75 protein-coding genes, 4 tRNA genes, 1 other RNA gene and 2 pseudogenes are annotated in these 86625 nt (G+C 57.4%); 68 read left to right on the top strand and 14 right to left on the bottom strand.

What is annotated here, in order from left to right; genetic code table 11:
- The first annotated feature begins 122 nt into the window (after positions 1 to 122).
- An RNA gene (rnpB, locus tag DW171_RS05635) (RNase P RNA component class A) lies at positions 123 to 484 on the top strand.
- A 213-nt stretch (positions 485 to 697) separates the two neighbouring features.
- Positions 698 to 1336: a YigZ family protein gene (locus tag DW171_RS05630; RefSeq protein WP_118270679.1), complete on the top strand. Its 639-nt coding sequence runs from the start codon at positions 698 to 700 to the stop codon at positions 1334 to 1336.
- 67 nt (positions 1337 to 1403) lie between these two features.
- Here the strand turns inward: DW171_RS05630 and DW171_RS05625 are convergent, their stop codons facing one another.
- Complete coding sequence (locus DW171_RS05625) at positions 1404 to 1850, bottom strand: C-GCAxxG-C-C family protein (protein ID WP_117786461.1); 447 nt, start codon at positions 1848 to 1850, stop codon at positions 1404 to 1406.
- Between the two features lie 229 nt (positions 1851 to 2079).
- On the opposite strand from DW171_RS05625, the gene DW171_RS05620 reads away from it, so the two are divergent.
- The 4 genes from DW171_RS05620 to DW171_RS05605 all read left to right on the top strand — a co-directional run bounded on the left by DW171_RS05620 (position 2080) and on the right by DW171_RS05605 (position 6009).
- Positions 2080 to 3363, top strand: a complete 1284-nt coding sequence (locus DW171_RS05620) for an O-acetylhomoserine aminocarboxypropyltransferase/cysteine synthase family protein (RefSeq protein ID WP_117786462.1) — start codon at positions 2080 to 2082, stop codon at positions 3361 to 3363.
- Between the two features lie 141 nt (positions 3364 to 3504).
- Positions 3505 to 4809, top strand: coding sequence for an MFS transporter (locus tag DW171_RS05615; RefSeq protein WP_117786463.1), 1305 nt, complete (start codon positions 3505 to 3507; stop codon positions 4807 to 4809).
- A 157-nt stretch (positions 4810 to 4966) separates the two neighbouring features.
- The gene (locus DW171_RS05610) at positions 4967 to 5545 is read left to right on the top strand and encodes a xanthine phosphoribosyltransferase (protein WP_117629416.1); all 579 of its coding nucleotides are present in this window, start codon (positions 4967 to 4969) and stop codon (positions 5543 to 5545) included.
- Positions 5546 to 5628: 83 nt separating this feature from the next.
- On the top strand, positions 5629 to 6009 hold the full coding sequence (locus DW171_RS05605; RefSeq protein WP_369832466.1) for a peptide chain release factor-like protein: 381 nt from the start codon (positions 5629 to 5631) through the stop codon (positions 6007 to 6009).
- A 21-nt stretch (positions 6010 to 6030) separates the two neighbouring features.
- On the opposite strand, the gene DW171_RS05600 is transcribed toward DW171_RS05605, so the two are convergent.
- Positions 6031 to 6993, bottom strand: a complete 963-nt coding sequence (locus DW171_RS05600; protein ID WP_118270678.1) for a diacylglycerol kinase family protein — start codon at positions 6991 to 6993, stop codon at positions 6031 to 6033.
- 86 nt (positions 6994 to 7079) lie between these two features.
- Complete coding sequence (locus DW171_RS05595; protein ID WP_199575590.1) at positions 7080 to 8501, bottom strand: chloride channel protein; 1422 nt, start codon at positions 8499 to 8501, stop codon at positions 7080 to 7082.
- A 211-nt stretch (positions 8502 to 8712) separates the two neighbouring features.
- Between DW171_RS05595 and glp the strand changes: the two genes are divergently transcribed.
- From glp to DW171_RS05460, 29 genes and pseudogenes are all read left to right on the top strand, one after another.
- Positions 8713 to 9975 carry a gephyrin-like molybdotransferase Glp gene (gene glp, locus DW171_RS05590; RefSeq protein WP_117786466.1) on the top strand — a complete coding sequence of 421 codons (1263 nt, stop codon included), beginning with the start codon at positions 8713 to 8715 and terminating at the stop codon, positions 9973 to 9975.
- 10 nt (positions 9976 to 9985) lie between these two features.
- Positions 9986 to 10465 (top strand): molybdenum cofactor biosynthesis protein B, encoded by a 480-nt coding sequence (locus tag DW171_RS05585; RefSeq protein WP_117786467.1) that lies wholly within the window; start codon positions 9986 to 9988, stop codon positions 10463 to 10465.
- 204 nt (positions 10466 to 10669) lie between these two features.
- Positions 10670 to 11542: a molybdate ABC transporter substrate-binding protein gene (modA, locus tag DW171_RS05580; RefSeq protein WP_117786468.1), complete on the top strand. Its 873-nt coding sequence runs from the start codon at positions 10670 to 10672 to the stop codon at positions 11540 to 11542.
- A 68-nt stretch (positions 11543 to 11610) separates the two neighbouring features.
- Complete coding sequence (gene modB, locus DW171_RS05575) at positions 11611 to 13053, top strand: molybdate ABC transporter permease subunit (protein WP_233539111.1); 1443 nt, start codon at positions 11611 to 11613, stop codon at positions 13051 to 13053.
- Positions 13054 to 13056: 3 nt separating this feature from the next.
- Positions 13057 to 14127 carry a sulfate/molybdate ABC transporter ATP-binding protein gene (locus DW171_RS05570; protein ID WP_117786470.1) on the top strand — a complete coding sequence of 357 codons (1071 nt, stop codon included), beginning with the start codon at positions 13057 to 13059 and terminating at the stop codon, positions 14125 to 14127.
- A gap of 431 nt (positions 14128 to 14558) precedes the next feature.
- Positions 14559 to 15842, top strand: a complete 1284-nt coding sequence (locus DW171_RS05565) for a double-cubane-cluster-containing anaerobic reductase (protein ID WP_117786471.1) — start codon at positions 14559 to 14561, stop codon at positions 15840 to 15842.
- A gap of 150 nt (positions 15843 to 15992) precedes the next feature.
- Entirely contained in the window at positions 15993 to 17156 is a 1164-nt protein-coding gene (locus DW171_RS05560) for a double-cubane-cluster-containing anaerobic reductase (RefSeq protein ID WP_117637557.1), read from the top strand.
- Positions 17157 to 17310: 154 nt separating this feature from the next.
- Positions 17311 to 18075 carry an acyl-CoA dehydratase activase gene (locus tag DW171_RS05555; protein WP_117639211.1) on the top strand — a complete coding sequence of 255 codons (765 nt, stop codon included), beginning with the start codon at positions 17311 to 17313 and terminating at the stop codon, positions 18073 to 18075.
- A 70-nt stretch (positions 18076 to 18145) separates the two neighbouring features.
- On the top strand, positions 18146 to 19195 hold the full coding sequence (gene selD / locus DW171_RS05550; protein ID WP_117854998.1) for a selenide, water dikinase SelD: 1050 nt from the start codon (positions 18146 to 18148) through the stop codon (positions 19193 to 19195).
- A 59-nt stretch (positions 19196 to 19254) separates the two neighbouring features.
- On the top strand, positions 19255 to 19881 hold the full coding sequence (gene yedF, locus DW171_RS05545) for a sulfurtransferase-like selenium metabolism protein YedF (RefSeq protein ID WP_117855000.1): 627 nt from the start codon (positions 19255 to 19257) through the stop codon (positions 19879 to 19881).
- An 18-nt stretch (positions 19882 to 19899) separates the two neighbouring features.
- Entirely contained in the window at positions 19900 to 20151 is a 252-nt protein-coding gene (locus DW171_RS05540) for a DUF3343 domain-containing protein (RefSeq protein WP_117629429.1), read from the top strand.
- The gene (locus DW171_RS05535) at positions 20148 to 21287 is read left to right on the top strand and encodes an aminotransferase class V-fold PLP-dependent enzyme (RefSeq protein ID WP_117855001.1); all 1140 of its coding nucleotides are present in this window, start codon (positions 20148 to 20150) and stop codon (positions 21285 to 21287) included. Before DW171_RS05540 ends, DW171_RS05535 begins: the two co-directional genes overlap by 4 nt.
- Before the next feature lie 66 nt (positions 21288 to 21353).
- Positions 21354 to 22712 (top strand): branched-chain amino acid transport system II carrier protein, encoded by a 1359-nt coding sequence (gene brnQ / locus DW171_RS05530; protein WP_117629431.1) that lies wholly within the window; start codon positions 21354 to 21356, stop codon positions 22710 to 22712.
- Between the two features lie 91 nt (positions 22713 to 22803).
- Positions 22804 to 22880: transfer RNA gene (locus DW171_RS05525), tRNA-Pro, on the top strand.
- A gap of 6 nt (positions 22881 to 22886) precedes the next feature.
- Positions 22887 to 22960: transfer RNA gene (locus DW171_RS05520), tRNA-Gly, on the top strand.
- A 323-nt stretch (positions 22961 to 23283) separates the two neighbouring features.
- On the top strand, positions 23284 to 24120 hold the full coding sequence (locus DW171_RS05515) for a formate/nitrite transporter family protein (RefSeq protein ID WP_118270682.1): 837 nt from the start codon (positions 23284 to 23286) through the stop codon (positions 24118 to 24120).
- 185 nt (positions 24121 to 24305) lie between these two features.
- Complete coding sequence (selA, locus tag DW171_RS05510; RefSeq protein ID WP_117876828.1) at positions 24306 to 25763, top strand: L-seryl-tRNA(Sec) selenium transferase; 1458 nt, start codon at positions 24306 to 24308, stop codon at positions 25761 to 25763.
- On the top strand, positions 25760 to 27730 hold the full coding sequence (gene selB / locus DW171_RS05505) for a selenocysteine-specific translation elongation factor (RefSeq protein ID WP_118270677.1): 1971 nt from the start codon (positions 25760 to 25762) through the stop codon (positions 27728 to 27730). Before selA ends, selB begins: the two co-directional genes overlap by 4 nt.
- A 72-nt stretch (positions 27731 to 27802) precedes the next feature.
- Positions 27803 to 27899: transfer RNA gene (locus DW171_RS10160), tRNA-Sec, on the top strand.
- Between the two features lie 262 nt (positions 27900 to 28161).
- Positions 28162 to 29517: an NADP-specific glutamate dehydrogenase gene (gene gdhA / locus DW171_RS05500; protein ID WP_117646557.1), complete on the top strand. Its 1356-nt coding sequence runs from the start codon at positions 28162 to 28164 to the stop codon at positions 29515 to 29517.
- 132 nt (positions 29518 to 29649) lie between these two features.
- Positions 29650 to 30552, top strand: a complete 903-nt coding sequence (locus tag DW171_RS05495) for a xanthine dehydrogenase family protein subunit M (RefSeq protein WP_118270681.1) — start codon at positions 29650 to 29652, stop codon at positions 30550 to 30552.
- Positions 30552 to 30995 (top strand): annotated as a pseudogene (locus DW171_RS10425) ((2Fe-2S)-binding protein); the annotation flags it as partial. The gene DW171_RS05495 and the pseudogene DW171_RS10425, both read left to right, overlap by 1 nt.
- A gap of 177 nt (positions 30996 to 31172) precedes the next feature.
- Entirely contained in the window at positions 31173 to 33383 is a 2211-nt protein-coding gene (locus DW171_RS05490) for a xanthine dehydrogenase family protein molybdopterin-binding subunit (RefSeq protein WP_369832467.1), read from the top strand.
- 140 nt (positions 33384 to 33523) lie between these two features.
- Positions 33524 to 33607, top strand: a tRNA-Leu gene (locus DW171_RS05485).
- Positions 33608 to 33695: 88 nt separating this feature from the next.
- Positions 33696 to 34988: a trigger factor gene (tig, locus tag DW171_RS05480; RefSeq protein WP_233539109.1), complete on the top strand. Its 1293-nt coding sequence runs from the start codon at positions 33696 to 33698 to the stop codon at positions 34986 to 34988.
- A gap of 163 nt (positions 34989 to 35151) precedes the next feature.
- Complete coding sequence (locus DW171_RS05475) at positions 35152 to 35772, top strand: ATP-dependent Clp protease proteolytic subunit (RefSeq protein WP_022095182.1); 621 nt, start codon at positions 35152 to 35154, stop codon at positions 35770 to 35772.
- Between the two features lies 1 nt (position 35773).
- A complete protein-coding gene (gene clpX, locus DW171_RS05470) occupies positions 35774 to 37186 on the top strand; it encodes an ATP-dependent Clp protease ATP-binding subunit ClpX (RefSeq protein WP_118270674.1) in 1413 nt (470 codons plus the stop codon).
- Between the two features lie 287 nt (positions 37187 to 37473).
- Positions 37474 to 40170, top strand: a complete 2697-nt coding sequence (locus DW171_RS05465) for a valine--tRNA ligase (RefSeq protein ID WP_118270673.1) — start codon at positions 37474 to 37476, stop codon at positions 40168 to 40170.
- Positions 40171 to 40450: 280 nt separating this feature from the next.
- Positions 40451 to 41794, top strand: coding sequence for a folylpolyglutamate synthase/dihydrofolate synthase family protein (locus DW171_RS05460; protein ID WP_117773596.1), 1344 nt, complete (start codon positions 40451 to 40453; stop codon positions 41792 to 41794).
- A gap of 105 nt (positions 41795 to 41899) precedes the next feature.
- Here the strand turns inward: DW171_RS05460 and DW171_RS05455 are convergent, their stop codons facing one another.
- The 4 genes from DW171_RS05455 to DW171_RS05440 all read right to left on the bottom strand — a co-directional run bounded on the left by DW171_RS05455 (position 41900) and on the right by DW171_RS05440 (position 46383).
- Complete coding sequence (locus DW171_RS05455; RefSeq protein ID WP_118270672.1) at positions 41900 to 42988, bottom strand: Xaa-Pro peptidase family protein; 1089 nt, start codon at positions 42986 to 42988, stop codon at positions 41900 to 41902.
- Positions 42989 to 43144: 156 nt separating this feature from the next.
- On the bottom strand, positions 43145 to 43543 hold the full coding sequence (locus DW171_RS05450) for a DUF1667 domain-containing protein (RefSeq protein WP_118270671.1): 399 nt from the start codon (positions 43541 to 43543) through the stop codon (positions 43145 to 43147).
- Between the two features lie 4 nt (positions 43544 to 43547).
- Positions 43548 to 44927: an NAD(P)/FAD-dependent oxidoreductase gene (locus DW171_RS05445; protein ID WP_118270670.1), complete on the bottom strand. Its 1380-nt coding sequence runs from the start codon at positions 44925 to 44927 to the stop codon at positions 43548 to 43550.
- A gap of 1 nt (position 44928) precedes the next feature.
- Positions 44929 to 46383 (bottom strand): NAD(P)/FAD-dependent oxidoreductase, encoded by a 1455-nt coding sequence (locus DW171_RS05440; RefSeq protein WP_118270669.1) that lies wholly within the window; start codon positions 46381 to 46383, stop codon positions 44929 to 44931.
- Positions 46384 to 46868: 485 nt separating this feature from the next.
- Here DW171_RS05440 and DW171_RS05435 point away from each other — a divergent pair, with 485 nt between their 5' ends.
- The 18 genes and pseudogenes from DW171_RS05435 (at position 46869) to DW171_RS05350 (ending at position 65991) form a co-directional block, all read left to right on the top strand.
- Positions 46869 to 47300: a zinc ribbon domain-containing protein gene (locus tag DW171_RS05435; protein ID WP_055251579.1), complete on the top strand. Its 432-nt coding sequence runs from the start codon at positions 46869 to 46871 to the stop codon at positions 47298 to 47300.
- A 225-nt stretch (positions 47301 to 47525) separates the two neighbouring features.
- Positions 47526 to 49289: a threonine--tRNA ligase gene (gene thrS, locus DW171_RS05430; RefSeq protein WP_118270668.1), complete on the top strand. Its 1764-nt coding sequence runs from the start codon at positions 47526 to 47528 to the stop codon at positions 49287 to 49289.
- 324 nt (positions 49290 to 49613) lie between these two features.
- Entirely contained in the window at positions 49614 to 50204 is a 591-nt protein-coding gene (locus DW171_RS05425; RefSeq protein ID WP_118270667.1) for a hypothetical protein, read from the top strand.
- 85 nt (positions 50205 to 50289) lie between these two features.
- Positions 50290 to 51042, top strand: a complete 753-nt coding sequence (locus DW171_RS05420; RefSeq protein ID WP_233539108.1) for a sugar transferase — start codon at positions 50290 to 50292, stop codon at positions 51040 to 51042.
- Positions 51042 to 52406 carry a sugar phosphate nucleotidyltransferase gene (locus DW171_RS05415; RefSeq protein ID WP_199410998.1) on the top strand — a complete coding sequence of 455 codons (1365 nt, stop codon included), beginning with the start codon at positions 51042 to 51044 and terminating at the stop codon, positions 52404 to 52406. The genes DW171_RS05420 and DW171_RS05415 overlap by 1 nt, the downstream gene beginning before the upstream one ends.
- The gene (locus DW171_RS05410; RefSeq protein ID WP_117736434.1) at positions 52403 to 53155 is read left to right on the top strand and encodes a WecB/TagA/CpsF family glycosyltransferase; all 753 of its coding nucleotides are present in this window, start codon (positions 52403 to 52405) and stop codon (positions 53153 to 53155) included. The genes DW171_RS05415 and DW171_RS05410 overlap by 4 nt, the downstream gene beginning before the upstream one ends.
- Complete coding sequence (locus tag DW171_RS05405; RefSeq protein WP_118270666.1) at positions 53156 to 54223, top strand: glycosyltransferase family 4 protein; 1068 nt, start codon at positions 53156 to 53158, stop codon at positions 54221 to 54223.
- Positions 54217 to 54750, top strand: coding sequence for an acyltransferase (locus DW171_RS05400; RefSeq protein WP_117736436.1), 534 nt, complete (start codon positions 54217 to 54219; stop codon positions 54748 to 54750). The genes DW171_RS05405 and DW171_RS05400 overlap by 7 nt, the downstream gene beginning before the upstream one ends.
- A 105-nt stretch (positions 54751 to 54855) precedes the next feature.
- Positions 54856 to 55977 carry a polysaccharide pyruvyl transferase family protein gene (locus tag DW171_RS05395; RefSeq protein ID WP_158555288.1) on the top strand — a complete coding sequence of 374 codons (1122 nt, stop codon included), beginning with the start codon at positions 54856 to 54858 and terminating at the stop codon, positions 55975 to 55977.
- A gap of 160 nt (positions 55978 to 56137) precedes the next feature.
- On the top strand, positions 56138 to 57232 hold the full coding sequence (locus DW171_RS05390) for an O-antigen ligase family protein (RefSeq protein ID WP_147357343.1): 1095 nt from the start codon (positions 56138 to 56140) through the stop codon (positions 57230 to 57232).
- Between the two features lie 16 nt (positions 57233 to 57248).
- The gene (locus DW171_RS05385) at positions 57249 to 58295 is read left to right on the top strand and encodes a polysaccharide pyruvyl transferase family protein (protein WP_118270664.1); all 1047 of its coding nucleotides are present in this window, start codon (positions 57249 to 57251) and stop codon (positions 58293 to 58295) included.
- Between the two features lie 4 nt (positions 58296 to 58299).
- On the top strand, positions 58300 to 59751 hold the full coding sequence (locus tag DW171_RS05380; RefSeq protein ID WP_117736440.1) for a flippase: 1452 nt from the start codon (positions 58300 to 58302) through the stop codon (positions 59749 to 59751).
- Positions 59741 to 60727 (top strand): nitroreductase family protein, encoded by a 987-nt coding sequence (locus DW171_RS05375; protein ID WP_118270663.1) that lies wholly within the window; start codon positions 59741 to 59743, stop codon positions 60725 to 60727. Before DW171_RS05380 ends, DW171_RS05375 begins: the two co-directional genes overlap by 11 nt.
- Before the next feature lie 56 nt (positions 60728 to 60783).
- Complete coding sequence (locus DW171_RS05370) at positions 60784 to 62499, top strand: phospho-sugar mutase (RefSeq protein WP_158571024.1); 1716 nt, start codon at positions 60784 to 60786, stop codon at positions 62497 to 62499.
- 490 nt (positions 62500 to 62989) lie between these two features.
- Positions 62990 to 63589: pseudogene (locus tag DW171_RS05365) on the top strand (NAD(P)-dependent oxidoreductase); the annotation flags it as partial.
- On the top strand, positions 63582 to 64490 hold the full coding sequence (locus tag DW171_RS05360; RefSeq protein WP_118270661.1) for a hypothetical protein: 909 nt from the start codon (positions 63582 to 63584) through the stop codon (positions 64488 to 64490). The pseudogene DW171_RS05365 and the gene DW171_RS05360, both read left to right, overlap by 8 nt.
- A gap of 361 nt (positions 64491 to 64851) precedes the next feature.
- Complete coding sequence (locus DW171_RS10065; protein ID WP_147357342.1) at positions 64852 to 65391, top strand: hypothetical protein; 540 nt, start codon at positions 64852 to 64854, stop codon at positions 65389 to 65391.
- 81 nt (positions 65392 to 65472) lie between these two features.
- Positions 65473 to 65991 (top strand): hypothetical protein, encoded by a 519-nt coding sequence (locus DW171_RS05350; protein WP_118270659.1) that lies wholly within the window; start codon positions 65473 to 65475, stop codon positions 65989 to 65991.
- 168 nt (positions 65992 to 66159) lie between these two features.
- Here DW171_RS05350 and DW171_RS05345 read toward each other — a convergent pair whose 3' ends face one another.
- The 5 genes from DW171_RS05345 to DW171_RS05325 form a co-directional block, all read right to left on the bottom strand.
- Positions 66160 to 66564 carry an RICIN domain-containing protein gene (locus tag DW171_RS05345; protein WP_158571022.1) on the bottom strand — a complete coding sequence of 135 codons (405 nt, stop codon included), beginning with the start codon at positions 66562 to 66564 and terminating at the stop codon, positions 66160 to 66162.
- Positions 66555 to 67409, bottom strand: coding sequence for a transglutaminase domain-containing protein (locus DW171_RS05340; RefSeq protein ID WP_118270657.1), 855 nt, complete (start codon positions 67407 to 67409; stop codon positions 66555 to 66557). Before DW171_RS05340 ends, DW171_RS05345 begins: the two co-directional genes overlap by 10 nt.
- 21 nt (positions 67410 to 67430) lie before the next feature.
- A complete protein-coding gene (locus DW171_RS05335) occupies positions 67431 to 67727 on the bottom strand; it encodes a hypothetical protein (protein WP_118256124.1) in 297 nt (98 codons plus the stop codon).
- A gap of 75 nt (positions 67728 to 67802) precedes the next feature.
- Positions 67803 to 68240: a hypothetical protein gene (locus DW171_RS05330; RefSeq protein WP_117655070.1), complete on the bottom strand. Its 438-nt coding sequence runs from the start codon at positions 68238 to 68240 to the stop codon at positions 67803 to 67805.
- A gap of 79 nt (positions 68241 to 68319) precedes the next feature.
- Positions 68320 to 68685 carry a hypothetical protein gene (locus DW171_RS05325; RefSeq protein WP_118256122.1) on the bottom strand — a complete coding sequence of 122 codons (366 nt, stop codon included), beginning with the start codon at positions 68683 to 68685 and terminating at the stop codon, positions 68320 to 68322.
- Positions 68686 to 69055: 370 nt separating this feature from the next.
- Between DW171_RS05325 and DW171_RS05320 the strand changes: the two genes are divergently transcribed.
- The 5 genes from DW171_RS05320 (at position 69056) to DW171_RS05300 (ending at position 73994) form a co-directional block, all read left to right on the top strand.
- Positions 69056 to 70162, top strand: coding sequence for a DUF262 domain-containing protein (locus tag DW171_RS05320; protein ID WP_118256121.1), 1107 nt, complete (start codon positions 69056 to 69058; stop codon positions 70160 to 70162).
- Positions 70143 to 70838, top strand: coding sequence for a HEPN domain-containing protein (locus tag DW171_RS05315; RefSeq protein ID WP_118256120.1), 696 nt, complete (start codon positions 70143 to 70145; stop codon positions 70836 to 70838). The genes DW171_RS05320 and DW171_RS05315 overlap by 20 nt, the downstream gene beginning before the upstream one ends.
- A gap of 85 nt (positions 70839 to 70923) precedes the next feature.
- Positions 70924 to 72069, top strand: coding sequence for a hypothetical protein (locus DW171_RS05310; RefSeq protein ID WP_118256119.1), 1146 nt, complete (start codon positions 70924 to 70926; stop codon positions 72067 to 72069).
- A 177-nt stretch (positions 72070 to 72246) separates the two neighbouring features.
- A complete protein-coding gene (locus tag DW171_RS05305; RefSeq protein WP_118256118.1) occupies positions 72247 to 72918 on the top strand; it encodes a hypothetical protein in 672 nt (223 codons plus the stop codon).
- A gap of 134 nt (positions 72919 to 73052) precedes the next feature.
- Positions 73053 to 73994 carry an Abi family protein gene (locus DW171_RS05300; protein ID WP_118256117.1) on the top strand — a complete coding sequence of 314 codons (942 nt, stop codon included), beginning with the start codon at positions 73053 to 73055 and terminating at the stop codon, positions 73992 to 73994.
- On the opposite strand, the gene DW171_RS05295 is transcribed toward DW171_RS05300, so the two are convergent.
- The gene (locus tag DW171_RS05295; protein ID WP_118270655.1) at positions 73983 to 74915 is read right to left on the bottom strand and encodes a hypothetical protein; all 933 of its coding nucleotides are present in this window, start codon (positions 74913 to 74915) and stop codon (positions 73983 to 73985) included. The genes DW171_RS05300 and DW171_RS05295 overlap by 12 nt on opposite strands.
- A gap of 919 nt (positions 74916 to 75834) precedes the next feature.
- On the opposite strand from DW171_RS05295, the gene DW171_RS05290 reads away from it, so the two are divergent.
- From DW171_RS05290 to DW171_RS05250, 8 genes are all read left to right on the top strand, one after another.
- Positions 75835 to 76647: a nucleotidyltransferase domain-containing protein gene (locus tag DW171_RS05290; protein WP_118270654.1), complete on the top strand. Its 813-nt coding sequence runs from the start codon at positions 75835 to 75837 to the stop codon at positions 76645 to 76647.
- A 9-nt stretch (positions 76648 to 76656) separates the two neighbouring features.
- A complete protein-coding gene (locus DW171_RS05285; protein WP_118270653.1) occupies positions 76657 to 77226 on the top strand; it encodes an SLATT domain-containing protein in 570 nt (189 codons plus the stop codon).
- A gap of 124 nt (positions 77227 to 77350) precedes the next feature.
- Entirely contained in the window at positions 77351 to 78154 is an 804-nt protein-coding gene (locus DW171_RS05280; protein ID WP_118270652.1) for a DUF4393 domain-containing protein, read from the top strand.
- Between the two features lie 16 nt (positions 78155 to 78170).
- Positions 78171 to 78974, top strand: a complete 804-nt coding sequence (locus DW171_RS05275; protein ID WP_147357341.1) for a hypothetical protein — start codon at positions 78171 to 78173, stop codon at positions 78972 to 78974.
- Between the two features lie 121 nt (positions 78975 to 79095).
- The gene (locus DW171_RS05270) at positions 79096 to 79302 is read left to right on the top strand and encodes a hypothetical protein (protein ID WP_118270650.1); all 207 of its coding nucleotides are present in this window, start codon (positions 79096 to 79098) and stop codon (positions 79300 to 79302) included.
- Positions 79303 to 79500: 198 nt separating this feature from the next.
- The gene (locus DW171_RS05265; RefSeq protein ID WP_118270649.1) at positions 79501 to 80145 is read left to right on the top strand and encodes a hypothetical protein; all 645 of its coding nucleotides are present in this window, start codon (positions 79501 to 79503) and stop codon (positions 80143 to 80145) included.
- 232 nt (positions 80146 to 80377) lie between these two features.
- The gene (locus DW171_RS05260) at positions 80378 to 82138 is read left to right on the top strand and encodes an AAA family ATPase (protein ID WP_158571021.1); all 1761 of its coding nucleotides are present in this window, start codon (positions 80378 to 80380) and stop codon (positions 82136 to 82138) included.
- A gap of 620 nt (positions 82139 to 82758) precedes the next feature.
- The gene (locus tag DW171_RS05250) at positions 82759 to 83724 is read left to right on the top strand and encodes an Abi family protein (protein ID WP_118270646.1); all 966 of its coding nucleotides are present in this window, start codon (positions 82759 to 82761) and stop codon (positions 83722 to 83724) included.
- Between the two features lie 236 nt (positions 83725 to 83960).
- Here DW171_RS05250 and DW171_RS05245 read toward each other — a convergent pair whose 3' ends face one another.
- On the bottom strand, positions 83961 to 84263 hold the full coding sequence (locus DW171_RS05245) for a hypothetical protein (protein WP_118270645.1): 303 nt from the start codon (positions 84261 to 84263) through the stop codon (positions 83961 to 83963).
- Between the two features lie 186 nt (positions 84264 to 84449).
- On the opposite strand from DW171_RS05245, the gene DW171_RS10420 reads away from it, so the two are divergent.
- A complete protein-coding gene (locus DW171_RS10420) occupies positions 84450 to 84677 on the top strand; it encodes a DUF2188 domain-containing protein (protein ID WP_118270644.1) in 228 nt (75 codons plus the stop codon).
- Between the two features lie 442 nt (positions 84678 to 85119).
- Complete coding sequence (locus tag DW171_RS05235) at positions 85120 to 86337, top strand: ATP/GTP-binding protein (RefSeq protein ID WP_158571020.1); 1218 nt, start codon at positions 85120 to 85122, stop codon at positions 86335 to 86337.
- Positions 86338 to 86625 lie beyond the last annotated feature (288 nt).

Here is an 86625-nt window from a genome sequence, read left to right as displayed (position 1 = left end):
TGTGCGGATGAATGTGGGAGGTGTTCGGATAAAGTCGATAATCAAGGGTTCTTGGTTTATCGTGTCGAGCGTTTGCGTTGTGCCATTGCCTGCGGTAACGGTGTGTTACACTCTTGCACTGCTGAGTGGGCCAGACGGTCGCGCGATGTGCTGCTTGCAGTACGCGTGAGGAAAGTCCGGGCTCCAGAGGGCGGGATGCCGGCTAACGGCCGGGCGGAGTGATCCGACGGAAAGCGCCGCAGAAAAGAAGACTCCCACCTGCGCCGCAAGGCGTAAAGGGAAAAGCTGAAACGGTGGTGTAAGAGACCACCAGCGTCGTGGCAACATGGCGGCTTGGCAAGCCCCATCCGGAGCAAGCGCGAATAGGAACGCTATGGGCCGGCCCGGTCCGCGTTCGGGTAGCGTGCGTGGAGCTGCACGGTAACGTGCAGACAAGATAAATGACCGTTCACGACAGAACCCGGCTTATCGGCCCACTCGGCACTTTGTTGACGCTGCGAACCCGTCAGCGCGGCAATCTGCCTTTCAAGCCTTCGGGCATGACCATAAGGTCAATGCCCTCGGCTTTCAAGGCACCTTGCTCGCGCTGACGGGTTCTCGCTTTCGTTGACGGAATCATCGGCGTTGTCATTCTTTTTACTAGGGTTATCGTATTATTGAGGCTGTTTGTTGCTGCGCTTTATTTTGTTGAGGGTCTTTGTTGGTCAGCTATTTTACTCTGCAATCGAATATTGAGGTTTCGGGCGAGTTTGTGGACCGCAAAAGCCGGTTTATTGCCCAGCTGGTCCATATTGAGTCCGAAGATGAGGCAAATGCCTTTATCGAGATGGTTCGCAAGCGTCATTACGATGCTCGGCACAATGTTCCCGCGTGGATTTTGGTCGATGGGCGCGAGCGTCAGAGCGATGACGGTGAGCCGAGCCGTACGAGCGGCATGCCGACGCTCGAGGTGCTGCGCGGCGTAGGACTCAAAAATGTTTGTTGCGTGGTGACGCGCTATTTTGGCGGCACGCTGCTGGGGCCCGGAGGCTTGGTACGCGCCTATACCGCGGCGACGCAGGCGGCGGTGGCCGCGGCTCAGGATGCCGGGCAGATCGTCGAGATGACGAGCGTCGTGCCCGTTGACGCGCATGTGGCCTATCCGCAGTATGAGCAGGTGCTTCGTTTGGCGCAGGATTGCGGTGCCAAGGTTTCGGACACCGATTACGCGGACGCTGTGACGATTCATTTGGTGTTTAAGGCGGGGGAGCAGGAACCGTTTTGCGCTAAGATGCGCGAGCTTATGGCGGGGCGCGAGCAGATTGAGGTCGGCGCCCCCGAATTTGCCGAGTTCTAACGACGAGGGCCGGCGTGCTTTTGGATGGATCCCAAGCGCGCCGGCCGTCGTTTTATGTCGCTGCCGTTTACTCGGCGAGCTGCTTTAGCACATCGCAGGCGATCTCGACCGCATCGTCGATGCAGCCGGGGCAGCTGCGCAGCGGTCCCTTATCCGATCCGATGCCCTTGAGCGTGCCGCAGATGGTCGTCGTGTTCTTCTCGCCAAAACGCTTGGCGACCTCGCGCGACAGCTTGTAGGTCTGGCCCTTGGTCTTGGGGTTTTCCATGCCGTCGCTCATCACGAAGCCCATGATGGCCACGGCGCCCGAGATGGCGCCGCAGGTTTCGGTCATGCCGCCCATGCCGGCGCCAAAGCCCTCGGTGAGAGTAAAGGCAATCTGGGGATCGAGGCCGACGGCTGGCGCGAGCGTACAGGCGACGGCCTGGGCACAGTTAAAGCCACGGGCGTGGTATTCGGCAGCCTGAGCCTGACAATCGGTGGTGTCGAGCTGGGTCGTATCGATGTGCTTCATCGTTGTCTCCTTGGTTGCGGTGTACCCGCCTATGGTACCCTTGCCGACGCATTCGTTCATCGAGAGCTTTGTGCATATCTCGCCGTTATTGTCGTACCAATACCTAAGTGTGGGGCAAATGAGCCCGATGTATCTGTCCAATAACCTACCTTGAGGATGGGTTGAGAGGGGTGCGGGGTAGCGGTATCGTGAACCGAATAAAAATGTAACCCAGGCAAGGGAGCTAAATATGAGTGAGCAGACCATCGGTACCACGTGTGTTCAGGGCGGTTATCGCCCGGGCGATGCGGAGCCGCGCCAGGTGCCCATCTATCAGTCCACCACGTGGAAGTACGACACGTCCGAGCATATGGGCAAGCTGTTTGACTTGGAGGAGTCGGGCTACTTCTACAGCCGCCTGCAGAATCCCACGTGCGACCTGGTTGCCGCCAAGATCTGCGAGATGGAGGGCGGTGCCGCGGCGATGCTCACGAGCTCGGGCATGGCTGCGAACTTCCTGGCGATCTTTAATGTGGCCGGTGCCGGCGATCACGTGGTCGCAAGCTCCGCTATCTACGGCGGTACCTACAACCTGCTCGCCCACACCATGGGCCGCATGGGCGTTACCTGCACGTTCGTTGCCCCCGACTGCACCGATGAGGAGCTCGAGGCAGCCTTTGAGCCCAACACCAAGCTCGTCTTTGGTGAGACCATCGCCAACCCCGCCCTTGCCGTGCTCGATATCGAGCGCTTTGCCAAGGCCGCGCATGACCACGGTGTGCCGCTGATGGTCGACAACACCTTCCCGACGCCCGTGATGTGCCGTCCCTTTGAGTGGGGCGCCGACATCGTTACGCACTCCACCACCAAGTATATGGATGGCCATGCGGCCTACCTGGGCGGCGTGATCGTCGACCACGGCCAGTTTGACTGGATGGCCCATGCGGACAAGTTCCCGGGTCTCACCACACCCGACGAGAGCTATCACGGCGTGACCTATGCCGAGAAGTTCGGCCGCGAGGGCGCCTTCATTACCAAGGCCACCGCACAGCTCATGCGCGATCTTGGCCCCATGCAGAACCCGCAGGCGGCATTTTTCCTGAACAGCTCGCTCGAGAGCCTGCATGTGCGCATGCCGCGTCATTGCGAGAACGGCCTGGCGGTCGCCAAGTTCCTGCAGAGCCATCCCAAGGTGCGCTTTGTGAGCTATCCGGGCCTGGAGGGCGACAAGTACTATGACATGGCTCAAAAGTACATGCCCAACGGTACGTGCGGCGTCGTGAGCTTTGGCTTTAACGGTGGTCGCGCGGCGGCCGAGACCTTTATGAAGAGTCTTAAGCTCGCCCAGATCGCCACGCATGTCGCGGATGCCCGCACCTGCTGCCTGCATCCTGCTAACGCCACGCACCGCCAGATGAACGACGAGGAGCTCATCGCCTGCGGCATCTCGGCCGACATGGTGCGCCTATCGTGCGGCCTCGAGGACACGGCCGATCTGATTGCCGACCTTGAGCAGGCGCTCGAGCAGTGCTAGGCTAGCTTTCGTACAAGGCGCTGATTCCGATAGATTGTCTCGGCGACCTTTAGTTCCGATTCCGTAGGCGGGACCCCAATCGCGATTGTCTATAGGCGATTGGGGCCCCGTTTTTGCGTTATGCCACTCGAAAGGATGGATATGGAGAAAACCGCAGAGCAGCTGCGCCGCGAGCGCATTGCCCTTGAGGGCGACACCCATGGCAAGAACAAATGGGCAATCTTGTTTACGGTGCTCATTATGACGTTTATGGCGTGTCTGGATTCGACCGTCGTGACCGTGGCGTTGCCCGTGATGCAAAAGGAGCTGGGTGTGGGCCTCGATCGCATTCAGCTGGTGAGCTCGGTGTATCTGCTTTCGACGTGCGTGGCCATGCTGCCGTTTGGTCGTTTGGGCGATGTGCGCGGCAAGGTGGGCGTGTTCCAGCTGGGTGTTATCGTCTTTACGGTTGGCTCGCTGCTGTGTGGCCTGTCGGCCTCGCTCGAGGTTCTTATTCTGGCGCGCATTGTTCAGGGTGTTGGTTGCGCGGCGGCCATGGCAAACAATATGGGCATCATCACCGAGTCGTTTCCGGCGCGCGAGCGCGGTCGTGCCATGGGCATTCTCGCGACCTTCGTGGCCCTCGGTATGATGTGCGGCCCCGTGCTCGGAGGCATGCTGGTGGCAAGTTTTCCTTGGGAGAGCATCTTCCTCATCAACCTGCCTATTGGCGTTATCTCGTTCATCGTGGGGCTCTACACGTTGCCGCATGTTAAGCCCGAGGCGGGCGAGCGTCCCATGCCCCTTTCGGAGGCTGCGCGTCGCTGCTTTGCAAATTCGGCCTTCACCATCAACCTTGCCTGCATGCTCATCGTGTTCGTTGGTATCGGTGCATCCGAGTTTATCCTGCCGTTCTATTTTCAGGACGCCCACGGCTTTGGTTCCGACATTTCCGGATTGCTCTTTTTGGCGCTGCCGATGGTGAATGCCTTTATCGGCCCGCTTTCGGGTACGGTTTCGGACCGCGTTGGCTGCGAGGGCCCCACGGCGGTGGGCCTGGGTGTGTACGTGTGCGGTCTTTTTGCGGTAAGCACGCTCGACGAGCACTCTTCCATCCCTGTGATCGTGTGCTGTGTCGCGTTTATGTCGTGCGGAACGTCGATTTTTCAGAGCCCCAATAACTCGCTGTACATGGGCTCGGCTCCGCGCGAAGCGCTCGGCTTTGCTGGCAGCCTGGGTAGCCTGGCGCGCTATGCGGGTATGGCAGTGGGCATTACGGTGGCGTCGAATATCCTGTATGGGCAGATGAGCGTGGCGATGGGCGAGGCCGTGACCAGTTTTGTTGCAGGCCGTCCGGATGTGTTCCTGTTTGGTTTTCGTTCGGTGTTCTATGTGTTGATGGCCGTGGCAGCCGTGGGCTTTGTCCTCTCGATGGTTCGTTTGGTGAGGATGCGCGCCCGCCATTAGCGTGTTGGGAGGCTGCCTGCCACGTATTCGCGCCGTCTCAAAAAACTGGTTTGTGGTGCGATGCGGCTTGTGGGACGGGCGGGGGTCGGTCCGTGGTAGACTATCGAACAACGTTTATTAATCGCGCGGTATCGTTGCCGCGAGAAGGGGTTGCGCCATGCAGGAGCTTGAGGATCGTATTCGCCATGACGGCATCGTAAAGGCCGGTAACGTCCTTAAGGTTGATGCCTTCCTCAACCACCAGTGCGACGTTGAGCTGTTCGATCACATGGGCGCTGAGTGGGCCCGTCTGTTCAAGGATGTCGAGATCAACAAGATCCTGACGATTGAGGCTTCGGGCATTGGTATGGCTTGCATCGCGGCTCAGCATTTTGGCGGCGTGCCGGTGGTCTTTGCCAAGAAGGCACAGTCCATCAACCTCGACGGCGAGCAGTACGCCACGACCATCTACTCCTTTACCAAGCAGAAGGAGTACCCGGTCATCGTTGGCAAGCGCTTCCTGTCCGAGGGCGACAAGGTCCTGATCATCGACGACTTCTTGGCCAACGGCTGCGCGCTCGAGGGTCTTATCAAGATCTGCGAGGCTGCAGGTGCCGAGGTATCCGGCATTGGCATTGCGGTGGAGAAGGGCTTCCAAGGCGGTGGCGATAAGCTCCGCGAGCGCGGCTTCCGCGTTGAGAGCCTGGCCCGTATCGCCGATATGGACTGCGAGACCGGCGAGATTACCTTCGCCTAAGTGCGTAACACAAGCGATTGGTATGCGATGTGACAAAGGGACTTTCCCTTTGTCACATTTTTTGTATAAGGGGAGGTGTTGATATGGATGAGAACAAGATGGGATGGCGCGAGTATGCGCGCTATGCCGAGATGTCAGTCGAGGAGTTGGCACGCGACTGCGAGGTTCAGGTGTTTCGTGCGACGGGCCCGGGTGGCCAGGGTGTGAACACGACGGACTCGGCGGTGCGCATGAAACATATCCCTTCGGGGATTACCGTGACGGCGCGCGAGAGCCGTAGTCAGTTTCAGAATCGTGCGAGTTGTCTGCGTAAGCTGAGGGCAGAGCTTGAGCGTCGTGGCCGTCCGCCGCGCCGTCGCGTCAAGACCAAAGTGCCACAGCGATCGCGCCAGCGCAGGCTCAATGATAAGCACTTCAACGCCATTAAAAAGGCTAACCGTCGCAAACCGGGCAGCGACGAGTAGCCGATTGTTTCGCTGGTCTTGCTAGCGGGTGGGGTGCCAGACTTGGAGGGCGCCGGGTAGGATGTCGACTTCGATGCGCGAGGCGACGATGGGCTCGCCGTCGGCCTGAATGGGGTAGTCGGGCTCCTCAAAGGTGAACTCGGCATGGCGGCAGCGGCGCATGCGAATCGGCGGCAGTTTGGTATGGTGGCCGTCTTTGGCCGAAAGGAACATGGGCAGGGCAACCGCGCGTGGGACGGGACCGCAGGCGTAGCAGACGTCGAGTATGCCATCGCAGGGATCGGCATCGGGGCAGATACGATAACCCGAGCCATACGTGGGCCCCAGCTGAATCGCCATGATGATTGCCCTCGCGCGCTCGGTGGGCGCGCCGTCAAAGCTGACTGTCATAGGATAGTTGCGATAGCGTAGGCCAAACTGCTCAAGTCCCGAGAGGGTGTAGAGCGGCGCGCCTGTCAAGCCGGTCTTTTTGCGCAGCTCGGTGGTGCCAAGGCCGATGGCGGCATCGATGCCGACCGAAAGCGTCTGGTCGTAGTACTCAACGGTAGCATCGCCGCTGCCGCTCGCAGGGTTCCACGAGCGAATGCGCCCGATGTCCTGATGCTGCAGCTCGCAGGTGAGCAGCGCGCCAAAATCCTTGCCGGAGAAATCGTCGATACCGAGCGTCTGGGCAAAATCGTTGCCGGAGCCCACGGGCAGGACGGCAAGAGCGGGGCGGGCGTCCTGCTTTTGCGTCATAAGCCCGTTGACGACCTCGTGAATCACGCCGTCGCCGCCAAGAGCGATAACGGTGCGATAGCCCTGAGCCTGCGCGGCCAGCTCCTTGGCGTGTCCCATACGCTCGGTCAGCACCAGGTCAAACTGGGATGCGCGTGCAGTCATGTCCAAAAAGCGTTGCAGGCGCTCGGCAACTTCGCGTGCCGCGCCCGACTGGGCGGCTGGGTTGGCGATGATGAGCGTGCGACCAAAATCAGTTGCGTGCATGGGGCGACTCCCGGCGTGTGACATGATAGTGCGGTCGCGCTCAGGTCGAATTACCCCCGATTGTGGCTGCACGGCGATTATTACATCTACTCTATCAGGTCGTTGTGGCGCTCGATAGCATCCGCTACCGTACCTCCCTCATCCACAATAAGCGAGCGGCGCTTGGGTGAGATGATGCGCTGGGCGGGGTACACGCCGCGGTGTCCGCCGGTTAGGTAGCTGATAAAGGCCACGATGACAAAGAACCCGGCGGCCGTGCCGTGGAACAGGTCGATGGCCATCATGCAGGTGGTGATGGGCACGTTGAGGCCGGCGCAGAACACGCCGAGCATGCCGAGAGCCGCCAGAAAACTGGGGTCAAGCCCGGTAAGGCAACCGATCCAGCCACCGAGTGCCGCACCGATGCCAAACAGGGGCGTGACCTCGCCGCCTTGGAAGCCCGCGCCCAGGGTAAGCGCTGTGACGACCAACTTGATGGCTGCGTCCGCCAGGGTGGTGTTGCCTGCAAATCCGGCGCCGGAAAGCCATGTGGAAAGGCCGGCGTAGTCCCAGGCGTCAAGGAGGGCATAGGCGGCCAAAACCACGAGTGCGCCCACGAGTGCGCGAGTAAGGTAATTGGTGATAAAGCGACCGTAAAGGCTTTTGACGGTTCGAACCGACCAGGCAAAGAGGCGTGCCGTCAGACCGAAGATAATTGCGCTGATAACAACGATGACAACCGTCCGTGGTGTCATGTTGGGAACGCTGGCGATGACATTCGCCTCGTACTCGGTTCCCAAGGCAAGTGACGTAAAGTAGCCGGTAAACGAGGCGACCAGGCAGTAGATGCCCGCGGTGTAGTCGATCTTGCCGATAAAGCACATCTCCATGCCAAAGAAAGCTCCAGCAAGGGGCGAGCCGAATACGGCGCCAAAGGCCGACGAGATGCCGGCGAGCATGAGGTCGTGGTGGTCATGTTTTTTGAGGTGGGCGAGGCTCGAGATGTTGCTGGCGATGGTCCCGCCAATCTGCACCGCGGCCCCCTCGCGACCGGCCGATCCGCCCGTTAGGTGCGTGAGCGTGGAGCAGACGAAGGTGAGGACGGCCATGCGCATATGGATGAGGCGTGTGCCCAGAGCGGAGTCGATGACCAGGTTGTTACCGCGTTTGGCGGCAAGACCGTGATTTTTGTACACCCATGCGGTGGCAACGCCCACAACGGGAAGCAGCGCGTAAATCCACGCATGGTGCTCGCGATAGTCGGTCGCGATATTCAACGAGGCCAAAAACGCCCAAGCGGCAACGCCCATGGCGAGCGAGACGATGACGACGAGTACGAGCAACTTAGCGCTCGCTAGTAGGTTGCGGGCGTTGCGGCGCGTGTCGGCAGCCAAGAGATGCTCGGAGCGGGTAAGTTGATGCCTGCCTGCCGTGATGACGTCATTAAGGGAGAAAAATCCGCCGTCGTCGAGCGGCTGGGAATGATTCTGCGCTTCGTTTGCGCTTTCGGGTTTGTCGTTATGAGCCATACGTTCCTCTTTTGGGTTGCAACACGAGCATTATAAAACGCGGTAAACGCGACGAGCCGGTGGGTTGGTTTCCATTCTGTTTCGCGGCCTGCAACCGACAGGTGTATTTGCGGGTACAGGCCGAGTCACGGTCGTGCGTCGGGGGGATTATACTGAGACAAGCATAATGAATCGGCGCCCTTGTTGTGCGCCGTGGCATTAAGAGGTGCATATGGCAGAGAAACTCATACCGCTGGAGGATGCGCAATCGATTGTTTTGTCGCACGTTGCTCCGACGGATCTCATCGAGATTCCCGTGTGGCAGGCCGCCGGTCTTCCCTTGGCCGAGGACGCGGTGGCCGATATCGACATCTCGCCGTTTGCCAACAGCGCTATGGACGGATATGCCGTGCGCTCGGCGGACTTGGCGCAGGCGTCTGACGAGGCGCCGGTGACGCTCGACGTTATCGGACACGAGGCCGCGGGCCATGTGTTTGAGGACACAATCGGCGCGGGCGAGACGGTCCGCATCATGACGGGCGCGCCGGTACCCGAAGGTGCCGATGCCGTGGTGAAGTACGAGATCGTCGACGTACTCGATGGCGACGGCAACGAGGGCTCGCGCGTTCGCTTCTCGGCGCCTGCCAAGGTAGGGGAGAACGTTCGCTCTGCCGCCGAGGAGGCCCATGCCGGCGATGTCGTGATGCGCGCTGGCGAGGTCGTGGCTCCGGCGGGCGCCGGCTTGTTGGCGAGCGCCGGTTATGCGAGCGTGAAGGTGCATGCCGCGCCGCGTGTGGGCATTATCTCGCTGGGCACGGAGCTGGTCGCGCCGGGTGAGCTGCCGGCGCGCGGGCAGATTCGCGACTCCAATTCGTCGGCGTTGATGGCCGAAGCGCTCGATGCAGGAGCCGAGCCCGTGTTCTACGGCATTGCGCCCGATGATGAGCAGGCGATTGCCGAGCTGGTGCATCGTGCCGTGCAGGAGTGCGATTTTGTCATTACGAGCGGTGGCGCCTCGGCAGGCGACTACGACTACGTGACGGCGCTCGTCCGGCGCGAGGGTGAGGTGCTGTTCGATCGCATCTCGATGCGTCCGGGCAAGGCCATCACGTTTGGCTTGCTTGGGGGTAAGCCCTACCTGGGACTTTCAGGCAATCCGGCCGCGGCGTATGTAGGCTTTGAGATGCTTGCGCGTCCGGCGATTCGCAAGATGCGCGGCTTTGCCGAGGGCGTGCGTCCCGTGCAGCAGGCGACGCTCACGCACGGCGTGAAAAAGCGACAGCATCGCCGCTTCTTCGATCGCGCCACGGTTTTGCGCGACCCCGAGACCGGTGAGCTGTTGGTGACCGAGGCCAAGACACAGAATTCGGCGCTGCTCGGCACAATGCAGCGGGCTAACTGCCTGCTGCGTATTGACGAAGGACCGTGCGACCTCAAGGCGGGCGATGTCGTGGATGTCGTGCGAGTCGACCTGCCTGAGGGCACGGTGCTATAGGAGGAATGTTATGGAGCTAAAGATTTCGATCGTGACGTGCTCGGATACGCGCGACCTTGCCCAGGACGAGGCGGGTGCCGCACTCGAGGAGCTTATCGAGGCGCAGGGATGGACGGTCGCCTCGCATGTGGTCGTGCGCGACGACGTCAGCGAGATCGGTGATGCCATTGTGGAAGCCGCCGATGAGTGCCACGCCAATGTCGTGCTCACCTGCGGCGGCACGGGGCTTTCGATGCGCGATGTGACGCCCGAGGCGACGCGTACCGTCTGCGATCGCGATGTGCCGGGTATTGCCGAGGCGATCCGTGCGTACTCCATGACCAAGACGCGCCGCGCCATGCTCTCGCGCGCCGTGTGCATGCAGCGTGGGTATACGCTTGTCATCAACTTTCCGGGATCCACGAAAGCGGCCCGCGAAAGCTGGGAGGCCGTGAGCGACCAGCTGGAGCATGCGGCCCAGATGACGGCGGGCGGCGGGCACACCAAATAAGCGCACTACCTGCGGCGGAGCGACCTTGCGAGTCGCTCCGCCTTTTTATGCATCGACAGCGCGGGCCGTCTCGTGGTTATTGGTAAAAGAAAATTATCAGGCGAGAAATCTTTATCACTGATATTATTCGCACGAAAGTATAATCTAATTACAGAATAAAGCCTGCGGTGGGGTACCCGGGCACAAGGTCCGAAAGGGTTGAACATGTTCGATATGGTTTCTCGCCGCGGATTCGTCTCACTCTCCGCTGTCGCCGCTGCCGGCCTTGGCCTTGCCGGCTGCTCCGGCAACAAGGAGCCTGAGTCGACCGGTTCCGATGCCGGCTCCGCCAAGATTTCGTCCAAGAAGGCTGTCGAGCTGCAGGTCTTTGCCGCCAACTCGCTCGAGAAGGCTCTGCCCGAGGTTCAGGAGCTCTACACCGACCAGACCGGTACCACCTTTGCCGACACGCAGTTTAAGGCGTCCGGCGACCTTGTCGAGCAGATGCGCGCCGGCGCCACGGTCGACGTGCTCATCACAGCCTCCAAGGGCACCATGGACGACGCCGAGGCCGCCGAGCTCGTCGACGCCGACACGCGTGAGGATATGTTCGTCAACGATCTTGTGGTCATTCGCGCCGAGGGCTCCGACACCAAGGTCGAGGCCATCGCCGACATCGCGAGCCTGGACGGCAAGATCGCCATCGGCGACGCCAAGACCGTTCCTGCCGGCAAGTACGCCAATCAGGCACTGGCCTCCGCGGGCCTCTACACCGGTGCCGAGGGTGACGATGGCGAGTACGCACCCGAGATCGCCGACAAGGTCGCACTGGCCGACAAAGTTGGTACCGCCGCCGCCTATGTGTCTACGGGCGACTGCGTGGCCGGTTTTGTCTACAGCTCCGATATCTTCCGCTATGACGGCATCGAGGAGGCCTTCGTGTGCCCCGAGGATTCGCACAAGCCCATCGTGTACCCGGGCGCCGTTGCCGAGAGCTCCGAGCACGCCGACGAGGCCAAGGCATTTATCGACTTCTGTCTGACCAACAAGAAGGCTCAGAAGATTTGGGCTAAGTACGGCTTTGAGCTTTCCGAGTAGTGCGGCTTGGCGCGATAATTCCATCGTTTTGTGTCTCACTCCGTCCTTGTGTTCGCTTGGAGCTTTTCGTGCTTAATAGATTCCGCATGCTTGTCGTCTGTGCTTTGACCCTCGCGCTTTGCTGGGTGCCGGGACTTGCGTTTGCTGGGGACGCTGAGGACGGGGCCCAGGTTGCTGCGACCGCTCATGGGCTTTCCTATGGGATCGAGGGTTTTGAGCGGTTGGCCAAGGGGACCGCTCGTGCCATGGAGGGCCAGCCTGAGGGCTATCGGTTTCCCGTTGACGAGGACGTGGACCTTGTAGTGGCGCCCGCTGCCGATCGCGTTGTGGTGTGGATATCGCCCAAGGCAGTCGAGAAGTATGGTTTGGATCCGCAGGACAACGAGTGCGTATCGGGTCTCAAGGCTCTCGTCTGTGAGCTCGACAGCGCAAACTGCATGGGAGGTGCGCAGCTGGGGGACGTGGATCTTCCTTGGTATGTCACGGCGGAAACAACGTTTGATGCCGGCGGGTATACCTATGGCTTTGATGTGCGTGGTGCGGATGGGGACCGCTATGTGGTGATTGCGTCAGCCTCGGGTGATGCCAAGGGCGGCGCGCGTTGGCTTGATAGCGCTCAAATGGTAGAAGCATCGTCTGTCGTGTTGCGGGATGAGCAGGGGCCCTTGGCCTCTCTGGCCTCCTTTTTGGGCAACATCGACTATCGCCCGTTTTGGGTGTCTATCAAAACGAGCGGCCTTGCCCTGCTGATCTCCTTTGCGCTGGGCCTGTTTGCCGCATGGAAGACCATGGGTACGACGAGCCGCGTGAAGGGCCTACTCGACTCGGTCTTTACCATCCCGATGGTGCTGCCTCCCACGGTGTGTGGCTTTCTGCTCCTCATGCTGTTTGGCCGCTCAACCGGGGTTGGCCAGTGGCTTATTGCACACAGTATCTCGATCGTCTTTACGTGGCCCGCGGCGGTGATATCTGCCGTGGTGGTGTCGTTTCCCCTGGTCTACCGTACGGCACTCGGAGCCTTCGAGAGCCTTGACACGCAGATGCTCGATGCGGCGCGAACCCTGGGATGGTCCGAGCGTCGCATCTTTACCAAGCTTATGATGCCGCTTGGCTGGCCCTCGATTGCCGCCGGCACGGTGCTCGCCTTTGCCCGCGCGATGGGCGAGTTTGGTTGCACCCTGTTCCTTGCGGGCAACTACGCCGGCATTACCCAGACCATCCCTATCGCCATCTACTTTGAGTGGATGGGCGGCAACACCTCGGTGGCCCTCTTTTGGGTCGTCGTCGTGATCGTGTTTAGTTTCCTGGTCATCCTGTTCATCAACATGTACACGGCGCATTCGCAAAAGTATCGCGAGCGTGGTCTCTCCCGTGCAGAGCGCAAACAGGCCAAGCAGCTGGGTAGCCAGATCGATTCGCTCGACCCAGTGGGCGGCGATGCGCTGCGTATCGATCGCGAGGCGCTGGCCGAGCTCATGCGCGATGACGCCGTCTCGAAGGGAGGTCGATAGACCATGTCGCTTGTCCTGGATATCAAAAAGCGCTATCCCGGGTTTATGCTCGACATGCAGCTCGATGCCGGCGAGGAGCGTGTGGCGCTGCTCGGCGCCTCCGGATGCGGCAAGAGCTGCACCTTGCGCTGTATTGCCGGCGTGGAGACGCCCGACGAGGGCAAGATCGTCGTCAACGGCGTGACCTTCTTTGACTCTGCGACGGGCATCAACCTTTCGCCCCAGGAGCGAAAATGCGCCCTGATGTTTCAAAACTATCAGCTGTTCCCTAATATGACGGTGGCCGATAACGTGTGCGCCGGCGTTGAGGGTGCAGGCGACGCCGCAGCGCGCAGACGACTTGCCGAGCGCTACCTGGGTATCTTTGGACTGGTCGACTTTGCCGACCGTTATCCCGCGCGCCTCTCGGGCGGCCAGCAGCAGCGTGTGGCGCTTGCTCGCATGGTGGCGGCACACCCGGGCATTTTTATGTTCGATGAGCCCATGAGCGCGCTCGACGCGTATCTCAAGAGCGCGCTTGAGCAGAACATGCTCGACCTGTTCGACGTCTGTAACCGTACCGTGCTCTACGTGAGCCACGATATTGACGAGGCATGCCGCCTGTGCGAGCGCATTTGCGTGATGCATAACGGACATGTGGAGGAGATCGGCTCCGTCGAGGACGTGGTCCGCCGGCCGCAATCCTTGGCTGCGCTGCGCCTGACGGGCTGCAAGAATACGAGCCGCGCGCGCAAGATCGGGCTTCAGGAAGTTGAGGCCCTGGACTGGGGCATGACCTTCAACGTGGGCCGTGAGGTTCCCGATAACGTGGCGTACCTGGGTATTCGTGCGAGCTACTTCCATGTGGACAACCGTGCCGAGCGGGGTCGCAACAGCTATGACCTGCACGTGGCCCGAGTGAGCGATTCGCGTTTTGAGCGCCTGGTGCTGCTGGACGCGCCGCGTGCCGATGCGCCGACGCGCCTGCAGTGGAAGGTCAACAAAGTGGGCATGCCTGTCGACGAGCTGCCGCAAGCAGGCGAGACGCTGCGCATGCATTTTGATGCCAGCAGGATCCATTTGGTTTGTCGATAGCGCCGGGTAGTGCCGTCGGGGGATATAAGCCTCGGCGGCTTTGTTTTTGCCGTTCGCCGAATGAGGAATGACAAATTCTTATCAATCAAGATAATTATTTATTAAACGACGGCACACGATGCTGTCGTACGAATGTCAACGGTGTTCGCATGGTCGATGACCGTTGATATAGTTGACTTCAACTTGTTAAGGAGGGTGCGCACATGCCGCAGACGACATATATTCGCCGCATTGCCGCGCGCGCCCTCTATATGGCTCGGAGTCGCATATGAGCAGGTATGTTCACGGCTCCGGGAGAGACGACGCACAACTAAATAATCGACCGCAAAGCAGGTTCCCCAAAATTCCGGGTTTGAGCACGGTCGGGCAATCGCCGTCCGTCGTGCATCGATACCGCTGTTATCCGTTTTTGGTTCGAGAGGGGAACCGTTATGGCTGAAGAATTCGATTTCCATCCGATGTGGGAGAGCCTCGGCATGAATCTTGCCGACCACGATATGCTGCTGGGTGCCGTGGGCCAGATGTACGGCGACATATTCCTGACGCAGAACAATCGCCCCAAGTCCACGTCCTACCTGGACTTTGTGGCCACCAACATCCATAGCGGCCGCATTAAGGAGATGCTCGACAAGAAGGAGGCTGGCGAGGCCACCAAAATCGTGGGCTCGTTCTGCGTGTACGTGCCCGAGGAGATCGTGCTTGCCTGTGACGGCATTCCCGTTGGTCTGTGCACGGGTGCCGATTGGGCAACGGACAAGGTCGAGGAGCATCTGCCGCGCAACACCTGTCCGCTTATCAAGAGCTTTGCCGGCTTTAAGCTGGGCGAGGTCTGCCCCTACATTGAGTCGAGTGACCTAGTGGTAGGCGAGAACACCTGCGATGGCAAGAAGAAGGCCTACGAGTTCTTTGCAACGCAAAAGAACATGTACGTCATGGATATTCCCAACGTGCACGACGAGTCGACGCTCGTGACCTGGAAGGCCGAGGTCAAGAAACTCGCCGCCAAGATCGAGGAAGAGTGCGGCGTCAAGATTACGCCCGAGCGTCTGAAGGCTGCCATCCACGCCGTCAATGAGAAGCGCCGCGCCCTGCAGCGCCTCGCTGCCACGCGCGCTGCCGACCCTGCACCTATTAGCGGTCTCGACAGCCTACTGACCGTTCAGGCCGCCTTTATGGACGACACGCCGCGTCTGACCGGAGCCATCAACGATATGGCGGCTGAGTGCGAGCAGCGTGTCGAGGCTGGCGAGGGCGTGGCGCCCAAGGGGACCAAGCGCATCCTGTACACCGGCACGCCCATGGCCGTGCCCAACTGGAAGCTGTTCAACCTCATCGAGAAAGCCGGCGGCGTTGTGGTAGGCGAGGAGTCCTGCACGGGCTCGCGCTACTACAAGGACCTGGTCGACGAGTCCGGTGAGACGGTGGACGAGATGCTCGATGCCATCGCCGAGCGCTACTTTAAGATCAACTGCGCCGTCTTTACGCCCAACGACCAGCGTATGAAGGACATTGTCCAGATGGCCAAGGACCTGCATGCCGACGGCATCGTCGACGTGGCCCTGCAGTTCTGCACGCTCTATGAGATGGAGTCGTTTGCCGTGGAGAAGGCCGCCGAGGAAGCCGGCATTCCGTTTATGCACATCACGACCGACTACGCCGGTGAGGATGCAGGCCAACTGCAAACCAGGATCGAGGCCTTCTTGGAAACCATTTAGGGCTATCCGTCCCGGCGGCTTTCCCAGGCACCCGATCTTGCCGTTCAAACCGTCGCTTGCGTGCGAAAGTACGCGGCGCGTCTCTTTCACGGCAACCTCGGGCACCTGGGAAAGCCGCTTCCTTGGTTGGTTAAAAGGTTTAGGAGTTATATGTCGGAAAATATTGAGCAGCCGTTGCCCAGCACGTTTGAGGAGTTTAACGAACAACGCAAGGCGGCGTTTATTCGCGTTAAGGATTACAAGCAGGCGGGTAATCGCCTGGTCGGCTTTTTGTGCAGCTATACGCCGCTCGAGATTATCGATGCCGCGGGCGCCTCGAGCGTGGCTCTGTGCGGTACGTCCGACGAGGTGATTCCCGAGGCCGAGAAGGTGCTGCCGGCAAACCTCTGCCCGCTCATCAAGTCGACGTATGGTTTTGCCTATTCGCAAAAGTGCCCGTTTACGTACTTTAGCGACATGATCATCGGCGAGACCACCTGCGACGGCAAGAAGAAGATGTACGAGCTGCTCAACGAGCTCAAGCGCACGCACATTCTGCACCTACCGCAGGGCCGCGACCGCGCCTACGAGCGCGAGGGCTGGTACGAGGAGTGCCGTCTGCTCAAGGAGGAGCTCGAGAACTTCTACGACATTACGATTACCGACGGCGACCTACGCGCTGCTGCCCGTCGTCGCAATCGCCTGCGTGCGGCCCAGCTCGAGATGTTTGCGCTGCAGGCCAACCAGCCGGCGGCCATGAGCGGCGTCGATCTGATGAGCACCATGTTTGCCGGTACGTTCAGCTTTGATATCGAGGCCTATACGCAGCAGCTGGAGCAAAAGGTCGCTAACCTGCGCGAGGCCTACGAGGCCGGCGAGCACCCGGTTGCGGCGGATGCCAAGCGCATCCTGATCACCGGTTGCCCGGTGGGCGGCGTAATCAACAAGATCGGTCGCACCATCGAGTCCAACGGCGGCGTGGTCGTGTGTATGGATGACTGCTCGGGTGAGCGCACGGCGGCCATGATGGTCGACCCGGATGCGCCCGACATCCTGCGTGCGATCGCCGACCGCTACCTGGATATCAACTGCTCGGTTATGACGCCCAACGACGGTCGTATGGAGAACACGCTGGCCATGTGCGAGAAGTATCACGTCGATGGCGTAGTGGAGAGCGTGCTCCAGGCGTGCCACACCTTTAACGTGGAGAGTGCACGCATGCAGGAGGCCGTCGAGGGTGCGGGTATTCCGTATATGAAGATCGAGACCGACTACAGCAACGGCGACATGGGCCAGATCGAGACCCGCATCGCCGCCTTCATCGAAACCCTCTAGCTTCCTCAGGCACCGGATCTTGCCCCTCAAACCGTCGCTTGCGTACCAAAGTACGCCGCGCTCCTCTTTCGGGGCAACCTCCGGCACCTGAGAAACCTAGAGCTAAGGCGCCTGAACGCGCCGCTGTCTTTGATGTTTGGATTAGGAGAGAGCCATGATAGGGATCGGGGTCGATATCGGGTCTACGGCGGCTAAGGCTGCTGTGGTCGATGGTGAGGGTTCGGTGGCGTGGACGTGCGTGCAGCCAACCGGGTTTTCCTCGGTCGATGCCGCCGATAGGTTGCGCGAGGCGCTCGCGGCGGCGGGCTTTGACGTTGCATCCGATTCTGCGCGTGTGGTGGCCACGGGTTACGGGCGCGTGGCTGTGCCATACGCCCACAAGGTTGTGACCGAGATTACCTGCCACGGCGCCGGTGCCGTGCGTCTGTTTGGCGATCGCGGCACGGTGATTGACGTGGGCGGCCAGGACACCAAGGTCATTCAGCTTAAAAATGGCCGCGTGGCCAAGTTTGCCATGAACGACAAGTGCGCTGCCGGCACGGGGCGCTTTTTGGAGATCATGGCCGACCGCCTAGGTATTTCTCAACAGCAGATGGCCGACCTGGCGCGTTCCGGCGAGCCTACCAAGATTTCCAGCATGTGCACGGTGTTTGCCGAAAGTGAGGTCATTAGCCTGATCGGTCGCGGTGAGCCGCGCGAGAACATCGCACGTGGCGTGATCGACAGCGTGGTCTCGCGCGTGGCGACCATGGCCGGGCAGGCCGCGGGCGCCCCGTACTACCTGACCGGTGGCCTGTGCGAGAACGCCTTCGTGGTGGAGCGGTTGGGCGAGCTGCTGGGGTCGCCGGTGACCACCTCGCCCCAGGCTCGCTTTGCCGGTGCCATCGGCGCGGCGATTCGCGCACAGGCGCTCGATTAATGCATCGGCCGTGGGCCTGCATTCATGCGTATACTGGGAGGAAATGATTGACCGATGAGAGGAGGTATCGATGGCTGACGATCAGATTAAGCTCACGTCTATGACTGCCGCGAGCGGTTGAGCCGCTAAGTTGGCTCCTGGAGCCCTCGCCCAGGTCCTGGGCGACTTACCCAATGTGCATAACGACAACCTGCTCGTGGGGTTCGATACCTCCGACGATGCTAGTGTTTTTCGTGTTGGCGAAAACCTGGGCCTCGTGCAGTCCGTCGACTTCTTCCCGCCGATGGTCGACGACCCGTTCCTGTTTGGTCAGATCGCGGCGGCCAACTCGCTGTCGGACATTTATGCCATGGGTGGACGACCGAGCCATGCCATGAACCTGCTGTGCATTCCCAGTTGCCTGGGCGTCGAGGTCGCAGGTGAGATTCTGGCGGGTGGCGCCGATAAGTGCGTCGAGGCGGGTTGCTCCATCGCGGGCGGCCATACCATCAACGACGACGAGCCCAAGTACGGCCTGTCCGTGAGCGGCTTTGTCTCGCTCGACCGCATGCTCGCCAACAGCGGCGCGCGCGCTGGCGATGTCCTGCTGCTGACCAAGGCGATCGGCTCTGGCATCATCACCACGGCCATTAAGGGCGAGCTCATCGAGCAGGACGAGGCCGCAGCCATGTTCGACTCGATGCGCACCCTCAACGAGGCCCCGATTCGTCTGGCCGAGGGCCTCGAGCTTCACGGCTGCACCGATGTCACGGGCTTTGGCCTGATCGGGCACGCGTGCGAGATGGCCGAGGGCTCAGGTGTGCAGATTGAGCTTGTGTCGGGGGCGGTGCCGCTCTTTGACCAGGTGCTCAATATGGCGCGTCTGGGCATTATCCCTGCCGGCGCCTACCGCAACCAGGATTTCTTTGGCCCGCGCGTGGCGGCCGACGATGACCTGGAGCCGGGAATGCTGGATGCGCTGTACGATCCGCAGACCTCGGGCGGCCTGCTCATCGCAGCGCCTGCTGCCGATGTGGATGAGCTCGCCCGCCGCCTGCATGCCGAAGGTCGCGTTGCCGCCACAATCGGCCGCGTGTGCGAGGCGGTGCCGGGTGGTCCTGCCGTTCACGTTGTGCATTAAGGAAAACCGTTTATGCGACCGTCTACTGTTCTGGGCGGTCCCTTTTGAAAGGATTTGCTATGTCTACCAAAATTGAAGTCAATGCCATGGGCGATGCCTGCCCGCTGCCCGTCGTCAAGACGCTCAAAGCTCTGAAGCAGCTTGATGGCGAGGGTGCTGTGGTGACCTCGGTCGACAACGAGACGGCCGTCAAGAACATCTCCAAGATGGCACAGGAAAAGGGCTGCACGGCCTCGGTCGAGAAGGTCGCCGATGCCGAGTGGCACGTGATCGTGGCGGCCGCCGGCGCCGTTGCCGTGGCCGATCCTGAGCAGGACGGCGCCGCTTTCTGCGACGCCAGCGCCGGCAAGGGCAAGCTGGTCGTGGCCGTCTACACCGATTGCATGGGTCGCGGCGACGATGAGCTGGGCCACAAGCTCATGAAGGCCTTTATCTTTGCCGTGACGCAGCAGGAGGAGCTGCCCGCCACGATGCTCTTCTACAACGGCGGCGCCAAACTCACCGTCGAGGGGTCGCCGGTGCTTGACGACCTCAAGGGCCTGGCCGAGCAGGGTGTCGAGATCCTTACCTGCGGCACCTGCCTCGACCACTTTGGCATTAAGGACCAGCTTGCCGTGGGCGATGTCACGAACATGTACGTGATCGTCGAAAAGATGGAGCAGGCCGGCCGCGTCGTGCGTCCGTAGCGCCTGGGTGGGATTGCCATGAGAGAAAAGCGCCCGGCGCTTGTCATCACGTTTCCCACCACGGCGGCCGCCATGGGCTGCGAGTCTCTGTGCCGTGAGCGTGGCCTTCCCGGGCGAACGATTCCCGTACCCGGAGAGGTTGCTGCCGGCTGCGGCCTGGCATGGAAAGCCCTGCCTGAAAATGAACCACTGCTGCGAAGCGAGCTTGCCGCGGCGGACGTTCCCACCGAGGGCTTTACTGTGATCGATATGTGGGAGGTCGTGCGATGATCTACCTGGATAACGCGGCGACGACCATGCACAAACCTCAGGCGGTCATCGATGCCGTGGTGCAGGCGATGTGCTCGCTCGGCAATGCTGGGCGAGGCGCCACGTCGGGTGCGCTCGACGCGGCGCGCACCATCCACAGCTGCCGCACCAAGCTTGCGCGCTTGCTGGGCTGCCCGCGGGTGGACCATATTTGTTTTACGCCCAACTCCACGGCGGCGCTCAACACCGCCATCAACGGCGTGGTGCGCCCCGGCGATCGTGTGGTCACGACGGTGCTCGAACACAACTCCGTGCTGCGTCCGCTCAACCGCCTGGCGGCAGAGCAGGGCGTGACTGTTGAGCATGCGGGCTGCGACGCGAACGGCGTGCTCGACTACGACGAGCTCGAGCAGCTGGTCACGCCGGGCACGCGTGCCGTGGTGGTGACACACGCCTCCAATGTGACCGGCAACGCGGTCGACATTGCACGCGTGGCTGCCATGGCCCATGCGGCCGGCGCGCTTGTGATCGTCGATGCCTCGCAGTCTGCCGGCACGGCGCATATCGATATGCAGGTCATGGGGCTCGACGTGGTGTGCTTTACCGGCCACAAGGGGCTCATGGGCCCGCAGGGGACCGGTGGCCTAGCCGTGGCGGAAGGCATTGACGTGGCTCCTTGGGCCATGGGTGGCACGGGCGTGCGCAGCTTCGATGCGCTGCAGCCGCAAGAGTGGCCCACGCGTCTTGAGGCGGGCACGCTCAACGGTCACGGTATCGCCGGCCTTTCCGCCGGCCTCGACGTTATCGAGGCCCAGGGCGGGGTAGAGGCGATTGCGGCACGCGAACGTGCGCTTGCCGAGCGCTTCCTCGCCGGCGTTCGCGACATTCCCGGCATTGCGCTCTACGGTGCGTTTGACCAGCCCGTGCGCTCGGCGATCGTTTCGCTTAACGTGGGCGATATCGATTCGGCCGAGGTCTCGGACGCGCTCATGCAAGGGTGGGGGATTGCGACGCGCCCCGGCGCCCACTGCGCTCCGCTCATGCACCGCGCACTGGGGACCGAGCGCCAGGGTGTCGTTCGCTTCTCGTTTGGGTATTTCAACACGGACGAGGAAGTCGACACCGCGATTGACGCTCTGCACGATTTAGCCTGCTAAAGCGTATATACTTGCGGGACGGGTCTTTTGCCCGTCCCGTTTTGTTTCGACCCGAAAGGTGGTCCTATGGCATCATCCGCCCCGCGCGGTCTGCGCTCCGACCATGTCCTCACCGTCGGCATCGCCCTGTTCTCGATGCTCTTTGGCGCCGGCAACCTCATTATTCCGCCGCTGCTGGCGCTGCAGGCGGGCTCTGCCACGCCGCTCGCCATGCTCGGCTTTCTGATTGCCGCCATCGGCCTTCCCGTCATGGGCTTTATCGCCGTGGCACTTGCCGGAACGGCGCGCGAGCTTGCCGGTCGTGTGCACCCCAAGTTTGGCGAGTTTTTTGTCGCGGCGGTGTATCTGGCTATCGGTCCGTGTCTGGCCATTCCGCGCACGAGCTCCACGGCCTTCGAGATGCTGGTGCCGCTGCTGCCCGAGGGTGTCTCGCTCGGCACGGCCCGCCTGGTGTTTGCCGTCGCCTTCTTTGCCGTCGCCTTTGTGCTCACGCTGCGCCCGGGTGTCATTACGCGCGTGCTCGGCCGCATTACGGGCCCCGCGCTCATCGCCCTTATCGTATTGGTCGTGGGCGCCGCCGTGGTCTCGCCGCTGGGTTCCGCTGCCGCGCCGCAGGCTCCTTACGATGCCGGTGCCGCCGTGCAGGGCTTTTTGACCGGCTATCAGACCATGGACCTGCTCGCGTCGCTCGCCTTTGGCATCATCATCGCCGAGACCATCCACGAGCTGGGCGTTACCGACGACAAGCGCGTGGCCTTCGAGATTTCGCGCTCCGGCGTGATCGCTGGTGTGCTCATGGCCATCATCTACTGCGGTCTGGCGCTTGCCGGCACGCAGCTGAGCACCGTGATGCCCGATGCCACCAACGGAGCCGCCATCCTCGCCCGCTCGGCCTCCATGCACTTTGGCCTTGCCGGCACGGTCGTGGTCTTTGCGATCTTCTTCCTCGCCTGCATGAACGTATGCATCGGCCTCATCAGCTGCTGCTCGCGTTACTTCTGCGAGACGTATGTGGTCGAAGGGGGAGCAGAGGCTTCCGAGGAGGCCATGCGCCGTCCCTTTGCGATACTCGCCTTTGTGTTCGCGGCGTTTTCGTGCGTGCTCTCAAACGTGGGCCTCGACGTGATCCTCATGTTCTCGGTGCCCATGCTCAACGCCCTGTACCCTGTTGCAATTGTTCTGGTGCTTATGGGCCTAGTGCACGGTTTTTGCGACGCGCATCCGCAGGTGTGGGTCTGGGTCGGCGGCGTTGTCGCGGTGCAGAGCGTGATCACCTCGATCCGCGACGCGTTCTTTGCAGGCGTGTGGCTGCCGTTCGATGCGCTGCCGCTGGCCGACATTGGAGCCGCATGGGCGCCGGTTGCCGTGGTGGCGTTTGTGATTGGCCTGCTCCACAGCCGGTTTGTCGCACATTCGAGGAGCTAGGGTATCGTCGCTTGCGCAGGCGGGGAGTCTCCCCTATAATTTCCTTCGCTTTGGGACACGCAAGGTTTAGACCTTAGCTGCTCAACACCTTCGGGACGTGGCGCAGTTTGGTAGCGCGCCTGCTTTGGGAGCAGGATGTCGCAGGTTCAAATCCTGTCGTCCCGACCATATCTTGCGGGCGTAGTTCAATGGTAGAACCCCAGCCTTCCAAGCTGATGACGCGGGTTCGATTCCCGTCGCCCGCTCCATAAGAATTGTTTTAACGGCTTTGGTTTCCTTTGGGAATCAGAGCTGTTTTCGTTTACGCGCCGGGCGACGGGAATCGAACCCGTCAGGGTGCGGAGCTGAGAAAATGCGTGAGCATTTTCCAGCGCAGCACGCAAGGGCCGAAGGCCCGCAGCGAAACAAGGATTTGCGAAGCAAATCCTTGGACTTCCCGTCGCCCGCTCCAAGCTATATAATCGCAGGCCAATATGCTAATTTGGCTCGCGTTTATTTTTATACCGTCCGACCTCGCGGGGCAAATGAACCAAGAGCGTTTGTCCCACATCGTAAGAAAGTAGTGATTGCCATGGCACAGAGTAAGGCAGAATACCCCATCCCCGACTGCCTGGCGCCTGCCGCAATCGAGACCAAGACCGAGGCCGCCGGCGTTACCAAGGCCAGTCTGCCTGCCTCGAAGGCATTTTTGCTCGCCATGTTCGCCGGCGCGTTCATCGCCTTCGGCGGTCTGTTCTTCACGGTCTTTCTGAGCGATGCGTCCCTTGGCTGGGGCGCTCAGCGCTTTGTGGGCGGCCTGTGCTTTTGCCTGGGACTGGTGCTCGTGCTCATTTGCGGCGCGGAACTGTTTACCGGCAACTCGCTTATGGTCTGCGCGCTCAAGAGCAAAAAGATCACGCTCGTCCAGATGCTCAAGGCTTGGGTCGTTGTGTGGATCGGCAACTTTGCCGGCGCGCTGTTCGTTGTCTTTTTGGTTTACATGGCAGCTATTTATAAGCTCAACGGCGAGGCCGTTGCCAACACCATGGTGAGTGTCGCCGCCGGTAAGGTTTCGATTGACGCCGTCACCATCTTCTTCCGCGGCATTCTGTGCAACATCTTTGTGTGCCTGGCTGTATGGATCGGTACCGCCGGCAAGACCGTGGTCGATAAAGTCGTGGGTATTCTGCTGCCTATCGCCGCCTTTGTGTCATGCGGTTTTGAGCACTGCGTTGCCAACATGTACTTTTTGCCCATGGGTGCCGTGATGCACGCGTGCGGCTATGGAGCCGATGTCGCCGGCGCCGATGCCCTCAACGCCGCCGGGTTGGCGCTCAACCTTTCGGTCGCCACGCTGGGCAATATCGTAGGTGGCGCCCTGATCGTGGCGCTGGGCTACTGGTTTATCTACGCCAACAAAGAGTCCTAAAGGACCCAACCCATAACCGACCAAAAAGGGACAGGTTTATTTTGGCAGGTTTTGGACGAGGCGCTGCGCCGTCTTGTCGCGAGCTGCCATAATGGACCTGTCCCTTTTGTATTCGCGTCGTCACATTTTGGCCGATGACGACCAAGGGGGGCCTGCTTTTTATTGATTATGTCGAAGGGCTTTCCATGAGCGACTGCGAATCCATGCCTGCCGAGGTGCGCGACCGCCTGCGCTCCATTCCCGCCGTGCACGAGCTGCTGGCCGAGTGGCCGGTCATGAAGGCTGCCGGCGATGCGGGCGACACGTTGGTGCGCGAGGCGATTGACGCCGAGCTCGATGCCGAGCGCGCGGCGATTCGCTCTGGCGCCCCCGCTAGGAATAAGCGCGAGCTCGCCTTGGCTATCGAGCGGCGGTGCCACCGCCTGTCGCTGCCGACCCTGCGCCCTGCCGTTAACGCGACGGGCGTTGTGATTCACACCAACCTGGGCCGCGCTCCGCTCGCGCCCGCGGCGGTGCGGGCGGTGACCGATGTCGCTCGCGGCTACAGCACGCTTGAGTATGACGTCTCAACCTGCGCTCGCGGGGGCCGCAAAGAGCATGCCGCGCGTCTGCTGCGCACGCTCACGGGGGCGCAGGACGCCCTGGTCGTCAACAATAACGCCGCGGCGGTGCTGCTGGTGCTTGCCGCGCATGCGTGCGGCAAAGAGGTCATCGTGAGTCGCGGCGAGCTGGTCGAGGTGGGCGGTAGCTTCCGCATTCCCGACATCATGGCGGCCTCGGGCGCCAAGCTTGTCGAGGTGGGCTCGACCAACCGCACGCATCTGGATGATTATCGAAGCGCCATCACGCCCAACACGGCGATGATCCTGAAGGTTCATCCTTCCAACTACCGCATCGAGGGCTTCCACGAGGAGGTTTCCGTGGCGGAGCTTTCTGCGCTGGCGCATGAGCACGGGCTTTTGCTTTACGAGGACCAAGGCTCGGGTGCTTTGCTTGCAGACGGGGTGCTCGCCGATGCGGGGGAGAAGTCCACGTCCGCCTCGCTTTGCGCCGGCGCTGACCTTGTCTCGTGCTCGGGCGACAAGCTACTCGGTGCTTCGCAGGCGGGCATTATTCTCGGCAGCGACCAGGCGATTGCCACTTGTGCCTCGCATCCGCTGATGCGCGCGCTTCGCCCCGGCAAGCTCACGCTCGCGGCCCTCGAGGCCACCCTGCGCCTGTATGTGGCCGGTTCCGATACGGCACATCGGGAGATTCCGGTGCTCAACATGCTATCCGGCGCGCCGGCTCCGCTCGAGCGTCAGGCCAAGCGCCTGCGCGACCGCATGCTGCGTAAACTTCGCGAGGCTCAGTGCGAGGAGGCGGTGGAATTGCAGGTTGTCGAGGGCGCCTCTGCCCCCGGCGGCGGCTCGCTGCCGACCGTCGAGCTCCCAACATTTTGCGTTGCCGTCTGTCCCGCCGATGGGCGCCTGTCCGCCGATGGCCTAAAGCGCGCCATGGTTCAAGAACCCGATACGCCGGTTGTGACGCGCGTGCAGCGCGACCAGGTGCTGTTTGACGTCCGCACGCTTTTGCACGATACCGACCTTGACCTGTGTGCGTCTGCGTTGACGGATGCCGTGCGGGCGGGTTTGCGTCGATGACGGCGCGTGAGCTTGTCGAATGTCCCGTTGTCGTTGGAACGGCGGGACACGTTGACCATGGAAAGTCGGCCCTCATCGAGGCGCTGACCGGAAAAAATCCCGACCGTCTGGAGGTCGAGAAGCGCCGCGGTATGACCACGGAGCTCGGTTTTGGAGAGTTGGCGCTGCCGAGCGGCAAGCTTGTCGGCCTGGTCGACGTGCCCGGGCATGCGCACTACCTGCGCGCGATGGTGCAGGGCGCCACGGGCATCGACGTGGCAGTGCTGGTGGTTTCTGCCGTTGAGGGCGTGATGCTGCAGACGCGCGAGCACGTGCACGTTCTCGAGTTGTTGGGCGTGACGCGCATGGTCGTCGCGCTCACCATGCGCGACCTGGCCGACGACGAGACGGCGGAGCTCGCCGAGCTCGATGTGATGGATTTCCTTTCGGGCACCGTGTTCTCCGATGCCCCCGTGGTCCCCGTGTCGTCGCGCACGGGCGAGGGCGTCGAGGACGTGCGCGGGGCGATCGATGCCGCGATCGACGCGTTTCTGGCTGAATCCGCCGAGCGCTCCGAGCGCCCCGGCTTGGCCCCGCGTCTGCCCATCGACCGCTGCTTTTCCATCAAGGGCTCGGGCACCGTCGTCACGGGAACGCTTCACGACGCCCCCATCATGGTGGGCGACGAGCTTGTCTCGAGCCCGGCGGGCGTGCGCTGTCGCGTGCGCGCGATTCAGGTGCACGGCGACACGCCGCGCGCGCTTCCCGGCCAGCGCGTCGCCCTCAACATCGTGGGCGACGGGGTCGATGTCCTGCCCCGCGGCGAGGTCGTCTGCGGACCGAGCGCCGAGGGCTCGACGCTTAGGCTTATCGCGCGCTTCACCTATCTGGGGCGCGAGGGCGCCAAGCCCGTGCCCTTCGAGTCCGGCGCGCGCGTCCACGTGATGGCGGGCACGGCCGATGTCATCGGGCGCATCATGCTCATGGAGGGCGAGGGACCCATTGAGGCCGGCGAGACCCGCATCGTACAGGTCCGCCTGGAGGAGCGTCTTCCCGTGCGCTCGGGCGACGGCCTCATCGTGCTCGCGTTCTCGCCGGTGGTGCTTATCGGCGGCGGACGCGTGCTGCTTTCGCAGTGCCGCCGCTCGCGCGAGCTCACGGATGCTGAGCGCTCGCTTCTCGCGGCTCTCGATGCGGGCGACCTCGCATCGACCGTCGCCGCGTGGCTCGGTATCCAGCGCCTGCCCGTGCCGGCAGCCGATGTCGCCCGTGCGATCGATCTTTCCGGTGCCGAGGCCGTAAGGCTCCTGCTCGCCGCGGTGGCGTCGGGCGATGCGGTCGCCCTTCATCCGGAGCACTCGACCGAGGAGCTCTATGCCGCCCCCGCCGTGCTCGATGCCGCCCTCACCGCGCTCGCCGACACGCTTGCCGCCATGCATGAGGCCGCGCCCAAGCAGACGGGTTTCACGCCGGGCGAGGTTGTGCATGTCGCCTGGCCGAAAGCGGGCGAAGATGTCGCCTCCGCGCTCATCCTCGAGGGCTGTGCGCGCGGCATCTGCGCCATCGACGGTGCCGAGGTCTTCGACTCGCATTCCGCCGCTGCGGCGTTACGCGTGGTGCGCGAGGCTAGCCATCGCATTGTGGCCCTGCTGGATGAGGCCGGCCTCGACGCGCCGACGCTGCCCGAGCTGGGACAGCAGTTGCAACTCGATCGCGACACCATGACGCGTGCGCTGCGCGAGCTTTCGCTCAACCACTCGATCGTTAAGGTCGAGCACGACGTTGCCTTGTCCGCCGCCGCCGAGGCCCATGCGCGTGAGGTTGTTTTTGCGGCTATCGAGGCTGCCGGCGGCGCTACCACCACGAGTGTATTGCGCGAGGCCTTGGGTGTGTCGCGCAAGCGAGCGATCAGCATCTTGGAGCACCTGGATGCCGTGCGCTTTACCGCACTCGACAAGGATGCCGGCGGCCTAAGATCGCTGCGTTAGGGGCTTTGCATCGCTGCCCTGGTCCTCCTTGCAGTTGCGGGCTGTTCGGTTTGGTAAAATACCGCCACGCTTGGGAACGGATGGGCTCCGGTGGGCCCCGCGGTCCTCAAAACCGTTGCGAGGCGTGCAAAACGTCTTGGATGTGTTCGATTCACATACGTTCCCGCCAACGTATCTCGCCAAAACCACCACAAAGGTGCCTGTCCCCTTTGTGGTGGTTTTGAAACGTGCGGGAAACAGCTTCGAAACACGCAACTTGCACGTCAGGCGCTCAAAAACGCATCTACCTGCATCGTAATCAAAATGAAACATCCGCCCGCGGTCTTATTCGTAACTTTGCGGCAACAGTGCGATATTATCCATACTCGATAAAGCTCGCGGCGCATAGGGTGCCGCGACCGACACTTTTCTTTCCCATCATTGGAGGAAGCATGAGCTACACGCAGAAAGTTCTCGACGAGCTCAAGGCCCGCTATCCCGAGCAGCCTGAGTTCATCCAGGCCGCGACCGAGATCCTCGGCACCATCCAGCCGGCGCTCGACGCCCACCCCGAGTACGAGGAGGCCGCCCTGCTTGAGCGCCTCGTCGAGCCCGAGCGCATCGTCATGTTCCGTGTTCCCTGGGTCGACGACCAGGGCAAGGTTCAGGTCAACCGCGGTTACCGCGTCGAGTTCAACTCTGCCATTGGACCCTACAAGGGCGGCCTGCGCTTTAATCCGACGGTCACCCTGGGCATGCTTAAGTTCCTGGGCCTGGAGCAGATCCTCAAGAACAGCCTGACCACCCTTCCCATGGGCGGCGGCAAGGGCGGCTCCGACTTTGACCCCAAGGGCAAGTCCAACAACGAGATCATGCACTTCTGCCAGTCCTTCATGACCGAGCTCTATCGCCACATTGGCCCCAACACCGACGTTCCCGCCGGCGACCTTGGCGTTGGCGGCCGCGAGGTTGCCTACATGTTCGGTCAGTACAAGCGCCTGACCAACGAGTGGACCGGCGTCCTCACTGGCAAGGGCCTCTCCTTTGGCGGCTCGCTCGCCCGTACCGAGGCCACCGGCTACGGCCTGGTCTACTTTGTGGACGAGTACCTCAAGAGCCGCGGCGACTCCTTCGAGGGCAAGAACGTCGTCGTTCACGGTTCCGGCAACGTTGCTATCTATGCCGTCCAGAAGGTCGCGCAGCTCGGCGGCAAGGTGCTGGCCTGCTCCGACACCCACGGCTGGGTCGAGGATCCCGACGGCATCGACTACTCCGTGCTCGAGCACGTCTACAACCAGAAGCGCTCCGGCCACGACAAGGGCGTCACGCTCGCCATGTACGTTGACGAGAAGCCCGGTGCCGTGTGGCACGAGGGCGACGGCCGCGGCGTGTGGCAGCTGCCCTGCGACATCGCCCTGCCCTGCGCCCGCGAGAACACGCTGCTGCTCGAGGACGCCCAGGCGCTCGTCGCCAACGGCTGCAAGGTGGTCGGCGAGGGCGCGAACATGCCCACGACCATCGAGGCCACGACCTACTTCCAAGAGAACGGCGTCGCCTTTATGCCCGGTAAGGCTGCCAACGCCGGCGGCGTGCTCGTGTCCGGCCTGGAGATGAGCCAGAACGCCGAGCACCTGTCCTGGACCTTCGAGGAGGTCGACGGCAAGCTCGAGCAGCTCATGCGCGGCATGTTCCACAACGTGGACGACACCGCCAAGGAGTACGGCCAGGAGGGCAACTTTGTCATGGGCGCCAACATCGCCGGCTTCCTGAAGGTCGCCGACGCCATGCTCGCTCAGGGCGTCTGCTAAGCCCAGCTCGACATAGCACCTGATGAGGCTCCCAGCATTTGTGCTGGGAGCCTTTTTCTATGGTGGTGAGGGCCGTGCGCCCTCGTTTGGTACACTTAGGGGTACTGGACAAGTAAAGAGATGGGGGAGAACGTGCTCAAGTTCGGTACCTACGTCCGTGTTGGAAACGCGGCCGAAGCCTATGAGCTCTTACAGAAGAACCGTAACAACAAGATTGTGGGCGGCGGCATCTGGATGCGCCTGGGTTCGCGTCGCGTGGCGACGGCGATTGACCTTTCGGCCTGCGGACTCGATCAGATCGAGGAGACCGAGACCGAGTTTCGCATCGGTGCCATGTGCACCCTGCGCCAGCTCGAGCGTCATGCCGGGCTCAACGCGCTTGTCAACAATGTCTTTGAGTTCGCCGTCCACGACATCGTGGGCGTGCAGCTGCGCAATACCGCTACGGTGGGCGGCAGCATCTACGGCCGCTTTGGCTTCTCGGACGTGCTCTCGGCTTTCCTGGCGCTCGATTCCTATGTTGAGCTGACGGGCGCCGGTCGCGTGCCGCTCGCGGAGTTCGTGGACATGGGCTACGTACGTGACGTGATCGAGCATGTCGTGGTCGTCAAGCACGATTACCGCGCGAGCTATGAGGCCGTGCGCAAGGCCGCGACCGACTTCCCCTCCTTAAACGTCACCGCCGCCTGGTGGGACAACAGCTGGCACGTCACCGTGGGCTCCCGCCCGCTGCGCGCTACCTTGCTGCAGGGCGAGGCATGTGGCCTTTCCAGCGAGCAGCCTTCCGAGGACGAGCTTCGCGCCCTTGCTGCATCCGTGCGTGCCCTGAGCTACGGAACCAACCTGTGGGGCTCGGTCGAGTACCGCCGTCGCATCTCGGCACCGCTCGCCGTCCAGGCCGTGCGTCGTGCCGCCGGCATCGAGCTTTCTGCCGCGCTTGCCCGCGAGCTCGAGACCGTGCAGATTCCTAAGTTTGCCACGGACGAGTATTCCTGCCGCCGCGTGCCCGGCGTCGATTCTAGCGAGGTGCGCTAATGGCTACCAAACTCATCGATCTTTCCTTTACGCTCAACGGCCGCAAGGTCAAGGTTCAGATTGCCCCCGATACCATGCTCTTTTCGCTTTTGCGTGAGCAGGGTTGCGCGTCGGTGCGCTGCGCCTGCGAGACCACCAACTGCGGCCTGTGCACGGTGTGGCTCGACGGCTACCCGGTGCTGAGCTGCTCGGTTCCCGCCGCGCGCGTCGAGGGCCATACCATCACCACGCTCGAGGGTCTCAAGGCTGAGTCCGAGGCGCTTGCCCGCGCCATGGCTGCCGAAGGTGCCGAGCAGTGCGGTTTTTGCGCTCCCGGCCTCATCATGAACGTGCTGGCGCTTGCCCGCGCCGCCAAGGAGGACCCGAGCCTCGTCGCCACGCGCGAGGAGCTGTCGCGCCAGCTCGCCGGCAACCTCTGCCGTTGCAGCGGCTACGAGAGCCAGCTGCGCGCCATTGTCCGCTTCCTCAACGAGTCCGGCGTGCAGGTGGGCTTTGAGATGCCCGAGCTGCCGGTCAACGACACCAGCTGCGACGGTGTCTCGTACAAGCAGATCACCCATAAGCAGCCCAAGAAGGACTCGAAGGCGCTGCTCGAGGGCCGTCCCGTCTACACGGGCGATATGGTGCCCGCCGGCGCCCTGATCGTCAAACTCAAGCGCAGCCCCTATGCCCGCGCCAAGATCCGCTCCATCGATACGTCGCGCGCCCTGAAGGTGCCCGGCGTCGTGGGCGTTTACACTTACGAGGACGTGCCCAAGCGCCGCTTTACCATCGCCGGTCAGAGCTATCCGCAGCCGAGTCCCTACGACCGTCTGATCCTCGAGAACCTCGTGCGCTACCAAAACGAGGAGGTGGCGATCGTTGCCGCCGAAACCGAGGAGGCCGCCGATAAGGCACTCAAGCTCATCAAGGTCGACTACGAGGTGCTCGAGCCGCTGCTCGACTTTACCAAGGCACTCGATAACGACATCGTGGTCCACCCCGAGGGCGACGTGACCTTTATGTTCCCGCAGGGCGGCGATGTCCCGCGCAACCTGGTGTGCAGCGGTGCCAGCGATTTTGGCGACCTTGACGAGGCCTTCGCCCAGAGCGATATCGTCTTTGAGCGCACCTACACCAGCCAGGCCACGCAGACCGCGCCTATGGAGACCTTCCGCGCCTTTGCGACGACCGACGCGTTCGGGCGCATTTCGGTGACCACCTCCACGCAGGTGCCCTTCCACGTGCGCCGCATGGTCGCGCAGTCGCTCGATATCCCGCAGTCGCAGGTGCAGGTCATTAAGCCGCGCATCGGCGGCGGCTTTGGCTCCAAGCAGACGGGCTGCTGCGAGATCTTTGTTGCGTTTGTGACCCAGCAGACCGGCCGTCCGAGTTACTGCTGCTACACCCGCGAGGAGACCATCACTGCGGGCAACTCGCGCCACCAGATGCAGATGACCGTTAAGCTGGGCGCCATGAACGACGGCACCATCACGGCCATCGATCTGCACACGCTGTCCAACGCCGGCGCGTACGGCGAGCACGCTACCACGACGATCGGCCTCTCGGGCCACAAGAGCCTGCCCATCTACAACCACGTGAAGGCGAGCCGCTTTAGCTGGGACGCCGTCTACACCAATACCAACCGCGGCGGCGCGTATCGAGGCTACGGTGCCACCCAGGGCCAGTTTGCCGTGGAGAGCGCCGTCAACGAGCTCGCCGACATGCTGCACATGGACCCCGCCGACCTGCGCCTTAAGAACATCGTGCGCGAGGGCGAGATCATGCCGCAGTATTACAACGAGAAGCTCAACGCCTGCGCGCTCGACCGCTGCCTGCTGCGCGCGATGGACATGATCGGTTGGCGCGACAAGCCGCTGGCCGTGGACCTGGGCGACCGCGTGCGCGCCCTGGGTTGCGCGCTTACCATGCAGGGCTCGGGCATCTCCAACGTGGATATCGCCGGCATTGACATGCGCCTGGAAGAGGACGGCTTCATTACCATCGGCACCGGCGCCACCGATAACGGCATGGGCGTCGACACGATCCTGGCGCAGATTGCCGCCGAGGAGCTGGGCGTGGAGAGCTCGCTGATCGTGGTGCGCGGTGTGGACACCGACTTGTCGCCGTTCGACGCCGGCTCGTACGCGAGCTCTGGTACCTACGTGACGGGCCTTGCCGCCAAGAACGCCGCGACCGAGCTGCGCGAGAAGATTTGCGCCAAGGCCGCTCAGATGTGGGACGTTGACGCCGCCGACGTGGTCTTCGACGGCCAGTACGTGCGCCTGTCCGACGAGCGTGCCGCTCGTGAGCAGAACCGCTACCTCACGCTGCGCGAATTTGCCAACCTATGCGTCAAGAACATCGCGGGCGGCGACGCGCTGACCTCGCACGCCTCTGCCTGCCTGCCCGTTTCGCCCCCGCCGTTTATGGCCGGCATTGCCGAGGTCGAGGTCGACAAGGCCACCGGCAAGGTGACCGTGGTGGACTACGCGGCGGCCGTCGACTGCGGCACCGTGATCAACGAGGCGCTCGCGCGCGTCCAGGCCGAGGGCGGCATTGCCCAGGGTATCGGTCATGCGCTCTACGAGATCGTCGAGCACGACGACCGTGGCCGCCTGCGCACCGGCAACTTTATGAGCTACAAGCTGCCCACGCGCCTGGATATCGGCAGCATTCGCGTGGCCTTTGAGCCGAGCTACGAGCCGACGGGTCCGTTTGGCGCCAAGTCGATCGGCGAGGTCGTCATCAACACGCCGCTCGCCGCCGTGGCCTCGGCCGTCGCACACGCCACCGGCCACCAGGTGCGCTCGCTGCCCATCACACCGGAGAAGGCTCTGCTGGGGGAGTAGCGGGTCATCTAACAAGTCGTAGTTGGCGGGACGGGACAACTCGCCCCGCCTTTTGCACTCGTGGTGAGGTCGTGAGCCTGTAAAAGGTGTGCGTGCGCTTGTCGTTCGTATCTGCTATCATTCCTAGTCTGTGCGCTCATGCGGGCGTGGCGGAATTGGTAGACGCGCCAGATTTAGGTTCTGGTGGGATTCCCGTGAAGGTTCGAGTCCTTTCGCCCGCACCAACGCATCTGCGTCGGCTCTGGCCGTCGCGACACTTTGTTGCATAAAGGTACCAGCACCTCAGATAAGCTGGGCAGTATGAGGAGGAACGTGTTGAACATCACCGCTTCTGACGTCAAGGACGCCAAGCTCACCGCTACGGTCACCATCCCGGCCGCCGACGTCGACGCCGCGATCAAGAAGGCCTACAAGGACACCGCCAAGAAGTACCGCTTCCCGGGCTTCCGTGCCGGTAAGGCTCCCCGTCCGGTCATCGACTCCGCTCTTGGCGCCGAGGCTACCCTCGCTCAGGCCACCAACGACCTGATCGCCACCAACGAGCCCGCCGTCCTCAACGAGCTGGACATCGTCCCCACCAAGAACGGTGACTACAAGGAGCTCGACCTCGCCAAGGATCACGAGGACTACACCTACACCGTCGAGTTCTCTCTGCGTCCTGCTGCTGAGCTCTCCTCCTTCGACGCTGTCGAGATCGAGATGCCCCCTGCGGAGGTCACCGAGTCCGAGATCAACAACCAGGTCGAGATGCTCCTCAACTACCGTGCCACCTTCGAGGACGTCGAGGGTCGCGCCGTCGAGGCTGACGACTATGTGACCGTCGACCTCAAGGCCGTCGAGAACGCCGACAACTTTGCCGCCGAGGGTCGCATGCTCATCGCCGGTAGCGACAGCAACCCCAAGGAGTTCAACGAGGCCCTGATCGGCGCTAACGTTGACGACGTCAAGACCGTCACCTGGACCGACGAGGTCGAGGAGGCCGAGACCCACACCGTCGAGGTCACCGTCAAGGGCATCAAGGTCCGCAACACCCCCGAGCTCACCGACGAGCTTGTCAAGTCCGACTTCGGCTTCGACAGCATCGACGCCATGCGCGACGCCATCAAGATCGAGATCGAGCAGGACAAGGCTTCCCGCCTGCCGGCCGAGAAGGAGAACCGTTGCGTCTCCGCTCTCGCCGAGCGTCTGCAGCTCGACGAGATGGACGCCGACTACGAGCAGTCCGTCTTTGAGGAGCTTGGCCAGAACTTCCTGTCCAACCTCGCTGCCCGCGGCATGACGCTGGACACCTGGCTGCCCGCTTCCGGCCTGACCATGGAGCAGTTCATCGGCGACCTGCATAAGCAGGCCAACGACGTTGCCCGTGAGTCCCTGGCTCTGGACGCCCTCGCCCGTGAGCTCAAGATTGAGGTCACCGAGGACGACATCAACGCCGAGTTCGAGAAGGCCGGCGTCAAGGACGTCGAGGCTTCCAAGGCCGAGTTCATCGCCGATGGCCGCATGCCTGCCGTCCGTGAGTCCATCCGTCGCTCCAAGGCCGTCGATCACCTGGTCGAGAACGCCAAGGTGACCGAGGTCGACGAGACCGCCAAGGACGCCGAGTAATTCTCGCCACCTTGTCCACGAGCGCATGCATGCGCCCGTGATGGGGTAAAGTTATAAGCCGGTTATCCGGTTGCTTCGTACGGTGCCAGCCAATGCATAGCATGCGGGCACCGTACGTTTATCTAGAACCAATTTGGTCCGCAAGAGAGAAATGGAGATGCGTATGATCGCTAAGTTCGATTCCGCCCTCGTGCCATACGTTATCGAGCAGACGCCGCGCGGCGAGCGCAGCTACGATATCTATTCGCGCCTGCTCAACGATCGCATCATCTTCTTGGGCGAGGAGATCAACTCCGTCAGCGCCAACCTGGTCGTTGCCCAGCTACTGCATCTTGAGAGCCAGGATGCCGAGAAGGATATCTCGCTCTACATCAATTCGCCCGGCGGCGAGGTTTACTCCGGCCTGGCGATTCTTGACACCATGAACTTTATCAAGCCGCAGGTCTCCACCATCTGCGTCGGTATGGCTGCGTCCATGGCCGCCGTGCTGCTTTCGGCTGGCGCCAAGGGCAAGCGCTTCTGCCTGCCGCACTCCAAGGTCATGATTCACCAGCCCAGCGGCGGTGCCCAGGGCCAGCAGACCGAGATCGAGATCGTTGCCGAGGAGATCAAGAAGACCCGTCGCGAGCTCAACCAGATCCTGTCCGATGCCTCGGGCCAGCCCATCGAGAAGGTCCAGGCCGATACCGAGCGCGACAACTACCTGACCGCTGCCGAGGCCCTCGACTACGGCCTGATTGACCGTATCGTCACCTCTCGCGATCTCGCCGCGAAGGACGCCTAGGATGGCAGGAAACATGCAGGACAACTTTGACGAGAACGGCAACCCCATCCGCTGCTCCTTCTGCGGAAAAGAGCAGGGCCAGGTCCGACGCCTCGTAAAGGGCCCGACCAACATCTTTATCTGTGACGAGTGCGTCGCCGCCTGCTCCGAGATTCTGGAGGAGTCGCTGGCTTCGGACTTTATGGACGCTGCCCGCAATGGCAAGCTGCCGGGCTTCCTCAACGACCACGGCCAGGCTGCCGGGCAGCCCGCTGTGGACCCCGAGACCGAGGGCTTTGAGCTCGAGGACGACCGCCAGGTCATCACGCACGTGCCGACGCCGCACGAGATCTATGACGAGCTTTCGGCTTATGTCATGGGCCAAGAGGACGCCAAGCGCGCCATGTCGGTTGCCGTGTACAACCACTATCGTCGCGTGATCGAGGGCGGCGCCGCGGTGTCTGCCTTTGACGAGGCATCGGGCATGGGCGGTCAGTTTGACGACGATATGGACGAGGTGGAGCTCGCCAAGTCCAACATCCTGCTGCTCGGTCCCACCGGTACCGGCAAGACCCTGTTGGCCCAGACGCTCGCGCGCATCCTCGAGGTGCCGTTTGCCATCGCCGATGCCACCGCGCTCACCGAGGCTGGTTACGTGGGCGAGGACGTGGAGAACATTCTGCTCAAGCTTATCAATGCTGCCGATGGCGACATTGAGCGCGCTCAGGTGGGCATTATCTACGTGGACGAGATTGACAAGATCGCCCGCAAGGCCGAGAACCTCTCCATCACCCGCGATGTCTCGGGCGAGGGTGTGCAGCAGGCGCTGCTGAAGATTCTTGAGGGCACGGTGGCCAGCGTTCCGCCTACCGGCGGCCGCAAGCATCCCCAGCAGGAGCTGCTACAGATCGACACGACCAACATCCTGTTCATCTGCGGCGGTGCCTTTGTGGGTCTGGATAAGATCATTGCCGATCGCGTGGGCAACAAGGGCGTGGGCTTTAACTCCGAGATCGCCGGTCCCACCTCGGTCGACGAGAACGACCTACTGCGTCAGGTGCTCCCGCAGGACCTCAACGCCTTTGGCATGATCCCCGAGTTCGTGGGCCGTACGCCCGTCGTCACCCAGACGCAGGCGCTCGACGAGGACGACCTGGTGTCGATTCTGACCGAGCCCAAGAACGCCGTGGTGCGCCAGTACCGCAAGATGTTCCAGCTCGAGGACGTCGATCTTGAGTTTGAGGACGCGGCCCTGCACGAGATCGCCCGTATGGCGCTCGCCCGCAAGACCGGCGCTCGCGGCCTGCGCTCCATTTGCGAGGACGTGCTGCAGCAGACGATGTTCGACCTCCCCAGCGAGGAGGGTGTCGCCAAGGTCATCGTGACCGAAGCGGCGGTTAAGGGCGAAGAACAGCCCCAACGCATCTACGGGTAAACCAGCCAAAAACGTGCTTGCAAATAGCCTCCGACCATCCACGGTCGGAGGCTATTTTATATATACGCAAAACACCCAACTACCTGTGTTATTCTGTGTGTTTGTTTAAGCCTCAGCGAAGTCATATCAGACTGAAGTAATCGATACCTAAGGGGAGGAATGTAGGCCCGATTTTCGTAGATTCCGCACGAGCCGAAGACCACTTAATGTGGTCTTCGAGCGAGCCCAGGACTTGACCGAGCGAAAATCGGGCCTACATTCCTCCCCGATGGGCAAGGGAGAGATATATGGAAGAAATGCCCAAGAACTACGATCCGTCGACCAACGAGCCGGCGATCTTGCAGAAGTGGCTCGACGGCGGCTACTACAAGCGCCGTGAGGGCGTGGGCGACTGCACCGTCACCATTCCGCCTCCCAACGTGACCGGCAAGCTCCACATGGGCCACGCCACCGACGACTCCATCCAGGACGCCATCATCCGTATGGCCCGCATGCGCGGCAAGTCCACGCGCTGGGTGCTGGGCACCGACCACGCCGGTATCGCCACGCAGACCAAGGTCGACAAGAAGCTCAAGAGCGAGGGCATCAGCCGCCTGGAGATCGGTCGCGACAAGTTTGTCGACGCCTGCTGGGATTGGACCCACGAGTACGGCGGCATTATCGTCGAGCAGATCAAGCGCATGGGCTGCTCCGTCGACTTCGACAACGAGCGCTTCACCATGGACGAGGATTACGCCCAGGCCGTGCGTAAGGTCTTCTGCGACTGGTACCACGACGGTCTGATTTACCGCGGCAAGCGCATCGTCAACTGGTGCCCCAACTGCACCACCGCCATCTCGGACGACGAGGCCGAGTACAAGGACGAGAAGGGCCACCTGTGGCACCTGCGCTACCCGCTGACCGAGCCGGTCAACGGCCAGGATTACATCGTCGTCGCCACCACGCGCCCCGAGACCATGCTCGGCGATACGGGCGTCGCCGTCTCCCCGAAGGATCCCGAGAAGGCCGCCTTTGTGGGCAAGACCGTCAAACTCCCCATCGTCGACCGCGAGATTCCCATCTTTGAGGATTGGCATGTCGACGCCAACTTTGGCTCCGGCTTCGTTAAGGTCACCCCTGCCCACGACCCCAACGATTACGCTATGGGTCAGGCTCACGACCTGCCGCAGATCAATATCTTCGATGAACACGCGGTGGTCGTCGAGGGCTACGGCGAGTTTACCGGCATGACCCGCGAGGAGTGCCGCGAGGCCGTCATCAAGTGGTTTGAGGAGCATGACCTGCTCGACCACGTCGAGGAGCACGACCACTCCGTCATGCACTGCTACCGTTGCGACGCCGCGCTGGAGCCGTGGCTGTCCGAGCAGTGGTTTGTGGCCGTCGACAAACTCAAGGGGCCGGCGCTCGACGCCGTCAACTCCGGCAAGGTCACCTTCCACCCCGCGCGCTGGACGCAGACCTACACCACCTGGATGGAGAACCTTAAGGATTGGTGCATCAGCCGCCAGCTGTGGTGGGGCCACCGCATCCCCGTGTTCTACTGCGAGGACTGCGGCTGGGAGGACGCCCTGACCGAGGACACCGACGTGTGCCCCAAGTGCGGCGGCCATCACGTGCATCAGGATGAGAACGTGCTGGACACCTGGTTCAGCTCGCAGCTGTGGACCTTTGCCACGCAGGGCTGGCCGCAAAAGCCGGGGCTGCTCGAGGGACATCACCCCACGACGGCGCTGGTCACCGCGCGCGACATCATCGCGCTGTGGGTCGCCCGCATGGTTATGAGCTCCCTGTACTTCCTGGACGAGGTGCCGTTTAAGGACGTCGTCATCTACCCGACGATCCTTGCCAAGGACGGTAGCCGCATGTCCAAGTCCAAGGGCAACGGCGTTGACCCCATGGACCTCATTGGCATGTACGGTGCCGACGCCATGCGTTACAACTTGCTCACGCTGTGCACCAACAACCAGGACGTCAAGTTCGACGCGAACATCGACAAGAAGACTAAGAAGCTCATCGACAGCCCGCGCACCGAGCAGGCCAAGTCGTTTGTGACCAAGATCTGGAACGCCAGCCGCTTCCTGCTCATGAACATGGAGGGCTACACGCCCGGCGAGCCCGTCGTGGAGACGCCGGCCGACGCCTGGATGTTCAGCCGCCTGGCCAAGGCCGTGAAGATGGTCACCGAGGGCATTGAGAGCTACACCTTTGGCGATATGGCCCGCGGCGTGCAGCAGTTCTTCTGGAACGAGGTCTGCGACTGGTACGTCGAGGTCACCAAGGCCCGCTTGAAGGGCGAGGACCGTCTGCAAGCTCAGCGCAACCTGATCTTTGTGCTCGACACCTCCATTCGCCTGATGCACCCGCTTATGCCGTTTGTCACCGAGGAGATCTGGGACAACATGCCGGCGAGCGTGCTCGACCTGGACGCCGAGGGCAACGTGGACCGCGCCGAGGCGCTCATGATCGCCAAGTGGCCCGAGCCCGCCGACTACGCTAAGTATGTCGATGAGCCTGCCGAGCGCGCGTTTGAGCTGTGCCGTACCGTCGTTTCCGCCGCCCGCGCCACGCGTTCGCGTTATCGCCTGAGCCCCAAGGCCGAGCTCGACGTGGTCGTGCGCGCCGGTGCCGAGGACATCGAGAAGCTCGAGAGCCTGCGCTCGACCATTGAGCCGCTGGCCAACACCGCTTCGCTGGTCATGGGTACCGACGTTGAGAAGCCGGCTGCGAGCATTGCCGTGGTCGACAGCGGCGTCGAGGTTTTTGTGGTGCTCGAGGGCAAGGTTGATCTTTCGGCCGAGAAGGCGCGCCTGGAGAAGGAGATCGCCACGGCTCAGAAGGAGCTTGCCGGCTGCGAGAAGACCCTTGCCAACGAGGGCTTTGTGGCCAAGGCCGCGCCCGCGGTGGTGCAGAAGAAGAGGGACCGTGCAGCTGAGCTCAAGGAGATCCTGGCGGCGCTGACTGCTCAGGTTGCTGACTTCTCGTAAGGTTCACTCGGGGGCGCGTCCCGATGCTTTGCTCTCCGCTGCGGACAGTCCTGCGCAAGACGGACAGCACATTAAGTGCTGTCCTTTGCGTGCGGAACTTGCGGCGAGCAAAGCATCGGGCCGCTCCTAGTTCGTTTACGTTGTTGTTTGCATCTGGCGTGTTAGGGCCACTGGGTTGTGGCCTTGATCTCGCTGCAAGCGGGTAAAGGCTGATATTGTCAACGTGAGGGGCTCATTCTTTTTGATGGGCCTCTTTTTCTGTTATGGGGGACTTTGGGTTATGGCTAAGCGTTCGGGGTCGTATGTCGTTCCTTTCTCGTTTGAGCTGCTTTCGTTTGATGAGGCTGTGGGACTTGCTGCTGATACGGGGCGGATTTCTGGGGATGCTGGTCCTCTGCTCGAGACGGTTGTCGATATGCTCGATGAGCTGGGACGTCCGGATGAGTATTTCGATTGCATTCAGGTTGCCGGTACCAATGGCAAGACTTCGACCACGCGTTTTTCGGCTGCTATCTTGCGTGGTGAGGGGTTAAAGACCGCGCTGTATACGTCGCCGCAGCTGGTGCGCTATCCCGAGCGCATGGAGGTCGATGGGCGCGTCGTGAGCGATGAGGCCTTTGCCCGTGGCGTTTCCGCCGCTGTTGAGGCGGGACATCGCGTGAATGCCCGTCGTGTGGCGGCGGGGGAGCGTGCCTATGCCATCACGCCGTTTGATCTGCTGACGGCTGCCGCACTTGTCGTGTTTGCCGAGGCCGCGGTGGATGTTGCTGTGCTCGAGGTCGGCATGGGCGGACGCTGGGACGCCACGAGTGCGACCGATCCCGTCGCCGTTGCCATTACGGGCATCGGGCTCGACCATACACGCATTCTGGGAGATACGCTCGAGGCCATTGCGGTGGAGAAGGCTGCGGTTATTAAGCCTGGGCGCCTGGTTGTTTTGGGCGAGGGTACGCATGAGGCAAGTGTTCAGCGCGTGATGGATGCACGTTGTCGCGAGTGCGGCATTGTGCCGCTCGTAGTGAACCATGCCACGACCAAAGTGCCGGAGCACGTGGGCAATACGGTTGAGTTTAGCTGCACCACGCCGCGTGCGATCTATACGTCGAGCATGGTCAAGCCGGCCTATCAGCCGCAGAATGCCGCGTGCGCGATTATGCTGTGCGAGGGGTATCTGGGTCGCGAGCTCGATCATGACAAGCTCGATGCGTCGCTTATGGGCTGCCCCACGCCGGGCCGATTTGATGTGCTGGGAACTGATCCGCTTAAGCTGATTGACGCCTGCCATAACCCTCAGAGCTGCGAGAACTTTGTGAGCGCGCTGGACGAGATCGATCCGTGCGTGGAGAACCGCCCCACGTTGCTGTGTGCCGCGCTGGCCGACAAGGACGTGGCTGGCATCGTCGACGTGCTGATTCCGGCCTTCCCCCGTGTGGTCGTGACGCAGACCGATTCCGATCGCGCCCTGCCGGCAGAGGAGCTCGCCGCCCTTGTGGACGCTGACAAGCTCGCGGGCGTGTACCCCAGCGTATCCGAGGCCCTCGCAGCTTTCGAGGCCGCGGGCGAGCCCTTCGTAGCAGCCGGCACCATTACCCTAGCCGGCGAAGTGGCAGGCTTGCTGCGCTAACCCATCCCCTCATCAGTTGCGGTGAAATAGGGACTGTTTTATGGGCTAGAAGCCTTAAACAGTCCGTATTCCACCGCAACTTCTAGGGGAGCTTTGGTGGCGTGCCTAGTCTAGGCGGACCGGATCGTGGGGGTAGGCGTTGAGAATCTCGACGCCGTTCTCGGTCACCAGGGCCAGGTCCTCGATGCGGACACCGGTGCGGCTGGGGAGGTAGATGCCCGGTTCGATGGAGAACGTCATGCCCGGCTCCACGACCTGCTCGTTGACGAGCGAGACGTCGCCTGGCTCGTGGTCCTGCAGGCCGATCGAGTGTCCCAGGCGATGCGTAAAGTATTCGCCGTAGCCCGCGTCCTCAATCACGTCGCGCGAGGCACGGTCCAGGTCGCACATGCGCACGCCCGGTGCGATGAGCGCCTCGGCGGCCTCGTTGGCGCGGCGCACGATATCGTAGATGCGCGCCGTCTCCTCGTCCGGCTCGCCCCAAAAGAACGTGCGCGTCATGTCCGAGCAGTAGTTGCGATGGCGTCCGCCAATGTCGAACAGCACCACGTCGCCGCGTTTAAGCTCGGTATCGTCGGGCTCGTGATGCGGGTCGCCGGCGTTGGCGCCAAAGCTCACGATGGGCGGAAAGCTAAAGCCCTCGCAGCCGTGCTTGCGATACAGACTGAGCATCTGGTCGGCAATTTCGCGCTCCGTCACGCCCTCGTGGACGAGCTTGATAACATCGGCCATCACGGCATCGTTAGCGGCCGAGGACGCGCGCATGAGCTCCTGCTCGGCGGCATCCTTGTAGGTGCGTGCGGCGGTGACGGCAAAGTCACCCAGGAAAAACTCGCTTGCGGCGTGGCGCTCCATGAGCGGCATCAAAAAGCCGGAACGCATGACGGTGTCGATGCCGAGCGGCTTGGTCGGATCGATCTCGCGAGCGATGGCATCGGTCACGATATCGGTATCGGTGTGGTAGGCGACGCGGGCATTGTCATACTCTGGCAGCTGGTGCAGGGCGTTGACTAGGATCACCGGCTCGGCACCGCGCGCGAGCAGCACGCCGCAAAAACGCTCGAACATATCGGCATAAAAGCCGGTTAGGTAATAGATCGACCACGGGTCATTCACGAGCAGCTGCGCACCGGGGTGCTGAGCCTCGAGCGCATCGAGCACGCGCGCCACGCGCTGGTCATCGACATGTGCCATGAAACATCCTTTCGCTAGGCTGCCACCATGGTATCCCAAGCCCGGCACATAGGGACGTTCCTTTTATGTCGGCACCTTGGGACACTCCTTAGCATGACCAGCCTGGCAGGCATGCAGACAAAAGTAGCTAAAAGAGCTCCGTCCCTAATTAGCTGCTTAGGCTGGGTCGATGTCCATGCTGGCGACTAGGTCAATGTTGGTGCCGAGAAGATCTTCCAGCACGACGTCGCCCATGCGGATGGGGGCGTTGACGACTAGACCTCGGATGAGGGCCATGGCTTGGGCGTGGAGTGCCAGCGGGATGGCTTCGGCCGTGCGCACGGGGAGCAGGGCTTCGTCGCCGCCGGATACAGCCACGGTGGTGGTGAGCACGCGCATGGGGCAGGTGAGCTCCTGATGTGCGAACTTGTCGCCACGCGGGCAGTTGTTGCCGGTTACGGAGCGCACCTCTGCCACGGCGCCGTCTGTGTCGCGTTTCACCTCTACGGTCAGGAGGCACTCGGATGGGCAGGTGGTGCAGTTGAACTGCAGCGTTTCGATCGCGTTTATGCTCATGGCCTTACGCCTCCTCAACGGGGTCGACGGACAGGACAATCTCGCTGGCACCCAGGTCGAGTGCGCGCTGAATTACCTTTGCCGGCAGCGGGAAGTTTTCCATGACGCTCGGCTTAAACGGGCGGACCTTGCCGGCAAACAGCTCCTCGCCACCTGCCAGAATGCGTACGCGGGCGGCGTCGACCGGTCGGTGCACGCGGAAGTTGAGCTTGGTGAGCGCCGTCGTCGTAATGCGTCCTGGCAGCGCGTATCCCGCAATGCCTGCAGGGGAGACCGTGAGCTCGCAGCTCGTGTCCGCGACCGCGTTCGTTTCGGCCCCGCCACCCAGCGCCCATGCCGCCGCAGCCGCACCGGCGCGCTCGGACTCGGTCGTTACGTTGTCGGCCAGGTCGTGCACGTGCAGGACGTTGCCGCAGGCAAATATGCCCGGCACGCCCGTCTGCAGACTCTGGTCCACCACGGCGCCGCGTGTGCGTGGGTCAAGCTCTACGCCTGCGGCAACCGAAAGCTCGTTCTCGGGAATCAGGCCCACCGAAAGCAGCAGCGTGTCGCACGGAACAATGCGTTCGGTCCCCAGAATGGGTGCCAGGTGCTCGTCGACCTGACTCACCTCGACGGCCTCCACGCGATCGTGCCCGATCACGCGCGTCACGGTAGTGGATAGGTGCAGCGGAATACCAAAATCGTCCAGGCAGTTCTTCACATTGCGGCGCAGACCGTTGGCGTACGGCATGAGCTCGTACACGCCCTCGACCGAAATCCCTTCGAGCGTGCAGCGACGTGCCATGATGAGCCCGATATCGCCTGAACCCAAAATGACGGCGCGCGAGCCGGGTTTGAGATTTTCGATATTGATGTATCGCTGCGCCAGGCCGGCCGTAAACACGCCGGCGGGACGGCTACCGGGAATCTTGATCTCGCTGCGGGTGCGCTCGCGGCATCCCATGGCAAGGACGACCGCGCGTCCGGTGAGCCGCAGCATGTCGGCGGGGCTCATGAGCGTGACGGTGTGGAGTGCTGCGCCTTCCGTAGGCTCGCCTGAATCAATCCCAATCACCATGCTGTTCAGGAACAGCGCAATGTCGGTTGCGCGCACCTGGTCGATAAAGCGCTGCGCATACTCGGGGCCGGTGAGCTCCTGCTTAAAGTGTGACAGCCCAAAGCCGGGGTGGATGCACTGGCGCAGGATGCCTCCCAGGTGCTGCTCGCGCTCCACGATGGCCACGCGCGCTCCGGCCTTATGCGCGGCCAGCGCGGCAGCCATGCCGGCGGGGCCTCCTCCGATGACGACCACGTCGAAGGCCTGCGTTTGCACGGGCGCTGCAGCTCCGACCTCTGCGGTTCCGGCCTCCGCGCGTCCGCCGCGCACATCGATCGTCGCCATCCTAGCGCACCCCCTTCAAAGGCCCCTCGACCAGCCAAGATCCGGCATCCTCCAACAGCACTTCGCTGGGATCGCAGCCCAACTCGCACGCCAGAATCGCCACCACACGGCTCTGACAAAAGCCGCTTTGGCACCGACCCATGCCGGCACGACAGCGGCGCTTGACGCCCTCGACCGAAACCGCGCCCGGGCGGCGCCGAATCGCGGCCACAATCTCGGCCTCGGGCACCGTCTCGCAGCGGCAGACAATCTGTCCCCACGCGGGATCGGACTCGATCAGCTCCTCCTTACGCGCCAGCGGTGCGCGGTCAAAGTCGTCCGGCTCGCGGCGAATTGGGTTCCAGTCCGTCCGCTCGTGCAGCTCCACGCCCGCCTCACGCATCACAAGCTCCATGCGCTCGGCAATGGCCGGCGCGCTCGCCACGCCCGGCGACTGAATGCCCGCCGCCTGGAAAAGCCTTGGCACCACGGCCGACTGCCCAATAAAGAAGTCGTTCGTCCCCTGAATGACCGGACGCCCGCCGGCAAACGCGCGCACCACGCGGCGCGTGTCCAGGTCGGGCACCAGCTTGCGCGCGCCGGTCAGCAGCGCGTTCACATCGCTCGCATAGGTCTGCGTGTCGCCCGGCTCGCGCACGGCAGCCGTGGCGGTGATCACGGTGTTGCCATGCACGGTGCCTGTCACGATAACGCCCTTCGACACTGGCGTCGGCACGGGGTAGAGCGGCATGAGCGTGCGCGGTTCCTTGTCCAGCACCACGATGTTGCCCTGGCGCCAGACCATCTGGAACTCCTCGGCGCCTGCCATATGCGAGATGTCGGCGGCGCCGTTGCCCGCGGCGTTGATCAGGTAACGGCAGCGCACGTTGCCAGCGGGGGTCGCCAGCGTAAAGCGCGCGTCGTCGACCGAGCCCGCGACTTCAATCGCCTCCACGGGTGCGGAGCGCATAAACGTCACCCCGTTGGCCACGGCGTTCTCCAGTGCGGCGATGGCAACCTCAAACGGGTCGACAAACCCAGTCGAGGGACACCACAACGCGCACGTTGCATCGGCACTGGCGCGTGGCTCTAATTCGTGGATGCGGTCGGGTCCGACGATCGACAGCTCGGGCACACCGTTGACATGACCGTTGCTGCGCAGCTGCTCCAGATGCGCACGGTCCTCGTCGTTAAAGCCCAGCACCATCGAACCGGTGCGGCAGAACAGAAAGCCCAGCTCCTGCGCCCACGTACCGTACAACTCGCAGCCGCGGGCGTTGACCTGCGCCTTAACCGTGCCCGGCGCCGGATCGTAACCGGCGTGCACCAGGCCGCCGTTGGCCTTCGACGCCCCTAACGCGATGTCGTTGGCCGCCTCGACTACGCAAATGGACAGGTCATATCGCGCGAGCTGCCGCGCGATGGCGCATCCGGTGATGCCCGCGCCGACAATCGCGATATCAAACGTTTCGCTCACAGTGCCTCCCAGATGAGTTGACAGGCTGTCAATAAGACTATCCTACGGTCTATACATCCCCAGCGCGGCGGCAATGCGGCGAACAGCCCCGCAACACCCGCCAACGGCAGACGAGGGTCGGCCCAGCACGGATGTTGACCTCGTCTGTCGACAGCTGCGGCAACCGTTCGTCTCGACCTGTAACAGTTAGCTGACGATCTGGGTTCTAGATGTTACAGATCAAGACAAACCTTCCGGCGGATTTTGAATGTCTTGATCTGTAACAGTAAGAGGGGTTTTGGTGCCCAAGATGTTACAGATCGAGATTGAAGTCGGGGAGGGACCCCTGTGTCTCGATCTGTAACATCTAGACCCGGATTCCGCTCCTAACTGTTACAGATTGAGATGTTTGTGTCCGCGCCAGCCCCGTACCCAGCCGTAGTCCCATATAAACAAACCCCGTGGTAAACTTGACCGGACTGTTAATATCCCGAAAGGTACCCGTAATGTCCAAGTACATCTCCGAGCTCATGTCGCCGCAGCTTATGGGCGTCGTCTATGCCTTCGTTGGCTTTATCATCGCCCTGTATGTGCTGTCGGTCGTCTATGTGTTCATCGACGCTCGTCGCCGCGGCGCCAGCGCCTACGTGGCGTGGGGCATTATCGCCCTCATCCCGTTTGTGGGTCTCATCGCCTACCTGGTCCTGCGCCCGCACTCCTATGCGTCCGACCGCGAGGAGCAGGAGCTGGACATGGCCCTGCGCGAGCGCCAGCTTGCCCAGTACGGCACCTGCCCGCAGTGCGGCGCGCCCATCGAGAAAGACTTCGTCGTCTGCCCCGTGTGCGACACCCAGGTTCGCAACGTGTGCCCCAGCTGTCATCGCCCGCTCGATGCGCACTGGAAGGTCTGTCCCTACTGCCGAACTCGCATCCAGTAACGCATCCATCGCCGGGCCGGCCGCAAGCCACGGACACGCCGCAAGCCACGCGCGCCCCGCAGTCTCGCCCCACACGATGAAGCATGCGTAGAAAATCGCCCGCCGTGCCATTAAGGTGCGGCGGGCGCTTGTATACCAAGGCAACCTGCCTATAATGATGCAAGTTAAAACGCCGAGCGCATCGCACGCACTTGCATCAGGCATCCGAGAGGAGAAAACATACCCATGAAGGCACTCTACAATGACGGTTCGGTGGCCGAGCTCCCGCAGGACGAGGTCACGCACGTCATCCGCCACTCCGCCGCGCACATCATGGCGCAGGCCATCAAGCGCCTGTACCCCGAGGCCGACTTTGCCTACGGTCCCGCGACCGACAACGGCTTTTACTACGACGTCGACCTGCCCGAGGGCGTCAAGATCAGCGAGGACGACTTCCCCGCGATCGAGGCCGAGATGAAGAAGATCGTCAAGGAGAACCTCAAGTTTTCCGTGTACGAGAAGCCCCGTGCCGAGGCCATCGCCCTTATGGAGGAGCGCGGCGAGAAGTACAAGGTGGAGCACATCGGCGACCTGGACGACGACGCCCGCATCACCTTCTACCAGCAGGGCGACTACATCGACATGTGCGTTGGCCCCCACATCTGCTACACCAAGGCCCTCAAGGCTTTTAAGCTCACCGGCGTCTCGGGCGCTTACTGGAAGGGCGACAAGGACAACAAGATGCTCACGCGCATCAACGGCGTCGCCTTTGCCACCAAAGAGGAGCTCGACGAGCACATGCACATGCTGGAGGAGGCCAAGAAGCGCGACCACCGCAAGATCGGCCGCGAGATGGACCTCTTTATGATGCGCGACGAGGCCCCCGGCTTCCCGTTCTTCCTGCCCAACGGCATGATCCTTAAGAACACGCTGCTGGACTACTGGCGCGAGATTCACCACAAGGCCGGCTACGTGGAGATCTCCACGCCGCTCATCATGAACAAGCAGCTGTGGAAGACCTCGGGTCACTGGGACCACTACAAGGACAACATGTACTCCACCGTCATCGACGACGAAGAGTACTGCATTAAGCCCATGAACTGCCCGGGCGGCGTGCTGGTTTACGCCTCCAAGCCGCATTCCTATCGCGAGCTGCCCATCCGCGCCGGCGAGATTGGCCTGGTGCACCGCCACGAGCTGCGCGGCGCCCTGCACGGCCTGTTCCGCGTGCGCTGCTTTAACCAGGATGACGCCCACCTGTTTGTGCGCCCCGACCAGCTGACCGACGAGATCGTGGGTGTGGTCAACCTTATCGACTCCGTGTACCAGAAGTTTGGCTTTAAGTACCACGTTGAGCTTTCCACCCGCCCCGAGGACTCCATGGGTTCGGACGAGGATTGGGCTCGCGCCGAGGAGGGCCTGCGCACCGCTCTGGAGAAGCTGGGCATGGACTACGAGGTCAACGAGGGCGACGGCGCCTTCTACGGCCCCAAGATCGACTTCCACTTGGAGGACTCGCTCGGCCGCACCTGGCAGTGCGGCACCGTCCAGCTCGACTTCCAGATGCCGCTCAACTTTGATCTGGAGTACGTGGACGCAGACGGCACCAAGAAGCGCCCCATCATGCTGCACCGCGTATGCTTTGGCTCCATCGAGCGCTTCATCGGTATTCTGATTGAGCACTTTGCGGGCAAGTTCCCCACCTGGCTGGCTCCCGTGCAGGTCAAGGCCCTGCCCGTGTCCGAGAAGAGCCGCGACTATGCTCACGAGGTGTGCTCCAAGCTGGAGGAGGCCGGCATTCGCGTGGTTTGCGACGACCGCGACGAGAAAATCGGCTACAAGATCCGCGAGGCCCGCAGCATCGACCGCGTGCCCTACATGCTCATCCTGGGCGAGAAGGAGGTCGAGGTCGGCAACATCTCCGTCCGCGATCGCTCCAACGAGACCGTTCAGATGAGCGTTGATGAGTTTGTGGCCAAGGTGCTCGAGGAGATCAAGACTCGCGCCTAGCACAAACAATACAAGAATTAACAAAGGCGATCGTCCTATAGGGCGGTCGCCTTTTTTGTTGTCTATAGAAGAAAAGCCGCTGGTTAGAGCGGCTTTTTTGTTGTGCAAAAAGGTACAGGTTTTTGTAGAGGCGTATGGAGATGCACCCATTCGCGGCGCATTTTGTGCAATCTGGGAAAACGCGAGCAGTTTGCTCGTATAATGAGCAACGTCGAAAGATACAAAAAACTGTACTTTTGCGACTGCGCCTAGCTGCGAGCGAGAAGCCTGTTCTTAACGCCCCTGCATTCGCGTGCGTCGCGGAGCAAGAAAAGGGGGCGAGAGATGGAACAGACGATGCGGCGCCAAGAGCAGTTGCCCGGCGCCTTTGGTGGCGTTACCACCAACAGCCAGCACGGCCGCGTCCGCTGGTATCTGGTCCACACCCCCCATGGAAAAGAGCGCGAGACCTGCGAAAAGGTCCGCCGGATTATCCCGCACGAACTGATGCAGGACGCTTTTGTGATGCAAAAGGAGTTCTGGTTTAAGCGGGACGGCGCCTGGTCGCTCCAAACCAAACCTATGTACAAGGAATATTTCTTCGTCGCCACGCACGATGCTGCTGCGCTCGATAGGGCTTTGGCCCAGTTGAGCTTTGGTTGTCGCATCGCCGGCAGTAGGGAGCGGGCGTACATGCCCATGCCGGACGATGCGCAGGACTGGTATCGCAGCGTGCTGGACGACGACGGCGTGGTGCGCAACAGCGTTGCGCGCATAGAAGACGGTGTGCTGCACATAGAGCAGGGGCCCTTGGTGGGGCAAGAGGCCCGTGTAAAGAAGATCGACCGTCATAAACGCTGGTGCCTGGTGGACGTAGGCGAAGGCGGCTCCGCATTTAGGGAGCTGCTACCGCTCGACGTTCCCAGCAAAACGTAAGGGAGACGTTGCACCGGCAATTCGTTCGCAATTTGAATTCATGGACGGGGGGGGGGTTCCTGGGGACAGGGACGTAAGTTCTATCGTGACTGCTAATAAAGAAGTGACAGAGAGTAATGCGCCCGCGGGGGCGGCGTTGATTGCACAGGCTATGAGCCAGCGTGAGGGCGTCGGCCGCTATAAGGCTGTGCAATCCATCATGGACTGGGACAACTCGCGCCTGGCCTACCGCGCCGTCAAGCGCACGTTCGACATCGTGTTCAGCGGCTGCGTGCTGGCCGTCATTGCCGTGCCGAGTTTGGTGCTTGCCGCCGCCATCCGCCTGGAGAGCGAGGGCAGCCCTTTCTACAGCCAGATCCGCGTTGGCCAGACCCGCCCCGACGGCAGCCTGACCACCTTCCGCATGTGGAAGTTCCGCTCCATGTACAGGGACGCCGACGAGCGCCTCGCCGAGCTCAAGGAGCGAAACGAGATCGCCGGCGCCATGTTCAAGATGAAGGAAGACCCGCGCGTCACCAAGATCGGCAAGTTCATCCGTAAGCACTCCATCGACGAGTTCCCGCAGTTCGTCAACGTGTTCTTGGGCCAAATGTCCGTTGTGGGCCCGCGCCCGCCTCTGCCCAACGAGGTCGCCGAGTATACAGAATTCGAGCTGCAGCGCCTTGCCGTTAAGCCCGGCATCACGGGCCTCTGGCAGGTGACAGAGCGCAACAGCACCGGGTTCGATGGCATGGTTCGCCGCGACCTGGAATATATAGCAAAGAGGGGTGTCCTGTTGGATCTTAAAATCATCTGCCTCACCGTGCTTGAGGTGTTTTCCGGGGATGGTGCGTGCTGATGCGCCAAGCTATTCATATCATTTTGCTATCAGGTGGTTCAGGTTCTCGGCTCTGGCCCCTTTCGAATGATGCGCGATCAAAACAGTTTCTTAAAGTGTTGCGCGATGCCAATGGCAACCATGTATCGATGGTGCAGAGAACCTTCGACCAGATTGAACGCGTGGTTCCCGGCGCGGATGTAACTGTGGCAACCTGTGCGACACAGGTTCGTGCTCTCGAGATGCAAGTTAAGGGTCACTATGCTGAGGTCGTGGAGCCTGAGCGTCGTGATACCGCTCCTGCAATCATGCTTGCGTGCGAGCACCTACTGGCAGAGCAGGGTGCGGGTCTTGCCGACCCGGTTATTGTGATGCCCATCGATTCCTATGTCGAGGATACCTACTTCAAAAAGGTTGCAGATGTCGCATTGGCAATCGAGGCGAATACAGCAGACATCGTGCTGCTGGGCGTTGAACCTGTTTACCCGAGCGAGAAGTACGGCTATATCGTTCCCTCTGAATCGCAGGGCTCTCCGCGGATGGTGGAGCGCTTTACCGAGAAACCCAATGAGGTCAAGGCGAGCGAGCTCATAAGTCGCGGGGCTCTTTGGAACTGTGGCGTCTTTGGATTCCGCCTTGGTTATGTTCTCGACATCCTGTCTCAGTATGGATCGTATGCAAGCTATGAGGACCTCCAGTCGCGTTATGCTGAGCTTCCAAAGAACTCGTTCGATTATGAGGTGGTGGAGACGGCGGAATCCGTCGCCGTTATTCCGTATGCTGGATCTTGGAAGGACCTTGGTACTTGGAACACGCTTACCGAGGAGATGGGCGAATCTGTAAGTGGACGGGTTTCCATTGACGAAGACAGTTGCTCTGATGTTCATGCCATCAATGAGCTAGGCATTCCCGTGGTGATCGCAGGGCTCCATGATTCCGTGGTGGTCGCAACGCCAGACGGAGTCCTGGTGTCCGGAAAAGAAGAATCCGCGCACATTAAATCGCTGGTGAAAGAGGCGGCCGAGGACCGCCCTATGCAAGAGACCATGACGTGGGGCTCGTACCGGGTTGTCGACTCAGGTTCCTATCGCGATGGCTCGCGCACGATTGTGAAGGAGATTTTCGTTCGAGCGGGTAGTCAGATTTGTGAGCAAAGCCATGTTAAACGTTCAGAGGTGTGGACCATCGTATCAGGTGAGGGTCTGTTTTCGCTCGCGGGCCGCGAGCGCCCCGTGGTCGCTGGAAGCGTTGTCGAGATTCCTGCCGGTGTTCGTCACGCTTTGCTAGCGCGTACCGACATCAACGCCATAGAAATCCAGCTGGGCGATATTTTGGTCGAGAGCGATAACGTGCGGTATGGCAACCATTGGGGAGAGTCGAATTGAGTCGCTTGAAGTTCATGAATACCGAGGTCGACAACATCACCTTTGATGATGCGGTCGAGCGTTGCTGCGAATTGGCTTCTGGATCGCGACGGGGAAATTACGTCGTCACGCCTAACGTCGATCATATCGTGCAGCTCGAAAAGGACGTTGAGCTGCGTGCCGTATACCGTGATGCGGACCTTATCCTGACGGATGGAAAGCCGCTCATCTGGATATCCAAGGGATACGGTAGCCCGATAAAAGAAAAGATTTCCGGATCCGATTTGTTTCCCGCCCTGTGCTCCGAGTGCTCCAAGCGTGGTCTCACGATGTACTTCTTCGGCGCGGCACCTGGTGTTGCTCAGAAGGCGGCGGACAACTTAACAGCTAAGTTCCCGGGATTGCGTGTTGTGGGCACGATGTCTCCTGATTATGGCTTCGAACGCGATTCCAAAAAAGTTGATGAGGCGATTAGCCAAATCAATGAGACTGCACCCGACATTCTCATCGTGGGACTCGGTTGCCCTAAGCAAGAGAAGTTCATTCATCACTATCGGGATCGTATTCATGCGAAGCTGATGCTCGGATTGGGAGCGAGCTTGGATTTCGAGGCGGGTAACGTGACCCGAGCTCCCGAGTGGATGCAGCGGTGCGGGCTTGAGTGGCTTTATCGAATCACGCAGGATCCCGCGCGTTTGGCAAAGCGTTACCTGGTCGATGACCTTAAGATCGTTCCACTCATCTTCAAATACCGTAAGGCTGGGTGCTAGATGAAATCCACGGCCTCTCAAATACGGGTGCTGATGTGCTGCTCCTCTCTAGATGTGAAGGGTGGCATGGTCTCCGTTGTCAAAAACTATCTGTCATACCCTGACTGGGATGAATTCAACATCGATTTTGTTCCAACCCACGTTCCGGGTAATAAGGTGCGTGTTGCAGCTCACTTTGCGCTGACGCTCCCGAAAATCCGTCATATGTTGAGGAAACACGAAGTCGACCTGGTTCATCTTCATGTTGCCGAACGGGGCAGTTTTTGGCGGAAGGCAATGATCGCGGAAGAGGCAAAGAAGAGCGGTATCCCCGTTGTGTTTCATCATCATGCAGCGGAATTCGAACCGTTTTTTGCGGGCCTGAGTCCAGACGCGCAGGAAAAGGTCGAGAAGGTATGCAACGATGTCGACGTGAACCTTGTGCTCTCCGACTCGATCAAGCGCTCCATGGAACAGCATTTTCCTAATGCTCGCTTCAAGGCCCTCTACAATGCTGTTCCCACGTACGGGAGGAATCTCTACAACCCTGACGCAGATACCATTGTATTTATGGGCAGGCTTGGTGAGCGCAAGGGGACATTCGATTTGATCAAGGCGTTTAGCACCGTAGCCTCTCGAATCGACAGCAAATACCATCTCGCCCTTTGCGGCGACGGTGATATCGATGCAGCTCGCAGCCAGATCGATGAACTTGGGCTTTCTGATCGCATCGCGTGCCTGGGCTGGGTCGATTCGAAGCAACGCGAGCGCATCTTGAACGATGCCGTCTTGAACGTCCTGCCGTCATACAATGAGGGGCTTCCCATGAGCATCCTTGAGGCGATGGCGCATGGTATTCCCACAATCAGCACGAACATCGCGGCTATTCCCGAAGTGGTTCAATCGGGGGTTAACGGTATGTTGGTTGAGCCGGGTGATATCGATGCGCTTGGCGATGCCCTTACTTCTCTTTTGGACGATGCGGACGATCGGAAGCAGATGAGCGCAGCCGCTTTCGAGCTTATCGAATCCACCTATTCTCTCGACGCTCATATGAAGCAGGTTAAGGAGTTGTATCGCCTATGCTAGGTTTCATTCGAAACGCCTTTAAAGCCCTTTACCTAAAGCGACTTGTCAAACATGGGCTCGTTGTCGGTAGCGATTTTCAGATGGAAAAGGGTTGCAACATCGATGCCAACTTCCCATGGCTGATTGAAATCGGCAATAACGTCACCTTTGCATCCAATGTCTGCCTTCTTGCCCACGATGGCAGTACAAAGAAGCTCGTTGGATACTCGAAGGTCGGCAAAGTTTCAGTCGGTGATAACGTGTTTATCGGTTTCGGTAGCATCGTGATGCCGAACGTTCGTATCGGTGATGGATGCGTGGTAGGTGCCAATTCTGTCGTTACGCGCAGTCTGCCCAATGGTGTCGTTGCGGCTGGGTCTCCCGCTAAGGTCTTGATGACTGTGGAGGAGTTTGAAGAGCGGACGAAAAAGGTTACCAAATCCGGGGGAGGGGTCTACGGGTCAGAGTTTCTTCGTGCATCGATTACGTACGATCGAATGCAGCAAATGCGCGAAGAGCTCGACGGCGGTATGGGCTTGATTCTATAAAAACGATTGCTGTGGCTGCATCGATGGTATTCGCAGCGTTTAACAATCCACTAATCATAGGTCGTTATCATTCGGCTTAAAAACGAAATGAGGGAAGGGAATCTAATGCCCAAAAAGTCAGTTGCTATCATGACGTATCATCGTGCTTATAACTACGGAGCCGCGCTGCAAGCGTATGCGACTGTCCAGTATCTTAAGGATGCTGGTTTTGAGCCAATTATTATTGACTATTGCCCCAACAATATATTGGGTTATGGCACGTTCAGAAATCAGTTTAACGACGTGTCGAATATGAATTCGGCCTTTCCAATTCGGGTTGCCAAAGCATTCCTCAAGTCTCTGGGAAATCGTAAGAGGATTTCTACATTCGACAGGTTCATCGATAGTGAAATGCCTCTTACGAACAAAAGATACTTTTCGTGCCAGGAATTGAAGGATGATCTCCCGGAGGCTGATTTCTTTTGTTCGGGTAGCGATCAGGTTTGGAATAACTACTATACAAAGAAGTTCGATCCTTCGTATTTCCTTGCATTTGCACCTAGCGGCTCTACATGCATTTCGATTGCTTCGAGTTTTGGTAAATCATCCTTTAATGAGGAAGATTCAGCTTTCATTAACAATCAGCTCTCGAAATATACCTACTTGTCCGTAAGAGAGACGTCAGGAATCAAATTGCTTCGGGAAATGGGCTATTCAGACGTCGATTTGATGCTCGATCCGACGCTTCTTGTTTCGCCGGATACGTGGAGCCGCTTTGCTAAGGATACTGACGAAGAGAGCTATGTTCTTTTGTATCAGCTCCATGGAGATAGCGACACGGCGAATTGTGCTCGTGCATATGCAAAGCAACACGGCTTGAAGATCAAGTCGATTATTACGATGCCCTATCAGACTAAGCCCGGTTGCCAAAACATCATCGCTCCAGATGTCCATGAATGGGTTGGGCTCTTTAAGGGCGCAAACTGTGTGTTCACTGACTCCTTCCATGGAACCGTGTTTTCCCTCGTCTTTAATAAGCCGGTTGCCGTTACGCTTCCTTCTCACTTTAGTACCAGGATTACAACTCTGTTGAATGCTGTCGGTGCCAACGATCTTATTTGTTCTGATGTGCAGGAATGGTCTTCCCGTGTGCAGAATATCGATTTTACTGATATTCAGCGTGAGCTTGCAAATCTGTGTGCCGAAAAGCAGGATTTGCTGAGGGATCGTCTGAGCCACATTGGCTAGCGTGATTCGCAATACGAATATGAATACGATGACAAATATTATTCAGAGAGCTTTGAACACCCCGCTTCTTCCTAAGTCGGGGTTCAGGTTCCTGTTGTTCATTCTCTACAACCTGCTTTATGTTGCCTACATGCTGGGGTATGCGTCACGGGCCCTATATATGGCTACTCTGCTGCTCTTTTGTACTGCCAACGGTATTATCTTTGTATATAGGGGCACCGCTAAAATACGCGGATTTCAGTATGCCGGTTACATACTTTTCTTTATCGTCGTTTTTGGAGCCATCTCAATTCCAATTCAGATTATAAATGGTGGGTTACGAGGGTTCCTGTTCTCTGCGCTTGGACGCCTTGGTTTGCCGATTATCAGTGCCCTGCTATTTGCTAATTCGGTTGATGAAGAGGATTGGAACTATTACTTCAACTTCCTCTTGGTCAGATTCTGCTGTCATTTTCTTTTTATGAATGCGGACAATCTGTCCTTAAGTAGCATTCTCTCAATAAACTGGTCTGATTCTGAGGCGGCGACCGAATCCTCTCTTGCTCATGACTTTCTAATCATGGAGATGCTCTTTCTGGCGATGAAGCAGAAAGGAAAGGCCTTTATTTGCCTTCTTTTCTGCATGCTTTCGATGAAGCGCCTTAGTTTCATTCTCGCCCCGGTTGCATTTGTCTTGTCGAGTCGCGTGCCTAAGGGTGATGTGAAACCCGTCTATCGCGTGCTCGTTATGGTTACGATAGTTCTGAGCCCATTCGTGCTGATGTGGCTTTACAGGTATGACGTGATGGGATGGCTGTATAGCTCCTTTGGAATTGACCTTAACGCTGAGATGACTGGCCGTCCAACCATCTATCATCTTGCCATATCGGGTATGTCTGGTGACTTTAATGGCTATGGTTCGATTAATAACTATCTAGCCGGGTACGCTTCATCGCATTTCGGTACTGTGTGGAACGGTATTCTTCACAACGACACTGTCGGCATCTACTTGGAAACGGGAATTCTGGGAATCGCATCTTTCGCCTTCTGCATTGTGGAATTCTCAAAGAAGAACTATTGGCATTTCTTTATGATGCTGTATCTCGTCTTCGTTGCCATTACATCGCATATTCTTGACTATTTCAGTGTTTGGGTAACGTTCTACCTTGCGGTTATTTGCACGAACGTTTCTCAAGAGAGGGCTATTGACAGCTCAGAGACCGTTGACATTCCTGAGGGTGCGGGGAATCGAAAACCCTCTTTAAGCAAGCGATAAGGAGGCCGATGAGCTCATGAAGCATAACGTCGGAATCATTACAGTCATATATAGCACCAATTGCGGAAGCGTGCTTCAAGCGCTTGCGTTGCAGGATGCGTACAACAAACTTGGATGCAATGTGTCATTCATCTCTACGATCAATAAGCTCTCAGCGCTTTCTTACAAGAAAGAATTCAAGGACGTTATAAAGGCTTTGGTGACTAGCTCAAGTCCAGGCGCCGTTATGAAAAAGTATCGAGATTCCCGGCAGTTCATTCGTGAACATTTTCACATCGTCGATCCTAGTGGAGCTGAACGCTTTGATTTGCTTTCCATTGGCAGCGATACCGTTTGGGATGTAACGTCGCCATATTTCTTGGAGTCCCAGGATGTCTTCTGGGGATTGCCATGGGATGGTTCTAAGATTGTCACCTATGCAGCCTCAATCGCGAATTCGCCCTATGAAACGTTGGATTCGCTGAAGTATCCATGTGAGTCCATAAAGAAGTACGCGAACATCAGCGTTAGGGATGACTATTCCTTCGAGTACATCACTTCTCGGACGGATCGGGTGCCGTGCAAGGTGTGCGACCCCACGCTCTTGAAGGATCGAAGTTTTTATCAGGGATTCTGTAGGTCAATGGAAGAAGCGGGCACCTATCTTCTACTGTATCTGTTCGATACGCCTTCAGCTGCGGTGGTCGACGAGATCAAACAGTATGCAGCCGATAACAGCTTGAAAATAGTGTCACTTGGTCGACGTATGCCGTTCGCTGATATGCATTATGAATCGACCGTCGTTTCTTTTCTTTCCTGCTTTAATGGCGCATCAGCTGTTGTCACCAACACCTTCCACGGTACGGTGTTCTCGTTGATTTTCCATAAGCGGTTTGTCGTTCTTGACTATCAAAAGAAAAAGATTGAGAACTTGCTGCATGACCTTGCGTTGGATCGGCGAATTGTCGATGCGGGAATCGAAGCCGTTCTCAACGAGGATATTGATTACACCTCGGTTGAAAGTAAATTCAGCGAGTTGAGAGCCAGCTCTATTAGCTATCTCGAGAAATGTGTTCAGGATTAGCTCTATGGCAGTAGGCACAAAAAAGAACTTTATCTATAACTCAGCGTATTCGATTCTGAATATGGGATTGCCGCTTGTGACGGCACCATACCTTGCTCGAATCATCGGCGCTGAGGGTACTGGAATCTACGCGTATTCGTTTTCCATCGCGCAATTCGTGATTCTTATTGCCAAGCTCGGGCTTACCAATTATGGAACGCGGGAAATCGCCAAAGTACGTGGCAATCAGGATGCGTTGAATCAGCTGTTCTCGCGTCTTTTTGGACTTCAGTGCTGCTCGACGGTTTTGATTTCGATTTGTTATGCCATTTACGCATTCTGCTTTTCCTCTGAACATTTCATCATGGCCTTGGTGTTTCTGATTTGGGTGGTCGGCACCTTTTCAGATATCGATTGGTTTTGGTTTGGCCTCGAAGACTTTCGGCGTGTTTCCATCAGGAATATTACGGTCAAGCTGCTGAGCGTCGCCGGGATTTTCCTGTTCGTGAAAACGAAGAGCGACACGCCGCTGTACGCATTGATCATGGTGAGCGGATATGTGTGCGGCTATCTTACGAACTGGATAGGACTGAGGAAGCGCGTACGAATCCTTCCTCAGTATCTGTTGGACTTCAAAGAGCACCTCTTTCCCTGCTCGTTGTTGCTAATCCCAACGCTTGCTTTGAATGTATATCGGTCGTTGAACAGAGTGATGCTGGGTGCGATGAGCACCATGGTTCAGACGGGTATTTTTGATAATGGGGAGAAAATCGTCTACTGCCTGTCAGGCCTAATTGCTTCTTTCGGTTCAGTCATGATGCCGAAGATGTCGAAATTGGTGGCTGAGGGGGACTCGGCGAAAATCGAACACTATATCTCCCTCTCCCTAAGGCTCATGGCAATAATGACCTCGATGATGGCGTTTTGCTTGTTCGCAGTTGCAGACAGTTTGATTGACCTCTTGTTTGGTGCTGAGTTCAGCCAAAGCGCCAACATCTTACGTCTGTCCGGTTTTGCTCTAATTGCCATGGGGTTAGGCAATGTCATCAGAATGCAGTACATCATTCCGAGCAAAATTGATGACATCTATGTGAAGTCCACTCTTATCAGCAGTATTTTGAACGTGCTTATCAATGTATTGCTGATTCCTCGTTTGGCTGCGTTGGGTGCGGCTATAGCGTCCCTAGTGGCTGAAAGCTTCGTTCCGCTTTATCAATATTTCCGTTTGAGGTCACGATTCGATTACTCAAAGGCAGTGCTTGCCAGCGTGCCGTACTACCTGATTGGACTTGCAAGTGCACTTCCGGCATTACTAGTCCAACGGGTATTTGGTATCTCGGTTTTGACGTTGATCCTTCAGCTTTTTGTCGGTTCGATTCTGTTCATTCCTTTGACGGTGCTTTGGGCGCATGTATTTGACAAAACGCTATTCGAATTTGGCCTTTCAATCGTAAGGAGAAAAAAGAATGTCCGTTAAGGAGCAGCTGCAATCAATTGATGCCCTGCGTAGGGTTGTGAAGGCACATAAGGTTCGCAGGGAGATGCGTACCGATGCGAATCGATTCGTCGCCAACTACGCGGAGTCGATGTCGGATCACGCGTGTGTTGATTATCACGTGCTTCTGATTGTTCACAGCTTGGAAAAGGGCATGTGCTCTCAGGGCCTTCGTCCCTTCGGCAAGAAGAAGGTGCGAGAGCTGATTGATTATTTGAAGACGTATTCCGAGAACCAGAAGGTATCGACGGCGTATGAGATGGGCGTCAGCATTCTTTTGGTTTGGAAAGACCTGTTTGATAAGCATGGCTGGCAGCAGGAAGACGGCTATAAAGCCGTGAACGAATTCCTGAAGACGATTCCGGCCTCTTTCGAACCGGTCCCTGTCGGCGCTCATGAATACACGCTTCAAGATGCGACGACGCATCGCATTGATGATTTCACGACCGTTATCAAAGATCGTCATTCTGTTCGTGAATTTAAGCGCGTGCCCTTGAAGCGCGACGATGTTCTTGATTGCGTGGAAGCGGCTCGGTATGCGCCTACCGCCTGCAACAGGCAGATGATTAAGATTCTCGAGGTTACCGATCAGGCAAAGGCGTCCAAGCTCAAAGATGCGATTATGGGCCTTGGTGGGTTTGACAAGGACGCCGTCACGCTCTTTGTCGTGACGTTCGATCTCAACGCGTTCACCTTTTACGGAGAGCGTAATCAGGGCTATTTAAATGCGGGCCTTGTTGCCATGAGGTTCGCCGACGCTCTCCACTTCAAGGGAATCGGGTCGTGTTTCCTACAGTGGGGGAATACCGGTGCCGAGGAGGCGGCTATTTCCAAGCTGCTGAACCTTAAGGACAGCGAGCGCATCGCGGTTGTCTTGGGTGCCGGTTACTACCCGGATTGCACGATGGTTCCGTATAGTCACCGCAAGGAAATCAGTGAGATTTTCATAGAGGTATAAGCTCTTCGCATCTTGTAATCAATTAGGGTTATGGACTCATCGACGGGGGAATGACGGTGAACGACGTATCTATCGAAAACGAATTTGATCGCTGGCTGGAAGTGATGGACGGTAATGAGGATCGGGAGGCTCTGAATGCCCTCGCGTCTAATCCTCAGCTTCTAAAGGACGCGTTCGCTCGCGACCTCCATTTCGGTACTGGTGGCTTGCGCGCTAAGATTGGTATGGGTCCAAACCGGTTGAATGTGTGGACGGTGGGTAAGGCTACTCAGGGTCTCGCCAATTGGCTCAACTCGCAGGTTGATGAGCCGCTGGTTGTTATTGCACGGGATTCGCGCCACGGCGGCCCGGAATTCGTTCGTCGTGCCGCTGAGGTGCTCGCTGCAAACGGAATTCGCTCCGTGGTATTCGGGCATCCCTCTCCCACGCCAGTTCTGTCGTTCGCTGTCCGAGACCTCGGCTGCTCGGCGGGCATTGTCGTTACCGCCTCGCATAATCCGGCTGAGTACAACGGATTCAAGGTCTACGGACCCGATGGCTGCCAGGCGACAACAGAGATGTGCCGGCAAATTCAGGCTGCCATCGATTCGGTTGATATTTTTGACGATGTTTGCGCGGAGCCTTTCGATGCGGCAATTGAATCTGGTTTGACTGCGTGGGCCAGTGGAGATGTCTTAGGCCGTTATCTCAGCTCTACGCTCTCGTGCTCGCAGGGCATTGATTGCAGTGACCTATCAGTCGCGTATACTCCGCTCAACGGTGCCGGCCTTGTGTGTGTGCAGCGCGTGCTTGGCAATATGGGTATGGGAGCATTTCATGTCGTTGCGGAACAGGCCGAGCCGAACGGTGACTTCCCAACGTGTCCTAAGCCTAACCCCGAGGTTCCGCAGACCATGGAGGCTGTTATTGATCTCGCGAGCCGAGAGAGATGCGACCTTGCCTTGGCGACGGATCCTGATGCTGACCGAGTGGGAGTTGTTGTTCGCCATGGCGGTGAATATATAACGCTATCGGGTAATCAGGTTGGCGTGTTATTGCTGGACTGGCTTGCTCGACGGGCCGCTTCGAGGGAGGGGCTTGACCGAAAAGTTGCTGTCACCACGATTGTTTCAACGCCCATGGCAGATGATGTGGCAAATGGGTATGGCTTAGAGCTCAGACGCACGTTGACGGGTTTTAAGTTCACCGGTGAGCAGATCGGACTCCTTGAGCAGGATGGTCGACGGGGCGATTTCCTGTTCGGCCTTGAAGAGAGCCTTGGGTATCTGTCTGGAACTCACGTGCGCGATAAAGACGGCATCGAAGCGTGTATGCTCGTGTGCGAGATGGCCGCGGACCTAAAGGCCGATGGGCTTGATCTGGTCGATGCCATGGCACGCTTGTATGACCGCTACGGCTGGTGGTCTGGCAAGCAGTTAACGAGAGCTTTCGAGGGTGTCGACGGTGCCGAGCGAATGGCTGCGCTTATGGACAGATTTCGCGCGGGAGCTCCTACCGAGATCGCCAACTTGACAGTTGACCATGTGATTGACTACAAAGCGGGTGCGCCTATGCCAATAGTGAATTCGCTACCTGACGAGCCCGTTCAAACACTGCCGCCGAGCAACGTGCTTGAGTGGAGACTCTCGAACGGGTCTCGTGTACTTGTTCGTCCGAGTGGTACTGAGCCTAAGCTCAAGGTGTATCTCTTTGCGAAGGGCTTGACGAAAGAATCTGCTGATAACCTATTGGATGCTTTATGGAACTCTATGAATGCATTGCTAGATTGCTGAGATGGGGGCGCGGACAAATAGTTGGACCGAACCGGTCCGGTTAGGAGTTCGCAGATAACGAGCTATACGGAAGAGGAAAATCGCAAGACCGTCGAGACGGTCGAGGAATGCGGAGGGTCCGTCATGCACGCGACCCGCAAGTCGGGGTACCCCTCTCGGCAGACTCTCTACCAATGGCTCAACGAGTGGGTGGCGTACTTCGCCACGGTGTTCCGGCTCACGTGGAGCACTCGGGCGATCTCGGACCTCGAGCGCCCGGCGGCATCCATCGACCGTATATTATTCACTGTGTCCTGGGGCACGGTCATCTCCTCCATCCTTCCCGGGCGGGCTCGCCAAAGTAACCGCCCGGGGAAACCATACGGCGAGGGCCGCGCCCCCGGTCCCCGGGGCGCGGCCCTCTTGCTTAAACTGCTCAATTTTTCGTGCTCACGGTGCTTATTTCCCAGTGATCACTCGGACCACTTCTTAGTGAACATCAACATACGTCTTCGACGGCACCGCCGAGGCCCACACCGAGGACGAGCCGCTCAGCCCGCTGTCCGTCTACGGCCAGACCAAGGCCGCCGGCGACGTCGCCGTGGCCGGGTGCCCGCGCCACTACATCATGCGCAGCTCCTGGGTCATCGGCGAGGGGCACAACTTCGTCAAGACGATGAAGGGGCTCTCCGACCGCGTCGCCGACCCCGAGGACGGGCTCGAGCGGGTCACCGTCGTGGACGACCAGCTGGGACGCCTGACCTTCACGCGCGACATGGCCGCCGCGATTTTCCACGTGCTGGGGACGCGCGCCCCCTACGGCACCTACAACTGCACCGGCTCGGGCGCGGTGAAGTCCTGGGCCGACATCGCCCGCGCCGTCTTCGAGGCCGCCAACGGCAACGGGGACAGGGTCGTGCCGGTATCGACCGCCGACTACTACGCCGGCGCCGAGGGGCCCGTCGCCCCGCGCCCGGTCCACTCCGCGCTCGACCTGGCAAAGCTCGAGTCGGTCGGCTTCCGCATGCCTGACTGGGAGGATGAGCTGGGGGGGGGTACCTCACAAAGCTTTAATATAAATTGTAGCGGCGGGAGGCGATGGCATGATTGATAGATATTCTTTTGAAGATTGGCTGCACTACGGTAAACGAGGGAAGCTTGAGTATTCCTGTTTTCGTTTTTATAGTGTAGGGCTCAATAGAGGCGTGCCTCTAGTGTTTCTGGACGCCTTAAAGAAAATTGGCTTCGGTGGGCTATTTGCTTGGCTGACTACTCTTTTTGCAGAAAAGCTATTAACGGATGGAAAACTTCCTTGGATCCTTGACTACCTTGGAACTTATGCGACTAAAGAAATATTTACATTTTTGCTTATCGTAATTTGTTTGGTGGCAATATGGATTGCCGTGCATTCAATTAGGCAGGGCTTTCGCTATGTGAGTGTGCTCGACAAACTTCAGAGTCTTAACTACCAAGTTGAGAATCAGACTCAAAATACTGATGTTAGTTTAGGTGAATTGGCAACTATCTGCTGCGATGGTGTCGCTTCCTGTTTTTCAATTTTTCGCCCAAAGGCCGGAATAGGCTGCGCTATTAGGCTTGCGCGTCCCGGAAAGTCGGATCATGAAGTTGGCTACGCAACGGTGGCTAGGGGAGGGGCATTGAGTGGGACGAGATTTCAACATTCCCGGCCACTTTCAATGGATAGCAAACTCGTGATTATGCTGCACGACAAAGAGCTGTCAAATGATATCGTCATGCTTTGCCCCGATGTTGAAAAAGCCAGAGACTGTGGGCAGTTGGATAACGACGTCAATTCCAAGCATTTCGGATCCGATGATCGTTGCATGATGATTTCTAGACTTGTTGCGCGGGACGGTTCGAGTAATTCAATTATGGGAATCTTGTATGTAACGTCTAACAAGAAAAACAAACTTGGAATCGCTGATATCAATCTCTATTTATTGCTTCATGATATTGTCAATCACGCTCTTTGCGCAAAAGCTGTTGCGTGATTAGCCTTTAGGAGGTTCATGATGGCATGCACTAAGAGAAGCTATCGGAAAAAGAAGAAACAGTCTTCTTGCCGTCCGCTTCTTTTACGCCAAAATAAATCTAGCATCAAGGCAAGCGTCAATACCGCACCTTCACATGCTGTTTTCTGTGAGTCTGCAGGCGGTTTAGTCTTAACTGATGTGAGAGATTACAGCCGCATCAGAAAAAACGGACCATCGGATGAGCTTGTTAAATTATTAGCATCAAGATTGTGATATATCTAACAACTTGGCTTGACGGTTTGCTTTTCGAATAACGGCCAGTGTGTAAGCAGTGGGCTGAGTCTTGGTTTCATTCTATGCCGAGGGAAGGTTATTGCTTATGGTCGCTTTTTGTGCTGTCGTTCAAGTAATTTGTGCATTTGTTACACTTTGCCTGACGGTATATGTTGTTTTGCGCGACACAAGGCATATGAATGAACAAGACGAGCGTCAGGAAATGGCTGAGAAATTAGCGCAGCCATCTTCAATTGCTGCATGGCTCGAAAGAGATTCCACTGGTGAGTCGCGCATTGCGATTCGCAACGACAGTGATCTTCCCGTATATGAGGTAGTTGCGACAATTGTCGTTACTCATGGAGCGGGATGCTGCAAGGGCGAGGATTTGGAACCCCCATATCAATACAGGAAAATACTCGATTTGATTCCTCCGGGGCTTCATTCGGTAGCCATCGATATGGGCGGCTTCTACGGAATGCATCGACATCCGCTGGTCGAGATTGCCTTTGTATGTGCAAAGGGGAAATCCTGGGTCCGTCGGGGTGATGGCGCTCTTGATGAGCTTGATGTATCGCCGTTTAACCACTATGAACTTGGTCTTCCAATTGATTTTGATATGGCTATGCCGTATCAAAACGGTTGACGGCATCTTTTTTTGACGCTAAGAATGTTGCGCTAGCCTTATATCAATAAAGGCTAGCGTTTTAACAGTTAAGGGTAAGCCATGGATGCATATACAGCGCAGGCTTTAGTCGATCTTGGGAGTTCTCTCGCTGTTCTTGCGGCAAAAGATACGGCCTCTGCTGTTGCGACAAAGGTTAAAGCAATTAAGGGAGATAAGGACGCCGCCTCAGTGCGCGCCGCATATGATGAACTCGTCAATGAGCTTCTTGAAGAGCGCTCTGAGACTTTAAGAATCGCTCAAGCGTATAAGGCGGAGTTTGAGCGCGTTTATATTAGAGATGACGATATTCAGTGCCTTGATGCTACCATCGCCCGCGTATTGGAGATATTTGTTTCAATGCAATCGGACTGTGAAGAACCATCCTCGCCTAACGCAACGGCGATTGCGTTTGACCAGTCTCGCCAGCTAATTTCCGCTGATACCCTAAGAACCATGCAATTTCTTGGTTTCAATTACAAAGCAGCAATCGGTGAGCTTCTCACAGAGCTTTGCGCCAATAAGGCCAAAAAGTTCGGTGATGGTTTTAAGACAAAGAAGCCATCTCAGCGTAGTCGCTAAAAATTACGCGAATTAATTGAAGCAGTACGGATTAACGTTTTTCTGACTTGGTAGCTAAGAGGGCTAATGGTGAGGGGGATTGAGCGAATCCTTGGTCCGGGTCTCCGTACCAGTTTTCGCTGGTGTCGTCCCAGGTCAGGTCCATCTGGCACCATTTGCCGTCGATCTTTACGGCGTTCCAGGTGTGGCCGTTGCCGGTGATGCGGCCGTTGGCGATGCCCGTTGCGTTATGGAGCTTGGCGCGCCCGCGCCCGAGGACAGGCTGCAGCCCGACGCCGAGGCCGAGACGGCCATGGAGCCGTCGAGGGAGCTCGCCAGGCGGTAGTCGCCGTCGTCGACCGCGCGGGGGACCGCCGGGTCCGCCAGCAGCCACGCCTGGGCGGCGGTCCCGTTGGGCGCGTGGAGCCACACCCGGTTGCCCTCGTCGGTGGACTGCGCGTAGTCGTCGAGCGCCATGCCCGACGCGGACACGATGGCGTAGCCGCCCTCGCAGGCCGAGACGCGCCACAGCTGCGAGGCCGAGCCGTCCGCGCCGGCCAGCACCGCCGACCTGCCGGACTCGGTCAGCAGCATGCCGCCCGACGATATGCGGTAGAGCCCCGTTGCGGGGTCGCGCTCGAAGGCGAGCGCCGCGGCCCCCTTCGAGAGCGAGCAGCCGGAGGCGGAGGCGGACACGGCCATGCGCTCATCAAGCGAGGTGGCCAGGCGGTAGGTCCCGTCGTCGATGACTCCTCCAAAGCCTTCTTTTTGTATTCAGCTTTCAGATCGTATTTGGCGCTCCATTTGCTGTTCGATTCTATCGTGACGTTAGATGCCACCGTTAGATCAATCTTGGCGCCTTGGACTTTCCATTCCCTCAGATTCATCGCATAAGCAACAATCCCATTCTGAATTCCCGAGATGCTCGGCGGGAAGGACTGGTTGTCGGCATCAATGGAAAAGCTCTCTTCCCTGGCATCCAAGTGCCGCTGAATGCGGTCGGCATATTTCTCGGCCCATTCATCGGCCTTGCCATTTCGCACAAAGTAATTGTTGGACAGGTCGGTCGAGCGGTAGGCGTAGTCGTCCTTTTGGTAGTTTGCCGTGTGGTCGGAGTGGGCGATTGCCATGAGCTCGTCGGTCAGGCCAAAGTACAGATGGCGCTGGTCCAGGTCTCCGTACCAGTTGTCGCTGGTGTCGTCCCAGGTTAGGTCCATCTGGCACCATTTGCCGTCGAGCTTTACGGCGTTCCAGGTATGGCCATTGCCGGTGATGTGGCCGTTGGCGATGCCCGCGGCGTTAAGGAGCTTGGAGTAGATGCGCTGGTAGCTCTCGCAGGTGCCCTGGTGGCGCGTGAGGCCACTTTCGGCCGAGCACCAGTTGAGGCTGTGGTCGTACTCCAGCTGGTCGAGCGTCCAGTCGTGGAGCCACAGCGCCATGTCGTATTCCGAGCCGTCTGTTTATTGCCTGCACAGGTCCACGGCGTCGTTGATGATCTGCGTGACGCATGGGCGGGCGGCGTCGTTTACGGTCACCTCCGCCGTGGTGCGCAGGTAGTAGATCCCCTTGTCGTTTTGGGGGCCGTTTCTGTCGTTGTCCATAAAGTTGAAGTAGATGCGGTACGTGCCCGATGCCGTGAAGTCAAAGGTAAAGTCGTGGCCCGTGGTGCCCGGGCTGTAGTAGCTGGCCCATGCCGGGCGCGACGGGTCGCAGACGCTTTCCTGACTGCCGCCGTCCCAATAGGTGGGTACGTCCATACGCGCCTTGGCCTGGGACGAGCCGTTGGCCTGGGTTACGTGGAAGGTCGTCGCGGTGCCCGCGGGGGCGTCGATTCACGAGACGGTGAAGGTGACGCCGTTTTGGCTTGCCGTGGCGGAGTGTGCGTAGCCGGTTTGTGACGTGGCGGAGATGGCCTCGGGCGTGGGGTTGGTCTGGGCGAGGAGGGATGGGGCGGGGGCTGTGGTGGCCGTGCCGGTTGCGGCGGCGGTGTCGGGCGTGGCGGTGTCTGTGGCGTTGGCGTCCGCGGGGTCGGTCTGACTGGTGCCGGTGGATGTTGCGGTGCTGTCCTCTGCGGTATCTGCTGCCGCGATTGTGTTGGTGTTGTCTTCGGCCTTGCTTGTGTCGCTGTTCGTGGCGGCGTCGGCTTGCGTCTGCTGCTCGGCGGTTTCTTGAGGCTGAATCGCCTCCGCAATGGCCGCCATAGGCATCGTCGCGCCGACCATGGACGTGCACGCGATCGCGCAGAGCAGGTAGTAAAGGGGTCGTTTCATAGCGGAGCCTCTCGGTGAGCAGCCAATAGGGTCCGAAGGCAGCTCCAGGCCGGCACTCCGCACATATTTAGTTGGGGTTTTATTTTACGGGAACCCCAGTCAACATCAGCGATCTTTCTGGGGAATGTTGGGGAGGGGTTGGAGCGCCATAGAGGACGGAGCCGTGTAGGGAAATGTCGTCTCCAGAATCGATATCCCAATTTAGCAGCCGCTCAAAGCGGTCGTACCGCACGATGCCGATCCAGCCGTCGGAACACCTGAACTCCTCGACCATTCGCTTGGTAATCACGACAGCGTTGTCAACGATGTCGCTCTCCCGCACCGTGAACATGCAGTAGATCGGTAAGGGCCAATGGGCGTAGACGCCCACGCCGTACGCCAGAGACGCTTCTAGCGGATCGCCCTGCTCTCCAGGCAAACCGTGGTAGTAGTCGGCGGCGTTCATATAGAGGCGCCCATCAGGTCGTCGATGTACTCCTCTTGGGGAGCGAACTTCAGTAGGTAGATGATGTCGTCTATTGGCATGGCGAGTCCTCTCGTTGCTTGACGTGCGCCAGGCCGCGTCGTATGCTCCGGGGTGTTGGCTGTCAAGATAAGGGCGGCTTCTCAAACCTGCGTGCCGGATTGGGTGATGTCGTGATAGTTGCCGTAGTGCCCAATCCGAAGTGGATCGTCTTGACGTTGAAGAACCTGGAATGCGGCTGATTCGACTATCCTCTCGCTTGTGGGCGAGGATGCGTGCGACCACCCTGTCATAAGCGAGTCGATATTTCGTGAACGCGGTTCGTAAAGTAAAATAACTCAGAAGTGGTCTAGTGGTCGATGACGTTTGGGGCATTATGAAACCCACGTTTCAAGACATGCGTTCTGCTTTACAAGCGCAGCGCATGAAAGTTAGTTTTGATACTTACGATCTTACATGCGATGAGCTAACAAGAAGGATTTTGAAAAAGAGAATCGATATTGCTCCTGAGTACCAGAGGCAGTTTCGGTGGGACGATGAGAGACAGTCTGGCCTTATAGAGTCGGTTCTGCTGGGAATTCCGGTTCCAAATTTATTTATGGCAACTTCTTCTACTCCAGATGAGGCTGTTGTTTGGGAAGTTGTGGACGGACTTCAGCGTAGCCTCTCGATTGTCAATTTTATTCTTGAAGGGGAACAGCGCGAGGAGTTGGGCTTGAAGGCTCCTCTATGTCTTAAGGGATTAAGCAAGCTGCCCGAGCTTAATGGATGCTGCTTTTCGGATTTGCCAGAAGACATGCGCTCGATTTTTCTCGATCGCCCAATAAAGGTAACGGTTCTGAATGACAAAAGCGATCGTCAGGTCCGTTTCGACCTCTTTGAGCGCCTGAATACGGGAGGCATATCATTGACATCTCAAGAGGTGCGATCCTGTATCTATCGCGGAGTTTTTCTCGATTTAATTAATGAACTGTCATCCAATGCTGATTTTCGAACTGTTGTTGTTGTCCCCAAAAACCGCCAGTCGGATGGTAGTCTTCAGGAATATGTCCTCAGGTTTTTTGCTTATTTAAACGGTGTAGAGGGTTTTAAACACTCGGTTAAAGAGTTCCTTAACTCCTTTATCGAGAAGGGCAATCAATACGATGAGGAGCTGCTTGATGAATATAGAGATGAATTCAATCGGGTTATGAATTATCTTGCTCGGTGTTTTCCGAATGGGTTGAAGCGGGGCGGAAAGGGATCAACTCCTGCTAACGTGTTTGAGGGAGTCTCTGTTGGGGCTGCGCAGGCTCTCAGAGTATGTCCCCAGCTTGAGGTGTGCAGTAAAAACAACTGGATCGATTCTAAGGCTTTTCGTGGGTATACGACGTCTGCAACTAATTCGCTTCCTAAGGTAAAGGGGCGGATTGCTTATGCAAAAGAGGCTTTTTTGAATCATGGATACATTGAGCCTTAAACCTCAGATCGATCTATTTGAACAGTCCATGTCGGAACTTGAGCTGCTTTTGAGGTCCGCTAATATTTTCGAACAGATCGGCGATAGAGAATCGAATCCCTCTCCTGATGATATTCTGGTAAAGACGGCTAAAGGTATTTCCTTTGTATTTCTTTTTTCGGCCTATGAGCAGCTACTCAAAGGGACTGTTCGAGCTGTTCTTGAGACGGCCAATTCTTATAGGGGAAAATTGAAAAACATGCAGGATGGGTTTATAGCAGCAGCCTTAAATTCATCCTTTCGGTCATATGCTGATGCGTCTAATGTAAAAACCAAAATTGGTAACGCCAGGGACGTTCGGTCTTTACTCGACTCTTGTGTTCGCGATTTGAAGTTCACTGATTATTTTCCAGATGACGGGAGCTATATGAAGTCGACCCAGGTTAGGACTATCTGTTATTTATTTGATTTGGGGGACCCCGCGCCAATTTTGGGAAGAGCTTGGAGTCATATCGATGACTTCCAATACAAAAGAAATGAAATCGCCCATGGCTCAGTCTTGCCTTCGAAAATTGGCGAAAACTATTCTGCTTTAGAGATTGAGTCGTTTTACTCGGAATGGAGATGCAGCTGGGTCGCCTTTGCCGAGCATATTGAAAAGGAGAGTTTAAATCCGAGATTCTGGACCAGGCGATAGCCGGTGTCGTATGGGTAAGCGGATTTGGCGGAGCCTGCGATGGGTGTTTCGGGCTTAGATATAGTAAACGGGGTATTCATAAACAATGCTAGATATCCACCTTGACTCCAGAGATTTGTTTAGCTGGCGGCTTATCATCGACGAGGGCCTATTCATTGGTCGTATGGTGAGACATGCAGAACAATTTCCCAATGAGGCAATCGCTCTTGATATCACGGCGCTTCCGTTCGTAGCGGTTGCTGTGCACGATGCGATTCCTTTCATTAATAAGAAGCTCGGTTTTCATATTCCCGTAGAAGATCTACGCGTAACTCGTATTCGGCATATGACAAAGTCTCTCAGCTCGAACAAAATGAGCTTCTATGATTATCTTTCGGAAACCCGAGCCGTAATAGATCAACTCAATAAGCAATTCTCTGGTGGTCCCTTTCCAAAGCTTCTCAATAGGTTTCGAAACAATATCGGAATCACCTATTACGGTGAACTTCCCTGTTATGCAACCTTTTCTTCCATTCATCTCTTTACCAAGGACTCATCGGAGCTTCTCGGTTCAAGCGCCACTAGCTTTCCGTATGAAATCGGATACCATTCGGCGTTTTCTGGTAGCTTTTTATATCGTTTTTCTCAATCGTATTATGCAGATCGGTCTGTTTTTGATGTTTCAGCCTTTGAAACTCGTTCGAATGATCGCCGATTCGAAGATTTGGTCAAAAAGGTAAAAATCATTGGATGCAAGGACGACGTGATTTTCTTTTTTCTTTCTGAGCTCCTTATGCTGCTTGTATCAGTTGATGTTTTGTTTGAAGCAGGATTCTTTACTGACGCGGTTTTTATTAAGTATTCCTGTTTGAGTTTGGACCATGTCGCAAGGGCTCTCCAGATATTTACTACCTTTGCAAGGACCCATGCGGAGCTTGATCTTTGTACGAACAGGTTTCTGTCTGAAGTCGAGAGGCTTATTTCGAGAGAAGATAAGAGATGGATTAAGCGCGCTCATCCTTTGCGAAACGCATTCATGCACTACGACTTTTCGGAGAAGCTTGTGTCTGATCCTTCCGGTTGCTCCTCCTCGTGGTCAATACTCGATATAGCCTGTAATAACCAGATGGGATTGGATTTGCAAGGGTTTAAAACCGAACTTATGGCTGTTCGCTCCAAGCTGGAACGCTCGCTTTGTGAGTTAATCGCCTTTCCAAGATTTGATCCGTTAAAGGTGCCTTGGGGTATGTAAGGCGCGGATGCCATTGCTAACAGCGTTGTCTGTATCGATGGTTTTCCCGTCGACGCCGTGTGCGCCGTCTCGCAATAAACAGCGGTGTTCAAGCGGACAAATATTCTTTTTAGTGTTGTTGCTATCTCGCCTTGAGCAATTCTACTCGTGTGATGGCGTTAAAGAAGGGCTTGAAATATGTACGATCTCGATAACCGTATCGATTTAATGCGATTGCATTCTGACTATCGAAAGCTGTGCGGTTCTGATGGAAGGGGTCGAGCCGCACTCATAGAGCTTTTCAATAGGGAAAAAATTACGGGGTGGCACGCGACTAGGGTGCTCTCGGAAGAAGAAATAAGGCACGGGGGACTCAAAGCATATTCAAAAACTGAGACGATTGATCGGTTTCGCAGTTTATACGATATCGTTGGGCTAGATTCAAACAGGATTGATGCGGTTCTTCGGATAGCGAAGCATTATTTAGACGAACATCCTCGTCGGAGCAACCATGTATGTTTCTATCTGCTTGAGTCTATGAGCAACCGTTATTCGAAATATTCAGCGACTTTGGGTGGGGAAACGTTTAGGTGGTCGGTGGAGGGCGGTTTAGGGCCTGGTGCGGGTGAGAGGCTGACGGAAATGGGAATTCCGATCAGGGTGAAATTTGCCTTTAATTTTAATCGTATCCAGCCTTATGCTCAGGATCCAATTATGTCAAAGTTTGTAAAGGCGCTTGACGGTTTTTCCGATGCTGATCAGCTCTCGCTTGAGGTTGATGGGGCTATTGAAGGTTCGATTGCTCCGCAGGACATCTTAGTGATCGAGCCGCAGTCGGAACAGGTTCATGAAGGATTTCTGCTCTCCTAATTTGAATTGACCCCTTGGAGTCCAGGGGATAAAGTAAATATAGCGGTATTGACGTAGTCAACCTACGGGCCTACGTCCTGCGGAGAGACGGCTGTTCTTATGGATGGCCGTCTCTCTTCATTTAAGGAGTTGGTATGTCTGATAAGCCCTTTTTGACTATCGATGAGCAAGTTCGACTTCTTGAATCTCGCGGTTTGGATGTCGATGAGGATACTGGTCCCACTCTGATGCGTGAGGGCTACTACTCAATTGTCAATGGCTATAAGGATCCATTTCTCGATACTGGCAAGAGTAGAGAGTCTGGCGAAGATCGGTATCTTGAGGGCATATCGTTTTCGGATTTATATACTCTGTTCACTTTTGATAGAGAGCTAAGGTCTCTTACGTTTCGATATTTGATTTTGGCTGAGGCTAAAATCAAGACTGCGGTCGCCTATGCTTTTTCGAATGCCCACCGAGCTCCCGAAGCGTATCTTCTCCAGTCAAATTATTGCGATGAAAATGAATTTGCTAGCGCCGGGAAAAATGGGGCCAATTTCGCGCAAGAGATTGCTGGCCTTACGTCGGTTTTGGGTCGTAGGGTATCTAATAGCAAATCAGATTTCATCGCTCATTACCGAAATTCATATGGTGCGGTGCCCATTTGGGTGCTGGTGAACGACCTGACTTTTGGGAACATCGAACATTTCTATAACTTAATGAAGCCCAAGGATAAGTCTGCGGTTTGCAAAATGATTGTGGACTCGACGGGTAGGACCGGATCACACAAGCTCGGGTTTTTCAGTGTGGATGACGCGAGGGTTTCGATTGAGGTCCTCGTTAAATTCCGCAATGTTTGCGCCCATGATGAGAGGCTTTATTGCGCCAAGGTCGGTGGGCGCAAAAACGTCAACTACATTCGAATGGTTTGGATGCTTGAGCGCTATCTGACCGAGAATGAGTTCAAACGGTTCATTAAGGAACTCACTGAGCTTCTTATGAGATATGTTGAGACGTATGCGATTAAGCACGTGTTAAACCAGATCGGTTTTGTCGAACTGCTGCAAAAGACGTCAGGCGGAAGCTTATTTGAATAGCTGGTTCGCTGCTGATGTTTGGTGCTGGTCCAGGTCTCCGTACCAGTTGAGGCTGTGGTCGTACTCCAGCTGCTCGAGCGTCCAGTCGTGGAGCCACAGCGCCATGTCGTATTCCGAGCCGTTTGTCTCTTGCCTGCACAGGTCCACGGCGCTGTTGACGATCTGCGCGACGCTCGGGCGGGCGGCGTCGTTTACGGTTACCTCCGCCGTGGTGCGCAGGTAGTAGATCCCCTTGTCGTTTTGGGGGTCGTTTCTGTCGTTGTCCATAAAGTAGAAGTGGATGCGGTACGTGCCCGACGCCGTGAAGTCGAAGGTGAAGTCGTGGCCCGCGGTGCCCAGGCTGTGGTAGCTGGACCATGCCTGGCGCGACGGGTCGCAGACGCTTTCCTGGCCGCCGCCGTCCCAGTAGGTGGGCACGTCCATGCGCGCCTTGGCCTGGGACGAGCCGTCGGCCTGGGTTACGTGGAAGGTCGTCGCGGTGCCCGCGGGGGCGTCGTTCCACCAGACGGTGAAGGTGACGCCGTTTTGGGTTGCGGTAGTGGAGTGGGCGTAGCCGGTTTGTGACGTGGCGGAGATCGCGGCGGGCGCGGGGGTGGCTTGGGCTCGGAGGGATGGGGTGGGGGTGCCGGTTGCGGCGGTGGTGCCGGGCATGGCGGTGTCTGTGGCGTTGGCGTCCGCGGTGTCGGTCTGGCTGGTGCCGGTGGATGTTGCGGTGCTGTCCTCTACTGTATCCGCTGTCGCATTTGTGTTGGTGCCGTCTTCGGCCTTGCCTGTGCCGCTGCTCGTGGCGTCGGCTTGTGCCTGCTGCTCGGCTGTTGCTTGAGGCTGAATCGCCTCCGCAATGGCCGCCATAGGCATCGTCGCGCCGACCATGGACGTGCACGCGATCGCGCAGAGCAGGTAGTAAAGGGGTCGTTTCATAGCGGAGCCTCTCGGTGAGCAGCCAATAGGGTCCGAAGGCAGCTCCAGGCCGGCACTCCGCACATATTTAGTTGGGGTTTTATTTTACGGGAACCCCAGTCAACATCAGCGATCTTTCTGGGTAATGTTGTGGGAGAGGGAGTGGCTGACTGTTGGGGCGTTGGCCGTTAGCGGCGTCCCGCCCGCGCATAGTTGACTATGCTCGATGTGGCAACTCCAGCATGAGGCCGCCTTGCGACTCTTCGAGACTCGGCACCGAGACCTTCCAGGAAAAGTCCGCGAGGCTGCTGCATAGGTCAAGCTCTGCGTGGCAATGCTCTTCATGTGCCCTCCTTTGGTTCTTGTCGCCGCTTTATAATCGACGATCGACTGGCTGCGATTCGATGATTAAGTGTAGGTCGAACGCGTCTCAGTTTTTAAGGAGCTTTCGCATCGCTTGCCGCCCAGGTGTAACGGTGCTTCCGTTAAAGACCTCTGGGTCAAGCATGATGGATGTAGTAAAATCACGCCCTTCTGACACAGGCGTCAATTATGAGCGTGCGGGCGAGACGAGTATGCTTACTCCGGTGAACCACTTCTACGGCGGAACCGCATCTCTTTAATTATGTATGTGCCGAGCGGCTTTTGCCGTGTGCAGTCTCGTTTTTTGACGTATATATCCTTTTGTTCGAACGATGAAGAACACCGCGAAATGGCGTAGGATATCGGAGTCGATGTGGGGTCGCTGCCCTTTTGTTTCTGGCGGTGTTTCTGCCGATGCCGCGTAGCCGTTTTATATGAATTACCTTAATAAGAGCACTTATGTTCGCATGGGTGTTCGGCGGTAAAATTGATTCAATGGATTAGTGCCGCTGCTATTCATGTGGCATGACCTAGGCTGTCGTTTTGTCGGTGAGCAGATTGTGAGGTTGTTGAGCTTATGGACCGAGTTAAGAAGAATATCGTTGGCGTTGAATCTGCAAAGAGAGAATTGATCTCCAAAAGGTACAAACGGATTACCAAGGCTGTGAACTCGGAGTTTTGGAGTTCCAACAGCGAGACGGCACATTCACTGTATGTTGGTTCTTATGGGCGTGGTACCGCAACAACAGATAGCGATCTTGACGTATTGCTGTCCCTTCCTAGGAGCGAGTACGAGCGTTATGACATGTATAGGGGGAATGGACAATCAAGATTACTTCAGGCTGTTAAATCCGCAGTTTCCGAAACCTACTCTACGACTGATGTTAAGGGTGATGGTCAGGTTGTCGTTGTCAGTTTCTCGGATGGAATGAAGTTTGAACTTCTCCCGGCATTTGAGCGTGTGGACAGCTGGGGATCATTTGTGAGTTACGACTACCCCGATACTCATATGGGCGGTCGATGGCTTGCGACTGATCCCAAGGCGGAGCAGGAGGCGATGAAAGAGAAAAACGCAAGCTCGAGGGGACTCCTGTTCGACACTTGCAAGCATATTCGAAATGTCCACGCCGCGAGCTTCTCAAGCTATAGGCTGTCCGGCATCGTTATCGATAGCTTCGTGTTCTCCGCGATTGCTGGTTGGCGTTGGGCGAATGGGGAGAGCTCTGCACCAGCGGGGGCATATGAGATGCAACTTTTGGATGAGTTTAATCGCCTTTCCCTGCAAGGCGCGGTGCCGTTCGCGCTTTTTAGCCCAGGTAGCCAGCAGGCTATCGATACAGCCAAAAGTTATGAGTGCCTCGGAAAGGTGCTTCGCCAAATGGCGCGCTAGGAGGTTGTTTTGGATAGATTGGATTATAGGGAGCGGCTGCGCGGACAGATTGAGGAATCTTACGGCAAGCTGTCGTATACATATCAGACGCAGCAGGAAGCGGCAACTCTAAAGCGTAAGACGGTCAATCGTATTTCCATCAGCCAGATAATTCTAACTGCGGTTTCAACTTGTGGAGTAATTAGCGTCATTATAGGTCAAACCGGGACCGGAGTTGGGGCTGTTGTCGCTTCCATTACCTCGGCCTTATCGCTTGGGTTAAATCTGTATACCCGTGGCTCTAAGCTGCCCGAGGAAGCTGAGGAACACGTGCGTTGCGCTAATCGACTCTGGGTTGTTCTTCAGGACTATGAGTCGTTGCTTACGGATTTTGACGACCTTGAAGTTGAAGAGATCCGCAGATGCCGCGACTTGCTCATTGAGAAGCAAGCCGAAATATACGATGAAGCGCCAAGGACGAGCGACAAGGCGTACGAGAAGGCTCGCGACAGGCTTAAGAACGGGCACCAGTCATTTGAGCCGGGGGAGATTGACAAATTGCTGCCGTCGCGCTTGCGTAGCCATGCCTGTGAGGAATAGTGTGTTTCCTGCTGGGTTGTTAGGGCTGGGGTGTTTCCCAGCCCGTTTGATAGACGATCTTGTTGGTGCGTTAGTGTGAGATGACTTTACTGGCTTACCGACGGTGGGGTGCAAGGAGTTTGATATGGATCTCGATAAGGTTAATGAAATTGCCACTATACCGGTGCTTGAAAAGGCATATGACGACCTTGTTCATCCCTCTGCGGAGTCGATAGGAAAAACGGTTAGCCTGGTTCCACGGACTGTTGCCATTTGGCTTTCCTCGTGGAATCGCTGGGTTGTTAATAGAGAGGAAAGCATCAAGCTGGCTATCGATGCTATAGAGTCTCGTGTTGATAAGATTCCCGAGGAGCATCTTACCGAACCTCCGGCGCATATCGCAGTTCCAGCAATTCAACAACTCGCATATTGCTATGACAGCGAGGAATTACGAGGGATGTATGCGAATCTGTTACTTTCCTCGATGGATGATCGGACGGCAGAGTACGTCCACCCCAGTTTTGTTCAGCTACTTAAGGAGATTAGTCCCGACGAGGCTAAGTTACTGAGTACGTTGACTGGCTCTGATGATGCTGAACACGCGTCTATTCCGCTCGTTGACTTAAGAATTGTCAGCGCAGACGAGCTAGTTCCAATTAAATGGACGCTAATCGTAGAAGGCTATAACGAGTGCTGTAAGGGTGTTTGCGAGTACCCTGATCAATCGCTGGTGTATCTGGGAAACCTGGATCGACTTGGCATCCTCAAGCGTTGTGATTACTATGCTGATGATGTTAAAGCTACGCTTGAAAGGTTCGAATCAAGCGAGGCTATCCAAAATGCGAAGGCGAAGGTTGAGCTTGAAGATGACAAGAAATTCGTTTTCCATCGCTGGAGCTACCAGGTAACCGATTTTGGGGCCAACTTTATTAAAACGTGTGTTTCGTGAAATGAGTTTGGTTGGAATGTGTTCGGGCAAGAGGAAGCCTTCGGTATTCGATTTAATTAAGGCGTTTATTGCTTGCGTTGTGGTGCTCTCTGTATTTTTGCTAATAGTCATTCAGATTGCGTTTTCAATTGATACACCAGTTCCATGGCTGCATCCCGTATGGGACGCTAACGGCCTGCTTGGGTATCTTGGCGCGTTAGTGGGCTCAATTTCGGCGGTCGCGGTGCTGTATTTCTCGCTGCTAGCTGGTAGAGAAGACCGGAATCATTCTGATGTGATGAACGTTCTCCCTTGTATTGCCTTAACCCGTTTGTCGGAAAAGCAACTATGTATGTCGAAGAACGGTTTCGCTCACGGTGTGTTTACCGAGGCTGATCCCAGGGACGATGAATACAAATCGGGTGCTTTGGACTGCGTTGATCGTCTGCTGATTGATGGCGGAGCCCCAGCTATTCCTTGCGACGAGAGTCCTGTGGACGAGCATGCCGCTAATCGTTATGCAATATCCAGTATGGGAGCTGGGCCTGCGGTTAATGTGAGGGTTGGAATTGCGAATAGAAATGAGTGGGCCCATTTTGGAACTCCGCGGGTCGCCTGGTGCCAGACTCGACAGCTTCCAGTGGGAGGGGAGAGTGAGCTGGTTATCTATTTTGGTGGTGAAGCAAAGCCGGTGATGGAGGCCGGCTATCGCATCCTCGTCACGTACTCGGACATACTTGGCAACCGCTACCTGCAGTATTTTCCAATGACTTTTGATGGGCAGGATGATGTTCTCAAATGCACGGTGAATAATTCCATTAATCGGATTGGCATTCCTTAGTTTCAGAGTATTCGGGTTGTTGCGCTAAAGGGTATTTGACGTAACAGCCAAATCTTAGTGATTCGCTCAGTTAAACGCCTTAATATAAAATCTTGAGTTAATCATCGCGAACGGAGATCTGATGACCGACGCCAATAGAAAGCCGTGGCTTACGGCGTCAGAGCAGATTGATCATCTCAAATCTAGGGGTGTCCATTTCTCGCTGATGAGTGAAGAAGATGCTAGAGCTTATCTGGAAAAGAACAGCAACTATTTTCGCCTGCGTGCCTATCGGCTTGGGTTTCCTAAAGTTGAGGAAGGAGCACGCAAGGGGAGTATGCAAATCTAGATTTTAAGATGCTGGTCGACTTGTCGATTGTCGACATGCTCCTTCGTTATGAAATGTTGCCGCTTACGCTTGATGCAAGATTTTCTAAAAGAACTGCAAGCTTCGTTTGACGAAGGTTTTGCGAGGCAATTTTCTATAAAGAAGGGCGTTCTGTCAAATTGCTGCAACTGTTCGTCCAGATTGGATGAGGGTCGATAGATGTACGACTTGGATAGTCGAAAAGACATAATGCGCCTATTTTCAGATTATCACCAACGCTTGACTGGGTCTTACGGGTCGGAAAGGGCCATTCTCGCTGAACTGCTAGAAGAAGAAACGATAACTGGATGGCATGCTACCAGAGTGCTCTCTGCGGATGATATTGCGGAAATGGGTTTGAAGGCTTTCTCTAGGGAAGAGGCATTTGACCAATTTCGCTATCTTTCCGGGGTTGTTGGGTTGAACTTGGGCCAAACTGAGACTGTTCTTCAGAAGGCAAATCATTATTTTGCTGAACATCCACGCAGGACTGGCTGTGTCTGCTTCTACCTGCTTAAATCCATGGCCGGGCAATATTCAAAATATTCAGCAACGTTGGGTGGGGAAACATTTGCGTGGTCTTTAGAGGATGTTGCGGGAGCCGAAGCAGTTGAGGCATTGAAAAGCCTGGGGGTTTCAATCAGGGTCAAATTTGCCTTCTCTTTTGATCGCATTCAGCCTTATGCCCATGATTCAATATTGTCGAGCTTCATTGATGTACTCAGCAGTAATATGTCGACGGATTACTGCCTGCCCAAGATTGATGGAGCGATTGTTGGCTCGATTCCCCCTCATGATATTTTGAGAATTGAGACAATATCGTAAAGGGTGGCGCATTGACAAGGCTTTCGTTTCTCTATCTGAGGGATCCGGTCGCGGTTTTCAAAAGAGCCGTTTTGGCTGAGTCATCGATTCGAAACCATGACTGAGTGGCCTGGCGGCACGTACGCTGTTCTTCGAGCCCATTTTTCTGTTTCAGTTCGCTCATCGATTGTGCTCACTGCATGTCCCCGCAGTTTGTAATAATCGACTAAAGCAGCGGTCGAGGAGTATGAATATGGCTGGATATTCTTTTAAAGTCAATGAGCTGGTCACGGTGGACGGTACGACAGTAAAGCCTAAGAAGATTACTGTATTCATTGGACCAAATAATTCTGGTAAAAGTAAATCACTTAAAGAAATTCGTTCTGAGATTTTGGGTAATCCAGAGGTGGGCTATTCCGGAGGGGAGTTGACCAAGCGCGTTGTCTTTAATGAAATCCACCTCAATTTCCCAGCAAACAGCAATGAAATAATCGATACATATGGTCTCGATGATAAAGTTGTTCGTTGTAATGGGGGATGGCGTCTCCGCGATTACTGCAACACCGGCATAAATTGGACTCCGGGTGGAATAGCATTTTCTCCGAATTATCGTACCCCTTGCTTTTCCCCGACCGATGATTGGCGCAAGAGTTTTTCTCGGTGTTTTGATGACGACAACTATGAAGGGCCAGAACAAGCTCGCCGCGAGGCGCTGCGCTTTTTTGGACCTGCGATGGTTGACTATGTGGGTACCGAGGATCGCCTGTTGATGTCGATTGGCGATCAAGCTTATGGCATAAACGACGATAACTACAACAGCCTTAGCTCGGCATACGACACCGATCCGGACTGCAAGACGATAGCGTCCGAAATTACTCCACTATTTAACAGGGACGTTGTTCTAGATGCGAGCACGAGTCGCCAAAGGATTGTCCCCGTCGTTAGCGATTCATTTGAGGAATATCGTGGTGCAACACATGATATGCCACGTCGTCTGACTATCTTGTCTAAGGCTACGCCGCTGCGCGAAGAGGGCGATGGCTTGCGTAGTTTTGTTTCCGTTCTTTTGAGTTTGATGGGAAGGCGCAAGCCGGTGTTTCTTTTGGATGAGCCTGAAGCTTTTCTTCATCCTCCATATGCGCGCAGGATGGGGGAAATCCTGGGCAAAAACTTTATTGAGAACGAAAGTCTCAACAATGTGTTTATTTCCACGCATAGCTCCTTCTTACTCCAGGGGCTCATCTCGTCTTGTTCTGAGGAGCTTACCATCGTGCGTCTTAACCGAGATGGCGACATGCGCTGCGCAAAAGTGCTCTCCAATAAGGAAATCCTGAGCTTAATTGACCGCTCGGATTTTTCAGCCGAGTATCTGGATGCATTATTTTCGAGTGAGGCCGTCCTTTTCGAAGGCCCTAGAGATGCCGCCGTATATCGTAAACTAATTTCTAAATTTGATACCAATTACAGCGGCCTATTTGTTTCTGTTAACGGTAAGCCGGGTTTTGAGAGCATTAAGAAGTTTTATGATTCGGCTGGAATTAGATGCAAAGTAATTACGGATTTTGATTTATTGGATAATAACGATATTTTTAAGCGCGTATCCAATCTATTTATCACTACCAATGATAAACGGAATGAAATTCGAGAAGTGAGGAATTCCCTTGAGCGATTTTATCGAGAGCTTGAAGGCTGTCCGGGCGGGCAGCGGGACAAAATGCCAGAAATAGTGAAAAGTCATTATAAGCACCAAGTTTATGAAAACCTTCCAGATGATCTGGGCGTGAGCGTTGAAGAGATGCTTCGGCTTCTTGCGCGCGAGGGATTGGTAGTTTTGAGTTCTGGAGAACTCGAATCTTTGTTTGAAGCCTATGGGGTGGAATACGTTCACGGTTCGAATAAATGGCTAACTAATGCGTTCAGTTACATGGCGAACCATAGCTGTGACGAGCTGCGACATATTCCTGCCGTCGCTATAATATTGCAAGCATTTATTCCGGAGGAGCAGCGGGAATAATAGTCAGGTTCTGATGCGGGACTTCGGCTCTTCTATGTCGCGTTGAGGTTGGTCCATTATGGCGCTGAATAAATAATGGGATGTATTGCCAATCAAGGGTTAAAGAATGATTTGGAAGATTCATGGCATTAGATTGCCGGCCGCCGAGTCCGCTCTTCGTGATCATGCTTATCGATTTTTCGGCCAGGGTTCTTCTCGTCGGGCTTAAGGCGCCGCTCGACCGGTTGCGACCCGATGATTCGATACTCGCGGCGATACGCATATTTGAGCGTTTTGATAACGAGGCTTCACGGGATACCTTGGATTGCCTTGTTAGCCACGCTTGAATCCGGGGCACCGTAAAAGACGAGTTCGTGCGAGGAAATGTCGCTTCCGGAATCAGTCTTCCTATTTACGGCTGTCCAAAGCAGTCATTTCGCATGATAGAAGACGAGCCGTTATTTCGGTTGAATAAGCTGCAGCGATCCGTTCGCGATGCCATCAAATGATCCGGTGGCGTAGTCGTGTTATATGCTGCAGCTTTAGGGGAATGAGGACGGTACCGATTGGGATAATGCTCTAGTGGTGTCCGGTAGCGGATATAATTAATTCAATTTCGGCTCCGCGCTTAAGGACCCATAATGAAAACTCTCAATGGCCTCATGAAACATCTTAGGGATAAAGGGATAGAGACGCACGGCTCTGTCCATAAAAGAAAGATGAAGAATTACGGCTATTATCATGGCTACAAGGGTCATCGTTTTGTGGGCAATTCTTCCAACTGCTTGGATTTAACGAGCTTTGACGAGGTAATTGCCTTAAATGAGTTTGATATGGCGGTCAAGGCGCTCTTATATCCAAGCGTAATGTTTATTGAAACTGCGCTAAAGAACTATACGCTAGAAGCCGTGCTTGAAGATTCTCACTCGTTCGTGCTGGAAGATATTTTCTCTCGAACGCTCGTGGCGTACCGTGATTACCCTAGAAAAAGTAAAGACTATAGCGCTGCTATGAAAAAGCGCCTGGGTCTGCGCGCGGAAATCAATAGATTGATTCAGTACAATTATTCCAAGAACCCTGTTGTTAGGCATTTTTACGACAGCGATAAACCCTTGCCTATTTGGGCGCTATTCGAGGTCATGACTCTAGGAAACTTCGGTGTTTTCTATTCGTGCTTAAAGGGCTCGGTTAGACAGAGCATATCTGATGACCTAAAGCTTCCGAACAATTACGACGGTCCCGGGCTTCTTGAGCGTACTATCTTTGCGCTCAAGGACCTCCGTAACGCGATTGCTCATAATAGTGCCGTTTATGACGTTAGGTTTAAGAGGGCAAAAGTGGGCAATCAGCTTGGCCAGATGCTGTCATCCGAGATTGGCGTTCCTTCGATAGACTTTTCAACTATTAGTGATTATGTCGTCCTAATTGTCTATCTACTCAGAAAGATGATGGTTTCCAAAACTGAGTGCTATCAGGTTATTCGAAATTATTCGAACGTGCTAGAAGATCTGCACGGATCTCTGTCCTCCTCGGATTTTCACAAGATAGTTAATACCGGAGCTAGGAGCAAGATGGATTCACTCCGTAGTTATATAGCTGCAACTTAAAAGTCAGCGTCTGAAGATGAAGATAGTTTTCACTTGTGTTGGGGCCCGTAGACAAACACAGGATATCGAGTAGAATATAGCCAATTGCGGTGGAAGCTCTCGGGCGACACCTGAAGAGGGTTGATGCGTCGGCCCTCTTTTTTTGACGATATTTTACAGCATGCTTGACATGGCTGCGCGAGGCCGTGCGGGGGCATCCGTGTAGGGAATGTCACCTCCAGAATCGATCTTGCGATTCAACTGCCGCTCGACGTGGCCATATCGCAAGATACCGATCTGGCGTCGGCGCACCGGAACCCATCGATCATTCGCCCGGTAATCACGACGGTATTGTTTGCGATCTTGCTCTCTTGCTCCGTGAACATGCAGTAGATCGGCAAGAGCCAGTTGGCGTAGATGCCCATCCCGTACGCTAAAGACGCTACCAATGAAACGCTCTGCTCGCCGGGTAGACCATGGTAGTAGCCGGCTGCGTTCATATGGAGGCGCCTGTCCATCAGGTCGTCGATATGAGCTTCTTTGGATGTGAACTTCAGCACCCTTTCTGCTCTTTCGCTTTGGTTTGCAGGGTTGCCAGAAGACAAAAAGATCAACGTGCTCGTTGCGTGCGCTTCATTTTATGTCCGCGCCAGTGGCTACACTTTTGAAAATCGGCACGAAGGTACCTGTCACATATCTCATGCTATAGACATATCGGCGAGTTCAGAATTGAAGGTGAAGTGAGTATGAAAGGCAGAAATCAGCACGTTACGAAGCGTTCTGATGGCAATTGGCAGGTTAAGGGCGAGGGAACAAGTCGCGCTTCTTTCGTTACGACGACCCAGAGCGAGGCGATAAAGCTCGGTCGACGCATTTGCTCCAATCAAGAATCGGAGTTGATTGTCCATCGTCGCGACGGAAGGATTCGCGCAAGGGATTCCCATGGCCACGACCCCTTCCCACCGAGGGGATAAGGGTTCGGCTCCATAGCGACAGCGGCCCGTAATGGTGTGCCCACTGTCGTTAAATGACTTCATCATTGCGGTGAAGGTTGTAAACGATGCTGTCGATTCGATGTTCGCATTGGAGCGCATATTTGGGCGTTTTGAAAACGAGGTGGTGCGGTATGATGGTTCACTTCATTGAGGTGTAGAGTACATATCTCAATACAAAAGCTCTTTGGGAGCTTTAAGGGTGACGCTTTCTGATAGAGTGTTGCCCTTTTTCCATGCATGTAATGCGTAACGTGCTAGCTAAACGCCATTCCGGCAATGGGATGGTCGAGTATGGGCGGTTTGGCACCTTGCGCCTGCTGTCATTGGTGTAGCAAGCACTTGATTTAGCCTGCTTAAACTCTATAATCAAATAAAAACTCTGAAATATCTTTTCAAAACAATGAAAGGAATGTTGAGGACGATGCTTTGCCAGTTCACCTTCAGGAACTATAGATCCTATCGCGATGAGGTGGAGCTTTCCATGCAGGCGACGCCGATGAAGGAGTTTGAGCGTTCCCTCATAGAGTGTTCCGACGGGCAGAGTTTCCTTCCGGTGGCTGCGGTGTACGGGCCCAACGCTGGCGGCAAGTCTAATCTGCTCGAGTCTCTTGATTACGTTCGCTCGGCGGTGGCCAGACCGATAAGACTGCTGTCTGCCAGTGCTGATGCAGCAGAGGGCGATCGCCCTTTGATACCCCGTTGTTCGGCGTTTAAGTTCGATGATGTGTCTGCTGCCGAGCCCACCGAGTTCGAGCTCTACTATCGCGCGGGTGAGCACGAGTACCGCTATGCCCTGTCCGTGCATGCGGACGAGATCGTGTCCGAAGGCCTGTGGCGGCGAAAATTGGGAGCGTCACGCACGGCGATGCTGTTCGAGCGCGAGGATACAAAGGTTGAACTCGGCCCCACACTGCGTAAGCTTGTGACGGCCGCGAGGTTCAACCCAAGTCTGCCGTACCTATCGTTCCTTTGCATCAACTTCGATGCACCGGTGGTCCAGGAGGCGGCCAGCTGGTTTCTCGACGCTGTGTTTCTCAACTACAACAGTTCCTACCTGGAGCGGATGCTCGAGCAAATGCTCGACGAGGGCGACTCGCGCGAGGTCACGCGTTTTTTGCGCGCCGTTGATGTGCGTATTGACGGCTTCAGAGTGGAGAGGGCGCCGGAATGGCGCGGCCGGCGCGTCTTCGTGAGACACGAGGTGGGCGGCAAAGCGTACGAGCTGCGTTTATCCGAGGAATCTGCCGGCACCCAGAAGCTCATGGGGTTGGCTGCGTATCTGATGGCAGCGCTTGAGTGTGGTGGCACCGTTGTGGTAGACGAGCTCGACGCCAAACTGCACCCGAAGCTTCTTCGCTATGTGATCCTGCTGTTTAAGGATCCTGAGGTCAACAAGAGTGGCGCACAGCTCATCTTCTCGTCCCAGGACGTGTCTACCATGCGAAACGATGTGTTCCGCCGTGACGAGATATGGTTCGCTGCGCGCGGCGAGGGGGAGGCGAGCCAACTGTGGTCTCTCGCCGACATCCACGAGGCAAACGGTAATCTGGTAAGCAAGAACGCGGCTTTCGACAAGCAATACCTGTCCGGTCGCTACGGCGCCGATCCGTATCTCACCCGCATCGAGGAGTGGGATTAGCATGGTCCTTTTCATGAACAGAAGCCGCAGGTAGAAGCGTTGCTACTATCCAGTGTTGTCGGCATGTCTTGAATTTGCCGCATACTTCCGGATTGGGCGCTCATTTTGGACTCTCGAAGTCCCCACATTCCCTAAAAAAGTTCTTAAAACAGCCTTAAAGGCGTTCCAGCTCGCGTTGACAGCGTAAAATACGCATGTTTGACTATGACAGAAGTGGATTTTGGGGGAGGAGTACGCCATGGAGGTGGCGCGCGCAGACGTGGTGTAAGAGCGTCCCGAGGTCCGTCG

This window comes from Collinsella sp. AM15-2 (assembly GCF_003471985.1).
Taxonomy (GTDB): Bacteria; Actinomycetota; Coriobacteriia; order Coriobacteriales; family Coriobacteriaceae; genus Collinsella.
This window is presented reverse-complemented; position numbering and strand designations above follow the sequence as displayed.

Excerpts from the sequence above, each read along its gene's own strand:
- DW171_RS05445 (WP_118270670.1), bottom strand. The coding sequence starts at position 44,927 with ATGGCGACGATCGATGTGCGCGGCGGACGCGCGGAGGCCGGAACCGCA.
- DW171_RS05350 (WP_118270659.1), top strand. The coding sequence starts at position 65,473 with ATGGATGCATATACAGCGCAGGCTTTAGTCGATCTTGGGAGTTCTCTC.
- DW171_RS05415 (WP_199410998.1), top strand. The coding sequence starts at position 51,042 with ATGCGCCAAGCTATTCATATCATTTTGCTATCAGGTGGTTCAGGTTCT.
- DW171_RS05460 (WP_117773596.1), top strand. The coding sequence starts at position 40,451 with ATGGCTAAGCGTTCGGGGTCGTATGTCGTTCCTTTCTCGTTTGAGCTG.
- DW171_RS05390 (WP_147357343.1), top strand. The coding sequence starts at position 56,138 with ATGGCTACTCTGCTGCTCTTTTGTACTGCCAACGGTATTATCTTTGTA.
- DW171_RS05380 (WP_117736440.1), top strand. The coding sequence starts at position 58,300 with ATGGCAGTAGGCACAAAAAAGAACTTTATCTATAACTCAGCGTATTCG.
- DW171_RS05250 (WP_118270646.1), top strand. The coding sequence starts at position 82,759 with ATGAAAACTCTCAATGGCCTCATGAAACATCTTAGGGATAAAGGGATA.
- selB (WP_118270677.1), top strand. The coding sequence starts at position 25,760 with ATGACGGCGCGTGAGCTTGTCGAATGTCCCGTTGTCGTTGGAACGGCG.
- DW171_RS05395 (WP_158555288.1), top strand. The coding sequence starts at position 54,856 with ATGCCCAAAAAGTCAGTTGCTATCATGACGTATCATCGTGCTTATAAC.
- DW171_RS05540 (WP_117629429.1), top strand. The coding sequence starts at position 19,900 with ATGAGAGAAAAGCGCCCGGCGCTTGTCATCACGTTTCCCACCACGGCG.
- DW171_RS05610 (WP_117629416.1), top strand. The coding sequence starts at position 4,967 with ATGCAGGAGCTTGAGGATCGTATTCGCCATGACGGCATCGTAAAGGCC.
- DW171_RS05315 (WP_118256120.1), top strand. The coding sequence starts at position 70,143 with ATGGATACATTGAGCCTTAAACCTCAGATCGATCTATTTGAACAGTCC.
- DW171_RS05535 (WP_117855001.1), top strand. The coding sequence starts at position 20,148 with ATGATCTACCTGGATAACGCGGCGACGACCATGCACAAACCTCAGGCG.
- DW171_RS05305 (WP_118256118.1), top strand. The coding sequence starts at position 72,247 with ATGTACGATCTCGATAACCGTATCGATTTAATGCGATTGCATTCTGAC.
- DW171_RS10420 (WP_118270644.1), top strand. The coding sequence starts at position 84,450 with ATGAAAGGCAGAAATCAGCACGTTACGAAGCGTTCTGATGGCAATTGG.
- DW171_RS05600 (WP_118270678.1), bottom strand. The coding sequence starts at position 6,993 with ATGCACGCAACTGATTTTGGTCGCACGCTCATCATCGCCAACCCAGCC.
- DW171_RS05400 (WP_117736436.1), top strand. The coding sequence starts at position 54,217 with ATGCTAGGTTTCATTCGAAACGCCTTTAAAGCCCTTTACCTAAAGCGA.
- DW171_RS05265 (WP_118270649.1), top strand. The coding sequence starts at position 79,501 with ATGTACGACTTGGATAGTCGAAAAGACATAATGCGCCTATTTTCAGAT.
- DW171_RS05570 (WP_117786470.1), top strand. The coding sequence starts at position 13,057 with ATGTCGCTTGTCCTGGATATCAAAAAGCGCTATCCCGGGTTTATGCTC.
- DW171_RS05300 (WP_118256117.1), top strand. The coding sequence starts at position 73,053 with ATGTCTGATAAGCCCTTTTTGACTATCGATGAGCAAGTTCGACTTCTT.
- DW171_RS05280 (WP_118270652.1), top strand. The coding sequence starts at position 77,351 with ATGGATCTCGATAAGGTTAATGAAATTGCCACTATACCGGTGCTTGAA.
- clpX (WP_118270674.1), top strand. The coding sequence starts at position 35,774 with ATGGCAGGAAACATGCAGGACAACTTTGACGAGAACGGCAACCCCATC.
- DW171_RS05490 (WP_369832467.1), top strand. The coding sequence starts at position 31,173 with ATGGTGCCCGCCGGCGCCCTGATCGTCAAACTCAAGCGCAGCCCCTAT.
- DW171_RS05335 (WP_118256124.1), bottom strand. The coding sequence starts at position 67,727 with ATGGACGTACCCACCTATTGGGACGGCGGCAGTCAGGAAAGCGTCTGC.
- selA (WP_117876828.1), top strand. The coding sequence starts at position 24,306 with ATGAGCGACTGCGAATCCATGCCTGCCGAGGTGCGCGACCGCCTGCGC.
- brnQ (WP_117629431.1), top strand. The coding sequence starts at position 21,354 with ATGGCATCATCCGCCCCGCGCGGTCTGCGCTCCGACCATGTCCTCACC.
- DW171_RS10065 (WP_147357342.1), top strand. The coding sequence starts at position 64,852 with ATGGTCGCTTTTTGTGCTGTCGTTCAAGTAATTTGTGCATTTGTTACA.
- DW171_RS05450 (WP_118270671.1), bottom strand. The coding sequence starts at position 43,543 with ATGAGCATAAACGCGATCGAAACGCTGCAGTTCAACTGCACCACCTGC.
- DW171_RS05515 (WP_118270682.1), top strand. The coding sequence starts at position 23,284 with ATGGCACAGAGTAAGGCAGAATACCCCATCCCCGACTGCCTGGCGCCT.
- DW171_RS05565 (WP_117786471.1), top strand. The coding sequence starts at position 14,559 with ATGGCTGAAGAATTCGATTTCCATCCGATGTGGGAGAGCCTCGGCATG.
- DW171_RS05275 (WP_147357341.1), top strand. The coding sequence starts at position 78,171 with ATGTGTTCGGGCAAGAGGAAGCCTTCGGTATTCGATTTAATTAAGGCG.
- DW171_RS05375 (WP_118270663.1), top strand. The coding sequence starts at position 59,741 with ATGTCCGTTAAGGAGCAGCTGCAATCAATTGATGCCCTGCGTAGGGTT.
- DW171_RS05290 (WP_118270654.1), top strand. The coding sequence starts at position 75,835 with ATGGACCGAGTTAAGAAGAATATCGTTGGCGTTGAATCTGCAAAGAGA.
- DW171_RS05475 (WP_022095182.1), top strand. The coding sequence starts at position 35,152 with ATGATCGCTAAGTTCGATTCCGCCCTCGTGCCATACGTTATCGAGCAG.
- DW171_RS05260 (WP_158571021.1), top strand. The coding sequence starts at position 80,378 with ATGGCTGGATATTCTTTTAAAGTCAATGAGCTGGTCACGGTGGACGGT.
- DW171_RS05330 (WP_117655070.1), bottom strand. The coding sequence starts at position 68,240 with ATGAAACGACCCCTTTACTACCTGCTCTGCGCGATCGCGTGCACGTCC.
- DW171_RS05555 (WP_117639211.1), top strand. The coding sequence starts at position 17,311 with ATGATAGGGATCGGGGTCGATATCGGGTCTACGGCGGCTAAGGCTGCT.
- DW171_RS05465 (WP_118270673.1), top strand. The coding sequence starts at position 37,474 with ATGGAAGAAATGCCCAAGAACTACGATCCGTCGACCAACGAGCCGGCG.
- DW171_RS05605 (WP_369832466.1), top strand. The coding sequence starts at position 5,629 with ATGGATGAGAACAAGATGGGATGGCGCGAGTATGCGCGCTATGCCGAG.
- thrS (WP_118270668.1), top strand. The coding sequence starts at position 47,526 with ATGAAGGCACTCTACAATGACGGTTCGGTGGCCGAGCTCCCGCAGGAC.
- DW171_RS05585 (WP_117786467.1), top strand. The coding sequence starts at position 9,986 with ATGGAGCTAAAGATTTCGATCGTGACGTGCTCGGATACGCGCGACCTT.
- DW171_RS05385 (WP_118270664.1), top strand. The coding sequence starts at position 57,249 with ATGAAGCATAACGTCGGAATCATTACAGTCATATATAGCACCAATTGC.
- glp (WP_117786466.1), top strand. The coding sequence starts at position 8,713 with ATGGCAGAGAAACTCATACCGCTGGAGGATGCGCAATCGATTGTTTTG.
- DW171_RS05560 (WP_117637557.1), top strand. The coding sequence starts at position 15,993 with ATGTCGGAAAATATTGAGCAGCCGTTGCCCAGCACGTTTGAGGAGTTT.
- DW171_RS05340 (WP_118270657.1), bottom strand. The coding sequence starts at position 67,409 with ATGGCGCTGTGGCTCCACGACTGGACGCTCGACCAGCTGGAGTACGAC.
- DW171_RS05405 (WP_118270666.1), top strand. The coding sequence starts at position 53,156 with ATGAAATCCACGGCCTCTCAAATACGGGTGCTGATGTGCTGCTCCTCT.
- modA (WP_117786468.1), top strand. The coding sequence starts at position 10,670 with ATGTTCGATATGGTTTCTCGCCGCGGATTCGTCTCACTCTCCGCTGTC.
- yedF (WP_117855000.1), top strand. The coding sequence starts at position 19,255 with ATGTCTACCAAAATTGAAGTCAATGCCATGGGCGATGCCTGCCCGCTG.
- DW171_RS05345 (WP_158571022.1), bottom strand. The coding sequence starts at position 66,564 with ATGCTGCTGACCGAGTCCGGCAGGTCGGCGGTGCTGGCCGGCGCGGAC.
- gdhA (WP_117646557.1), top strand. The coding sequence starts at position 28,162 with ATGAGCTACACGCAGAAAGTTCTCGACGAGCTCAAGGCCCGCTATCCC.
- DW171_RS05360 (WP_118270661.1), top strand. The coding sequence starts at position 63,582 with ATGATTGATAGATATTCTTTTGAAGATTGGCTGCACTACGGTAAACGA.
- DW171_RS05620 (WP_117786462.1), top strand. The coding sequence starts at position 2,080 with ATGAGTGAGCAGACCATCGGTACCACGTGTGTTCAGGGCGGTTATCGC.
- DW171_RS05425 (WP_118270667.1), top strand. The coding sequence starts at position 49,614 with ATGGAACAGACGATGCGGCGCCAAGAGCAGTTGCCCGGCGCCTTTGGT.
- DW171_RS05270 (WP_118270650.1), top strand. The coding sequence starts at position 79,096 with ATGACCGACGCCAATAGAAAGCCGTGGCTTACGGCGTCAGAGCAGATT.
- DW171_RS05615 (WP_117786463.1), top strand. The coding sequence starts at position 3,505 with ATGGAGAAAACCGCAGAGCAGCTGCGCCGCGAGCGCATTGCCCTTGAG.
- DW171_RS05455 (WP_118270672.1), bottom strand. The coding sequence starts at position 42,988 with ATGGCACATGTCGATGACCAGCGCGTGGCGCGCGTGCTCGATGCGCTC.
- DW171_RS05595 (WP_199575590.1), bottom strand. The coding sequence starts at position 8,501 with ATGGCTCATAACGACAAACCCGAAAGCGCAAACGAAGCGCAGAATCAT.
- DW171_RS05310 (WP_118256119.1), top strand. The coding sequence starts at position 70,924 with ATGCTAGATATCCACCTTGACTCCAGAGATTTGTTTAGCTGGCGGCTT.
- DW171_RS05625 (WP_117786461.1), bottom strand. The coding sequence starts at position 1,850 with ATGAAGCACATCGATACGACCCAGCTCGACACCACCGATTGTCAGGCT.
- DW171_RS05435 (WP_055251579.1), top strand. The coding sequence starts at position 46,869 with ATGTCCAAGTACATCTCCGAGCTCATGTCGCCGCAGCTTATGGGCGTC.
- DW171_RS05295 (WP_118270655.1), bottom strand. The coding sequence starts at position 74,915 with ATGAAACGACCCCTTTACTACCTGCTCTGCGCGATCGCGTGCACGTCC.
- DW171_RS05325 (WP_118256122.1), bottom strand. The coding sequence starts at position 68,685 with ATGAACGCCGCCGACTACTACCACGGTTTGCCTGGAGAGCAGGGCGAT.
- DW171_RS05235 (WP_158571020.1), top strand. The coding sequence starts at position 85,120 with ATGCTTTGCCAGTTCACCTTCAGGAACTATAGATCCTATCGCGATGAG.